Here is a 115343-nt window from a genome sequence, read left to right on the forward strand (position 1 = left end):
ATCGAGCTCGCCGTAGGTGACGGTCGCGCCGTCGAACACCACGGCGGGCGCCTCGGGGTCGCGCGCGGCCAGCGCCAGCAGTTCGGGCAGGGTGCGCGCGGGCGCGGCGGGCGGGCCCTGCCGCGAGACCAGCTCGGCGCGTTCGGCGGCGTCGAGCACGTCGATCGCGCCGACGGCCACGGCCGGGTCGGCGAGGATCGCGTCCAGCACGCGGCGCCAGCGCAGCAGCAGTTCCTCGACCGTCGACCGGTCGAACAGGTCGACGGCGTAGGTGAGCACGCCGGTGATGCCCGCGGGCACGCCGGCGACGGTGTGCTCCTCGGTCAGGGTCCACTGCAGGTCGAACTTGGCCATGTCGACCTCGACCTCGTCGGCGTTGACCGACAGGCCGGGCAGCTCCAGGGTGCCGTGCGACATCTCCTGGAAGGACAGCACCACCTGGAACAACGGGTGGCGGGCCTGGGACCGGGTGGGGTTGATGACGTCGACGAGCCGCTCGAACGGCACGTCGGCGTTCGCGAACGCCGACAGGTCGGTCTCGCGGGTACGGGCGAGGAAGTCGGTGAACGGCTGGGCCGGGTCGACGTCGCTGCGCAGGACCAGCGTGTTGACGAACATGCCGATCAGGTCGTCGAGGGCCTGCTCGCCACGGCCGGCGATGGGGGTGCCGACGGCGATGTCGGTGGTGCCCGACAGCCGCGCAAGCAGCACCGCGAGGGAGGCGTGCACGACCATGAACAGGGTGACCCCGTGCGCGCGGGCCAGCGCGGACAGCTGCTCGTGGACCTGCGGGTCGATCTCGAAACCGACCCGGGCGCCCAGGAAGCTCTGCTGCTGCGGGCGGGTGCGGTCGCTGGGCAGATCGAGCTGGTCGGGCAGGCCGTCGAGGGTGCGCTGCCAGTACGCCAGCTGGCGGGCCGCCATGGAGGTCGGGTCCGACTCCGCGCCGAGCAGCTCGCGCTGCCACAGCGTGTAGTCGCGGTACTGCACCGGCAGCGGCGCCCAGCCCGGCGCCTCGCCCGCGGCGCGGGCCAGGTAGGCCGTCGCCATGTCGCGGGCCAGCGGGCCGAAGGAGAAACCGTCCGCCGCGATGTGGTGCACGACGAAAGCGACGGCGTAGTCCGGGGTTCCGTTGGTGCCCGCCCCGGTCACCCGGTAGATGCGCACCCGGATCGGCAGTTCGCCGGTCACGTCGAAGCCGGTGGAGGCGAACGCGACCAGCGCGGACTGCAGCTCGCCGGAGTCGATCGCGGACACGGTGATGCCGAGGTCGACCTCGTCGGCGGGCAGCACCCGCTGGTAGCCGCCGTCGGCGTCGGGGAAGATCGTGCGCAGCGACTCCTGCCGCGCCACCACGTCGTTCAGCGCGGCGATCAGCGCGTCGGGATCGACGCGGCCGCGCAGCCGCACCACGAAGGGCAGGTTGTAGGTCGGCGCGGTCGGGTCGAACTGGTTGATGAACCACATCCGCTGCTGGGCCAGCGACAGCGGCACCTGCTCGGTGTGCGGCTTGGCGACCAGCGCGGGCCGGGAAACCTCGGCGGGCGTGGCGGATTCGGCGCGGGCGGCCAGCCCGGACACGGTCGGGGTCTCGAACAGCGCGCGCACCCCCAGCTGGATGCCGAACGCCGCGCCGACCCGCGCCACGACCTGGGTCGCCACGAGCGAGTTGCCGCCGAGGGCGAAGAAATTGTCGTCCGCGCCGACCCGCTCCTGGGAGAGCACGTCGGCGAAGATGCCCGCCACGATCTGTTCGGCGGGCGTGCGCGGGGCGCGGAAACCGGCGTCGGTGGCGAACACCGGGTCGGGCAGCGCCTTGCGGTCGAGCTTGCCGGAGGTGTTGAGCGGGAACGCGTCCAGCACCATGATCGAGGCCGGGACCATGTAGCTGGGCAGCTTCTCGGCGACGAACCGGGTCAGCGTCTCCGGGTCGGCGGCCTGGCCCGGCGCGGGCACGACGTAGGCGACCAGCTGCTGACCGGTCGCCGTGTCCATGACCAGGACGACGGCCTGGCTCAGGCTCGGGTGCGCGAGCAGGTCGGTCTCGATCTCGCCCAGCTCGATGCGCTGACCACGGAACTTCACCTGGAAGTCGGTGCGGCCGATGTACTCGAGGACGCCGTCGGCGTTCCAGCGCACCAGGTCACCGGTGCGGTACATGCGGGCGCCGTCCCCGAAGGGGCTGGCGACGAAGCGGTCCGAGGTCAGGTCGGGGCGGCCGCGGTAGCCGCGCGCGAGCTGACGGCCCGCCAGATACAGCTCACCCGGAGCGCCGATCGCGGCGGGGCGCAGCCGCGCGTCGAGCACGTACACCTCGACATTCCATTCCGGAATACCGATCGGCACGAGAACGGTGTCGGCCTCGGTGGCCTCCCAGTAGGTGACCGAGACCGCTGCCTCGGTCGGGCCGTACAGGTTGTGCAGGCCGGCCGTGGAGATCGCGCGCAGGCCCGCGGCGGTCTCCGGCGGCAGCGCCTCGCCGATGACGAAGACCGCGCGCAGGGTGGCCAGCTGGGCCCGGGTGGCGTGGGCGACGAACACCGTCAGCATCGACGGCACGAAGTCGGTGACCGTGACCCCGTGGCGGGCGATCATGTCCGCGACGTAGAGCGGGTCGCGGTGCCCGTCCGGGGCGGCGATGATCAGCTTGGCGCCGACCATGAGCGGCAGGAAGTAGCCCCACAGCGACACGTCGAAGGTCGTCGCGGTCTTCTGCAGGTAGACGTCGTCCGCGGTCAACCGGTACTCGTCGAGCATCCACAGCTCTTGGTTGACGATCGCGTGGTGGGTGACCGCGACGCCCTTGGGGCGGCCGGTCGAGCCCGAGGTGTAGATGACGTAGGCCGTGTTGTCCGGGCGCAGCGGGGCCAGGCGGTCGGCGTCGGTCAGCGGGGCGTCGGAGAACGCCGAGGTGTCGAGGCGGTCGATCTCGACCCGGCGCACCGACTCGGGCAGATCCAGGTCGTCGGCCACGGTGGTCAGCACGCAGACCGGTGCCGCGGACTCGAGGATGTAGGCGGTGCGGTCGGCCGGGTGATCGGGGTCGATCGGCACGTAGGCGCCACCGGCGCGCAGCACGGCGTGCATGCCGACGACCAGGTCGAGCGAACGTCGCATGCCGAGCGCGACCAGCGACTCCGGGCCGACACCGTCGGCGACCAGCCGCCGGGCCAGGCGGTTGACCTTCGCGCCGAACTCGGCGTAGGTCAGGGTCGCGCCCTCGAAATCGAGGGCGATGTTGTCCGGCGTACGCGGGATCTGCGCGTCGAGCAGGTCGGGCAGCGTGGTGGTGGGGACCTCGTGGGCCGCGTCGTTCCAGTCGGTGAGCGAGCGCTCCAGCTCGCCCGCCGTGGTGACCGGCAGCGACCACACCGGGGTCGCGGCCTCGGCGGCCAGGAACCGGTCGAAGAACTCCAGGAAGCGCGCGTGGTGGGTCGCGGCCTCATCGGCCGTGTAGAGGTTGGGGTTGGTCTCGAAGTCGATGTGGTGCCGGGTGCCGCCCGCCGACTGGTAGAAGTTGACGCCCAGGTCCTCGATGCTGCCGGTGGACAGCAGGTGGGTGTTGCCCACCAGGTCGCCGAAGCGCAGCTCGTTGTTGAACAGCATGATGTTCACCCACGGGCCGAAGAACTCCGTGGTGACCACGCCGTCACCCGCCGAGTCGCGGCGGATGTCCTCGTGCCGGTAGCGCTGGTGACGCAGCGCGCCGGAGACCTCGGTGGTCGCCTCGCGCAGCAGCCCGGCCACGGTGACGTCGTGGCCGACGGGTAGGCGCAGCGGCACGATGTTGGAGGTGACGCCGCCCGAGCGGCGCATGACCGCGGTGGTGCGGGCGGTGACCGGCAGACTCAGGATCACGTCGGTCGTGCCGGTGATCTGGGCCAGATAGGCCGCGAAACCGGCGATCAGCAGCGTCGCCGGGCTGGCGTCGTGCCGCGCCGCGGCGGCCGCGAGCAGGCCGTCCTGTTCGGGGGTCAGCGCCGCGGAGGCGACGTCGTTGAACGGCGAGGGCGGCGCCGACCGGCCGGTCAGGCTCGAGCCCTCCTCCAGGCCGGCGACCCGCTCGGCCCAGTGCGCCCGGTCGGATTCGAAGCGGGAGCTGTCGCGGTAGGCGATCTCGGACTCGTAGAGCGAGCGCAGGTCGGCGGCCTTGTTCGGCGGCGCCTCGGTGCCGGTGACCTCGGCGGTGTAGAGCTCGGCGGTGCGGGTGACGAAGTTGTTGGCGCCGAAGCCGTCCAGCACGATGTGGTGGACGCGGGCGTACCAGTACCAGTGGTCGTCGGCCAGGCGCAGGGCCGCGGCCTGGACCAGGCGGTCGCGGGCCACGTCGATGGGGCGGCTGTACTCGGCGCGCATCCACGCCTGGGCCGCGGCGGCGGGGTCGTCCTCGCCGCGCAGGTCGACATAGATCAGCGTCGCGTCCTGCGTGGGGTCGATCAGCTGACGGGGCTCCCCGTCGACCTCGACGATGCGGATCCAGCCCGACTCCAGGTCGGTGGCCGCGCCCGCGCTGGCGCGTTCGAGTGCCGCGACATCGAGCACGCCGCGCAGGTCGACGTACTGGGCGATGTTGATCGGCACCTGCGGGTCGACATGCTGCGCGTACCAGATGCCCAGCTGGGCGGGGGACAGCGGGAAGGTCTCCACCGAGCCGTCCCGCACCTCACCAGTTTCGCCGTTGCCGCCGAAATCCAGCCGGTCCAACCCTCTACCTCGCTTCCGGAACACCCGGTGGGCGCTCCCCGACGACACCGCAACGACGACGCCGCCCCACCAGCGCGGCGCCTTGTCCGGAGTGCAGTTCTCGAATCAATCAGGCAAAAATGTCCATTGGCACTATCTGTCGGCCGGACCGCTCTCGTTACATCGCCGAGACCGAGCCCATGGACGGCCGACCGGCAGCGCCGCCGAACTGATGACAAACCATCGCACCAATCTACCGTTGCGCCGGGCGCCCAACCAACCACCTCCATAGCCGGTCGGCATCATGCGAGGTGAGGCCCCGATCCGGGCTCGCCCACACCGTAGGGGCCGTCACACCCCCGCGGCGGCCGGAGCGGCCACACCCCCGCTGAGAGCTGCCTCACATCCCGGTTTCGCGGCCGGCCGGCGCGGTCACCGCCGGGCGAACCCGGGCCGGGTCGTAGAGGTGCGACTCGGCGCAGGCGAGGGCCGGGGTCAGCGCGCGGCCCACCAGGATGACCGCCGCCCGGCGCAGTCCCGCCGCCTCGACCCGGTCGGCGATGTCGGCCAGGGTGCCCCGCAGGACCTGTTCGGCGGGCTGGCCGGCCCGGTAGACCACCGCCACCGGGCAGTCGGCGCCGTAGTCGTCCGTCAGCTGGTCGGCCAGCGCGCGGATCCGGGTGATCGCCAGGTGCAGCACCAGGGTGGCGCCGGTCGCCGCGAAGGCGCGCAGGTCCTCCCCCGCGGGCATCGCGGTGGACCGCACCCGGGTCCGGGTCAGGACAACCGACTGCGCCACCTCCGGCACCGTCAGCTCGGTCCCCAGGATCGCCGCCGCCGCCGCGTACGCGGGCACGCCGGGGGTCACGTCCCACGGCACCCCTGCGGCGTCGAGCCGCCGCGTCTGCTCGGTGAGCGCCGAGTACAGCGACGGGTCCCCCGAACACAACCGGGCGACATCGCGGCCCGCGCGGTGGGCGGCGACCAGGTGCGCGATGATCGCGTCCAGGTCCAGGTGCTGGGTGTCGATCAGCTCGGTCCCCGGCGCGCAGTGCGCGAGCACCTCCGGGTCCAGGTACGTCCCGGCGTACAGGCAGACCGGGCTCTCCCGCAGCAGCGTGACCGCCCGCACCGTGAGCAGATCGGCCGCGCCGGGCCCGGCCCCGATGAAGTGGATGGTCATAGGGAGGCAGTGTACGGACGCCGTACCGGCTCAGGCCGAGACGTCGAAGTGGGCGACGACCTTGGTCGGGCGCACGCGGACGACCAGCTCGCCCGGGGTGCCGTTGCGGCGGCCGTATTCCTCGGCGCGGTCGGGTCCCATGTAGCGGGCGGCGATCACGGTGGCGGTGCGCAGGAGTTCGGCCGGGTCCTCGGACAGGGTGACGGTGCCCTGGACCTCGACCAGGCCGTAGGGCGGCTCCTCCAGGTCGACACAGACGGCGACGCGGGGGTCGCGGGCGAAGGCGCGGCCCTTGGCGGTGTTCTTGCCCGTGTTGAAGACGATCTCGTCGTCCTCGAGGACGAACCAGACCGGCGTCACCAGGGGACGGCCGTCGGCCGCGACGAAGGCGACCTTGCCGGTACGGGTGCCGTGGCCGAGGAATTCACGGACTCGGGAATCGGAGAGGGAGGCCATGGGTCCACCCTAGGGGCGGAGCCACGGCCTCCCCGGTAACCCGACCGCGTGGGTCAGGGCAGGACCTGCGGGATGATCGCCGGGGCCACCGCGCCGACGAGCGCGCCGATGGCCGCGCCGATCAGCGCGTTCGGGCCGCCGACCAGCGCCACGCACGGCAGGTACAGGATCATCGTGGTGATCATCGGGATGCACACCACCGCGCCGATGACCGCGCCGACGCCGGCGCCGATGGCCGCGCCGTTGAGGGCCGGGTCCGAGTACTGGGCGGCCGGGTTGGTGGCGATCGACTTCAGCTCGGTGGTGGCGCCGTCGTCGGCGACCGGGGTCATCGTGAGGCTGCGGCCGTCCGCGCCGACGGTGGTGGCGAGGCGGATGGTGTTGCCGCCCGCGGTGCCAAGGGTCGTCGGGAGCTGCTGGACGACGGTGCCGTCGGCCTTCTCCACCGCGACGCTGGAGGCGTCGGCGGCGAGCACGAAGCGGCCGTTGTCGACGGTGGCCGAGATGGTGCGCAGGTCGGGAGTCACGCTGGTGCGGTAGCCGATGCCGTCGGCGTCGAAGGACGCGGACAGCCCCTGGGCCAGCCGGGCCTGTTCGGCGGCGTCGTCGGCCGACGCGGTACCCGCGCCCGCCAGCGTTGCGGCGACGACGGCCAGCGGCAACACGCCGACGAGCGCCCTGCGCCCGGCCCGCGCGACAGTGTGGTGGAACATGAGTGCGACTCTCCCCTCCGACGCCCCCGAATGGCCGGGTGGGTCGAAATATGCTGGTGGTGGACCCCATGAATTCGTCACCGACCGGCCCCGCGGATGGCCGCCGACGCGGCGGGCGCCCGGCCGGCTCAGATCGCGCCCTGCTCCCGCGCCGTGGCCACCGCCGAAGTCCGTGACCGCACACCGAGTTTCGCGTAGATGTGCACGAGGTGGGATTTCACCGTCGTCTCCGACAGGAACAGTTCCCGCGCGATCTCGCGGTTGGACAGCCCGGCCGCGACCAGGCGCAGCACCTCCACCTCGCGCGGGCTGAGCGTGGTGTCGGCCCGCCGCACCCGGGTCATCAGCCGCGAGGCCACCGTCGGCGACAGCACGCTCTCCCCCGCCGCGGCCGCGCGCACCGCGGCGAGCAGCTCGGGCGGCGGCGTGTCCTTGAGGAGGTAGCCGACGGCACCGGCCTCGATCGCGCCGAGGATGTCGGCGTCGGTGTCGTAGTTGGTGACCACGAGGACGTTCGGCGGGTCCGGCAGCGCGCGCAGGTCGGCGGTGGCCGAGGCGCCGCCGCGGCCGTCGCCGAAACGCAGATCCATCAGCACCAGGTCGACCGGGGCGGCGGCGCAGAAGGCCACGGCCGCGTCGGCGTCGGCGACGTCGCCGACGACACGGATGTCCTCGGCGGCCTCGAGCAGGGCGCGCAGGCCGGCGCGCACGATGGCGTGGTCGTCGGCGAGCAGCAGGCGGATCACGCCGCACCGCCCAGCGGGAAGGACACCGTGACCGCCGTGTGCCCGGGTTCGGATTCCACCGTCATCCGCCCGCCCTGCTGGGCGACCCGGCTGCGCATGGCGGTCAGGCCGTAGGAGCCGGACCCGGGGTCGCGCAGGACCGCCGGATCGATGCCGCGCCCGTCGTCGACGACGTCGAGGTGGACGTCGGTGTCGGCGTAGGTGAGCGTGACCCGCATCCGCCCCGCGTCCGCGTGCTGGACGACGTTCGCGATGGCGCTCTGGGCGATCCGCAGCAGCGCCGCCTCGACCGCCATGGGCAGCCGCTCGGGCTCGCCCTCGACCAGCAGCTGGGTCCGGCGGCCGGGCGCCTCGGCGCGGGCGCAGAGCCGGGCGAGGGCGTCGGCGAGGGAGCGGTCCTCCAGCGCGGCGGGCGCGAGTCCGGCGATGAGGCGGCGGGTCTCGGCCAGGTCCTCGGCGGCGGTCTCGCGGGCCAGGCGGATGCGGTCGGCCGCGGGGTGGTCGGGCGCGGCCTGTTCGGCGGCGTAGAGCAGCAGCTGGATGCTGCTGAGTCCCTGGGCGACGGTGTCGTGGATCTCCTCGGCCAGGCGTTCGCGTTCGGCGAGCCGGCCCGCGGTGCGCTCGCGGTCGGCGAGAACCGCTCGGGTGCCGATCAATTCGTCGATGAGCCGCTGCCGCTCGGCGGCCTCGCGGTAGAGCGCCTGGTAGCCGAAGCCGATCCCGACGGCGACCGCCGCGCCGAGCACCGGCCCGATGACCGCGCCGATCGACCACCCGCGGTGCGCCGCGAATCCGGCGACCCCGATCGCGGTGACGGTGGCGACCATGGCGAGGTTCCCCGGGCGCGGCACGAGGTGCAGGTAGAGGAAGAACAGGCCGAAGGACAGGTACACCGCTTCGGGCGTCAGCGCGAGCAGCGCCAGCCACAGCGCCGTCAGCGCGATCAGCCACGCGGCGACGCGCCGCGGCCTGCCCGCGAGCCCGCCGCCGACGAAGTAGACCGCGAGCCACAGCGCGGTCAGCGCGACCACCGCGACCGGGTGCGGCGCGCCGGGCAGCAAGGCCCGCACGGCGACGACCACGGCCAGCACCGTGACCAGCACGTGCAGCCCCAGCCGCAGCGTGGTCACCACGGGAGCCAGGGGGGACGCATGCACGCCGTCCAGCTTATGGGTGGCAACCGGCACGGCATCCATCGAAAGATGTAAACACGCGCCGACCAACGATGGACCGCGATTCCTGCCGCGGTGCGATGGCCGGGCGGCCCGGTCCGGCCAGGCTGGAGTCATGTTCGTCGCTCTCCGTGATCTCCGGGCCGCCCGCGGCCGGTTCCTGCTCGTCACCGTCGTCGTCCTGCTGGTGGCGCTGCTGGTGAGTTTCCTCAGCGGGCTCACCGCGGGGCTCGCGCATCAGAACGTGTCGGCGGTGCGGCAGCTGGCGGGCGACCGGATCGTGTTCGCCGACGACGGCGCCGACCCGTCCTTCGACTCCTCGGTCCTCACCGAGGACCGGATCGCGGAATGGCGCGCGCCGGGCGCGACGGTCGACCCCGTCGGCATCTCGCGGACGCGGGCCGAGTCCGCCGGCGGCGCCCCGGTCCAGGTGGCGCTGTTCGGCGGCGACGCGGCCGCGTTCGGCAACCACCCGGCAACCGAGCCGGGCGCGGTGTCGCTCAGCGCGGGCGCCGCGCGCGACCTCGGCGTCGGCGCGGGCGCGACGGTGACGTTGGCGGGCCGCGACTTCCGGGTCGCCGCGGTGGCGGGCGACGACTGGTACAGCCACGTGCCGGTGGTCTGGACGACGCTGGCCGACTGGCGGTCGGTGAGCCCGCGCGCGGGTGCCGCGACCGTGCTGGCGGTCTCCGGCGGCCCGGCGGACGACCCGGCGGGTACCCGCTCGGTGCCCGCGGGTGACGCGGTACGCGCGATCGGCTCCTATCAGGCGGAGAACGGCTCGCTCACCCTCATGACCGTCCTGCTGTTCGCCATCTCCGCCCTGGTGATCGGCGCGTTCTTCACCGTCTGGACGGTGCAGCGCACGCCGGACGTCGCCGTCCTCAAGGCGCTCGGCGCGACAACGGGTTCGCTCCTGCGCGACGCCCTGACCCAGGCGGCGGTCGTCCTCGCCGCGGGCACCGCCGCCGGCCTGGCGATCACCACCGTCGCGGCCGCGTTCCTCGGCGACGCCCTGCCGTTCGTCCTGTCCCCCGCGACCACCGTGCTGCCCGCGCTCGCGCTGATCGGGCTCGGCCTGCTCGGCGCGGCCGCCGCGTTGCGCTTCCTGTTCACCACCGATCCCGTGACCGCGCTCGGCGCGGGCCGCTGACCCCGCCGACCCCCCGGAGGCCCACCATGCCAACCGCCCTGCACCTCACCGGCGTCACCCTCACCTATCCCGACGGATCCGGCCGCCTGACCGCCCTCGACCACGTGGACCTGCACGTCCCCGGCGGCACCGTCGCCGCAGTGACCGGCGTTTCCGGCTCGGGCAAGTCGAGCCTGCTGGCCGTGGCCGCCGGCCTGGTCCGCCCGGATTCCGGCGCGGCGCTGCTCGACATCGACGGCGGCGCGATCGATCTCGCGCGGGCGTCGCGGCGCACCGCGGCCCGGGTGCGCCGCGAGTCCATCGGGATCGTCTTCCAGCAGCCGAACCTGCTGCCGTCGCTGACCGCGCTGGAGCAGCTCCAGGTGACCGAGCACCTCGGGCAGCGCTGGTTCGTCCCGCGCGCCACCCGCCGCGCCACCCGCACGCGCGCCCTCGAGCTCCTCGACGCGGTCGGCCTTGCCGACCAGGCGCACAAGCGACCCGCGCAGCTCTCCGGCGGGCAGCGCCAGCGGGTGAACATCGCGCGTGCCCTGCTGCACGACCCGGCGCTGCTGGTCGTCGACGAGCCGACCAGCGCGCTGGACTCCGCCCGTGGCGCCGCGATCATCGACCTGATCACGACCCTGGCCCACGCCCACCGCGCCGCGACCGTCCTGGTCACCCACGACCCGACGCACCTGCATCGCATGGACGCGGTGTACCGCATGTCGGACGGGGTGCTCGCCGATTGCCGGGCGGCGACCCCGGCGCCGCCCACGGCGGCGCCGGAGGCTCGGACACCGTTGGCGCGTTAGCGTTTTCGACGGAGTAAACCCGGACGAGTCCGCCTGCTGCCTAGAATCCTCCCGTTTGCCGGATGTTCCCGGCGAACCCGAAATCTGTTCCGCTGTAGAGGATTCACATGTCACCGAAGCTCGTGTCCTGGTTGTTCGCCATCGTCGTCGGAACGGGCGCGGTGCTCGCGGCACCGGCCACCGCCTCGCCCTTCGTCGCCGCCGGTTGCCCGGCCGGCCAGTACGAGAACTCCGACAACCAGTGCGTCCAGCGGCCGCAGAGTTCCCCGACGGCGCCCGCGGGCGCCACCGCCCGGTGCAAGGACGGCACCTATTCCTTCAGCCAGCATCGCCGGGGCACCTGTTCCGGCCACGGCGGCGTCGCCGAGTGGCTCTGAGCCGGTGAACAGATCCCCGCTCGTCCGCTGACCGCGTCGCGGGTGGGCGGGGATCGAAAGCCTTCGCATCCAGCGCCTTCCGCGCGGCGAGCGGTTCGTGGCCACCGGAGCGGGATCGCGCCGAGGCTTACGAGGCGGGGGCCTGGCGCAGTGCCGACAGGGCCATGTCGCGCAGGATGGGGCGGGACTTCGCGGCCGAGGCCGCGGGCGCGCTGTACGGGGTGGAGTTGATGAGACCGAAGGTGGCGTGCGCCTGGACGCGCGCCGATTCCTCGGCCAGCCCGGGGTGGAGTTCGCGCAGGACCCCGACCCACAGCTCGACGTACCGCCGCTGGGTCCGGCGCAGGACGCGGCGGTCGGCGGCGGGGACGTTGTCCAGGTCCCGGTCCTGGATGCGGATGAGCTCGCGGTCGTTGAACGCGAAGTCGAGGTGGAAGTCGATCAGGCCCTCCAGCGCCTGCGCCGGGCCCTCAGCCGCGGCGACGACCGCGCTGCCGCCGTCGAGCAGCCGCTCACTGACCCCGACCAGCAGCTCGACCAGCAGTGCCTCCTTGTTGTGGAAGTGCCGGTAGACCGCGGGCCCGCTGATCCCCACGGCCGCGCCCAGGTCGTCGAGCCGGACTCCGAGGAAACCGCGATCGGCGATCAGCCGCGCGCCCGCCGCGAGCAGCTGCTCGCGGCGCTGTGCCTTGAGCTGGTCGCGACGGGTGGTCGGGGCTTCGTCGGGGGCGGCCAAGGAAGTTTCCCTTCGGCGGTTCTGGACAACTCGGTTAGTCGATATTAACCTGAATTTCAGTTATCAGCGATTAACTCAACTGGCAGGATGGCGTGATGACCACCACCGGCGAGAACCGCGCCGCGCACCGAGCGTTACTGGCCGAGCTCCGCGAGCGCACCGACCGGGCCGCCCTCGGCGGCCCGGCGAAGTCGCGCGAACGCCACGTCGCGCGCGGCAAGCTGCTCGCCCGCGAGCGCATCGACCACCTGCTCGACCCGGGCAGCCCCTTCCTCGAGCTGGCCCCGCTCGCGGCCGAGGGCATGTACGACGACGAATGCCCCGGGGCGGGCGTGGTGGCGGGCATCGGCCGGGTCTCGGGCCGCGAGTGCCTGGTGCTGGCCAACGACCCGACGGTCAAGGGCGGCACCTACTACCCGATGACGGTCAAGAAGCACCTGCGGGCGCAGGAGGTCGCCGCGCAGAACCACCTGCCGTGCGTCTACCTGGTGGAGTCCGGCGGCGGGTTCCTGCCCCGGCAGGACGAGGTGTTCCCCGACCGGGACCACTTCGGGCGCATCTTCTACAACCAGGCGAACATGAGCGCGCGGGGCATCGCCCAGATCGCGGCCGTGCTCGGCTCCTGCACCGCGGGCGGCGCCTACGTACCCGCCATGGCCGACGAGGCGGTCATCATCCGCGACCAGGGCACCATCTTCCTCGGCGGCCCGCCGCTGGTGAAGGCGGCGACCGGCGAGGTCGTCACCGCCGAGGAACTCGGCGGCGGCGCGCTGCATTCGCGCACCTCCGGCGTCACCGACCACCTGGCCGAGAACGATCAGGACGCGCTGCGCATCGTCCGCGACATCGTCGCCACCCTCGGCCCGCGCCCCGCCGCGCCGTGGGAGGTGCTGCCCAGCACCCCGCCCGCCAAGGACCCCGACGAGCTCTACGACGTCGTGCCCGTCGATCTCAGGACCCCCTACGACGTGCGCGAGGTGATCGACCGGATCGTCGACGGCGGCAGCGGATTCCACGAGTTCAAGGCCGAGTACGGCAAGACGCTGGTCACCGGCTTCGCGCGCATCCACGGCCATCCGGTGGGCATCGTGGCCAACAACGGCGTGCTGTTCAGCGAATCCGCCATGAAGGGCGCGCATTTCATCGAGCTCTGCGACAAGCGCAAGATCCCGCTGCTGTTCCTGCAGAACATCACCGGTTTCATGGTCGGCCGCGACTACGAGGCGGGCGGCATCGCCAAGCACGGCGCCAAGATGGTCACCGCGGTGGCCTGCGCGCGGGTGCCGAAACTGACGGTGGTCATCGGCGGCTCCTACGGCGCGGGCAACTACTCCATGTGTGGACGCGCGTATTCGCCGCGCTTCCTGTGGATGTGGCCGAACGCGCGGATCTCGGTGATGGGCGGCGAGCAGGCGGCCTCGGTGCTGGCCACGGTGCGCGCCGACCAGCTGGAGAAGGCGGGCACCCCGTGGCCCGACGAGGAGCAGGAGGCGTTCAAGGCGCCGATCCGCGACCAGTACGAGACCCAGGGCAACCCGTACTACGCGACCGCGCGCCTGTGGGACGACGGCGTCATCGCCCCGGACCGCACCAGAGACATGCTCGGCCTTGCCCTTTCGGTGTGCGCCCAGGCGCCGCTGGATCCTGTTTCCTACGGCGTCTTCCGGATGTGAGCGCGATGCTGAACAAAGCCAACCCCGTCGACTTCGACACCGTGCTCGTCGCCAACCGCGGCGAGATCGCGGTGCGGGTCATCCGCACCCTGCGCGCCATGGGCATCCGCTCGGTGGCGGTCTACAGCGACGCCGACGCGGGCGCCCGGCACGTGCGCGAGGCCGACGTGGCCGTCCGGCTCGGCCCCGCGCCCGCCCGCGAGAGCTACCTCGCCATCGACAAGGTCGTGGCCGCCGCGGTGCGCGCGGGCGCGCAGGCCGTGCATCCGGGCTACGGGTTCCTGTCGGAGAACCCGGCCTTCGCCGCCGCCCTCGACGCGGCGGGCATCGTCTTCCTCGGCCCGCCCGCGGCAGCGATCGAGATCATGGGCGACAAGATCACCGCCAAGAAGACGGTGTCGGCCTTCGGGGTTCCGGTGGTCCCCGGTATCGCCGAACCCGGCCTCACCGACGAGCAACTGATCGCGGCGGCCGGCGAGATCGGCTATCCGGTGCTGGTCAAGCCGTCGGCCGGCGGCGGCGGCAAGGGCATGCGCCGGGTGGACGACGCGGCCGACCTGCCGGACGCGCTGGCCTCGGCCCGCCGCGAGGCGGCGGCCGCCTTCGGCGACGACACCCTGTTCCTCGAACGGTTCGTCACCCGGCCGCGCCACATCGAGGTGCAGGTCATGGCCGACCGGTTCGGGAACGTGGTGCACCTGGGCGAGCGCGAGTGCAGCCTGCAGCGCAGGCATCAGAAGGTCATCGAGGAGGCGCCCTCGCCGCTGCTCGACCCGGCCACCCGCGCGCGCATCGGCGCCGCCGCGTGCGACACCGCGCGCAGCGTGTCCTACGTGGGCGCGGGCACGGTGGAGTTCATCGTCTCCGCCGACCGGCCCGACGAGTTCTTCTTCATGGAGATGAACACCCGTCTGCAGGTGGAACATCCGGTCACGGAAATGGTCACCGGCGTCGACCTGGTCGAGGCCCAGGTGCGGGTGGCGGCCGGCCAGAAGCTGGCGGTGTCGCAGGACGACATCTCTCTCAGCGGCCACGCCATCGAGGCCCGCGTGTACGCCGAGGATCCGGGCCGCGGCTTCCTGCCGACCGGCGGCACGGTGCTCGCGCTCGAGGAACCGGGCGGGCCGGGCGTCCGGGTGGACAGCGGGATCGCCGAGGGCACGGTGGTCGGCAGCGACTACGACCCGATGCTGTCGAAGGTCATCGCCCGCGGCACCACCCGCGCCGACGCCCTTGCCGCGCTCGACCGGGCGCTGGACCGCACCACCGTGCTCGGCGTGACGACCAACATCGAGTTCCTGCGGTTCCTGCTCGCCGACCCCGACGTGCAGGCGGGCCGCCTCGACACCGCCCTGCTCGACCGCCGCGCCGCCGACTTCGCCCCGGCTCCCGTCGACGACGACGCCTTCGTGGCCGCGGCCGCGTTCCTGTGGCTGCGGCGCTGGCCCGCGGCGGGCGGCGACCCGTGGGACATCCCCAACGGCTGGCGGCTCGGCGCGCCCGCGCCGACCGGGATCCGGCTGGCGGCGGGCGATCTGGTCCGCCACGTCGCCGTCACCGGCACCCCGGACGCCGCGACCGTCCGGCTCGACGACGGCGAATCCGCCACGCTCACGGCCGCGTTCGACGGCGACCACCTCGCGCTGACCGTGGACGGCCTGCGCGCCCGGTTCCGCATCGCCGAGGCGGGCGACCGGCTCTGGATCGACGGGCCCGGCGGCGTCGCCGTGCTCGGCGAACTCGACGAGACCGCCGGCCCCGCCGACGCCGCCCACGTCGGCGACGCGGAGATCCGCAGCCCGATGCCGGGCTCGGTGATCGCGGTGCCCGTCGCCGCCGGACAGCAGGTGGCGGCGGGCGATCCGGTGGTGATCGTCGAGGCCATGAAGATGGAACACACCCTGACCTCGCCCGTCGACGGCACGGTCGAACCGCTGGTCGCGCCCGGTGAACAGGTGCGTCTCGACCAGCCGCTGGTGCGCGTGATCGCCGCCGACTCCGCCGAAACCCCCGCACGAGAAGGACTTCCCGCATGACCGAGTACCTGTCGACGGGCACGCTGCCCGAGGAGTACCGCCAGCTGGCGCTGACGGTGCGCGACTTCGCGCAGCAGGTCGTCGCCCCGGTGGCCGCGAAACACGATGCCGAACAGAGCTTCCCGTACGAGGTCGTCGCGGGGATGGGCGAGATGGGCCTGTTCGGCCTGCCGTTCCCGGAGGAGTACGGCGGCATGGGCGGCGACTACTTCGCGCTGTGCCTGGCGCTGGAGGAACTGGGCAAGGTCGACCAGAGCGTGGCCATCACCCTGGAGGCCGGCGTCTCGCTCGGTGCCATGCCGCTGTACCGGTTCGGCACCGACGAGCAGAAGAAGGAGTGGCTGCCGCAGCTGACCAGCGGCCAGGGCCTCGGCGCGTTCGGCCTGACCGAACCCGACGCGGGCTCGGACGCGGGCGGCACCCGCACCACCGCCGTCCTCGACGGCGACGAGTGGGTGATCAACGGCAGCAAGCAGTTCATCACCAACTCCGGCACCGACATCACCCGGCTGATCACCGTCACCGCGGTCACCGGGGACAACGGCGGCAAGAAGGAGATCTCCACCATCCTGGTGCCCGCGGGCACCCCCGGTTTCGTGGCCGAGCCCGCCTACAGCAAGGTCGGCTGGCACGCCTCGGACACCCATCCGCTCAGCTTCACCGACGTGCGGGTGCCCGCGGCCAACCTGCTGGGCGAACGCGGGCGCGGCTACGCCAACTTCCTGCGCATCCTCGACGAGGGCCGGATCGCCATCGCCGCCCTCGGCGTCGGCGTGGCGCAGGGCTGCGTGGACGAGTGCGTGCGCTACGCCAAGGAGCGCGTCGCCTTCGGGCGTCCGATCGGCCACAACCAGGCCATCGCCTTCAAGATCGCCCGCATGGAGGCCCGCGCGCACACCGCACGCACCGCCTACTACGACGCGGCGGCGCTCATGCTGGCGGGCAAGCCGTTCAAGAAGGAGGCCTCGATCGCGAAGATGGTCTCCAGCGAGGCCGCCATGGACAACGCCCGCGACGCCACCCAGATCTTCGGCGGCAACGGCTACATGAACGAATACCTGGTCGCCAGGCACTACCGTGACAGCAAGATCCTCGAAGTCGGCGAGGGCACGACGGAGGTGCAGCTGATGCTGATCGCCCGGGGGCTCGGCCTGTGACGGCGCCGGAGGGCGCGCAGCCGCGCCGGATCGTGCAGCGGGGGCTGTGGTTCGAGGAGTTCGAGGTCGGCGCGATCTACGAGCACCGGCCCGGCCGGACCATGACCGAGGCCGACAACGTCCTGTTCACCACGCTGACCATGAACACCCAGGCGCTGCACCTGGACGCGCACTTCGCCGACGCGCAGCCGCCGTTCAACCAGCGCCTGGTGAACTCCATGTTCACCCTGTCGACCCTGGTCGGCCTCTCCGTCGCCCAGCTCACCCAGGGCACGCTCGTCGGGAACCTCGGGTTCGAGGAGTTCGGCACTCCCGCGCCCGTCTTCCACGGCGACACCCTCTACGCCGAGACCCTGGTGCTGGAGAAGCGCGAGTCGCGGAGCAGGCCGGGCGAGGGCATCGTGAAGCTGGCGCACACCGGCCGCAATCAGCACGGCGTCGTGGTCGCGACCGCGGTGCGCAAGGCCCTGGTGCGGCTGGAGCCCACCGCATGACCTGGCAGCCGAGCGGCCCGGCCTGGCTGTTCTGCCCGGCCGACCGTCCCGAGCGGTTCGCCAAGGCCGCGGCGGTCGCCGACGTGGTGATCCTCGATCTCGAGGACGGGGTGGCCGCCGCCGACAAGGACGCCGCCCGCGCCGCGCTCGTCGCCACCCCGCTCGATCCCGATCACACCGTCGTCCGGATCAACGCCGCGGGCACCGACGACCACGCGGCCGACCTGGCGACGCTGGCCCGCACCGGCTACCGGCGCGTCATGCTGCCCAAGTGCGAGGCGGCCGACCAGGTGCGCGGCCTGGCGGGCCACGAGGTGATCGTCCTGGTCGAGTCGCCGCTCGGCGCGATCCGGGTGGCCGAGACGGTCGCGGTGGACAACGCGATCGGGGTCATGTGGGGCGCCGAGGACCTGGTCGCCGGGCTCGGCGGCAAGGCGAGCAGGCACGCCGACGGCGGATACCGCGACGTCGCCCGGCACGTGCGGTCGCAGAGCCTGCTGGCGGCCAAGGCGTTCGGGCGCTTCGCGCTGGACTCGGTCTTCCTCGACATCGCGGACCTCGACGGCCTCGCCGCGGAGACCGTCGACGCCGTCGCCGTCGGCTTCGACGCCAAGGTCGCCATCCACCCGAACCAGGTCGCGGTCATCCGGGCGGGGTTCGCCCCCGATCCCGACGAGGTGGCCTGGGCCCGCCGGGTGCTGGCCGAGGTCCCGAACCATCGCGGGGTGTTCGCGTTCGAGGGCAGAATGGTCGACGCCCCGATCCTGCGGCACGCCGAGCAGATCGTGCGCCGCGCCGGACGCGCCTGAGCCGCACACCGATTCACCCCACGAGGACAGGAGCCGCAGTGCACGCACAGTGGGAGCCCACCGAATCCGAGATCGCCGCCGCGCGGATCACCGACTTCGCCCGGTTCGTCACCGGGCGGACCGGCACGGACTACCCCGGCTACCGGGAGCTGTGGCAGTGGTCGGTCGACTCCCCCGACGAGTTCTGGGGCGCCCTGTGGGACTACTTCGACCTCGGCGAGCGGCCGGGCGCGGTGCTGGCCGACCCGGCCATGCCGGGGGCGCGCTGGTTCCCGGACACCCGGCTGAACTACGTGGACCGGATCGTCGGCCGGGCCCGCGACGACCGCCCGGCCATCCTGGCGGTGCACGAGGGCGCCGCGCCGCGACCGATCGCCTGGGCCGAGCTGCTCGGCGCGGTGGCCGCCACCGCCGCGGCGCTGCGCGAGCTCGGGGTGTCCGCGGGTGACCGGGTCATCGGCTACCTGCCCAACATCCCCGAGGCGGTGGTGGCGTTCCTGGCCACCGCCGCCCTCGGCGCGGTGTGGAGCGCCTGCGGCCAGGACTATTCGGCCAAGGCCGCGCTGGATCGCCTCGGCCAGCTGGAGCCCGCGGTGCTCGTCACCGCCGACGGCTACCGCTACGGCGGCAAGGACCACGACAAGCGCGCCGACATCGCCGCGTTGCGGGCGGGCCTGCCCGGCCTGCGCGCCACCCTGGCGGTGTCGCGGCTCGGGCTCCCGGTGCCCGGGGCGCTGCCGTGGCCGACCCCGGGCCCGGCGACCCCCGAACTCGACGTGGCGAGTGTGCCGTTCGACCACCCGTTGTGGATCGTGTTCTCCTCCGGCACGACCGGCCTGCCCAAGGGCATCGTGCACGGGCACGGCGGCGTCCTGCTCGAGCACCTCAAAGCCGTTGCGCTGCAGTCCGACATCGGGCCGGACGACACCTTCTTCTGGTTCACCAGCCCGAGCTGGATGATGTGGAACTTCCAGGTCGCCGGCCTGCTGAACGGCGCCACGATCGTCACCTACGACGGCAGCCCCACAGCCGACGGCCCGGACACGCTGTGGCGCATCGCCGCCGAGACCGGCGCGACGGTGTTCGGCACCAGCCCCGGCTACGTGCTCGGCTGTATCAAGGCCGGCGCCGATCCGCGCCGCGAGCACGACCTGTCGGCGCTGCGCAGCGTGGGCATCACCGGTTCCGCGCTGCCGGTGTCGAGCGCGCTGTGGCTGAACGAGCACGCGGGCGAGCACGTCCAGGTCAATTCGATCAGCGGCGGCACCGATGTCGTGTCGGCCTTCTTCGGCGGCGTGCCGACCGTGCCGGTGTGGCCGGGCGAGTTGTCGGCGCCCTACCTCGGTGTGGCGGTCGACGCGTTCGACGAGACGGGCGCGCCGGTGCGCGGCGAGGTGGGCGAATTGGTCGTCACCAAGCCGATTCCGTCCATGCCGGTGCGATTCTGGAACGACCCGGACGGAAAGCGCTATCACGATGCCTATTTCGACACCTACCCCGGTGTCTGGCGGCACGGCGACTGGATCACCCTCACCGAACGCGGCAGCGTCGTGGTGCACGGCCGCTCCGACTCCACGCTGAACCGGCACGGGATCCGCATGGGCAGCGCGGACATCTACCAGGTCGTCGAGCAGCTGCCCGAGATCGCCGAGGCACTCGTCATCGGCGCGGAACTCCCCGACGGCGGCTACTGGATGCCGCTGTTCGTCGTGCTCGCCCCCGGCGCCGAGCTCACCGACGAGCTGCGGGACCGGATCGCGCGGGTGATCCGCGCCGAGGTCTCGCCCCGGCACGTCCCCGACGAAATCCTTGTGGCACCGGGCATTCCGCACACGCGCACCGGCAAGAAGCTGGAAGTGCCGATCAAGAAGCTGTTCCAGGGCGCCGACCCGGCGCGCGTGGTCGAACGCAGCGCCGTGGACGATCCGGCGCTGCTCGACTGGTACGCGGGTATCAATCCACCTCGCTGACCACGGGATTCGGCACGCGACGCGCCCGCTCGGCACCCGGGCCGGGCGCGTCCTTCCGCTTACTATGACAGTCCATGGACGGCGGATCGCGGGTGAAGCGTGCGACGGACGGGGCCACGGCGGTACGGCGCAGACCCAAGGATCGGCGGGCACAGATCGCGGCCGCGTCGGCCGCGGCGTTCGGCGCCGCCGGGTACCACGGGGTGAGCATGGAGGAGATCGCGGCGGAACTGGGGATCAGTTCCGCGGCGCTCTACCGCCACTACCCGAGCAAGTACGCGCTGTTCCGGGAGGAACTGCTGCGCGTCGGCGCGGCGCTCACCGCGGCGGTCGCGCTCCCCGCCGAGGCGGACGCGCTACCCCCGCAGCAGCGGCTGCACCGGGTGCTGGACGGGCTGGTCGGGGCGACCATCGCCAACCGCGCCAGCGTCACCCTGGTCCGCTGGGAGGGCCGCTACCTCGACCCGGCCGACCGGGAGGCCCTCGACCGGCAGCGCGCGACCCTGCTCGACACCCTGGGCGGCCAGCTCGCCGCGGTCCGGCCCGGCGACACCGAGGCCGACCTGCGCGTGCTGACCACGGCGGTGCTCGGCGTGGTGACCAGCGTCGGCGACCACCACGCCGCCCTGCCCGCGCGCGGGCTGCAACGGCTGCTCGGCGCGGCCTGCCTCTCGCTGTCGGGCATCGACCTGCCCCCGGTCGCCCCCGAGCCGGAACATCCGGCGCCGGTGGACATCCCGGCCTCGTTCAAGCACGAACTGCTGCTACGCAGGGCCGTCGAGCTCTTCCACGAGCGCGGCTACCCCAACGTGAGCATGGACGACATCGCCACGGCCGCCGGGCTCTCCGCCGCCTCGGCGGTGTACCGGTTCTACCGCAGCAAGAGCGACCTGCTGGCGGCCGCGTTCCGGCGGGCCGCCGACCGGGTGGCCGGGGCGATCGGGCCGACCGTGGCCACCGCGGACTCCGGCGCGCAGGCGCTGCGGCTGCTCATCGATCAGTTCGTCACCGACACCTTCGACGAGCGTGCCCTCGCGGTGGTGTACTACGCCGAGTTCGGGCACGTGCCCGCCGAGGAGCGCGCGGTGCTGCGCAACATCCAGCGGGCCAGCGTGCAGGAGTGGGCCGCCCTCGTCCGGGAGGTGCGCCCGGACCTGTCCCCGGTCGAAGCCCGGTTCCTCGTGCACGCCGCCTTCGCCCTCACCATCGACCTGGTGCAGGTGTTCGGGCACGACCCGCACGCCGGACGCTCCCGGGTGGCCGCCCTGATGCGCCGCCTGCTGCTGGGCTGACCGGATGACCGCGCAGCCGCGGGCGAACGGCGGCCCGGCGCTGCCCCGGCGGGCCGTCCTCGGCCTCGGGGCGGCCGCGCTGCTCGGCGGCGCGTTCGTCGGCTGCGGCGCGGACGGCGGCGACCCCGAGACCACCGACGATCCGGACCCGCAGGAGATCGCCGTCCGCGCCTTCGTCTTCGGCTATCCGCTGGTCCTGCACGACGCGACCAGGTCGATGGGCTCGACGATCAACACGCTCGACCACAGCGTGCTGCCCGGCCCGCTGGACCGGGGCACGGTCCGGCTCAACACCGACATGCTCGCCTCCCAGGGCTTCCTCGACCTCGGCCGCGAGCCGCTCGTGCTGTCGGTGCCCGCGATGGAACCGCGGCGGTTCTGGCTGTTCCAGATGATCGACGCCTGGTCCAACACCGTGCACACGCCCGACAGCAGGAACCCGGGCAGCACCCTCGGCGCCGAGGGGCCGCCGTACGCCTACCTCCTGACCGGGCCGGGCTGGTCCGGCCCGGCGCCCGCGGGCCTGACGCATCTGGCCCTGCCCACCCGCACCGCGCGCCTGCTCGGCCGGGTCGAGGTCGACGGCCCCGCCGACGCCGAGCGGGTGGCCGCGATCCAGCGGCAGATGGCACTCGTGCCGCTCAGCGCCTGGCTCCAGGGCGTGCGAACCGGCGGCAGCAGCCGCACCCAGGCCATCGACCGCGGCGCCGAGCCGCCCGCCAAGCAGATCGCGGCACTCGACGGCCGGACCTTCTACGACCGGCTGTGCCGCCTCATGGCCACCGATCAACCGGTCGCCGCCGACGCGCCGATGGCCGCGCGGCTGGCGACCCTCGGCATCGTGCCGGGCGGGACGGTCGCCCGCCAGCCGGACAGCCTGCTCGACGAGGGGATCCGGCTGGGCAGGCAGCGGGCGGAGCGGTGGGTCGATCCGCGCGCGGTCACCGTGAACGGCTGGACCCGCAGTCACGAACGCGGCGACTACGGCACCGACTACCTGCGCCGGGCGGCGGTGGCGCTGTCCACGATCGGTTCGGTCACCCCGAACGAGGTCCTGTACCCGACCCTGTGGGCCGACGCCGCCGACGCGGGCGGCACGGCGCTGCGCTACCGGATCACCTTCCCGCCGGGCGGTCTGCCGCCGGTCGAGACGTTCTGGTCGATCACCGCCTACGACGAGCGCGGGCTGATGGTGCCCAACGCCGCCGGGATCTACGCGGTCGGGCACTACCCGGCGCCGGTGGCGGGGCCGGACGGCGCCGTGATGATCGCCGTGCAGCACGCGGACCCGGGCGGCGATGTGCCTGCGGGCAACTGGCTGCCCGTGCCCGAGCGCGGCCGGTTCTCGCTGACGCTGCGCCTCTACGCGCCGAAACCTGCGGCGCGAGAAGGTGTCTGGCAGCCGCCGCCGCTGGTGCGGGCGGACTGACTACTGCTCGTTGGCCATCGCCGCGACCAGCGAGTTCGGCCGCATGTCGAGCCAGTGCGATTCGACGTACTGCAGGCAGGCCGACCGGGTGGACGCGCCGAAGGCGACGGTCCAGCCGCCGGGGACGGCGGCGAAGGTGGGCCACAGCGAGTGCTCGCCCTCCTCGTTGACCAGGACGTAGAACTGGGCGTGGTCGTCGTCGAACGGATTGCTCATGACGGTTCCTTCCTCGGCGGGTCTCGGGTCAGAGCGCGGGGGCGCCGACGGCGCGTTCCGCGGGCGAGCGCAGGTCGAACGAACCGCAGCTCGCGTCGGGGTCGTTGGTGAGCAGGCCGAGCGCGCGGGCGAAGCGGCGCAGCAACCGGGCCGCGGTGTCGGTGTCGAACAGGTCTGTGCTGTATTCGATCTCGAGGCCGAGGTGGCCGTCGGGATCGGTGTGCGAGGACACGATGAACTGCACACCCGCGGGCGCGGGCGGCCCGTCGAACTCGACGGCGGTCAGTTCCAGCCCCGGCATGCCGAAGGTGTCGCCGGTGTCCAGGTAGCTCAGGGTCACCGCGCCGAGCGGCCCGGTGACCGCGCAGGATTCGCTGACGGTCGCGGCGGCGGAGGTGACCAGCGGATCCGGTTCGGCGCAGAGCATCTCGGCCAGCGAGGCCGACAGGACGCGGGACTCCTCGTCGCGGGTGCCGCCGATCTGGGCGAGCAGCACCGTCACCGCCGCCCGGACCACCGCGAACGGCGGGACGGCGTAGCGGCGGGCCAGTTCGGCGACGCGGGTGCCGATGCCGCCGCCGATCCGGGCGTGCATGCTCGCGCCGCGGTGCGCGGCGGGATCCGGGTCGGGGCCCGCGACACTGCCGAGCCGGACCAGCGCGGCCCTCGTGCCGACCGTTTCCCAGCGGGCGAGCTCACCGGTGCGGAACATCCGCTCGCCGGGAGATCCGAAAGGGTTGGCCACGAAGCGATCCGCGGTGTCGGCGGGCGCGTCGCGGTAGCCGCGCGCGAGCTGGGTGCCCGCGAGGTAGAGCTCCCCGTTGACCCCGGGGCTGGCCGGGCGCATCCGCCGGTCGAGCACGTAGACGCGGCGGTTCCAGTCGCGGACGCCCACCGGCAGGGTCTCCCCCGCGTCGGCGGCGGGCACGACCGGATAGCTCAGGGTGACCGTCGCCTCGGCGCGGTCATAGTTGTGATGGAGGCGGGCCGCGCTCACCGCGCCGAAGGCCCGCACGACCGAGGCGGGCACCGGATCGCCGAGGATCGCGACGGTGCGCAGCGAGGCCACCGCGGCGGCCTCGCCGGTGCGGCGCAGGTGGTCGGCGAACTCGCGCAGCCGGTCGGCGGTGAAGTCGGTCGCGGTGACGCCGTAGCCCGCGATCAGGCCGGTCAGGTAGGCGTTGTCGGCGCTCTCGCCGGGGGCGGCCAGGATCAGCGTGGCGCCGACCCGCAGGGGTAGCAGGTAGCCGTCGAGTTCGGCAGGCCCGCCGGTGGCCGACCGGTGCAGGTAGACGTCGTCGCGGTCGAAGCCGTGCCGGGTCTGCATGCCGACGAGGCGGTGGACCAGCGCGGCGTGCGAGACGGGCACGCCGTGACCCGCGCCGCCGGGGTAGAGCAGCAGGGCCGTGTGGTCGGCGACCAGCGGACCCCGGCGTTCGGCGGGCGCCAGCGGCTCGTCGGACAGCCCGGCGCCGGCGAAGCGATCGAGCGCGATCACCGGCGGCCCGGCCGGGTCGGGCGCGGCGGCCGCGGTGGTCAGCACCGCCGCGGGGGCGACCGCACCGGCCAGTGCGTCCAGGTCGGCCCCCGGCGGTACCGGCACCACGGCGACCCCGGCCTTGAGGGCCGCGTACAGGCCGAGCACGAACTCCACGCCGCGCGGCACGGCCAGCAGCACGGTGGCCTCGGGCGCCGGTTCGAGGGCGAGCAGGTGGCGGGCGAGCTGGTTGGTCCGGCGGTCGAGTTCGCCGTAGGTGAGGATCGTGGCCGAGGCGGCGTCGGCGGGGACGAAGACCAGCGCGGGGTCGAACGGGGTCGCGGCGGCCTGGTTCTCGAATTCGTCGAGCACCAGCTCGCCGGACAGGGGCAGACCCGTGTCGCCGCGCCGCCGGGGCGACGCGCCGGGGGCGGGCGCGGCGGCGCCGGAACGCCGTCCGGTGTACTCGATCGCGGGGTACCCGTCACCGGTGGTGGTGCGGCGCACCAGGTCTCCGGTGGCGAACATCCGATCACCGAGGGGCCCGGCGGGATTGGCGACGAACCCGGCCGCGGTGGCGGCGGTTCGCTTGGCGTACCCGCGGGCCAGCTGCACACCGCTGACGTAGAGTTCGCCGACCTCGCCCTCGCCCACCGGGCGCAGCCGGTGGTCGAGCACGAACAGCTCGACGTCGTCGGCGGGCGCGCCGAGCGGCACGAACTCGGTGTCCTCGCCGGTGACCTCGTGCGCGGTCATCTCCCCGCCGGTCTCGGGCCGGGAGTAGCTGTGCCACAGGGTCGCCCCGCTGACCATGCGCAGCGCCGCGGCGGTGCGGGGGGACAGCGGGCCGCCGGTGGCCAGCACGACGCGCAGGGCGTCGAGCTGCCGCTCGGCCTCGGGCAGCTCGGTCAGCGCGGCGAGGGTCGCCGGGGCGAGCAGGACGGCGGTGGCCTCGGTGCGGTGCAGGGTCGCGGCGAGCAGGGCCGCGTCGCCGCGGGCGTCGGTGTCCGGGACGACGAGGCGGGCGCCGGTCTGCAGCGCGAGCAGGACCTCGCCGACGGCGAGCTGGCTGGTGAGCGGCGCGTGCCAGAGCACCGCGTCGCCCTCGCCGACACCGAAGCGCCGGGCCCGCCATTCGGCGTTGGCGTGCGCGGCCCGGTGCCCGATCACCACGGCCGACGGGCCGTCGAGGTCGACGACCAGGTAGGCGGGGTTGTCGGCGGCCGGGCCCGCGGGTTCGGCCGCCGGGGCAGGCGCGTTCTCGTCGAGCCGGATCACCGGCACGCCCGTACCGCGCGGGTGCGGCGCGTCGGCGCCGGTGAGCAGCAGGACCGGGGCCGCCAGGGCCAGGGTGCGGCGCTGACGGTCCTGGGCGGCGGCCGGATCGAGCAGCACGAACGCGCCGCCCGCGACCAGCACCGCGTGCAGCGCCACCACCAGGTCCACCGAGCGCGGCAGGACAACCGCCACGGTGGTCTCCGGTCCGACGCCGCGCTCGGCGAGGCGGGCCGCCAGCGCGTACACGCGGTCCTCCAGCTCGGCGTAGGTCAGGACGTGCTCGCCCGCGGCGACCGCGACGGCGTCGGGTGTGCGCCGGACCTGCTCGGTGAAACCGCTGCTCAGCGTGGCCGGGTCCGGCAGGCGTGTCCCGCCGGCCGGGCCGGGCAGCGCGCCGGAGGAAGCAGTGCTGGGCCGGGTGGGACCGCCTGTCGTGACCGAATCCGCGTGCGACATCACAGTTCCCCTTCCGCATCGTCGGCCGACCCCGACCCGGCGATCACCGCGGCGGCATCGGACACCAGTGTTTGCAATGTGGAGCTGAGCCCGCCCGCGCCGAGCGCGGCGAGCACGCCGGGCACCAGCCCGGCCAGAGCGACGTTGACCAGCGCCTCGGGCTTCATCGCCGCGCCCATCGCCCGGCTCACCGCGGTGAGCTTGGCGTCGAGCGCGCCGAAGGAGACCGCGTGCTCACCGTGGGCGAAGGCCACGGTGGCGGGCGCGAGCTTGGCCGCGGAACCGACCAGGGCGGGCAGGTCGGCGATGGTGTAGGCCCGCCTGCGCGGTGCCTTCTCCGCCGCGGTGCGCACATCGATCGCGCGCACCGGCACCGTCGGATCGGCGGCAACGGCGGTGAGCACCTGCGCCAGCCGCTGGGCCAGCGTGCGCACCGTGGAGGCGTCGAACAGATCGGTCGCGTAGGCGAGCTGCATGTCCAGCCCGTCGAGTGCCCCGTCCGCGCCGTAGCGCTGGGAGGCGGTCAGGTGCAGGTCGAACTTGGCTTCGCCGAGTCCGGGGTCGAGCGCCTGCACGGTCAGCCCGGGTAGGTCGACCCCGCCCGGTGGCATGTTCTGGAAGGTGAGCATGACCTGGAACAGCGGGGTGTAGGCCCCCGATCGGGTCCGGCCGAGGGCGTCGACGACCTGCTCGAACGGGACGTCGGCGTTGGCGAGGGCGGCCAGGTCGCGTTGGGCGGCCTGGGCGAGCAGGTCGGTGAACGGCGCGCGCGAATCGATGTCGGTGCGCAGCACGACCGTGTTGACGAACATGCCGACCAGGTCGTCGAGTTCGCGGGCGCCACGGCCGGCGACCGGGGCGCCGACGGTGATGTCGGTGCTGCCGGACTGCTTGGCCAGCAGCACCGCGAGGGCGGCGTGCACGACGGTGAACAGCGTGGTCCGGTACGTGCGGGCGATCTCGTCGAGGCGCCGGGTCAGCGCCGCGTCCACCTCGAACTCGACGGTGGCGCCGCGCATCTCGCGCCGCGTGGCGCGCGGGCGATCGGTCGGCAGCGAGAGCAGTTCGGGCACGCCCGCCAGTTCCCGCGTCCAGAAGCCGAGCTGTTCGGACAGCAGGCTGTCGGGGTCGCGCTCGTCGCCGAGCAGCTCGCGCTGCCAGGCGCTGTAGTCGGCGTAGTCGATCGCCAACGGCGCCCAGCCCGGCTCGCCGCCCGCGTGGCGATCGACGTAGGCGCGCACCAGGTCCCGGGTCAGCGGGGCGACGGAGTATCCGTCGGCGCTGATGTGGTGGACGACCAGGGCGAGCACGTGCTCCTCGGCGCCGAGCTCGAACAGGGCCACCCGCACCGGCGGCGCGGTGAGGATGTCGAACGGCCGGGCGACGAGTTCGCCGAGACGCGCGGCGATGTCGCCCGCGTCGGCGGGGATCGGGGTGAGGTCGACCGGGACCGCCGCCACGGGCAGCACCTCCTGCACCGGACCGGCCTCGGTGTCGGGGTAGCGGGTCCGCAGCACCGCGTGCCTGCCGAGGACGTCGGTGACCGCCGCCCCCAGCGCCGCGTGGTCGAGCGCGCCGGTGAGGCGCAGCGCGGCCGGGATGTGGTACGCCGCGGACTCGGGATCGAGCTGGTGCAGCACCCACATCCGCTGCTGGGCCAGGGACAGTTCCGCGGGTCCGGTCGCCTCGCGCCGGGCGAGGACCGGCCTGCCGTCGGCGCGGTCGAAGCCGGCCAGGCGCTCGGCCAGTTCGGCGACGGTCGGCGCCTCGAACACCGCCGCCACCGGCACCCGCACCCCCGCGGCGGCGGACAGCCGCGCGGCGAGGCGGGTCGCCATGAGCGAGTTGCCGCCGAGGGCGAAGAAGTCGTCGTCGGCGCCCGCGGCGGCGCAGCCGATCACCTCGGCGAAGGTCCGCGCGACCAGCTGTTCGGCGGCGGTCACCGGGGCGCGGAAGGCCGCCTCGGCGAACACCGGTTCGGGCAGCCGGGCCCGGTCGACCTTGCCGTTGGCGGTGAGCGGCAGCTCGGGCAGGACCACGATCGCGGCGGGCACCATGTAGGCGGGCAGGTCGGCGGTGAGCTCGCCGCGCAGCCGCGCCGCGACCGCGCTCGCACCGTCGGGCGCGACACCGGGCACCGCGACGTAGGCGATCAGGCGCGCCCCCGCCCGCTCGTCGGACCGGGCGACGGCCACCGCGGCCCGCACGTCCGCGCTGCGCAGCAGCGCGGTCTCGACCTCGCCGAGCTCGATGCGGAAGCCACCGATCTTGACCTGGAAGTCGGCGCGTTCCAGGTATTCCAGGCCGCCGTCGGCACGGCGGCGGACGACGTCGCCGGTGCGGTACATGCGCGTGCCCGGCGCCCCGAAGGGGTCGGCGACGAAACGGTCGGCGGTCAGCGCGGCCCGTTCCTGGTAGCCGCGGGCCAGCTGGTCGCCCGCCAGGTACAGCTCACCCGCGACACCGATCGGCACCGGCCGCAGCCGCCCGTCGAGCACGTGCAGGGCGCTGTTCCAGGCCGCGGTGCCGATCGGCACGGTGTGCGCGAGGTCCTCGGTCACCGCGTATTCGGTGATCGAGACCGCGGCCTCGGTCGGGCCGTACAGGTTGTGCAGGACGGCGCGGTCGGCCACCGCGCGGAAGCGGGTCGCGGTGGCGGCGGGCAGCGCCTCGCCGATGGCGAGCACCGCGCGCAGCGAGGCGGGCAGCGCCACGTCGTCGGGCGCCGCGAGCAGCATCCCGATCAGCGACGGGACGGCGTGCAGCACGGTGACGCCGTGCTCGTTCATGGTCTCGCGCAGGGCGTCCGGGTCGCGCTCGGCGCCGGGCCGGGTGACCACGAGGCGGCCGCCGGACAGCAGCGGCGACCAGAACTCCCACACCGACAGGTCGAAGGTGGCCGGGGTCTTGAGCAGCACCCGGTCGGTCTCGCCCATGGCGAACCGGTCGTGCAGCCAGGCGATCTGGTTGACCACCGCGGCGTGCGGGACGCTCACGCCCTTGGGCCTGCCGGTGGACCCGGAGGTGAAGATGACGTAGGCCGGGTGCTGCGGGCGCAGCGGCGCGCGCCGGTCGGCGTCGGTCACGGGCGCCGACGGCAGGTGGCCGAGTTCGAGCGAATCCACCGCGAGGACCGGCAGATCCGTGTCGAAGGGCAGTCCGTCGGGCGTGGTGGTGAGCACGCACAGCGGGGCGGCGGTCTCGACGATGTAGGCGATGCGGTCGGCCGGGTGGTCGGGGTCGATCGGCACGTAGGCGCCGCCCGCCCGGACCACGGCGTGCATGGCCAGCACGAGGTCGGTGCTCCGGCGCATGGCCAGCACGACCGTGCGTTCCGGGCCGACCCCCGCGCCGATGAGCCGGCGCGCGAGCCGGTTCACCGCGGCGTCGAACCCGCTGTAGTCCCAGGCCGCTCCGGTGCCCGCGTCGACCAGCGCGACCGCGTGCGGGGTCCGGGCCGCCTGGGCGGCGCCGAGATCGGCGAGGGTGGCGGCGGGCACCGGGTGGGCGGTGGCGTTCCAGGCCGCGAGCCGCGCCCGCTCGGCGCCGAGGACGTCCAGGTCGCCGACGGGCGTGGCCGGCGCGCGGGTGACCTCGGCCAGGATCCGTGACAGCGCGGCGGCGAGCCGCTCGGCGGTATCCGCGTCGAACAGGTCGGTGGCGTACCCGAGCACGAGTTCGATCCCGGCCGGTGTGCCGTCGGCGCCGTAGTGGTCGACCGCGAACAGGTGCAGGTCGAATTGCGCGACGCCCGAGGCGATCTCGAGCTCGGTGACGGTGAGTCCGGGCAGCTCCAGCCGCCCGCGTTCGTGGTTCTGGAACGAGTAGCCGACCTGGAACAGCGGGTGCCGCGCGGTGGAGCGGCGGGGGTTGAGCACCTCGACCAGGCGCTCGAAGGGCACGTCGGCGTGGGACAGCGCCGCGATGTCGGCCGTCCGCGCGTCGGCGAGCAGGGTGGTGAACGGCGCGGCCGGGTCGACCTCGGTGCGCAGCACCAGGGTGTTGACGAACATGCCGATGACCTCGTCCAGCTCGGCCTCGCCGCGGCCCGCCACCGGCGTGCCGACGGCGATGTCGCCGGTGCCGGAGTAGCGGGCGAGCAGGGCCGCGAAGGCCGCGTGCACCACCATGAACAGGGTGGCGCCGTTGGCGCGGCCGAGCGCGGCGAGGGCGGCGTGTCCCTCGGCGTCGACACCGAACCGCACGGTCTCGCCGCGCAGGCTCTGGCGGGCCGGGCGCGGCCGGTCGGTGGGCAGGGCCAGCTGGTCGGGCAGCCCGGCCAGCGCCTCGCGCCAGTAGCCGAGCTGGGCCGCGGCCACCGAGGCGGGGTCGTCCTCCGCGCCGAGCAGCTCGCGCTGCCACAGCGCGTAGTCGGCGAACTGCACCGCGGGCGGCGTCCATCCGGGCGCGGTGTCCGCGCGGCGGGCGGCGTAGGCGGCCACCAGGTCGCGGACGAACGGCGCGATGGACGAGCCGTCGGCGGCGATGTGGTGCAGCACGGCGGCCAGCACGAACGACTCCGGCCCCACCTGCAGCAGCCGCATCCGGACCGGGACCTCGGCGGTCACGTCGAAGGTGGTCGCGGCCAGTTCCCCGATCTCCGCGGCCAGTTCGGCCTCGGCGACCTCGCGGTGCTCGAGCTCGGGTACGTACTCGCCGACGGGCAGTACCAGCTGGGTGGCCGTGCCGTCGACCTCCGGGTAACGGGTGCGCAGCGACTCGTGCCGGGCCACCACGTCGGCGACCGCGGCCCGCAGGGCGGCCACGTCCAGATCGCCGTCCAGGCGCAGCGCGAACGGGATGTTGTAGGCGACGGACGCGCGGTCGAAGCGGTTGAGGAACCACATGCGCTGCTGCGCGGGCGAGAGCGGCAGGTTCTCGGGCCGGGCCCGGCCGACCAGCGCGGGCCGGTCGGCGCGGGCGCGGCCGTCGGCCTCCGCGGCCAGGTCCGCGACGCGCGGCGCCTCGAACAGCATCCGCACCCCGACGCGGCGGTCGAGCGCGGCTCCGATGCGGGCGACGGCCTTGGCGGCCAGCAGCGAGCTGCCGCCGAGGGCGAAGAAGTCGTCGTCGAGGCCGACCGGCGCGTCGATGCCGAGCACCTCGGCGTAGACCGCGGCCACGATCTGCTCGGTCACGGTGACCGGCGCACGGTAGGCGGTGGTCTCGAACACCGGGGCGGGCAGCGCCGCCCGGTCGAGCTTGCCGTTGACGGTCAACGGGATCCGGTCGACCAGCACGATCGCGGCGGGCAGCATGTGCTCGGGCAGGGTGTGGGCCAGCTCGGCGCGCACGGCGGCGACCTCGACCGGCTCGCCCGCCACGGCGGGAACCGCGTACGCCACGATGCGGGGCTCGTCCACCAGGTCGGCGCGCACGACCACCGCGACCTCGCGCAGCCGCGGGCAGCAGCGCAGCAGGGCGGCCTCGATCTCGCCGAGCTCCACACGGAAACCGCGCAGGTTGACCTGCTGGTCGGCGCGGCCCAGATACTCCAGGTCGCCGTCGGCGGTCCAGCGGGCCAGGTCGCCGGAGCGGTAGGCCAGGGTGCCGGGCGCGCCGTAGGGGTCGGCGACGAAGCGGGCCGCGGTGAGGTCGGGCCGGGCCAGGTAGCCGCGGGCCAGCTGACCGCCGGAGACGTAGATCTCGCCGGGCACGCCGACCGGTACCGGCCGCAGCCGCGAATCCAGCACCCGCACGGCGAGTCCCGCGAGCGGGCCGCCGATGAGGCTGGCCGAGCCGGTCTCCGGGGTGATCTCGCGGTAGGAGACGTGCACCGTGGTCTCGGTGATGCCGTACATGTTCACCAGGCGCGGCGTGACACCGTAGCGGTCGAACCAGCCCGCCAGCCGCTGCGGCTCGAGCGCCTCGCCGCCGAAGATCACCGCGCGCAGGGCGTAGTCGGCGGTTTCGGCGGCCAGGTCGGCGGCGACGAGCTGGTAGAACGCCGACGGGGTCTGGTTGAGCACGCTCACCCGCTCGCGGATCAGCAGCTCGCGGAACTGCTCCGGGGAGCGCGAGGTGAAGTAGTCGACCAGTACCACCGAGCCGCCGGTGAGCAGCGCGCCCCACAGCTCCCAGACAGAGAAGTCGAAGGCGTAGGAGTGGAACATGGTCCACACGTCGTCCGGCCCGAAGCCGAAGTGCTGCTCGGAGTTGTCCAGCAGGCGGAGCACATTCGCGTGCGGGACGACGACGCCCTTGGGCCTGCCGGTGGAGCCGGAGGTGTAGATGACGTAGGCGGTGCCTGCGGGGCGCAGGGGCGCGCGCCGGTCGGCGTCGGTGAGCGGGTGGGCGCCGAAGCCGTCGAGGTTCTCCTCGGCCGGGTCGATGACGGGTCCGCCGAACCAGTCGCGGGGCAGGCCGGTGCCCGCGTTGGTCACCGCGCACACCGGGCGGGCGTCGTCGAGCACGAACTCGATGCGGTCGGCCGGGTAGTGCGGGTCGATCGGCAGGTAGCCGCCGCCCGCCTTCAGCACGGCCAGCATGGCGACCGCCAGTTCCACGGTGCGCGGCAGCGCCACCGCGACCAGCGTTTCCGGCCCGACACCGGCGCCGGCGAGGCGCCGGGCCAGGCGGTTGGACCACTCGTCGAGCGCGCGGTAGGTCAGGCCGCGACCGCCCTCGGTGACCGCGACGGCGTCCGGGTGCCGCGCGGCGACGCGGGCGAACCTGTCGACCATGGTCTCGGTGTCGGCGGCGCGGCCTGCGCCGGTGACCGACCATTCGTAGAGGGCGCGCTGCGCTTCGACGGTGTCGAGGACGACGATGTCGCCGACGACGACGGTCGGGTCGGCGGCGACGGCGGCCAGCACGCGGGTGAAGCGGTCGGCCAGCACCGCGACGCTGTCGCGGTCGAACAGGTCGGTGGCGTAGGAGATCTCGACGGTCATGCCGTCGGCGCGGCCGTCCACGTCGTCGGCCTCGAAGACGGTGAACTGCAGGTCGAACTTGGCCACGGGCGCGTCGTATCGCAGCGGCGCGACCGACAGCCCGGAGACCTCGAGGGCGGGCACGGCGAAGTTCTGCAAGGCGAGCGCCACCTGGAACAGCGGGTGGCGGTTGCGGGCGCGGGCGGGGTCGACGGCCTCGACGACCTGCTCGAACGGCACCTCGGCGTGCGAGAGCGCGTCCAGGTCGCCCGCGCGCACCGCGTCGAGCAGCGACTCGAACTCGGCGCGCGGGTCGACCTCGCTGCGCAGCACCAGGGTGTTGACGAACATGCCGACCAGGCCGTCGAGTTCGGCCGCGCCGCGCCCCGCGACCGGCGTGCCGATCGCGATGTCGGTGCCGCCGGACAGCCGGGCCAGCAGCACCGCCAGCGCCGCGTGCAGGGTGCTGAACAGCGTGGTCTCGCGCTTGCGGGCCAGCTCGCGCAGTTCGCCGTGCAGGTCGGCGTCGACCGCGAACCGGAACACGTCGCCCGCGAAGGTGGATTCGGCCGGGCGCGGCCGGTCGGTGGGCAGGGCGACTTGCTCGGGCAGGCCGGCCAGGGCGCGCCGCCAGTAGGCGAGCTGGCGGTGGGCGAGCGAGCCGGGATCGGCCGGGTCGCCCAGGTTCTCGTCCTGCCACAGGGTGTAGTCGGCGTACTGCACCGGCAGCGGCGTCCACCGGGGCGCCGAGCCCGAGTACCGGGCGGCGTAGGCGGCCATGAGATCGGCGGCCAGCGGGCCGAGGGAGAAGCCGTCGGCCGCGATGTGGTGCACGACCAGCATCAGCACGTGCTCGGGCGCGCCGTCGACGGTGAACAGGGCGGCGCGCACCGGGATCTCGGCGGCGAGGTCGAACGGGACGGCGGCCTGGGCGGCCAGCGCGGCGGGCAGCCCGTCCGCGGTGACCGGCACCTGATGCAGGATCGTGGCGGACTCGGCCGCGATCAGCTGCCGGGCGCCGTCGGGCCCGTCGGGGTAGCTGGTGCGCAGGGTCTCGTGCCTGCCGATGACGTCGGTGAGCGCGGAGACGAGGGCCGCCCGGTCGAGGTCGCCGCGCAGGCGGAGCGCGACCGGGATGTTGTTGACCGCGTCGCGCGCGCCGTCACCGGCGTCGGCGAGGTAGCGGTTGAGGAACCACATGCGGCGCTGGGCGGCCGAGAGCGGGATGTGCGCGGGCCGCGGCCGCGCGGTGAGCGGCGTGCGGGTGGCGGTGCCGCGCAGGTCTTCCGCCCGGGCGGCCAGGGCGGCCACGGTCGGGGCGTCGAACAGCAGCCGCACCGGCACCTCGGCGTCGAGCGCGGCGCCGAGCCGCGCGGCGACCTGGGTCGCGCTGAGCGAGTTGCCGCCGAGGGCGAAGAAGTCGTCGTCGAGGCCGATCGGCTCCTCGGTGCCGAGCAGGCCGGCGAAGATCTCGGCCACGGTGTGTTCGGTCGCGGTCGCCGGCGCGCGGAAGACCGCGGTCTCGAACACCGGGGCGGGCAGCGCCCGGCGGTCGAGCTTGCCGGAGGTGTTGAGCGGGAACTCGTCGAGCACGACGAACGCGGCGGGCACCATGTAGGCGGGCAGGCGCTCGGCCAGCGCGGACCGCACGGCCTCGGTGTCGATGTCGCCCGCGGGCACCAGGTAGGCGACGATCGTGCCGCCGTCGCGCACCACCACGGCCGCCTGTGCGATCTCGCCGAGACCGGCCAGCGCGGCCTCGATCTCGCCGAGCTCGATGCGCAGGCCGCGCACCTTCACCTGGAAGTCGGTGCGGCCCAGGTAGTTCAGCTCGCCCGCCCGGCTCCACGTGACCAGGTCGCCGGTGCGGTACATGCGCTCGCCCTCGGCGAACGGGTCGGCGACGAACCGGTCGGCGGTCAGCCCGGCGCGGGCCGCGTAGCCACGGGCCAGCTGCGCGCCGGACAGGTACAGCTCGCCGGGCACGCCCGCCGGGACCGGGTGGAGCCGCTCGTCGAGCACGTAGGCGCGGGTGTTGAACACCGGGACGCCGATCGGCACGGTGTCGACGTCGGCGTCGGTCACCTCGTGCCAGGTGACGTCGACCGCGGCCTCGGTCGGGCCGTACAGGTTGTGCACGGCGGCGCCGGTGTGGGCCCGCAGCTGGTGGGCCGGGCCGGGCGGCAGCGCCTCGCCGGAGGCGAAGACCAGGCGCAGCGAGGCGCAGGACGCGGCGGAGTCGGCCAGCGTGCCCGCGAAGACGCTCAGCATGGACGGCACGAAGTGGGCCACGCTGACCCGCTCCGCGTCGATCAGCTGGGCCAGGTAGGCGGGGTCGCGATGGCCGTCGGGCCGCGCAAGCACCAGCCGCGCGCCGATCTGCAAGGGCCAGAAGAACTCCCACACCGACACGTCGAAGGTCGCCGGGGTCTTCTGCAGCACCGTGTCGGCGGGGGTCAGCGTGTAGGCGGCCTGCATCCAGACCAGGCGGTTGACGATCGCGGCGTGCGTGACGACGACGCCCTTGGGCGTGCCGGTCGAGCCGGAGGTGAAGATCAGGTACGCCGGGTGCTCCGGGGTGAGCGGCGCCGTGCGGTCGGCGTCGGTCAGCGGGTCGGCGGAGTAGGCGCCGACGCCGGGGTCCGCCGGGTCGAGCACCGGAACACCGTGGGCGGCGGGCAGATCGAGGGCGTCCGCGGGCCGGGTCAGCACACAGACCGGGTCGGCGGCGGCGAAGACCTGGGCCAGCCGCCCGGCGGGGTGCTCGGGATCGACCGGGACGTAGGCGGCGCCCGCGGCCTGCACCGCGTACAGGGAGACGACCAGGTCGACCGAGCGGTGCATGCCGAGCGCGACGGTGCGCTCGGGTCCGGCGCCGTGCGCGACGAGCAGCCGGGCCAGCCGGTTGACCCGCGCGGCGAACTCGCCGTAGGTGAGCGACACGCCGTCGGCCGTCAGGGCGACGGCGTCGGGGGTCGCGGCGGCCCGCTCCTCGAACAGCGACACCAGCGTCGCGGCCGGGTCGACCGGGCGGGCGGTGTCGTTCCACGCCCCGAGCACCTGCGCGCGCTCGGGGGTGGTGAGCAGGTCGATGTCGCCGATCACGACGCTGGGATCGGCGCACACCGCCTGCAGAACCCGCGTGAAGCGGGTGGCGTAGCCGGCCACGGTGGCCGGGTCGAACAGATCGGTGGCGTATTCGAAGACCGCATCGAGCGCGGTGCCACCGTCGGTCTCGCGCAGCGTGAGCTGCAGGTCGAACTTCGCCGTCCCGGTGTCCACCGGCAGTTCGGTGGCGGTCACGCCGGCCAGCGACAGCTCGGCGCCGACGGTGTTCTGCAGGTCGAGCATGACCTGGAACAGCGGGTGCCGGGCGGTGGAGCGCTCGGGGGCCAGCGCCTCGACCAGGCGGTCGAAGGCGACGTCGGGGTTGGCCAGCGCGCGCAGGTCGGTGTCGCGGACCGCGTCGAGAAGGTCGGCGAAGGTGGTCGCGGGCCGCACCTCGGCGCGCAGCACCAGGGTGTTGACGAACATGCCGACCAGCTCGTCGAGTTCGGCCGCGCCGCGCCCCGCGACCGGGGTGCCGATGGCGATGTCCTGCTGCCCGGCCAGCTTGGCCAGGGTGGCGGCGAACGCCGCGTGCAGCACCATGAACAGCGAGGCCTGGCGTCCGGCCGCCAGCGCGCGGAGCCCGCGCAGGGTCGCGGCGTCGATCGGGAAGTGGTGGCGCGCACCGCGTCCGGACGCGACGGCGGGCCGAGGACGGTCGGTGGGCAGCGACAGCAGCTCCGGCAGGTCCGCGAGTTCGCGTGTCCAGAACGAGATCTGGCGGGCCATCGGCGAGGCGGGGTCCTGCTCGGTGCCGAGGGCGGCGCGCTGCCACAGGGCGAAGTCGGCGTACTGCACGGGCAGCGGCGCCCACTGCGGCGCCGCGCCCGCGGCGCGGGCGGCGTAGGCGAGCATGAGGTCGCGGGTGAGCGGCGCGACCGACCAGCCGTCGGCGGCGATGTGGTGCAGCGACAGGACGAGGACGTGTTCGGTGTCGTCCAGCCGCAGCAGGTGCAGGCGCACCGGCGCGGCCTCGGTCACCGCGAAGGGCACCGCGGCGAGCTCGACGACGCGGCGCTCGACATCGGCGGCGGCGGTCTCGACCGGGGCCAGGTCGACCACGACCTCGTCCGCGGGCAGGACCTGCTGGTGGCCGACGCCCTCGGCGGACGGGTAGCGGGTACGCAGGGCCTCGTGCCGGGCCAGCACGTCGAGCACGGCGGCGGTCAGGGCGGCGTGGTCGAGCGCGCCGCGCAGCCGGAGGGCGGCGACGATGTTGTCGGCCACCGAGTCCGCGTCGAACTGGTTGAGGAACCACATGCGCTGCTGCGCGTAGGACAGCGGGATCCGCTCGGGGCGCGGTCCGGCCACGAGCGCGGGACGGGCCGCGCCCGCCTCGCCGCCCGCCAGCCGCTCGGCGAGCGCGGAGACGGTGGTCGCGTCGAAGAGCGTCCGCAGCGGCACGACGACGCCGAGGGCGTCGCCCAGCCGGGCGGCCACCTGGGTGGCCACCAGGGAGTTGCCGCCGAGGGCGAAGAAGTCGTCGTCCGCGCCGACCCGGTCGACACCGAGGACCTCGCCGAAGACCTGGGCCACCACGGTTTCGGTGCCCGAGGCGGGGGCGCGGAAGGCGCGGGCGGCGAAGACCGGCTCCGGCAGGGCGCGCCGGTCCAGCTTGCCGTTGGGGGTCAGCGGCAGGGCGTCGAGCACGGTGAACGCGGCGGGCACCATGTGCGGGGCCAGCCTGCGGCGCAGGCCGTCCTCGACGGCGGACACCGAGAAGGCGGCGGCGTCCTCGGGCACGAGATGCGCGACCAGCTGATCGCCGCGGCGGCTGTCGTGGTGCACCACCACGACGGCCCGGCGCACGCCCGGCTGGGCCAGCAGCGCGGCCTCGATCTCGCCGAGCTCGATCCGGAATCCGCGCAGCTTGACCTGATCGTCGTTGCGCCCCAGGTATTCCAGGGTGTGGCTCACGGGTTCCCCGGACTCCCCGGGGACGGCGGTCCAGCGGACCAGGTCGCCGGTGCGGTACATGCGCTCACCGGGCGCCCACGGGCACGCGACGAACCGCTCCGCCGACAGCGCCGCGCGGTTGCGGTAGCCACGGGCCAGCTGCGCGCCCGCGACGTACAGTTCGCCCGCGACGCCGACCGGAACCGGCCGCAGGCGGGCGTCGAGCACCCATTCGCCGATGCCGCGCAGCGGGGCGCCGACGGTCACGGGGTCGGCCGCGGTGAGCGGGCCGCTGATGTTGGTCGCCACGGTGGTCTCGGACGGGCCGTAGGCGTTGACGAACACCCGCGGCACCCCCTGACCGGTCCAGCGGGCGACCAGGTCGGGCGGGCAGGCCTCGCCACCGACCATGATCATGCGCAGGTCCGGCAGCTCGGCCGGGTCGAGCACGGCCAGCCCCGACGGGGTCATCAGCGCGTGGGTCACCCGCTGCTCGGCCAGCAGCTCGGCGAGCTCGCGGCCGACGTGGCGGCCCGCGGGGGCGATGACCAGGGTGGCCTTCGACTGCACCGCGAGCAGCAGTTCCATGACCGAGATGTCGAAGGAGGGCGACCCCACCTGGAGCACGCGGGCGTCGGGGGTGCCGAACATGCGCGCGGCCTCCTCGGCCGCGAACCCGGCGATGCCGGCCTGGGTGACCAGCACGCCCTTGGGCAGGCCGGTGGAGCCCGAGGTGTAGATGACGTAGGCCAGGTGCCCGGCCCGCAGCGGCCGGACGCGCTCGGCGGGCGTGACCGGATCGCCGGACCGGGCCGCGCATTCGGCCATGAGCCGCAGCTCGTCGAGGACCAGCCAGTCCAGGTCGCCCGGCAGGCCCTCGGCGACGGCCGCCACGGTCAGGCCCAGTTTCGCGCCGGAGTCGGTGATCATGTGCGTGATCCGGTCGGCCGGGTAGGCGGGGTCGACCGGCAGCCAGCCCGCGCCCGCCTTGGCGACGGCCCACACGGCCAGCACGGATTCCAGCGAACGGGGCACGCCGACGGCGACCAGGTCGTCCGGGCCGACACCCCGGTCGATGAGCACGCGCGCCAGGCGCGAGGAGGCGCGGTCGAGTTCGCGGTAGCTCAGTTCGCGGGCACCGTCGGTGACCGCGACGCGGTCCGGGTCGGCGGCGACGGCGGCGGCGAGCAGGTCGGGCAGCAGGCCGGTGGCGGTGACGGCGTCGCCACGCATGGCGGTCAGCGCGGCGGTCTCGGCGTCCGAGAGCAGGCCGAGGTCGCCGGCCGGGGTGCGCGGGTCGCGCACCACCGAGCGCAGCACGCGCACGAAACGCGCGCCGAGGGTGCGCATCTCGTCGTCGTCGAAGAGGTCGGTGGCGTAGAGGAGGGTGGCGTCGATGCCACCGGGCGCGCCCGCGGCGTCGCGACGCTCGGTGAGGGTGAACTGCAGGTCGAACTTGGTGGCGTCGAGCTCGATCTCGTGCACGGTGACGGTGGCGCCGTCGAGGTCGAAGGTGGTGTCCAGCAGCGCCTGGAAGTTCAGGGCCACCTGGAACAGCGGGTGCCTGGCCTGCGTGCGGGCCGGGTTGACCACGTCGACGAGCCGGTCGAACGGCACGGTGGCGTGGGCGAAGGCGGCCAGGTCGGTCTCCCGGCTGCGTTCGAGCGCGGCGAGGAACGGCGCGGCGGGGTCGATCTCGGTGCGCAGCACCAGCGTGTTGACGAACATGCCGATGAGGTCGTCGATGGCCCGGTCGCCGCGTCCCGCGACGCCGGTGCCGATCGCGATGTCGGTGCTGCCCGACAACCGGGCGAGCAGCACGGCCAGCGCGGTGTGCAGCACCATGAACAGCGAAGCGCCTTGCGCGGCGGCCAGATCCGCGAGACCGCGGTGCAGCGCGGCGTCGATGACGAACTCGGCGCGGGCGCCGCGCAGGCTCGGCTCCAGCGGCCGGGGACGGGCCGAGGGCAGCTCCAGCTGATCGGGCAACCCGGCCAGCGTGCGCTCCCAGAAGGCGATCTCGCGGGCGGCGAGGGACTGCGGGTCGGCCTCGACGCCGAGCAGTTCGCGCTGCCAGAGGGTGTAGTCGGCGTACTGCACCGGCAGCGGCGCCCAGCCGGGCTCGGTGCCGTCGGCCGCCGCGCGGTAGGCGGTCAGCACGTCGCGGACCAGCACCCGCAGCGAGACGCCGTCGGCGGCGATGTGATGGAGGACGACGGCGAGCGCCGTCTCGGTGCCGGTGGTGAGAATGCGGGCGCGGAACGGGGTTTCGGTCTCCAGGTCGAAGCCCGTCGCGGCGAAGCAGGCCAGCTCGGTCTCCATGGCGGCGGCGTCGACGGCCACCGGTGCGGGAACGCGCGCGGAGCCGGGCGGCAGCACCACCTGACGGGCGACTTCGCCCCCGGGCCGGGTCACGGCCGGGAAGATCGTGCGCAGCGCCTCGTGCCGGTCGACGACCTGCGCCAGCGCGGCCGCCAGGGCGGGCAGGTCCGCGGTGCCGCGCAGCCGCACCACGAACGGCATGTTGTAGCCGGGCGCGGCCGGATCGAACCGGTTGAGGAACCAGATGCGCTGCTGGGCGGGCGAGAGCGGGATCAGCTCGGGCCGCGGCCGCGCGACCAGCACGGGCAGGCCGGCGGGACCCTCGCCGAGCCGTTCGGCCACCGAGGCCGCGAGCCGGGCCACCGTGGGCGCGCCGAACAGCTCGCGCACGCCGAGCCTGCACCCCAGGTCCGCGCCGAGACGGGCGGCCACCTGCGTGGCGACCAGGGAGTTGCCGCCCAGGGCGAAGAAGTCGTCCTCGCGCCCGACCCGCTCGGCGCCGAGCACCTCGGCGAAGACGCGGGCGACGGCCTCCTCGATCGGACCCTCCGGCGCGGAGTAGCGGACGGTCACGCGGGCGGGGGCGGGCAGGGCCCGGCGGTCCAGCTTGCCCGAGGCGTTGACGGGCAGGTGGTCGAGCACGACGAACGCGGCGGGGACCATGTACCCGGGCAGGGCCCGCAGCGCGGCCTCGCGCAGCTGCTCGACCGCCACCGCGCCCGGCTCGGCCTCGACCACGTAGGCCACCAGCTGCTCGCCGAGTCCGGCGTCGTCGCGGACGACGACCACCGCGCGCACCACCGCGTCGACCGCGGCCAGCACCGCCTCGATCTCGCCGAGCTCGATCCGCAGGCCACGCAGCTTCACCTGGAAGTCGGTGCGGCCCAGGTATTCCAGTTCGCCGGTGGTGGTCCAGCGCACCAGGTCGCCGGTGCGGTACATGCGGGCGCCCGGCGTGCGGATGTCGGCCACGAACCGGCCCGCGGTGAGTTCGGGGCGCTCGACGTAGCCCCGGGCGAGCTGTACCCCCGACAGATACAGCTCGCCCGGCGCACCGACCGGAACCGGCCGGAGCCGCGAGTCGAGTACGTAGAGCGCGGTGTTGAACACCGGCGCCCCGATCGGCACCGTGACCCGGTCGGCGTCGCACACCTCGTGGTAGGTGACGTCGACGGCGGCCTCGGTGGGACCGTACAGGTTGTGCAGCCGGGCGCCGGTCAGCAGCCGCAGGCGCTGGGCCAGCGGCGCGGGCAGCGCCTCGCCGGAGGCGAACACCGCGCGCAGCGTGGACCGCTGGGCGATCTCCTGCTGCGCGAGGAACGCCTCGAGCATCGACGGCACGAAATGCGCGACAGTGACACCGTATTCGGCGATCACCGCGCGCAGGTAGCCCGGGTCGCGATGCCCGTCCGGCTCGGCCAGCACCAGCGTGGCGCCGATCTGCAAGGGCCAGAAGAACTCCCACACCGACACGTCGAAGGTAGCGGGCGTCTTCTGCAGCACCACGTCGGCCGGTTCCAGCCGGTAGGCGGCCTGCATCCAGACCAGGCGGTTGACGATGGCCGCGTGCTCGACGGCCACGCCCTTGGGCAGACCGGTCGAGCCGGAGGTGAAGATGACGTACGCCGGGTGGCCGGGGCGCAGCGGCGCGGTGCGCTCGGCGTCGGTGAGCGGGGCGCCCGAGAGGCCGTCGAGTGCGAGGGTGTCCACGGTCAGCACCGGGGCGCCGGTCGCGGCCGGGGCGCCGTCGCGCGTGGTGGTGAGCACGGCCGCGGGGCGCGCGGTGCCCAGGATGTGGGCGACGCGGTCCGCCGGGTGGTCCGGATCGATCGGCACGTAGGCGGCGCCGGCCGCGAGCACGCCGTACATGGCGACGACGAGGTCGATCGAGCGCCGGATGTTCAGGGCGACCAGGCTTTCCGGGCCCACGCCGGTGTCCGCGAGATGGCGGGCGAGCCGGTTCGCCCGCTCGGCCAGCTCGCGATAGGTCAGGATCGCGCCGTCCGCGCCCGCCATGCGGACCGCGACCGCGTCCGGGGTCCGCGCGGCCTGAGCCTCGAAAAGGGCGAGCAGCGTGGGCTGCCGGACCCCGCGCTCGGCGAGTGCCGCGGTGACGTCGAAGCCCGTCGCGTTCCAGATCCGGGTGCTGACCTGTAGCTCCAGCTCGGTGGCCACCTCGACCGCGCTCACCGGCGTGTCCAGCGCGACCGCGGTGAGCCGCTCGAGGAAGCGCAGGAAGCGGGAGTGGTGGCGGGCCAGGTCGTCGGCGCCGTAGAGGTGCGGATTGGCCTCGAAGTCCACGTGCACCCGGTTGCGCACGCCGTAGTAGACGTTGAGGCTCAGGTCCTCGATGGGACCGGTGGACAGCACGTGGTAGCGGCCGGGGGTGTCGCCCAGGGTGAGGTCGTTGCGGAAGAGCATGAAGTTGGCCAGCGGGCCGTAGAGCGCGCGGCGCGCCGGGCGGCCGTCGTCCTCGGCGTCGCGGCGGATGTCCTCGGCGCGATAGCGCTGGTGCCGCAGCGCGCCCGCGACCTCGACGCGGGCGGCGCGCAGCAGCTCGCCCCAGGTCGTCGCGGTGTCGGTGGCCGCGCCGGTGGGCAGGCGCAGCGGCACGATGTTGGACAGCATGCCCGCCGAGCGGCGCATGACGGCGGTCGTGCGCGCGGTGACCGGCAGGCTGAGCACCGCGTCGGGGCGGTCGGTGAGCCGGCCGAGGTAGGCGGCGAAGGCGGCGAGCAGCACCGCGGCGATGGTGGAGTCGTCGCTGGCGGCGATGTTCTCCAGCCGCTCGACGAGTTCCTCGGACAGGCGGCCGCCGGTGACCCGGTTGTTGGCCGAGCGGGGCGCGGTGCGGGTGTCCAGGCTGGTCGGGCTGTCCAGGCCGGCGATGCGCTCGGCCCAGTGCGCGCGGTCGGTGGCGAAGCGGCTGCTGTCGCGGTAGCGCTGTTCGCCCGCGACCAGGTCGGCCAGGTCGCCGGGGTCGATCTCGGGCGCGGGGATGCCGAGGACCCGGGCGGTGTAGAGCTCGGCGATGCGCTGGGTGTTGGCGAAGGCGCCGTAGCCGTCGAGCACGATGTGGTGTCCGCGCAGGTACCAGAACCAGCGCCGGTCGCCGACCCGGAGGATGGCGCCGCCTACCAGGCGGTCGGTCAGCAGGTCGACGGGGGTGCCGAAGTCGGCGCGCATCCACTCGTGGGCGGCGGCGACCGGGTCGTCGTGCTCGCGCAGGTCGATCAGCGGCAGTTCGTCCTCGACGGGGATCGAGTGGTCGACGAACTGGAACGGGACGCCGTCGTTCTCGCCCAGGCGGACCAGCGGGGAGCCGTAGCTGTGGGCGGCGGTGGCGGCCGCCTGCTGGAGCGCGGTCACGTCCAGGTCGCCGGCGAGGTCGACGTACTGGGCGATGTTGATCGGCACGTCGGGGTCGAGCAGCTGCGCGTACCAGACGCCGAGCTGCGCGGGGGTCAGCGGGAACGGGGCCGGGGCCTGTGGGGGTGTCTCCGCCTGCGCCTCGTGCGACCGCGCACCGAACCCACCCAACTCCGTACCCTGCACCAGAGCCTCCTCGTATCGCGAAAAAACAGCGGACCGAACGTTTTTCGGGCAGCACGAAGACAGCTCTGTACTCCGTTGGTCCGAGAATTCGGCGTATTCGCGCGATGGGCAGCTCGCCTCGCTCGCGCTCAGATCCCCGACAGATCAGTTGATGTCCGACTGCGATCCGGATCGGATCGCGCACCGCGCCCGGGCCCCGATGCCCGGTGCGGGATGAGTGGGTTTAGATCGTTCCTCCAACGTCGCGCCCGGAGTTCCGTCGATGCCGGAACCTCGGTTGTGTGTCGCGTGCATCACATCGATGCCGTCCTGTGATGGGACACTAGGCGCTCGGTTAATAAAAAGAAACTTTTTCCGCTAAAAACTTCGGACGACCGTCCAGCCCGTTCGGCTCCCCCGCCGCGACCTGGGCATCACTGTGTGCCCCGCCACACAGTGGCGGTCATATGTGAGCTGGAGCACTTTCAGTCGGGAGGTTAGGAGCCGAAACGTTGCATCTGCGTTGCATCGGCGCCCAGCCGCCGGTCGAGGACCCGGATCTTGGCCTCGATCTGCGCATACAGCGGCGAATCGCGGTCGACCGTGCCGCGGTAGGCGGCCCAGGCAGCGGCGTCGTCGCGACCCTCCGGACACGCCGTCCACCGGCGCAGCACGTTGGCGTCGGGCGAGGAGAGCACGGCGGTGCGCAACCGGACCCGCAACTCGTCGCGGAGGTCACAGATGCCGGGCGCCGAGGAACGGGGTAGCACTGGACCGGCGTACAAGCGCAATGCCGAATCGACATCACCGGTATCCAGCGCCGCGCGCAACGCCTCGACATCGGTTGCGACATGGACGCGCAGACGATATGGCCGCGACCCGAACACATCGGGCCCGACCACCGAGCGCAACCGGGACATGGCCGCGCGGATCGTCCCGTTGTCCAGATCGGTGTCGTCGAGCAGCAGCGCCAGATGGTCGGCGCCGAGGCCCTCGGGATGCTCGGTCAGCAACAGCAGGATCTCCGCGTGCCGCTGCGACAGCGGCACCCGCTCCCCCGCCACGGTCAGCTGCGGCTGGCCGAGGCCGAGGACGTCCAGGCCGAGCCGGGCCTGGCTCGCATCGGGCGTCGGCGGCGCGGCGACCGCGCCCGCCCGGCCCGCGCGCATGGACCGCAGGACCAGGTCCATCTCCGCGGCGGTGGCCGCGGCCTTCACCAGGGCGAGGATCTCCGGCTTGGCCACCCGGACGCCGCCGGCGATCATCAGCACACCGACGAGCCTGCCGTCCGGTTCGTGGACGGGCGCGGCGGCACCGGTGATCTGATGCATGCGATGGAGGAAGTGCTCGGGGCCGTGGATCCAGGTCGCCCGGCCGGTGCGCACCACGAGGCCGACGGCGTTGGTGCCGATGCGGCGCTCGCTGAGGTCGTCGCCCTCGCGCACGCCGATCTCGGCGGCCGCGGCGACCTGCTCGGGGTGCCCGTGCACCGACAGCACTCGGCCGAACTGGTCGGCGACGGTGACGATGAGTCCCGCCCGTGCCGCGTCCTGCACCAGGAGTTTGTCGATGAGTGGCATCAACGCAGCTATCGGATGAGCGTCGCGATAGCGCGCCAGATCGGCCCCTCGCAGGCCGCGTCCGTCGAGCACGTCCATCGGATCGACACCGCCGCGCACACTGCGCAGCCACGATTCGAGGACGAGCGGACGGAGCAAACCTGCTAGTTGCGAGAGTTGTTCGCCACCGGCGCTGAGATAACCATGGGCTTGTGCGGCGTAGGCCTCCAGAGCACCGAGCTGAGCGCCCGCCTCCGCAGCCTGCCGTGGGGGCCGCCCACCTGCGAGATTGCTGACCATTTGCCTTTCTTTCCCCCCCAAACTGTACCGGTGAGTATCAGCAACTTTCGCCGGTTGTCGAGGTTTGTCCGGCACGTCACACTGTGCTAAGGCTTGTCACGTCGTCACGCCGGAAGTGACCCGAGCCGCTCGGCGAGCATCAGCACGGTCGCCTGTGGCCCACGTCCCAGCGGAACGGGGACCACCGACAGGTCGACGACCGACAGACCCGCCACCCCGTACACCCGCCCGCGGGAATCGACCACCGCGCGCTCGTCGCCGTCGGGACCCATGCGGCAGGTGCCGGACAGATGCTGCGATGTGCCGAGCCGCGCGCGCAGCGCACCGTCGTCGAGTGCCCGGGCGGGGACCCCGGCCACGGCGGCCGCGACCTCCACCCCGTGCCGCAGCGCGGCCCGGTCGGCCGGGTCGGTCAGGTACCGGTGCGTCGACCCGGGCGGGCACGTCCGGATCGGCCGAGCGCAGTTCGAGAACGCCCACCGATCGCGGCCGCGTCAACGCCACCCCGATCCGGCGGACCCCCGGCGTGAAGGCCAGGGTGTAGGGCCGCACCTCGACCCCCGCCGTCAGCAGGACGGCCTCGAGCGGAACGGTGGCCTGCCCCGGGTCCGCGGCCGGGAACTCCAGGCCGGCCTCGGGATGATCGGTGCACCAGCGGCCGACCGGGGCGGGCTGCGCCACCGGGATGCCGAGCCGGAGCAGCTGGTCGACGGGCCCGATGCCGGAGCGGATCAGCAGCGCCGCCGACTCGACCGCGCCCGCGCACAGGATCACCCGGTCGGCGCCGTGGACACCCCGGGCCCGGCCGCGCCGCCACTCGACGCCGGTCACCCGGCCGCGCGTGAGCCGCAGCCGGGTGACGGTGGTGTCGCCGATGACGGTCAGGTTCGGCCGGTGGGCCGCCGGGTAGAGGTGGGTCAGCGCGGGCCCGGCCCGGCGGCCGTGGTCGTCCAGGGCGCAGGGCACCGGGCCGACGCCCTCCACGTCGTCCCGCGCCGAGATCGGCGAGGGGGCCGACGGGTCCTGGGTGTGCGAGGTGTGCGGGGTGTGCGAGATGTGCGAGGGGGCGTTGAGGTCGGCGATCCCGGCGAATCCCGCACGGGCACAGGCGGCGACGAACTCCTCGCTGACCGGGGCGAGCCGCGCGATCCGCCGGACCGGCACCGGGCCGCGGCTCCCGTGCCAGGGCGCGTCCGCGAAATCGGCGTCCCGCTCCAGCGCGACATGGGTGGCCAGCACGGCCTCCGGCGCCCAGAACGGATCCGCCGCCACCTCCTGCCAGGCCCGATGGTCGGCGGCGGTCGCCCGCACGTAGTAGCTGCCGTTGATCGCCCCGGAACCGCCGATCAGCCTGCCCCGCACCAGGTTTCCCGGATAGTGCCGGGCCACCACCGAATCCGGGCCGACCGGGAGGACCGCGGGATCGCGCAGTTCGGCGGGCAGCGCGCCCGGACCCGGCCAGACCGGTCCCGCCTCGACGACGGTGACGACCCGGTCCGGATCGGCCGACAGCGCGGCGGCGACCACGCATCCGGCCGAGCCCGCGCCGACGATCAGCACATCGCTGTGCGACCGATCGCCTCGTCGGCCGTCACCCGACCCGGAACCGCTCACCGCCCACGCTCACCGGTGACTCAGGACGGCGGCACGGTCGGCTTGAGCGCCTGCAGGCTGCGGGCGCGGAACGCCCCCAGCCACAGACCGGAGCCGTAGGCCACGTCGTCGAGCCGCTTGAACAGCAGGTACCGCACGGGATCGAGGCCGCCCTCGTCGCGGTGGGTGTACCAGTCCGCGAGCCCGTCGGCCAGCGCCATCGTGACCGCGACGCGGCGGATACGCGCCGAGATCAGCACGGCGAGCAGGGTCACCGGCCAGTAGTCCCGGCACATCGCCGAGGCGAGCCGCCACATACCGGCGAAATAGCCGCGGGCCAGGTAGATCGCCGCGATCCGGGTCGGGTTGTCGAGGTCGGTGAAGACCTTGCGCAGCCGCAGCAGCGCCGAGCCGAGGGTGACCAGGCCGCCGAGCAGGCCCCAGCGCGACAGCGTCGCGAACAGCAGGCTGGCCAGCACCGTCCAGGTCGGGACCTTGAGCGGCGAGACCATGTCCGCGTGCCGCTTGCCGAGCGGCGCGGCGCCGGTGCCGTAGAACAGTTTCCGGCCGAACCAGGCGCGGAAGGCCACCCGGTGATCGTGGGCGACGTGCGCGGCGGGCTCGTAGCGCAGCCGCCAGCCCGCCCGTTCCAGCCGCCAGCACAGGTCGACGTCCTCGGCCACCTGCATGGACTCGTCGAAGCCGCCCTCGCCGAGTACCGCGGCACGGCGGGCGATCAGCGCCGCGCTCGGAACGTAGGACACCACGCTGCCCGCGTGCACGGCGGCCTCCCGGCGGCCGAGGTCGAGCGAGGAGCGGGTGTGCTCGTACCGGGCCAGCGCGTTGGACTCCGAGTCCAGCGCGACGATGCGCGGCGCGACCAGCGCGACCTGCGGGTCGCTGAAGTGCCCGAGCATGACCTCGAGCCAGCCGCGGTGCGGCACCACGTCGGAGTCGAGGAAGGCGACGAAGTCGGTTGACGCGGCGGCCATTCCGGCGTTGCGGGCGGCGGCCGGGCCGAGCGGGCGCTCGTGCCGGATCACGGTGACCGGGCCGCAGCCGGGCTCGGGCGGTATCCGCACCGGCTCGTCGGAGCCGTCGTCGACGACGATCACCGTGTGCCCGCGCAGCGTGGCCAGCAGGCGCAGCAGGCCGTCGGCGTTGTTGTGGAGCGGGATCACGACGGTCACGTCGTCGGGCGAGGGAAGCAGCCGGGGCCGCGGGTTGGCCACGCCGGAATCGAGCAGCCGGCGGGCCACGATGGCCGACTTGCTGTCGGTCACCTCCAGGTACCCGTCACCGATCATCTCGGCGGCTTCCGGAGCCAGCCGCAGCATCCGCGCCGGCGAGCCGCCGAGCAGGATGCGGCCACCGGAGAAGGCCCGTACCCGTGGATCGATCCGTACCCCGAACCCGTCGGGCAGGCGATCATGGCGCATTCCTCGCATGCTAGGCGTCCGCGCGCGCACGAGCATCATCACCCCAGAAAAAAGGACCGAAATCCCTTGGAATTCGGACGCGGAGCGGTCGCCGGGACCGGCGCGCGCACCGGTAGCGCATTCCCGGCAACCGGTCCCCCTAGCCCAGCGGGCTGACGTCGCAGGCGCGCGCGGGCCGGCGGGCGACCGCCAGCGGCAGCGGCACCCTGGCCTTGGCCCGCACCGGCCGCGAGTGGTCGACGGCGGGGCGCGGCACGACCCGGCCCGGCAGCGCGAGCGCCGCCTCGCCGTAGCCCTGCACGCATTCCGGGTCGGGCCCGTCGGCGGGCAGGCCGGTGAAGAACTTGGCGGCCATGCAGCCGCCCCGGCAGGCGTCGAAGTGCGAACACTTGGTGCACGCGCCGCCCTCGGCGGGCTCGCGCAGTTCCCCGAACAGCGACGAATCGGTCCAGACCGACTCGAAACCGCCGTCGGCGACGATGTTTCCGGCCTTGAACCGATCGTGGATGGCGAACGGGCAGGCGTAGACGTCACCGACCGGGTCGACCAGGCAGACCACCCGGCCCGCGCCGCACATGTTCAGCCCGGGCAGCGCCGAACCGAACGCCGACAGGTGGAAGAACGAGTCGCCGGTGAGCACGCCCTCGCCGTTGCGCACGAGCCAGTCGTAGAGTTCGCGCTGCTGTTCGGGCAGGGGATGCAGTTCGTCCCACACGTCGGCGCCGCGGCCGGAGGGGCGCAGCCGGGTCAGGCGCAGGGTGGCGCCGTACCGGTCGGCGATGGCCTTGAACTCGTCGAGCTGGGCGATGTTGTGCCGGGTGGCGACGACCGACAGCTTGGCATCGCGGAATCCGGCCGCCGCCAGGTTCTCCAGCGCGCGGATGGCGGTCGCGTAGGAACCGGGGCCGCGCACGGCGTCGTTGACCTCGGCCGTCGCGCCGTCGAGGGAGATCTGCACGTCGACGTAGTCGCTGGCGGCCAGCCGGGCGGCCACCTTCTCGTCGATGCGAACGCCGTTGGTGGAGAACTTGACTCCGACGTGGTGGGCGGTGGCGTAGTCGACCAGTTCCCAGAAGTCGGGCCGGACCGTCGGTTCGCCGCCGCCGATGTTGACGTAGAAGATCTGCATGCGCTCGAACTCGTCGATGAGCGCCTTGCACTGTTCGGTGGTCAGCTCGTTCGGGTCACGGCGGCCCGACGAGGACAGGCAGTGCACGCAGGACAGGTTGCACGCGTAGGTCAGTTCCCAGGTCAGGCAGATCGGCGCGGCGAGGCCGGATTCGAATCGATCGATCAGCCTGCCGCCCTCGGGGACGGCGGAACCGGCCACGGACGGGGGTTCGGCCGCGGCGAGCGGCACGGCGGGGCCGGGCGCGGGCACCAGCATGTCGGATTCGGCGAGCCGGCCGAGCGCCTGGAGATAGGACGCGGAGTCGGCGGCCCCGCCCGCCCGCAGCGCCGCCCGCACGGAATCGTGCGCGGGCAGGGTGCGGACGATCTCGACGAGCGCACGGCTCTTGAGGAACGACAGCTTCCGGGTGCCGAAGTGGTACAGCAGCGCGCCGAACGACTCCGGGCGCATGGCGACCCGGGGATGCAGCGTCCAGCGGGTATCGAGATCGAGCACGACCGCCTCCTCGCTCAGTAGACGCCGCACATGCCGTCGATGCTGACCTCTTCGATCAGCGTCTCCTCGACGAGCGTGCCTTCGGCGTCGTTCCTGGTGTCGTCGGCCATGACGGCCTCCCTCCGGGTGGTGACAGGCGACGACGGATGTCGCCGCGGTCACACCATAACGTCAGGGACTGTCAAAATTCGGCGAATTCTCCGAACCGACCGCTGAGTGGGCCTGTTCCCGCAGGCGGACCCGGTCGGCGCCGGGGCACTCTAGACTGCCGTGGGCACGATTTCGGCAACAGTGAGGCGCGTGAGGGCACGCCGCCGGTAGAGGTGACATGGGAGCGGGGCGAATGCAGTCGAACGGGGGTGGCAGCACACTCTCGGAAGCGGAGATCGTCGAGGCGGCGCTGCGGGTGGTGCGCGAGGACGGCGTGGAGAAACTGTCGATGCGCAGGCTGTCCCGGGAGCTGGGGGTCTCGCCGATGGCGCCGTACTACTACGTCGCCGACAAACGCGAGCTGCTCGACCTGGTCGCCGAGGCCGCGCTGGCCGGGGTGCGCAAGCCGACCGCGGAGTCGGGCACCTGGCAGGAACGCCTGCGCGACCTGGTCGACCAGATAGACGATAAGCTGCGCAGGCATCCCGGACTCGGTGACATCCTGCTCGAACAGATGCTGGGCAAACAGCTCGATCTGATCGAAGCGGTCATGGAGATCCTGTTCGACGCCGGCTTCAGCGACCGCAACGTCCTGGCCGCCTACGCGACCATCCACACCTACCTGTTCGGTCGCAGCCGGGTCAATCCGCGCGACCGCTCCGCCCCCGCGGACGTCACGCTGCCCGAGGCGGTGGCCCGTGCCACGCGGTACATGGCCGACCTGCGCGGACGGTACTCCTACGACTTCGGGATGGAGGTGCTGGTCGCCGGCCTCGAGGCGCAGCTTGCCCTGCAGGCCGACCCCGACCTAGCATGAAACTGAAACACGTTCTAGTTTTGGCTGCAATGCCCGAGAGGAAGTCATGACCACAGTCGAGGTACCGCACGGTTCGCGCTCGGTCGTGCTGCGGGTGGCCGCGGTCATCACCGAGACCCCCGACGCGCACTCGGTCGTCTTCGACGTGCCCGCGGAACTCAGCGAGCGATTCCGCTACCAGCCCGGTCAGTTCCTCACCCTCCGGATCCCCAGCGACCGGACCGGATCCGTCGCGCGCTGCTACTCGCTGGCCTCCTCGCCGTTCACCGACGACCAGCCCAAGGTGACCGTCAAGCGCACCGACGGCGGCTACGGCTCCAACTGGATCTGCGACAACATCAGCGCCGGCGACCAGCTCGAGGTGCTGCCCCCGTCGGGAGTGTTCACCCCCAAGGACCTCGGCGAGAACCTCCTGCTGTTCGCCGCGGGCAGCGGCATCACACCGGTCATGTCGATCCTCAAATCGGCGCTGTCGCAGGGCGACGGCCGCATCGTGCTGTTCTACGCCAACCGCGACGCGAACTCCGTCATCTTCGCCGAGGAACTGCGCGCCCTCTCCACCCGCCATCCCCAGCGGCTCACCGTCATCCACTGGCTCGAACCGCTCCAGGGCCTGCCCACCCGCGAGCAGCTCGCCGTCCTGGTCGAGCCGTACACCGCCTACGAATCGTTCATGTGCGGCCCCAAGCCGTTCATGGACCTGGTGCACGAGGCCCTCGCCGGACTCGGCGTGCCGCGCAACCGCACCCACGCCGAGGTGTTCAACTCCCTCGCGGGCGACCCCTTCGCCGACCACGCCCCCGCCGAGGTCAGCGAGGCCGACGCCGCCGACGCCGCCACGGTCTTCGTCGAACTCGACGGCGAGGTCCACGAGCTGACCTGGCCGCGCAAGCAGACCCTCGTCGACATCATGCTCGACAAGGGCCTCGACGTGCCCTACTCCTGCCAGGAGGGCGAATGCGGCTCCTGCGCCTGCACCGTCCTCTCCGGCAAGGTCGAGATGGACAACTGCGAGATCCTCGACCCCGAAGACATCGAGAACGGCTACGTCCTCGGCTGCCAGGCCCACCCGGTGACCGACGAAGTCCGCATACAGTTCTGATGGCGGCTGGCGCCGCGGGTTTTCGGCCTCGTGACCTCGGCGCCGAGGGGTGATACTGCGCCTTCGGCGTGACGTCTCACCCCTCGGCGCCGAGGCGGCCGAAAACGTGGTGGGGGCGTTTTGTCCGGGCGGTCGGCCCCGGGCGGTCGAGGCTGAGTGGTCGGGGCGGGTATTCGGCCCGGAGCATTCGGCCTGGAGCTGTTCGCCCCCGGCTGGTCCGTCCGCACGCTCAGCCGGAGCATTCAAGCGTTCGGCGGGGGCATCCCTTGGAGGGCCTTGGTCGTTGTTCGGGCTGCACGGTGTTCGGACGTGTGCCCTTCCGGCCTGGGGCGCCGAGGATTACTCCTGCCTCGGCATCGCTCGATAATTCGCGCGCTCTTCGGGGGTGAGGTGCTCGGTGGCGTAACTCAGGGCGGTGCGGCCCATTCGGGGGGCGCGGCTGTCCAGGTAGTCGGTGAGCACCGTGCGGTCGACGCGCTTGCCGATCTCGCGCAGCATCCAGCCGACGGCCTTCTGGATGAGGTCGCGGCGGTCGGGTAGCAGGCGGTCGGCGAGCGCCAGGGTGGTCGAGGGGTCGCCGGACTTGATGAAGGCGAAGGTGCTCAGGACGGCGACGCGCCGTTCCCACAGGGACTCCCGGGCGGCCAGTTCGAAGAGCAGGTCGCGGGGCCGGTCGGCCAGCCAGGGGCCGAGGATGTGCTCGGCGGAGCTGTCGACGAGATCCCAGTTGTCGACCCGGCCGCGGCGGACCGCGTCGAGGTAGAGCTCCACGATCGCCCGCTGCTTGTCCTCGTCCCGCGTGCGCGGTTTCGCGGCGGCGGCGTACTGGGCGTTCAGGATGAACAGGGCGGCGAGGCGCTCCTCGTGCACGGGCCCGTCCAGGAGATCGGCCACCTCGGGAAGCGGCAGCGCGGCAAAGGCTTTGGCGATCTTCCTGGTGGCGGGCACCCGGACGCCGAGGAAGACGTCACCGGCGGCGTACTCGCCGTCGCCGGTCTTGAAGAACCGTTGCAGGTGGATCGCGTCGCCCGCGTCCGACTGCTCTCGCAGCGCCAGACGCACCGCCTGCGCCGACAGGATCTCGGTCACCACACCTCCCGCGAACCGGCGCGGACCCGACCGCGCGAGCAGGCATCAGGCTACCGGGACGCCCACGGCCCGGTCGCGATCCGACGCATCCCCTGCACGGCGGCCCGCCGTCGTCGTCACGTCCGGGACGACACCCGGACCGCCGCGCCCGGCTCAGGCGCCCAGAATCCGCCCCGACTCGAACGTCGCCGCGCCGGCGGGCAGGGTGCCGGGGCGCCCGCTGTTCAGGACCCGGACGGCGCCGGTGCCGGAGATGGGCCTGCCGAGCGCGTCCATCCGGCGCAGGGTCTGGGCGGCGACGGCCTGGGCGCTGTCGAAGAGCCGGACGCCGGCGGGCAGCGCGGACATGATGGTGTCGACGACCAGCGGATAGTGCGTGCAGCCCAGGACGACACCCTCGACGTCGGCGGGGGTGCGGGCCGCGGCGTCGGCGATCGAATCGGCGATCGCGGGCAGGTCACCCCGGTCGATGGCGTCGGCCAGGCCGTGGCAGGCGACGCCGGTCACCTTCGCCTCGCCGGCGAAGCGGGCGATGAGGTCGGCCTGATAGGTGCTCGCGGTGGTCGCCGCCGTCGCCCACACCGCCACCGAGCGGCACGCGGCGGCCGCGGGCTTGATCGCGGGAACGGTGCCGATCACCGGGACCGTCTCCCCCACCTCGGCCCGCACCTGCTCCAGCGCGGTGACACTGGCGGTGTTGCACGGCAGCACGATGACCTCGGCGCCCAGTTCCAGGGCGGTCCGCGCGGCGCCGAGCACCCGCTCGACCACCCATTGCTCGGGCTTGGGACCCCACGGCGCGCCGTCCGGATCGAGCTGCAGCAGCAGATCGACCTCCGGCCGCAGCTTGCGCAACCAGGCCGACGTCGGCAGCAGACCCAGTCCGGAATCGATGAGCGCGACGATCACACCGACCACCGTATTACAGGAGGTACCGGCTCTCCGAACGGGCGATCACGGGCGGGGCCGTGCCGCACCCGGCCGGTGCGGCACGGCCCCGGCCGCCCGCGGGTCCACCGGACCGGGCGGGCGGCCGGGCCGCTCAGGACGTGGGCGCGAGCAGGTCCGCGACCGGGGTCGGGGTGGCCAGCTTGGCGCGGGTCTTCATGACCTGCGCCGTCATCCCGGCGCCGAGGACGGCGGTGAGGATGCCGTCGCGGGAGTAGTAGGCCAGGAACTTGCGGCCGTCGTCGCTGACCACGGTCACGTCGTCGGAGGGCGAGGGCGTGCCGAGCGCCTGGATCTTCAGGTCGTACTGATCGCTCCACACGTAGGGCACGCGGGCCGCGGTCGGCGCCGCACCGCCCAGCAACGCGGTCACCAGCAGCTTGGCCTGCTCGCCCGCGCTGGTCCAGTGCTCGACCCGCTTGCACTCACCGCTCGGATGCAGCCAGGCGGCGACGTCGCCGACCGCCCAGACGTCCGGGGTCGCGGTGCGGCCGGACTCGTCGGCCACCACGCCGCCGCCCTGCGCGGGCGGCGCCAGCTCGATGCCCGAGCCGGCCAGCCAGTCGGTCACCGGCACCGAGCCGACGCCGAGGACGACCACCTGGGCGTCGACCCGGGTGCCGTCGGTGAGCAGCGCGCCGGTCACCCGGTCGTCTTCGCCGAGCAGCGAGTCGACGCCGACGCCGGTGCGCAGGTCGACGCCCTCGTCCCGGTGCAGGCGGGCGACCAGGCCGCCGATCCGCTCGCCGAGCACGCCCGCGAGCGGGGTCGGCTGCGGCTCGACCAGGGTGACCTCGAGACCGCTCGCGCGGAAACTCGCCGCGAGTTCACAGCCGATGAAACCGCCGCCGATGATCAGCGCCCGGGTCGCGCCGGGCAGCTCGTCGCGCAGCGCGGCCGCGTCGTCGTGTGCGCGCAGCACGTGCACGCCCGCGAGATCGGGCAGGCCGGGGAGACGGCGGGGGCGCAGGCCGGTGGCGATGATCAGGGTGGCGTAGTCGATCGCCGTGCCGTCGTCGAGGGCGACCCGCTTGGCCGCGGTGTCGACGCCGGTCGCCGCCTTGCCGAGGACCAGCTGGATGTCCTTGTCCGCGAAGAACTCCGGCGGACGCAGGGTGGTGTCGTCGGTCTCGCCGCGGACGAACTGCTTGGACAGCGGCGGGCGGTCGTAGGGGGCACGGGCCTCGTCACCGAGCAGCACGAGGCCGCCCTCGTATCCCGCGCGGCGCAGCTCCTCGGCGGTCCGCAGACCGGCCAGTCCCGCCCCGACGATGACGATCGGCGCGCTCACGCGGTCGCCCCGCGGCGTCGGGCGCTTTCCGGGCACAGGTCTCGCATGCCGGGTTTCCTTCCGTTGTGTTCCGGGCCACTGACGGGCCCACCCTCCGTTCTATCAGTGCCGGGTCGCACCCCGGTGCGTCACGGGTCGATATCGCCGTGACCGGCGCGGCGGGAAACGGCGCCGAACCGTGTCCGGCGGCATCTCGACCGGGCGGTCAATCAGGTCTATACCGAGGTCAGCAGTGTTTTTCATCCGTCCGAGGAGGAAGTTCGATGTTCACCGACAGCCGGGGCCAGGATCTGCTGGCCGTCATTCTCGGGGCCTTCGCCGCCCTGTCCCCGCTCTGGCTCGACACGAGCGACGACGCCCGCTGGAGCCTGATCGTGCTCGGCGTACTCATCGCCGCCACCGGCCTGATCCAGATGGCCCGCGCGAGCATGGTGTGGGCCGACTACGCCATGGGCCTGTTCGGCGTCCTGCTGTTCCTGTCGCCCTGGGTCATGGACTTCACCGCGTTCCGCGGCGCATCCTGGACCGCCTGGGTCGTGGGAGTGGTGACGGCGGTGGTCGCGGTCGCGGCCCTGCCCGCGATGTCGCAGCGCCTGCACGACATGGCTCCGCATCACTGATGCCGGGTCGACGCGCCGGGCGCCGCGACGGCCACACCCGGCAGCTCATCCTCGACGCGGCGGAGAACCTCTTCGCCGCGCGGGGTTTCGACGGGACCCCGACCGCGGCCCTCGCCGCGGCCGCCGGGGTGCCCAAAGGGCTCGTCTTCTACTACTTCCCGACCAAGAACGCGATCCTGTCGGCGCTCATGCGCGAACGCGTGCCCGAGCGCCCCATCGCCGACCTGAACGCGGTCGTCCGGCCCGGCGACCCCGCGGGCAGCCTGCTGGAACTCGACCACGCGCTGAACCTGCGCGATCACCACTCCTCGGTGCTGCGCGTGATCATGTGGCGCGAGGCCGACACCCATCCCGACGTGCGCCGCAGGCTGCGCGCCCTGCGCGACGACCTCCTCGAGGCCACCGCGCGGGTCCTGGCCGCCAGCGCGCCCGGCCCGGTCCGCCCCGGCACGCTGCGGGCCTGCGCGGCCGCGTGGGTCTCGGCCATGTTCGCCATCGCCAGCAGCGAACGCCTGCACGCCCTCGACGGGCTGCCGGTGCCGACGGCGGACGACCTCACGGAGGTGGCGCGGGTGGTCGCGGCGGGGATGACCCAGCTGGGCTGAGCGGGGGACCCGACGTGAGCTGGAACCGCGCCTGCGGACGTGCCGTAACCATGAATCCGGTTCTCCGCGTGCGCTTCCCGGTGTCGGCCGATCTTCGCGGCGCCGGGCCTCTCGTACCCCGGCCGGGCAGGCTCCGTACCGTGGGCGGGGAATCGCTCGTCCGACGGCAAGGAGAGACAGATGGCGGAATCAGTGGCGCGTCGCGTGGTCGGCCTGATGAACAGCGGCGTGGTCGCGCTGGCCGAGGCGCCCGGCGTCGGCCGGCTGATGGGCAAGTCGTTCGCCCAGATCAGCTACGTCGGCCGACGCTCCGGGCGCACCTTCAGCACGCCCGTGAACTACCGGCGCTCGGGCGCCGACTACCTGATCGGGGTGGCGATGCCGGACAAGAAGTCCTGGTGGCGGAACTTCCTCGGCACGGGCGGCCCGGTCACCCTGCGGATCGACGGCGTCGACCACCCCGGTCACGCGGTGGCCCAGCGCGACGACCGGGGACGGGTCACGGTGCGCGTGCGGGTCGGGCAGTCCGCCTGATCGGGCGGGCGCGGCGGGCATAAACGTCGGCCGCGCCCGGTTGCTCGTGGGGAATCGAGTGTGTCCACAGCCGTCCCCAGGAGCCCGCCCGTGCCCGACTCACCCTTCGATCCCCACACCCTGCTCGCCGAGAGCAAGCTCGGCGTCCTCGCCACCATCAAGGCCGACGGGCTCCCCCAGCTGTCCCCGGTCACCCCCTACTACGACCGGGACGCAGGCATCATCTACGTCTCCATGACCGAGGGCCGGGCCAAGACGGTCAATCTGCGCCGTGACCCCCGCGCCGCCCTCGAGGTCACCAGCCCCGACGGCTGGTCCTGGGCCACCGCCGAGGGCACCGCCACCCTCACCGGCCCCGGCACCGACCCCGACGGCCCCGAGGTCGCAGCGCTCGTCGACTACTACCGCGCCGCCGCGGGCGAACACCCCGACTGGACCGAATACCGCGAGGTCATGGTCGCCGACCGCCGAGTCCTGCTGTCCCTGAAGGTAACCCACGCCTACGGCGCCCGCCTCCGCTGACGGGACACCGGCGGACCCCGTCGAATCCCGTCCCCACACCGGCGTCGGCCACGCCGCGCCGACGCCGGTGGTGTGCGGGCCCGAAACGCCGAACGGCGCCGCTCCCAGGGGAGCGACGCCGTTGCGGTGTCAGTGATTCAGGGAATCACTTGATGATCTTGGTGACGCGACCGGCACCGACGGTGCGGCCACCCTCACGGATCGCGAAACGCAGGCCCTCGTCCATGGCGACCGGCTGGATCAGCTTGACGCTCATCTCGGTGTTGTCGCCCGGCATGACCATCTCGGTGCCCTCGGGGAGGGTCACGACGCCGGTCACGTCGGTGGTGCGGAAGTAGAACTGCGGGCGGTAGTTGTTGAAGAACGGGGTGTGGCGGCCGCCCTCGTCCTTCGACAGGATGTACGCCTGGCCCTCGAACTCGGTGTGCGGGGTGGTGGTGCCCGGCTTCACGACGACCTGGCCGCGCTCCACGTCCTCACGCTTGATACCGCGAACCAGCAGACCGACGTTGTCGCCCGCCTGGCCCTGGTCGAGCAGCTTGCGGAACATCTCGATACCGGTGACCGTGGTCTTGGTCTTCTCCGGACGGATGCCGACGATCTCGACTTCCTCGTTCACGTTGACCACACCGCGCTCGACGCGACCGGTGACGACGGTGCCACGACCGGTGATCGTGAAGACGTCCTCGACGGGCATCAGGAACGGCTTGTCGGTCTCACGGACCGGGTCCGGGATCGACTCGTCGACGGCGTTCATGAGCTCGAGGACCGACTCGGCCCACTTCTCGTCACCCTCGAGGGCCTTCAGGCCGGAGACGCGCACGACGGGGGCGTCCTCGTCGAACTCCTGCGAAGCCAGCAGCTCGCGGACCTCCATCTCGACGAGCTCGAGGATCTCCTCGTCGTCGACCATGTCGGACTTGTTCAGCGCGACCAGGATGTAGGGCACGCCGACCTGGCGGGCCAGCAGCACGTGCTCACGGGTCTGCGGCATCGGGCCGTCGGTGGCGGCCACGACCAGGATCGCGCCGTCCATCTGGGCGGCACCGGTGATCATGTTCTTGATGTAGTCCGCGTGGCCGGGGGCGTCGACGTGGGCGTAGTGACGCTTCTCGGTCTGGTACTCGACGTGGGAGATGTTGATCGTGATACCACGAGCCTTCTCCTCCGGAGCCTTGTCGATCTGGTCGAACGCGAAGGCCGCGTTCAGGTCCGGGTACTTGTCAGCCAGCACCTTGGTGATGGCAGCCGTCAGCGTGGTCTTGCCATGGTCGACGTGACCGATGGTGCCGATGTTGACGTGGGGCTTCGTCCGCTCGAACTTCGCCTTCGCCACTGTTGTCCTCCTGGACTAGTTTGTGCGTGCTTTTCTGCAGCAGTGCGGTTTATTACGGGGGGTCGTGCTGACGCCCGGTGCCGGGACCGAGCGTACTCGGCCCCGGCAAGCGAATTACTCGCCGGTCGCCTTGGCGATGATCTCCTTGGACACGTTGGCCGGAACCTCCGCGTACTGGGCGAACACCATGGAGTAGTTGGCCCGGCCCTGGGTCTTCGACCGCAGGTCACCGATGTAGCCGAACATCTCCGAGAGCGGAACCAGCGCCTTGACGACACGGGCACCACTGCGTTCCTCCATGGCCTGGATCTGGCCACGGCGGGAGTTCAGGTCGCCGATCACATCGCCCATGTAGTCCTCGGGCGTGGTCACCTCGACCGCCATGAGCGGCTCGAGGATGACCGGACCGGCCTTGCGGGCAGCTTCCTTGAGCGCCTGGGAACCGGCGATCTTGAAGGCCATTTCCGACGAGTCGACGTCGTGGTACGCGCCGTCGAGCAGGGTGACCTTCAGGTTCACCAGCGGGTAGCCGGCGAGGACACCGTACTGCATGGCGTCCTGGGCACCCGCGTCGACCGACGGGATGTACTCACGCGGAACGCGGCCACCGGTGACCTTGTTCTCGAACTCGTAGTGCGCGCCGTCCTCGCCGACGAACGGCTCGAGGGCGATGATGACCTTCGCGAACTGGCCGGAGCCACCCGTCTGCTTCTTGTGGGTGAACTCGAGCTTCTCGACCGGCTTGGTGATGGTCTCGCGGTAGGCCACCTGCGGCTTGCCGACGTTCGCCTCGACCTTGAACTCCCGCTTCATGCGGTCGACCAGGATGTCGAGGTGGAGCTCGCCCATGCCGCCGATGACGGTCTGGCCGGTCTCCGAGTCCAGCTTCACCGAGAACGTCGGATCCTCGCGCGCCAGCTTCTGGATCGCGGTACCGAGCTTCTCCTGGTCGGACTTGGTCTTGGGCTCGATCGAGACCTCGATGACCGGGTCCGGGAAGGTCATCGACTCGAGGACGACCTGGTTCTGCGGGTCGGAGAGGGTGTCACCGGTGGTGGTGTCCTTCAGACCGATCACGGCGTAGATGTGGCCGGCCGAGGCGGTGGTGACCGGGTTCTCCTTGTTGGAGTGCATCTGGAACAGCTTGCCCAGGCGCTCCTTCTTGCCCTTGGTCGAGTTCACGACCTGCGAGCCGGAGTCGACCTTGCCCGAGTAGACGCGGACGTAGGTGAGCTCACCGAAGAACGGGTGCACCGCGATCTTGAACGCCAGCGCCGAGAACGGCTCGTCGACGTTCGGCTTGCGGGTGACGATCTCGTCTTCCTTACCCGGGACGTGGCCGGTGGTGGCCTCGACGTCCAGGGGGGAGGGCAGGTAGTCGATGACGGCGTCGAGCATGGGCTGCACGCCCTTGTTCTTGAACGCCGAACCGCAGAGCACGGGGTAGAGCTCCGAGTTCACGGTCATCTTGCGGATGGCGCCCTTGATCTCCTCGATCGAGAGCTCCTCGCCGCCGAAGAACTTCTCCAGCAGCGCCTCGTCGGACTCGGCGACGGTCTCGAGCAGCTCCTGGCGGTACTGCTCGGCCTTGTCCTTGAGGTCGGCCGGGATCTCGACGACCTCGTACTCCTCGCCGAGCTTGGTCTCGCCCTTCCAGACCTTGGCGTTGTTCTCGACCAGGTCGACGATGCCCTCGAAGTCGTTCTCCGCGCCGATGGGCAGCTGGATGACGAGCGGCTTCGCGCCGAGGCGGTCCTTGATGGTCTGCACGGTGAAGTAGAAGTCCGCGCCGAGCTTGTCCATCTTGTTCACGAAGCAGATACGCGGCACGTCGTACTTGTCGGCCTGACGCCACACCTGCTCGGACTGCGGCTCGACACCCTCTTTGCCGTCGAACACGGCGACCGCACCATCGAGCACGCGCAGCGAACGCTCCACCTCGACGGTGAAGTCGACGTGCCCGGGGGTGTCGATGATGTTGATCTGGTTGTCTTTCCAGAAGCAGGTGGTAGCCGCGGAGGTGATGGTGATACCACGCTCCTGCTCCTGCTCCATCCAGTCCATCGTGGCCGCGCCGTCGTGGACCTCACCGATCTTGTAGGTGATACCGGTGTAGAAGAGGATGCGTTCGGTAGTGGTGGTCTTGCCCGCATCGATGTGGGCCATGATGCCGATGTTGCGGACCTTGTTCAGGTCGGTGAGCACGTCCTGTGCCACGGAAATCTTCCCCGCTCTGCGTTGGTTGGGATTCTCGGGATCGACCCCTGTCGGGTCATCACTGTGTGTTTGCCGGCGGCGGCGCCGATGGTGCGGCGCCGCCCCCGACTGTGATCAACCCGGCCGGAGGCCGGGCCGAAATCACCAGCGGTAGTGCGCGAACGCCCGGTTGGACTCGGCCATCTTGTGGGTGTCCTCGCGACGCTTCACCGAGGCACCGAGACCGTTGCTCGCGTCGAGCAGCTCGTTGGCCAGACGCTCGACCATGGTCTTCTCACGACGGGCGCGGGAGAAGTTGACCAGCCAGCGCAGCGCCAGGGTGTTGGCGCGGCCCGGACGGACCTCGACCGGCACCTGGTAGGTGGCGCCACCGACACGGCGGGGCTTCACCTCGAGGGCGGGCTTGACGTTGTCCAGCGCGCGCTTGAGGGTGACGACCGGGTCGGTGCCGGTCTTCTCGCGAGCCTGCTCGAGGGCGCCGTAGACGATGCGCTCGGCGGTGGACTTCTTGCCGTCCAGCAGGATCTTGTTGACCAGCTGGGTGACCAGCGGCGACCCGTAGACCGGGTCGTTGATCAGCGGACGCTTGGGTGCGGGGCCCTTGCGCGGCATATCAGCTCTTCTCCTTCTTGGCGCCGTAGCGGCTGCGAGCCTGCTTGCGGTTCTTCACACCCTGGGTGTCGAGCGAGCCACGGATGATCTTGTAACGGACACCCGGAAGGTCCTTCACACGACCGCCGCGGACGAGCACCATCGAGTGCTCCTGCAGGTTGTGGCCCTCGCCCGGGATGTACGCCGTGACCTCGACCGAGCTGGTCAGGCGAACGCGCGCGACCTTACGCAGCGCGGAGTTCGGCTTCTTCGGGGTCGTGGTGTACACGCGGGTGCACACGCCACGACGCTGCGGGCTCCCCTTGAGGGCCGCAGTCTTGGTCTTGGCGACCTTGTCGCGGCGACCCTTGCGGACCAGCTGGTTGATGGTTGGCATAGACCGGCTTTCCTTATTGGTTATTGCGGCTGTCGGAACGTCTCATCCCCGCTCGCGCGGAGATCACTTCTGTGTTCATCGAGCTTTCACTCGCACGTCCAGCCACGTTTCTGTTGACCCGCGGTCGGGCGTGTCGCGCGCAGCTCAGGCCCCGTTTTCCGGGCACGCTGGAACGGTCAGCCGCTTTCGCTGGCCTACGTTCACGCACGAACTTGCCCGTCACAATCCGGGCACAGCGATCCACGATACCCGCGTGTCCGTTCGAGGGTCAAAGCGGGGTGGTCGGTCAAGAGTTCTAACGCGCCAGGTTCAAGGTGAGTTCCACCAGCTTCTTCGCCGCGTCGCAGGGGTTCGGGTGCCCCGAACCGGGCCGGTAGTTGATCCACCAGCTGATGACGCCGGTGTCCGCGGCCGCGGCGCTCACCCCGCACGAGTCGCCGTCGTTCGGGCGGCGGATCTGCAGCGCGAGAGTGCCCTGGACGGTGATGTTCTCGGTGGTGTACTTCAGCTTGTCGTACGTGCTGCGCTCGTTACGCAGGTTGCCGTTCTCGTACCAGGCCAGGGTGGCCATGCCGTCGCCGCCGGGCGCCCCGATCAGGTCCCACATGCAGACCGCGCCGAAGAACGAGAACTCCGGCGAGGTACCTTTGCCGACCGCGTCCTCGATCTGCTGGGCCGAGACCACCTCACACTCGCGCAGGAGTTTGTCGAACTTCACATTCACCTGCTGGCCGGAACCGACCGGCTGCGGGTTCCCCGGCACGGTCCGGCCGCAGCCGGTCGCCACCCCGATCAACAGCCCGGCGCAGCCGAGCGCCGCGGCCGCCCGTCGTCCGATCATCGTCATCCCCCCAGCCGCTGCACGGTCAGTTCGGCGAGTTTGCGGCTGCGGTCGCACGGGTTGCCCCCGACCGCGCCGAAGCTGCCGTAGGACGTGGACCACTCGAAGAAGTCGTCGCCGAGCTGTACCGCCAGGTCGCAGATGCGCCCGCGCGGGTCGAGTGCGGCGAAGCCCGGTTTGCCCCCGACGGTGATCGACTCGGGCGCGCGGCCGTTGGTGGAGACCCAGGCCTTCTCCCGGTCGATCGGGCTGCCCCGATACGAGGCGAAGGTGACACTCGGTGAGCCCTGCCCGAAGGACTGCCAATTGCAGCCGACCGCGTTCTTGAACGACCCCGAGATCTGGCCGAGCCCGGCGAGGTCGCGTACCTCGTCGTCGGTGACGTGCCCGCACTCGCCGGCGAACGGCCCGAGGGCCACCACCCGCGGCACCGGCCTGGCCGGCCCCGCGGAATCGTCGCCGCCGGTACCGCACGCGGTCAGGCTCAGCACACAAGCCGTTCCGGCGAGGAGAGCAGGCAGGATCCGCATGGCCGCAACTCTACCCAGATCGCCACGGCCCTACAGATTCCCGCGCGCCTCCTGTTCGCGCTCGATCGCCTGGAAAAGTGCCTTGAAGTTGCCTTTTCCGAAGCCGAGTGACCCGTGCCGCTCGATGATCTCGAAGAACACGGTCGGGCGATCGGTGACCGGTTTGCAGAAGATCTGCAGCAGGTAGCCGTCCTCGTCGCGGTCGACCAGGATGCCGCGCCGCTGGAGTTCGGCGACCGGGACGCGGACCCGGCCGATACGGGCGCGCAGGTCGGGGTCGGAGTAGTAGGTGTCCGGGGTGGCCAGGAATTCGACGCCCTCGGTGCGCAGGGCGTCGACGGTGGCCAGGATGTCGGAGGTGGCCAGGGCGATGTGCTGGACGCCCGGCCCGCGATAGAACTCCAGGTACTCGTCGATCTGGGACTTCTTGCGCCCGACCGCGGGTTCGTTGAGCGGGAACTTCACCCGGTGGTTGCCGTTGGCGACCACCTTGCTCATGAGGGCGGAGTACTCGGTGGCGATGTCGTCGCCGACGAACTCGGCCATGTTGGTGAATCCCATGACGCGGCGGTAGAACTCGACCCACTGGTCCATGCGGCCGAGCTCGACGTTGCCGACGACGTGGTCGATGGCCTGGAACAACCGGGAGGGGCCGCCGGGCCGCGGCTGGTAGCCGGACCGGCGCGCGACATACCCGGGCAGGTACGGGCCGTAGTAGCCGGAGCGGTCGACCAGGGTGTGCCGGGTCTCGCCGTAGGTGGCCAGCGCCGCCGACCGGACGACGCCGAAATCGTCCGCCTCGTCGTGCGGTTCGACCAGGACCGTCGCGCCGTGCGCGCGGGCCCAGTCGATGCAGCGGTCCACGTCGGGGACCTCGAGGGCGATGTCGACCACCCCGTCGCCGTGCCGGTCGTGGTGGGCGACCAGCGGGCTGTCCGGATCGACCGCGCCCTGGACGACGAACCGGGCGCTCCCGCTGCGCAGGACGAACGACTTGTGGTCGCGATTGCCGGTCTCGGGGCCCGAGTACGCCTCGAGCCGCATCCCGAACGCCGATTCCAGATAGTGGGCGGTCTGCGTGGCGTTGCCGACCACCCACACCAGCGCGTCCCAGCCGATCACCGGGAACGGGTCGGTGCTGTCGTCGTGGTCGACCAGGCCGACCAGCTGCTGCTCGATGGTCATACCCAAGGGAAGCCGACCGGCCGAGAACTCGGCAACAGAGGAGCATCGGCCTGGACACACTGCCGCGAGCGCCCAGCGGTTCGGCGGAATTGGTGGACAATTTGAATAGCAGGCAACGACGCCACGGAGGTCGAAGATGCACGCCCTCGACGAATTGGATCTGGCCATCCTCACCGCGATGCACGAGCATCAGCGGGCCGGGATCCTCGAGCTGTCCCGGCAGACGAAGGTGGCGAGGGCGACCGTGCAGGCCCGGATCAACCGGATGGAGCAGTCCGGGGTGATCGCCTCCTACGATCCGCAGATCGACGTCACCGCGGCCGGGTTCGACGTGCAGGCGTTCGTCACCCTGGAGATCGCCCAGGGCGCGCTCGACGCGGTGACCGCCGAACTCGACGCCATGCCCGGCGTCCTCGAGGCCTACGCGACGACGGGTTCCGGCGACGTGCTGTGCCGGATCGGCGCGGACTCGCACGCCGGGCTCCAGGCGGTGCTGCTCAGCATCGATCGGACCGGCTCGGTGGTGCGCTCGCACAGTGTCATCGTGCTGTCCACGGTGGTCCCCCGCCGGTCCATGCCCCTGCTGCGCACGCTCACCCCGGCGGGCACCGCCAAGGCGCCGGCCTACCGCGAGCCGCGCTGAGCGCCGGTCAGGCCCGGCCGAGGCGGGTGAGCAGGCCGTGGACGTGGGCTTCGGCGGCCGCGCGGGCGGACTCGGGGTGGCCGGACTCGAGGGCCTCGACGATGCGGCGGTGTTCGCGCAGGGCGACGCGGCGGTTGCGGGCCGAGCACCACAGGTCGCCGCGGTAGAGGTGTGCCTGGGCCTCGAGGCGGGCCAGTTCCTCGGCGACGCAGGTGTTGCCGGAGGCGTCGCGCAGGAAAGTGTGGAATTCCAGGTCGAGCGCGGCGTCGCGGGCCGGGTCGGGCGCGTCGGCGAGGTGCGCCTCCTGGGCGGCGAGGATGCCGCCCAGCTCGTCCAGGTCGGCCTCGGTGAGCCGGGTGGCGGCCGCCGCCGCGGCGAGCCCGTCCAGGACGGCGCGCACGGCGAGCACGTCCCGGATGCGGTCGTCGTCGACGGCGGCCACCTTCGCGCCCGCGTGCGGTGCGCTGATCGCGAGCCCCTCGTGGATCAGCTGTTGCACCGCCTCGCGGACCGGGCTGCGGCTGACCCCGAGCCGAGCCGCCAGCGCGGGCACGCTGAGCGGTTGCCCCGGGGTCAGCTCGCCGGAAAGGACCATCCCGCGGATCTGCCGGTGCACCGACTGCCCGAGCAGCGATGAGGAGCTGTCGTCGGTCATGTGCCGATCCCTTCCGTGTCGATGGGGGGATTATCCCCGGGGGCGGTAGTTGGCCCTGACCCGCGCGTCGAGGAAGTCGGCGGCGGTCACCGGCGGGTACTTGCCGCCGGGTCCCTGGATGACCGCGTCGCGGTCGGCCTGGGCGAAGTAGGCGATGCTGTAGCGCTCGCCCTGGTACTCGCCCTCGCCGGGGCTGCGCACGCGGTGGAAGTTCGACGGGAGGGCGTCGTCGCTCCACCGGGTCAGCATGTCGCCGATGTTGCAGGTGATCAGGCTCGACGACGGGGTGATGGAGGTCCACTCCTGCTCGGCCATCTCCTTGCCGGGGCACACCTGCAGCCCGCCCTGCCCGTCGCGCTGGAACAGCAGGGTGAGGCAGTCGAAGTCGGTGTGCGCGCCCGCCCGCCAGCGGCCGGGGACCCCGCGCAGTTCCTCCGGCACCGCGAAGTAGTGCAGCAGGCGCAGGGTGCTCTGGTACTGCGGGGAGGCGGGATCGTGTGCGGCGGTGAAGTGTTCGCGGTCGAGGCCGAGACGGTCGGCGAAGCAGGACAGCACCCGCATGGCGACGGTCCAGCAACGCCGCTCGAAATCCAGGACGCGGGAACGGAATCCGGGGAGTTCGGCCTCGGTCGGCCAGCGGCCCTCCATGTGCGGCCGGGTGACCTGATAGGACTCCTTCTGATCCGGCACGCCGATCGAGGGCCGCACCTGACTCAGGCTCTCCCAGCCCGCGTTGTCGGCCTTGACCAGGGGATACCGCGCCTTGACCGCCTCGGGCAGCGAGAAGAATCCGGCGGTGGCGGCGAACATCTCGTCGACGAGGTCCTGGGGGATGCCGTGCCCGGCGAGCTGGAAGAAGCCGATCTCGGTGGCCGCGTCCCACAGCTCCCCGGCGATCTCGGCGCGCCTGCCCTCGAAGTCGGTGAGATCGATGACGCGGATCTCCCGGGTGTCGGTCTCGGTGCCGAGGCCGCCCATCTGCTGTTCGCGGGCGACTTCGGACAGGTCGTAGTCGGTGGTCATGGGCGCTCCTATCCGGTGACGGCGATGCCGCGGTCGAGGAATTCGGTGGTGACGAGCTGGTCGGCGCGCAGGCCCGCCGGTACGTCGGCGCCGCCCTTGCGCAGGATGGGCGCGAACTCGTCGATGACCCGCTGCATGCGGGCGGTGTCGAAACTGCCGAGGACACCGTCGGTGTCGTTGCCGATCAGGCCGCCGTCGATGAGGGCACGGCTGCCGAAGGCGGCGAGTTCGGCGCTGTAGGGGGTGAGCTTGGGGTTCTTCGCGACGACGTCGACCACGACGGCGTCGACCCGCGACGGGTCGGCGCGGAAGTCGGCGGTGGCGCGCTGGATCATCGGCACGAGACGCCGCAGGCAGGGTCGCAGTTCGTCGACGCGGTCGGCGCGCACGGTGACGGTGCGGGCGTAGCCCTCGTAACCGACGTCGCGCAGCAGCTGGTACGCCACCGGCTTCCCCCACGCCCGGACCTCGTGTTCGTAGGTGAACGGCTCGGCGTTGGCGAATCCCTGCTGGGCGAGGGAGGAGTCGCCGACGAAGCGGGACGGGGAGTTGTCGTAGGAGGCGTCGATCTGTTCGGGTTTCACCAGGCCGCGCGCGACCAGCCAGTCCGGGTACATCTGCCCCTTGGACACCACGATCGGCTTGCCCGAGCGGCCGATGTCGGCGATGCCGCGCCAGTCGGGATGGGCCGCCGGGTCCCACATGAGCATCTGCGGGCTGCCGCGCAGCAGGGTGGTGACCGCGACGATCGGCTGCTTCGCGGCGGCGGCGACCGCGTGTTCGGAATGGGCTAGGCCCAGGGTGATCCCGGGGTCCACGTACATCTGGGAGGGCACGGTCTGGAAGCCGATGGCCGGTCCGCCCGCGCGGATCTCGAGCTTCACGCCGGTGTCGCGGCCGCCGGTCACCAGCGGACCGGTGATCTTGTTGTTGTCGGCGTCGACGGTGTAGCCGGGGCCGAGCAGGCCGAAGATCGGGCCGGAGTCGGTCTCCGGCGACCACTGCAGCTGCACGGCGACGGTGTCCGGGCACAGCCCGTCGAGCCGCTGGTCGGCGGGCGCCGGGTCGAGGGCGACCGGGGCGGCGGGGTCGGCGTCGCCGGAGCAGGCGGCCACGGTGCCTGCCAGCAGCACGGCGGCGGCCGCCGCGCCGAGGCGGCGCAGGGTGTTCGGCTTCTTCATGGCGAGTCCTAGCTAGTGGGCGGAGGTGTGCCAGCGACCGACGGTGATCTTCTGGACGACGGTGAAGACGGCGAAGACCAGGACACCGAACAGCGCGGCGAGCAGCAGCGCGGCGATGAGGTCCTCGGATTGCAGGCGGGCACGGTAGGTGTCGAGCAGGGTGCCGATGCCGGGCTTGCCCTGCGCGAAGAACATGTCGCCGATGATCGCGCCGGTGACCGAGAGGCCGGCGGCGGTCCGCAGTCCGGTCAGGATGGAGGGCAGGGCGGCGGGCAGTTCCAGCGACCACAGCCGCCGCGCGCGGCCCGCGCGGCCGAGGGTGAACAGTTCGCGCAGGTTGCGGTCGACGGATTTGATGCCGAACAGCGTCATGGCGATGATCGGGTGGATGGCGATGAGCACGCAGACGGTGGTGCGCGCGGCGAAGCCGTAACCGAGCCAGAGGCCGATCAGCGGGACCACCGCGAGCACCGGAATCGCCTGCAGGACGACCGCGTAGGGGTAGACGACGTTCTCGATCGGCTTGGCCTGGCTCATCAGCACCGCGATCGCGACGCCGAGCACGGCGGCCAGGCCGAGGCCGGTCACCGCGACCCGGGCGGTGACCGCGAGCGCGTGCAGCATGGTCTCGACGGTCTTCGGGTTACCGAACGACTCGGCGAGCACGGTGTGCGGCGGCGGCAGCAGGAAGCGCCGCTGTGGGCTGAGTACCAGCATCGACACCGCGTACCAGGCGCCGAGGGCGAGGCCGACCGAGAGCACGGGCGCGAGCGTGGCGCGGGCCGCCTTCCTGAGGTCGGGCCGGGGGACGCGGCGCACGGGGACGGTCACGGCGGGGCGGGCGGTGATGCTCACCATCAGCGAGCCTCCTTCAGCGAGTCCGAGATCCGGGCGGTGAGGGCGGTGAAGGCCGGGTCGAACCGCACGGCCCGCTCGCGCGGATAGGGCAGGTCGACCTCGATCACCTCGTGGACCCGCCCCGGCCGGGCCGACATGACGACCACGCGGGAGGCCAGGAACACCGCCTCGGAGACCGAGTGGGTGATGAACAGGGCGGTGAACCGGTTGTCGGCGTAGAGGCGGAGCAGTTCCTCCTGCATGGTCAGCCGGGTCATCTCGTCGAGCGCGCCGAACGGTTCGTCCAGGAGCATCAGCCGCGGTTCCAGCGACAGCGCCCTGGCCAGCGACACCCGCATCCGCATGCCACCCGACAGGCGGCTGGGCAGCTGTCCGGCGAAATCGGCGAGCCCGACCTTGTCCAGCGCGGCCTCGGCGCGGGCGCGCCGGGTCCGGCGGTCGACGCCGGCCAGCTCGGCCGACAGCTCGACGTTGCGGCGCACCGACCGCCAGGGCAGGAGCGTGGCCTCCTGGAAGATGAAGCCGATCGATTCCGTGCGGACCGCGACCGCGCCCGCGCTGACCTGTTCGAGACCGGCGGCCAGCCGCAGCAGCGTGGATTTGCCGCAGCCGGACGGCCCGACCACGGCGACGAATTCGCCCGCGGCGATGTCGAGGTCGATGTCGGCGAGGGCCAGGGTGCCCTCCGGTCCGTCGTAGCGCTTGCCGACGCCGGCGAAGGAGACCTCCAGCCCGGTCAGCAGTGTGCGCGCGTCGGCGTCGTTGACGGTGTCGTAGAGCGTCACCGATGGTCACCCCTTCCGGTGTGTGCGTGCAACTCGTGTGTGAAATCAGTCTTACTGCCCTGGATTACATGCAATGCTGAAGCTGTTTCGCGCTGATTAACAGTCATCACATGCTGATCAGGCGCCGCGTCAGCTCGTCGGCGTCGACCCGGGTGCTGCGGCCGTCGCGGATCACGGCCTCGCCGGCGACCCACACGCTGTCGATCACCCGGGGCGAAGCCGTCGTCAGCAGGGTGGCACCGGGGTCGTGAACGGGCAGGCAGGCGAAGTCCCGGTCGAAGCGCAGCAGCACGAGGTCGGCCGGGTCGCCGACCGCGACGCCGGTGTGGGCGGCGCGCCCCAGCACGCGCCCCGCGGCGCCGGTCGCCATGTGCAGCATGTCGGCGAAGCCGAGCAGGTCGGCCTTCCGGTGCGCGGCCCGCTGGAGGTAGGCGCCGAGGCGCAGGCTCAGCAGCATGTCCTGGGTGTCGTTGCTGGCGGCACCGTCGACGCCCAGGGTGACGGGGATGCCCGCCGCCAGCATCTCGGGCACCGGCGCGACGCCGCTGCCGAGGCGCATGTTGCTGACGGGGTTGTAGGACACCGTGACACCGCGTTCGGCGAAACGCGAACGCCCCGCAGCGTCGAGGTGGACGCAGTGCACCGCCAGGGTGCGCGGCCCGAGCAGGCCGCCCGCGTCGAGGTAGTCGACCGCCCCGACGCCCGCGTGCGTCCGGCACATCTCCTCGTCCGTGGTGGTCTCGAGGACGTGGATCGACACCGTCTTGCCGGTGGCGGCGGCGTACTCGCCGACCGCGGCCATGCCCTCGGGGGTCAGGCAGCGCGGGTTGGGCACGGCCAGCGCGGTGGTGATGCGGGTACCCGCCAGCCGCCGGTCGAGTTCGCCCACGTGCGCCAGGGCGTCGTCGAGGGGCTGCATGAGGCGCGGGTCCAGGCCCCACCTGCGGGTGATGTCGGCGCGATCGGCGACCCCTCGGCCGAGGACGACCCGGATCCCGAGCTCGTCGAGGGCGCGGATCACCGCCGCGTGCACGGCGTCGGACGGGTTGGGCCACAGGTGCTCGACGACGGTGGTCACGCCGCTGCGCAGCAGTTCGAGGCCGCCCGCTAGCGCGGACAGGTAACTCTGTTCGGGGGTGGCGGCCACCGTGTGCTCGCCGACGCAGCGCAGCCACTCCAGCAGCGGCAGACCCTCGCCGGTGCCGCGCAGCACGGCCTGCTGGAGGTGGGTATGGGTGTTGACCAGACCGGGGATCAGGTAGCCGCCGCCACCGTCCACCCGGGGCAGGCCCGCGTCCTCCGGGCCCGCGCGCAGGGCGGCGACGACGCCGTCGCGGACGACGACCTCGTGGCCGGGCCGCCAGCCCTCGGGGGTGTAGACGGTGACATCGTGAACGACGACGGACGCGGGGCGTGCCATACGCAGACCTCTTCGGGTGTGCGGCTGGTTCGCCCGCCGTGATGCGGCGGCGCCGGTCGTCCGTTTCAGCCATGAACGACGTGGACCCGACCCTAGGCAGGCCGTGTTGCCCGGCGGTTAAAGCCGTGTCACGGGCGCACGTCCGCGCCCGGCGCGAGGATCTCCACGCTGCGCGCGGCGTCGGCCTCGAGGAAGGCGAGCAGCGCGGCGGCCTCGGATTCGACCTGGGCGGCTTCGGCTTTCGTCCACGGACGGGCCGGGCTGATCCGCAGGCGGGCGGTGCCACGCGCGACGAACACCTTGTAGACGCCCGCCGCGAGGCCGTCGACCAGGATCGGGGAGACGTTCGCGGCCCGCGCGCGGATCACCGGCGCGCCCGCGTGGCCGAGGACGCGGGTGCGGTCCTGGTGGGACAGGAACACGTTGTCGTACCAGCCGAGCAGCCGCACCGGCGCGGGGACGTCGGGGTCGGCGAGTTCGGCGTCGGCCGCGTCGTAGAGGGTGCGGCCACGGGAGTCGGTGTAGGTGCGGACCCGGTCGCCCAGCGCCGTCACCGCGTCCTTCATGCCGGGCAGCTTGGACCAGGTCTGCATGTCGCCGGTGGTGGCGGGGCCGAAGGCGCGCAGGTAGCGCAGGATCAGTTCGGCCAGTGGGTAGCCCGGGTCGAGCGGGGCGCCCAGCCACGGCTCCACCCGGCACCAGACCGGACGGGAGTTGTCCTTCCAGCGCCCGCGCGGCGGGGTCTGCAGGACCGGGAGCTGATAGAGCCAGGTCTGCGCGACCGCGCCGGGATCGCGGTCGGGGAAACGGCGGGCGGCCTCGGCGCGCAGGTCCGCGGCCGACACCGGGTCGTCCCCGAAGACCTCCTCGCCGTGCCTGCGCACCTCGTCCGGATCGAGTCCGACCATCGCCCCGTAGTTGAAACCCGGCCGGAACGGGATCTTCTCGACCTCCGGCTGGATGTGCGGGGCGATGCGCAGCGCGTCCGGCGGCGTCACCAGGTGGATCGTGCCGCGCATCAACGTGAGCCGCACCAGCGACCGGTCCTCGAGCGCCGAGGAGACCGTCGCCGGGTCGAAATCGACGACCCGCGACCACAATCCGATGAACGGCGGCGGGACGTCCTGGGCCTGCAGGCCGATCAGGGCGTCGCAGACCGCCGCGGGGGTGAGCGCGGCGCGCTCCAGCAGGTGCTGGCGGGACAGCAGGGTGCGATTCAGCACCCTATCCGACAGTTCCACGGCCCCACCTCTCCCCGGACCGGCGACCGGCCGCCGGCACGCCGCAGCGTACCCGGCGGCACCGACGTCAGCGGACGCCGACGACCACCTTGCCGGTCGCGGTCCGGTTGTCCAGGGCCGCGACGGCCTCCGCGGCCCGGTCGAGGGAGTAGAGCACCGGCTGCGGCGCGGCGATCGCGCCGGAGGCCAGCAGCGGCTCCACCTCGGCCCACTGCTCGGCCAGGTAACCCGGATGGCTCATGACCCACTCGCCCCAGGCGGCGCCGACCACCTCGACGTTCTTGAGCAGCAGCCGGTTCACCTTCACGGTCGGGATCTCGCCCGCGGTGAAGCCGACGACCAGCAGCCGCCCGCCCTGGGCCAACGAACGCACGCTGTCGGTGAAGCGGTCGCCGCCGACCGGGTCGAGCACGATGTCCACCCCGCGCCCGCCGGTCAGCTCCTTGACCGCGTCGAGCCAACCCTCGGTGAGCACCACGTCGGTGGCGCCTGCGGCCTTGGCGACGCCCGCCTTCTCCTCGGTGCTGACCACGGCGATCACCCGGCCCGCGCCGAGGGCCTGAGCCATCCGCAGGGTCGAGGTGCCGATACCGCCCGCGGCGCCGTGCACGAGCACGGTCTCCCCCGGCGCGAGCCTGCCGCGCTTGCGCAGGCAGAAATGCACGGTCAGGTCGTTGAACAGGATGCCGGCGCCCGCCTCGAGCGACACGTTGTCGGGCAGCCGGAACACCGCGTTCGCCGGCGCGACGGCCACCTCGGCGACGGCGTTGCCCAGCATGGTCAGCGCGCAGACCCGGTCGCCGGGGCGCAGCGGAGAATCCTCCGGCGCCTCGCGCACGACCCCCGCGACCTCGCCGCCGACGACGAACGGCAGGCCGGGCTTCATCTGGTAGAGACCGCGCGTCATCAGCACGTCGGGGAAGGCGATGCCCGCCGCGTGCACGTCGATCAGGACCCCGCCGGGATACACCGTGGGTTCGGGGATGTCGACGATCCGGATCGCCTCCGGTCCGGCCAATTCGCTCACCTGGGCTGCCCGCATCGTTGCCGACCTTCCTCTCGTTCGTCCCTGTCGGAACTTAGCCGCCCGGGGGGGCTCAGCGGAAGGCGAACTCGGCCATCGCCTCGCTGCCGATCACCGAACCGTTCTGCAGGATGGTCAGGCCCGCCGAGCTGACCTGGTAGCGGAAGGTGCCGTCGGGGGCGACCCTGGTCGCGGTGAATCCCCCGCCGCCCGCGGGCACGGGATCGTCGATCTCGACGGTGCCGTTCCTGTTGGCGCCCTTGTAGTAGTACCGGTGGTCGCCGGTCCGGCAGATCACGATGGCGGAGTTGGGAGTTCGGGCGATGGTGACGGCGGGATCGTCGGCGTTGCAGCGCGGGCCGTCGGCGAGGAACCCCTGCCTGTCGGTGCTCGCCACCGATCCCTGGAACGGCGACTCCGGCGACTCCGGAGCCGCGGTCGGCGCGGTCGACCGGCCGGTCGACGGCCCGGTGACCTCGGTGACCGTCGGCGCGGGCACCTCCTGCGTGCCCGTCCCGGGCTCCCCGGTCTGCGCGCGATCGTCGCCGCGGCTCATGGTCAGCAGCACCACGATCGCGATACCGACGAGCGCGATCACGATGAGCGCGCCGAGCACCCCGGCCAGCAGGGGCGCGGACGCGCCGCCGGAACGGGCCGGCGCGGGCAGGGGAGCCGACAGGTGATTGCGCGCCGCCCAGGCGGGGTCGCGGTCCTGGACCGTGGGGTGGGGCCGCGCCGTCACGGCGTGCCGCCACGCCTCGCCGCCGCCCTGGTACGCCGCGGCCGCGCCCGGCACCGGGTCCCGTTCCGACGCCGGACCGCGCGGCACCGGCGCCTCGCCCGAATTCGGGGACGGCGGAAGCGGATACGTCCCCCGGCCGGTACCGGAGGCCGGCTGCGGGCCGGACACCCGGCGCGCCCCGACCGGCCCGGATACGGCGTGCGGGCCCGAGGTCCGCGGCACCGGGCCGGAGGGCCCACCGGGCTGCCGTGGTACCGGGCCGCCGGCACCCTGGACCGGATGCGGTCCGGAGGCCCGCGGCGGGACGGGCACCGGCCCGGAGGCACGCGGCGGCCCGGCCCGGCCCGGTGACGCGCGGATGCCGGTGCCGTCGACCTCGGGCGACGGCGCGGTCTCCGGCGGGTCGGCGGGCGCGGGCGCGGGCGGTTCGGGCGCGGGCGGCGGCACGACCGCGGGCCCGGACACCGTGGACGGCGCGTCCCGATCCGCCTGCACCATCGCGGCCCTCGCAGCCCTGGCCAGGTCGCCGGAGGTGGCGTAGCGATCGCCGGGCCGCTTGGCCATGCCGCGCTCGATGACCGCGTCGTAGACCGCGAGATCCGGGTCGACGGTGCTCGGGCGCGGCGGCGGCGCCATCTGGTGCGAGCCGATCGCGCCGGGCAGGCTGTTCACCGGGAACGGCACCCGCCCCACCAGGCACTCGTAGAACACGCAGGCCAGCGCGTAGGTGTCGACCGCGGCCGTCATCGGCACGGCGTCGAACCGCTCCGGCGCCATGTACGCCATCGACCCGACCGCGCTGCCCGCGCTGGTCAGCTGCGGGTCGGACTCTGCGTGCGCGATCCCGAAATCCACCAGGTAGGCGAACAGGTTCGCGGTCAGCAGGATGTTCGCGGGTTTGACGTCGCGATGGATCAGGCCCTGGTCATGGGCGGCGTCCAGGGCGGCCGCGATCTGCTCGACGACCTGGACCGACTCGGCCGGGCTCAGCCTGCCGTGCCGCTGCAGCCGCTCCTTGAGATCGGTGCCCCGGACCAGGCGCATGTCGATGTAGAGGACGCCGTCGATCTCGCCCCAGTCGTGCACGGGGATGACGTGCGGTTCCTGCACGCTGGCCAGCGCGAACGACTCCCGCCGGAACCGCTCGACATAGGTCGGATCGGTGGCCAGGTGCCGATCGAGCACTTTCACCGCGACCACCCGCCGCTTGCTCGTATCGAAGGCCTCGTAGACCTCACCCATGCCACCGACTCCGAGGAGCCTGCGCAATTCATAGCGCCCGAACATCGAGCCCGCCATCGCCCCGCCGGCCATCCCAGCAGGCTACCGGCCGGCGTCGGCGTCTGTCATGCTCGCGGCCCCCGCGCGGGCCCCTACCGGCGGGTCACCTGGGCCGTCGGGACCGACTCGGCGTGAGGGTGTGATCTACGCCCCGTAGAGTCGTGGGGAGAACTACGTAAGAAGTCGCGGCACAACTGTGACGCGCGAGGAGTACAAGTGTCGCTCGATCAGCCACTGGCCCCGCTTCCCCAGGAGGGCATGGGCTTCGCCGAGGCGTGGCCTGTCCGGGCTGGTGATGTGGACCCGTACCAGCGGTTGCGGTTCGACGCGGTCGCCCGCTACCTGCAGGACATCGCCTACGACGAACTGCACGCCTCCGGCCTGCACCGCACCGATCCCACCTGGATCGTGCGCCGCACCGTCATCGACGTCCTCCGCCCCGTCACCTGGCCCGACCAGGTGCACCTGGTGCGCTGGTGCTCGAGCCTGTCGACCCGGTGGACCAACAGCCGCGTGCGCATCACCAGCGGAAACGGCGGGCTGATCGAGACCGAGGGCTTCTGGATCAACCTCAGCGAGTCCAGCAACCTGCCCTCCCGCATCAGCGACGAGGGCCTGGCCTACCTGTCGCGCTCCACCGAGGAACACCGGCTGCGCTGGCGCCCGTACCTCACCGATCCCGCGCCCCGCGAATCCGACACCGACCTGCCGTTCCCGGTGCGCGCCACCGACATCGACCAGTTCAACCACGTCGACAACACCTGCTACTGGCAGGCCGTCGAGCAGTTCCTCGTCGACTACCCGAAACTGGTCGCGGGCCCGCACCGGGCGGTCATCGAATACACCGCCCCGGTGCTCGCCCGCGAGCACATCACCGTGCGCAGCCGGTACGAGCCCGGCGACCGCACCGGCAAGCCGGTGCTGCGCCTGTGGTTCGTCGTCGGCGGCGTCACGACCACCGTCGTGCGGTTGTGTGGTATTTGAGCTGAGATATGGAGCGCTGGCGCGCTCGAGTCGCGGCCCTTCGGGCCCCGACGCGTGCGCGGCGGGGCCTCCTCGGGGTCGGCCCGTCGGGGCTGGTGTTCACGCCCGACGGGTCGGTTCGCTGATTTCTACTCGGCGGCCTTCAGGAGCGCTTCCCGGGTGGTGAACTTGACGCGGGGTCGGCCTGCGGCCTTGCCCGCCGTCCGCTCCTGCTGGTCGATGGTCTTCCAGCCCTTGCGGTCGACCAGGTCCGGCTGGCGCTCGGCCAGCAGGGCCTGCAGTTCGGCGCGGCCCGCCGTGGGAGCGGCCAGCCTGCCCGCGATGAAGTCGGCGATCAGGTGCTCGACCGTCTGCTCGGCGTCCAGTCGGTTGGAGCCGATGACGCCGCGCGGGCCGCGCTTGATCCAGCCCGAGACGTAGACACCCGGCACCGGCTCGCCGCCGTCGACGACGCGGCCGTCCTCGTTGGGGACCACCGCGCGCTGCTCGTCGAACGGCAGGTTCGCGACGGGCACGCCGCGGTAGCCGATGGACCGCAACACCAGTGCGGTGTCGAGGGTTTCGGTCTCGCCGGTCGGCCGGGCCACCAGCTGACCGCCCTCCTCGACGAGCTCGTTGTGGGCGAACTCGATCCGGGTGACATGGTCCTCGCCGAGCAGCGCGGTCGGCGTCGCCAGGTACCGGAAGACGATGCGCTTGTTGTCCGGATTCGGCGCGACCGCCGAATACTCCTTCGCCAGCTCGTATTTCAGCGCCACCGACGGCTCGGACTCGGGGTCGTCGAGCAGGGCGCGGCTGGCCGGGTCGAGTTCCAGATCGGCCGGGTCGATGATCACGTCGACCCCGCGCAGGTGCGTCAGCGCCAGGAACTCCGGGCTGGAGTAGGCGGCCTGCAGCGGGCCACGACGGCCGAGGACGACGACCTCGCGGATGTTGCTGCGGCGCAGCGCGTCCAGGGCGTGATCGGCGATGTCGGTCTTGGCCAGTTCGTCGGGATCGACGGTGAGCACGCGGGCCACGTCGAGGGCGACGTTGCCGTTGCCGACGATCACCGCCCGCTCCCCCGACAGGTCGAAGGCGCGATCGGCGAAATCGGGGTGCCCGTTGTACCAGGCGACGAACTCCGTGGCCGAGTGGCTGCCCGGCAGGTCCTCGCCGGGCACGTTCAGCTGCCGATCCGCCGAGGCGCCCACCGCGTAGATGACCGCGTGGTGATGCGCCAGCAGCTCGGCGTGATCGATGTGGGTGCCCACCTCGACGTTGAGGTAGTACTGCAGCGTCTCCCGCCGGAACGCGGAGTCGAACATGTCGGCCACCGCCTTGGTGCCCGCGTGGTCGGGCGCGACGCCCGCGCGGACCAGGCCCCACGGGGTGGGCAGCCGGTCGAACATCTCCACCTCGACGTCGCTGCGGCGCAGCAGTTCGTCGGCGGCGTAGCAGGCGGCCGGGCCCGCGCCGACGATGGCGACGCGCAGCGTGCCCAGATTCTTGGGCGGGCGGACGGGCGCCGGGATCGGGTCGTAGTTCGACTCCAGCGGATGGCGCCGGAACCAGGCGGCGTTGATGTCGCGGTAGCGCGCGAGCGAGGCGGACAGTTCGTCTTCGGGGAAGATGGCGTCCACCGGGCACGCGTCGACGCAGGCACCGCAGTCGATACAGGTGTCGGGGTCGATGTGCAGCATTTCCGCCGTGGCGAACTCCCGCTGGTCGGGAGTCGGGCGAATGCAGTCGACCGGACACTCGGAAACGCAGCTGGCGTCGTTGCAACAACGCTGCGTGATGACGTAGGCCATAGGTGCTGATCCTCGATACTGATGCGTGATGGACAGTGACGCAGCTTTCAGTGTGCCTCGAGTGTGATGGCCGCCTCTCCGGAGTGCCGGATTACCGTGGTCCCATGGTGCGAACCCTGATCCTGATGCGGCACGGCAAGTCGGCCTATCCCGAGGGTGTGGACGATCACGAGCGCCCGCTGGCCCCGCGCGGGCAGCGGGAGGCGGCGCTGGCCGGCGACTGGCTCCGGGCCACCGTGCCGCCCGTCGACGCGGTCCGCTGCTCGACGGCCACCCGTACCCGCGAGACCCTGGCCGCCACCGGCGTCGACGCGCCGGTGGAGTTCGCGGGCGAGATCTACGAGGCGTCCCCCGGCACCCTGATCGAGCTGGTGCGGCTCACCGACGACGCGGTGCGGACCCTGCTGATCGTCGGGCACGCGCCCGGGATGCCGTGGACGGCGTGGGATCTGGCGGCCGACCACTCCAGCGACGCGTCCGTCGCGCTGAGCCGCAAGTTCCCGACCTCCGCGCTGGCCGTGCTCGAGTTCACCGGCTCCTGGGCACAGGTCGACCAGGGCACGGGGGATCTGACCCATTTCCACGTGCCCCGCTGACGCGGGCGGCGTCAGGTGAGCAGGCGGCCCTTCACCACGGCGACGCCGCCGAGCACGACCACCAGGGCCAGCACGACCCAGAAGTTGGTCAGCCACCACACCACCCCGAGCGCGACGACCACGGGCGCCAGGGCGATGGCCGCGATGACCGGTGACTCGCGCACCGTCTCCAGTGCCGAGCGCGCCCTGATCCGATCGATGTCCTTACCAGGCATTCTCCCAGCGTAGCGCCGCCTGGGCGGATCTCGCCGAGAATAAGTCTTGCTTGGAGTGCACTCCAGGTGGATAGCGTCGAGACCGTTCCGACGAGAGGCGAACACGTGGCGGAGAAGGCGATCCGGATTCCCGAGCGGGAGCGGCCGAGGTACTCGATCGGCGAGGTCTCCGAGCTCTCGGGACTGAGCCGGGACACGCTGCGCTGGTACGAGAAGATCGGGCTGATGAGCTACGTCGGCCGCGATCACGCGGGCAAGCGGCGGTTCAGCAGCCGGGATCTGGAATGGCTGGAGCTGATCGGGCGGCTGCGCCTGACCGGCATGCCGGTCGCCGACATGGTCCGCTACGCCGAACTGGTCCGCGCGGGCGAGTCGACCTACCCCGAGCGCCTGGCGATGTTCCGGCAGACCCGTGCCGACGTGCTCGACCGCATCGCGGAACTGCAGAAGACCGTGGCCGTGCTCGACTACAAGATCGGCGTCTACGAAGGACGCGACGACGTGGTCCGGCCGGCCGTGTGCGCAGAACACGACGCAGGGAAGGATCTTTCATGACCACCGCTACGCTGCCGACCACCGTGCTCGGCTCCTCCGGGATCGAGGTCGGCACGCAGGGCCTCGGCTGCATGGGGATGAGCGAGTTCTACGGCGCCACCGACCTGACCGAGTCGCGGGCGACCCTCGACCGGGCGCTCGAGCTGGGCGTCACGCTGTTCGACACCGCCGACATCTACGGCTCGGGCCACAACGAGGAGTTCCTGGCCGACTTCGTCGCCGCGAACCGCGCGAACCTGGTGATCGCCACCAAGTTCGGCATCGTGCGCAAGGCCGACGACCCGGCCTACCGCGGCTTCGACAACTCCCCCGCCTACATCCGCGCCGCCGTCGACGCGAGCCTGCGCAGGCTCGGGGTCGACGTCATCGACCTGTACTACATGCACCGGCGCGACCCGGCGGTGCCGATCGAGGAGACCGCGGGGGTGCTCGGCGAGCTCGTCGCCGCGGGCAAGGTGCGCGCCATCGGGCTCTCGGAGGTGACCGGCGACGAACTGCGCGCCGCGCACGCCGTGCACCCGATCGCGGCGCTCCAGTCGGAGTGGTCGCTGTTCTCCCGCGACGTGGAGAACACCGCCGTGCCTGCCGCCGCCGAGCTGGGCGTGACCTTCGTGCCCTACTCCCCGCTGGGCCGCGGCTTCCTGACCGGCGCGTTCGCCTCGGGCGCCGACCTCGGCGACAGCGCGGACTTCCGCGCCCACATGCCGCGCTTCTCCGGCGACAACGCGGCCCACAACGCGGCCCTGCTCGCCCCGCTCGCCGCCATCGCCGCCGACCGCGGGATCTCCCGCGCCCAGGTGGCCCTCGCGTGGGTGCACGCCCAGGCGCGGGCGCACGGCCTGCCGGTCGTCCCGATCCCCGGCACCCGCAAGCGCACCCGGCTGGAGGAGAACGTGGCCGCCGCGACCATCGCGCTGACCCCCGAGGAGCTGGCCGCCCTCGAACCGATCGCCGGACAGGTCGCCGGAAACCGGTACGCCGACATGAGTTTCACCTCCGCCGCGCGCGAGTGAGGCGCCGTGGTGTGCCGGGCCGCCCGGCACACCGTGGCCACCGGCCCGCGCCCGCCCGTCACCCCGCCTAGACTCGGTCCGTGACTTCCGGGGCCGAGAACGCGCGGGTGTGGATCGACAAGCAGACGCCGAAGGCGTTCCGTGCGCTGCTCGCCGTCGCGGGCGAGGTGCGGGCGGCGGCGGTGGCCGCGGGCATCGACCGCAGGCTGATCGAACTGGTGAACCTGCGCGTCTCCCAGATCAACGGCTGCGCCTACTGCCTCGACGTGCACGAGCGGGCGGCCCTGGCGGCGGGCGCGACCGCGCAGGAGCTGGCGGTCCTGCCCGGCTGGCGGCGCGGCGGGCCGTATTCGGCGCTCGACCGGGCGGTGCTCGGGCTCGCCGAGGCCACCGCGACCCTGCCGGACGAGCACGTCCTCGCCCGGGAATACGCCTCGGCCCGCGCGCAGTTGAGCGAGGACCAGATCGCGGTGGTCGTGTGGGCGGCGACCACCATCGGCGCCTTCAACCGGGTGTCGATCCTCAGCGACCATCCGGTGCCCCCGCGGAAGAAGGAGCAGACAGCCGTGACCGACTCCACCCCGAAGACCGAGGTCGTGCACAACCCGGAGAAGAAGCGGTACGAGATCTACTTCGGTGGCGAACTCGCCGGATTCACCGAGTACGAGGAGCGCGACGACGTCACCGACTTCGTCCACACCGAGATCGACGGCGCGTTCGCGGGCAAGGGGCTGGGCAGCACCCTCGCCCGGGGCGCGCTCGACGACGTGGTCTCCCGCGAACGGGTGATCTTCGCGCACTGCCCGTTCATCCGGAAGTACCTGGACAAGCACCCCGAGTACGACGCGCACGTGCTCGGCAAGGGCGTGCAGCGGTGAGCGACCTCGAGCTCCACCCCGACGAGGCGCTGTGTGAACCCTCGCCGGGGCCGGGACCGGTCACCGAGCTGTTCCCGGCGCGCGAGGTCCCGCTGGGCGGGGTGCGCGGCGTCTTCGTGGAACGCGTCCTGCCGCAACGCGACATCCCCACGGTCGGCGCGTGGTGCTTCTTCGACCACTTCGGCACACCGACCGTCGCGGGCACGGGCGAGGCCCACGACATCGAGCCGCACCCGCACATCGGCCTGCAGACGGTCACCTGGCCGTTCGAGGGCCGGATCCGGCACCGCGACTCGGTCGGCTCGGACGTGGAGATCGAACCCGGTCAGCTCAACCTGATGACCTCCGGGCACGGCATCGCCCACTCCGAGTACGGTGACCGCTCCCGCCCCGCGGGCCACGGCCTGCAGCTGTGGATCGCGCTGCCGGGCGAATCCGCCTCGGTGACACCGCATTTCGAGCAGCACCGCGACCTGCCGGTCTACACCGACGACGGGCTGCGCGCGATCGTGCTGATCGGCACCCTCGGCGGCGTCCGCTCCCCCGCCACGGCCTACACCCCGATCGTGGGCGCCGACATCCGGATCGAGCCGGGCACCGCCATCGAGCTCCCGCTCGACCCGTCCTTCGAGCACGCGGTCATGCTCATCGACGGCGCGGCGACGGTGGCGGGCACCGAGCCGCCGACGGGTCCGCTGCTCTACCTGGGCACCGGCCGGGACTCGCTGGCCCTGTCCAGCGCCGAGGGCGCGCACCTGGTGCTGATCGGCGGCGAGCCGTTCGGCGAGGAACTGGTCATGTGGTGGAACTTCGTCGGCCGCACCCACGACGAGATCGTCGCCGCCCGCGAGGCCTGGGAGGCCCGCGACACCGCCCGGTTCCCCGACATCGCCGGGCACACTCCCGACCAGCGCATCCCCGCTCCCCCGCTGCCACCGCTGCACCTGAAGCCGCGCAAGCGCCGCTGCTGAGCGGCGGATCGTCGTGGGCCCCGCGCCATCCGGCTCGCGGGGCCCGCGAACCTCAGGAGGCGAGGAGGGCATCGAGGGCGCGGTAGGAATCGTTGAGGCCGCCCTCCATGCCGGACTGCAGCATGCTGTCGCGCTCCTCGGCGGTGTGGAAGATGCTGTCGGTGACGACCTTGGTCCGGCCGTCGCCCAGGTCGACCAGCGTGGTCGTGTCGATGCTGATGTGGGCGGGCATGCCGTCCCATTCGAAGGACTGCACGATCTTCTCGCCGGGCACGATCTCGCGGAAGCGCCCTTCAAAGCCGTAGGACTCGTCGCCGTCGTGCTCGACGAAGCGCCAGTGCCCGCCCTTGCGGAACTCCCAGCGCTCGACATCGAGGACGTGGCCGCGGCCCCACCACTGCGACAGCTGCTCGATCCGGCTGTAGGCCGCCCACACCCGTTCCGGGGACGCCGCGAAGATCCGTTCGATGTGCACCTCCCGGTCGCCGACGGTGGTGATGGTGGCGTCGTTGGTCGTGGTCGCGCTCATGGTTGCTGCTCCGTTCGTTCGAGGAATTCGCCGAGACGGTCCATCCGGGCCTCCAGCATCTGCCGATAGTTCTGCATCCACGCCACCTCGCGGTCGAAGACGTTCTCGCCGAGCCGGCAGTACCGGACCCGGCCGCGCTTCTCCGTGACCACCATGCCCGCGTGCTCGAGCAGCGCCACGTGCTTCTTCATGCCGGTGAGCGTCATCTCGAAGCGGTCGGCGAGTTCGGTGATACTCGCGGGTCCACGTCCGAGGTGCTCGAGGATGCCCCGCCTTGTGGGGTCCGCGAGCGCGCCGAACGAGGCGTCGAGGAAGTCATACTGAACCATCTAGTTCAGTATGCGACGGCCCACCCCCGCCGTCAAGCCTCGACAGCGCGCGAATGTTCTACTACATTTCGTAGTAGAACATTCGGGGTGAGGAGCGGGGATGGAACACACGCGATGCGTCGTCGTCGGGGGCGGGCCCGCGGGCATGATGACGGGGCTCCTGCTGGCCCGCGCGGGCGTCGAGGTCACGGTGCTGGAGAAGCACGGCGACTTCCTGCGCGACTTCCGCGGGGACACCGTGCACCCGTCCACCCTGCGCCTGCTCGACGAACTCGGGCTCGGCGACCGGTTCGCCGCGCTCGAACAGCGCAGCCTCACCCGCATGCGGATGATCGTGGCCGGGCAGACCATCGTGGCGGCCGATTTCACCCGGATCCCCGGCAGGCACAAGCGCATCGCCATGGTGCCGCAGTGGGACTTCCTGACCATGCTGGCCGAGGCCGCGCGCGCCGAGCCGACCTTCACCCTGCGCATGTCCACCGCCGCGACCGCGCCGATCGTCACCGACGGGGTGGTCCGCGGCGTCCGCGTCCAGGGCCCGGACGGCCCCGGCGACCTGCGCGCCGACCTCGTGATCGCCTGCGACGGACGCGATTCGGTGATCCGGGCGGGCGCGGGCCTGCGGCAGCGCGCCTTCGACGTCCCGATGGACGTGTGGTGGGTGCGCGTGCCCGCCCCGCCCGACCGGGCGGGCGGCGGCGAGGTGTTCGGCCGGTTCGAGGCCGGGGCGGTCGCCGTCACGATGGACCGCGGCGACTACCTCCAGACCTCCTACCTGATCCCCAAGGGCGCCGACGCGCGGTTCCGGGCCGCCGGCCTCGACCGGCTGCGCGGGCAGTTGCACGCCCTGTTCGGCTGGGACGCCGCGGCGCTGGACGCCATCGCCTCCTGGGACGACGTGAAACTGCTCGAGGTGACCATGGGCAGGCTCGACCGCTGGCACACCCCGGGCCTGCTCTGCCTCGGGGACGCCGCGCACACCATGTCCCCGGTCGGCGGCGTCGGAGTGAACCTGGCCATCCAGGACGCGGTCGCCGCGGCCCGGATCCTGGCCGAGCCACTGCGCCGGGGACCGGTCCCCGACCGGGTGCTGGCGCGCGTGGGGCGGCGACGACACTTCCCCACCGCCGTCACCCAGCGCTCGCAGCTCGGCGAACACGCGACCCTGCTCGAACCGGCGCTGGCGGGCACCCTCACCCGGGTCCCGGCGCCGCTGCGGGCCGTCGGCCGGGTGCCCGCCCTCGCGGGCCTGGCCGCCTATGTCGGCGGTGTCGGCGTCCGGCCGGAGCACGCGCCCGCGTTCGCCCGCAGGCCCTGACGCGGCCACAGCCCGCCCGCACCCCGGAACCACCGGCCGAATCACGGCGGATCACCCCGTCACGTCCGGTTGTTCCACAATTTCCACTCGGTACTGCGGAACCTCACGGACTCGCGGTATGTTGATCGCCGAAATCGGGCATGTCGGGCGGCAGAACGGATGAAACACACGATGAGGATCTCGACCATTGCGGTGACGGCTGTGCTCGCGCTCGGCGGCACGGTCGTGGGTGGCGCCTTCGCCCAGGCGGAGCCCGCCGCCGTGTCCGCCCCGGCGACCGCGGCACCCGGCCTCACCGGCTCGGCCGAGTCGGTCGACTACCGCACCGAGGTCAGCGAGGACCGCCGCTCGGTGGTCACCACGCTCACTCACGGCAGCTTCGAGATCCTGCACGACAACAAGGTCGTCGCCGTCCGCGACGCCGCCGGCACCGTCGTCGAGGCGCTGCCCATGCTGATTCGTGCGGGCGAGCACGCCATCGCGCTGACCCCGGCACTCGAGGCCGACGGCACCCGCCTCACCCTCACCCCGGTCGGCGAGGCCGACCGCCCGCTGCGCGACATCAGCGCCCAGGAGCGGTTCTTCGCCGAGACCCAGCGGTTGCAGCCGCAGATCATCGAGGGCGCCGCCATCGGCGCGGCCATCGGGTTCGTGCTCGGCTTCCCCCTCGGGCTGTTCATCCTCGACTTCATCACCGTGCCCGTGGCCACCGTGGCAGGCGCCGCGATCGGCGCGCTCGCCGGGTACGCCGCCGCGGGCGGCCAGCCCGCCATCGACGCCGCCCTGGACTACGTCACAGGTCAGCCCTGATCGCGGCGCGCTCGGCTACCGTGGAATCCGGAGTGTGACAACGGATGACCGGGATGACCCGAGGTGGTGGGCGATGTTCGATCCGCTGGCCGAGATCGATCGGGCGCTGGCGCATCAGGCGGGCTGGTCGTGGTTCGACGACTATCTGCTCTACACCTGCGGGGTCGCCCAGCGGCTGACCGGCCCCGGCCCGGTCGACCTGCCCGGCAAGCCCACCCGGATCCGGCTCGCGGCCGGGGAGAAGTGCCTGGCCGAGGGGCCGGTCCACTGGGCGGTCTGGCGCGCGCCCGAGCCGCCGCGCCCGTCCCGGCGCCCCGGCGGCATCACCATCGGTAGCTCGTCCGGGAACACGGTCACCGTCACACTCGGCGGCGGGTCCGCGCACCGGCGCCGCGGTCCCGTCGGCGGCCAGTGGGTCCGCGAACGCCCCGGCACCGCGACGATCACCGACCAGCGGCTGCACTTCACCAACCCCGACCGTTCCTTCTCCCTCCCCTGGTCCGCGCTGGAGACGATCGATCTGACCGCGCCCGACCGGGTGACCCTCAGCTTCCCCGACGACGCGGGCGAGCGGCGGCAGCTCCAGGCCCAGACCCCCTGGGCGGTCCTGGTTTTCGTGGTCGCGGCGTTCCTCCAGTTCCCCGCGCATCCACTGCTGGAATCGGGACGGTGGCTGCCCGCCGGATTCGAGGAGAAGTGCCACCTCGCCGGGAAGACGTGCCCGCGGGTGCGGTGATCACCGGCTGTCGACGTACTCCTGGGGCGTGACGGTCAGGGTCGTCCCCGGCATCGTGACGGTCAGGACATCGGTGGTGGCGTCCCAGGCGGCCGCCACCTGATCCGCCCGGTACGGAATCTCGTAGACCAGGCCGCGATTCGGCGACGGGCCGATCAGAAGCTGCTCGGAGTCGCTCAGCAGGCCGGGCGTGTGCCGGTGGTACACGCAGTATCCGGTCGGGCTGCCGTCGTCACAGCCGACGACCACCTGCTCCGACAGGAATCCGACCGCCACCCGATAGCCGCCGAACCCCACCGCGCAGACACCGATCGTCCCGAGGACCGCGAGGACCACCTGAGATCTCACAGCCGCACTGTACGCGGATCCGGCCCGGATCCTCGGCCGAGAGCGGGAAACCGGCACACAGAATCACTTGAACAAAGTGCAGGCGCGTTTGAACTTTGTGCAAGCCGACCCGGCACTCCTATCGTGAGCGCATGCCGCGCGACACCCTCACCCGCGAACACATCGTCCGGACCGCCGTCGCGCTCCTCGACGAGGAGGGCCTGGACGGGCTCAACATGCGCGAACTCGGCAAACGGCTCGACGCCGCCGCGACCGCGATGTACTGGCACGTCGGCAACAAGGACACCCTGATCCGCCTCGCCTGCGACCGGGTCTGGGGCGAAATCCCCCTGCCCGACCCCGAATCCGGGAACTGGCGCGATGCCGCCGAGACGCTGGCCACCGGCATGTACACGATGATCGCCCGCCACCCCTGGCTCCTCCAGGCCCAGGCCGGCTACCTGCTCTACGGCCCCAACAAGGCCCGCCACGACGACTGCGTCCTCGCCGTCTACGAGCACGCCGGCTTCGACGAGGACACCGCCGACAAGGCCGCCGCCACCGTCTTCACCTTCGTCCTCGGCACCGCCGCGGGCGCCTCGGCCACCATCGCCCTCAAACGCCGCCTCTCCCGCACCGGAACCCCCGCCCCCGAAACCCGACTCACCGCCGCCCTCACCGAAGCCACCGCCATAGCCCGAACCCACCCCCGCCTCCGCGCGCGCATCGAGAGGGCTACGGCGAGCGCCGGATTCACCCGACACCCCGACACCGGCTTCACCTTCGGCCTCGCAGCGCTCCTGGACGGACTGTCGGCCCGGGTACCGAACCGAGGAGGAGCCGAGCAGCCGCTCACGTGCGCGGAGATCTCTACACACGTGCAACCGACCGGAGCGCACGGCGCGGAATGACAACAAATCAGCTCGCCTCTATCCGGACACCGCGCCGGTAGGTTAGCGTATTCGTCACCGGTTTTCGCAGGTCACAGGGCGGTGGGCGATGTTCGATCCCCTTGCAGACATCAATCGAGAATTGGCCGCTCGCGTCGGCTGGACATGGGTGGACGACATCCTTCTGCACACCTGCGGAGTGCTCAGCATCCTCAGATCACAGGGCCCCGATGCACTCACGCCACTGAGAACGATCCTCCATACCGACCACGGCGAGAAATGCCTGGGTGAAGGGCACGCGACCTGGTCGTTCTGGCGATCTCCGGCAGTGGTTCCATTCGTCCCCCCGAATCCGGTTCCGCCGATGGCGGCCCCACCGACGCCGCCGCCGGTACGCGAATTCGTCACACCACGGAAAAACTCGCGCCGCGCGAGAGCCAAGGCCGCGGCGATCAACGACAGTATCGTCTATCAGGAACAGTTGCGCGCTCAGCGGGCGATGATCCGGGCGGCGAGCCTGGCCGCAGCGGGTGCCGCTCACGCCGCCGCGGCAGCGGCAGCGGCGAACGCGCGGGCGTCGGCGCCACGGTGGCTGGCAGAGCCGAGCGGAACGGTCACCGTGACAGACCGCAGGGTCCACCTGACGAACCGGATGCAGCGCTTCTACATCAATTTCGCCAGCCTCGACCGCATCACGCTCGATCGACCCGACCTCACGTCGTGCCGCTTCACCGATCACACCGGCGCCGACCACCAGGTGCAGCTCAATACACCTTGGGCACCGACAGTCTTCGCCGTTGCCGCACACAACCGCTTTCCGGATCACCCTCAGCTGGTCACCGGGCAATGGCTGCCTGCCGGTTTCGAGGAGAAGTGCCACTTCGTCGGCAAGACCTGTCCGCGAGTCCGGTGATCGACCGCGCCTGCTCAGGACCCATGCTTACGAAAACGGCCCCCGCTCCGGAGAGCGGGGGCCGAAATCTCTTGCCTGTCAGGTGATCAGGCCGTCACCTACTAGCGGTAGTCGCTGAAACCGTAGTCGTCCAGCGGGACCGCGGCACCGGTGGTGGAGCCGAAGCTGTCCGGCGAGTAGTAGGTGTCGTCGTAGGACGGCACCGCGTACGCGGCGGCGCGGGCTTCCTCGGTCGGCTGCACCTGGATGTTCCGGTAGCGGTTGATACCGGTACCGGCCGGGATGAGCTTACCGATGATCACGTTCTCCTTCAGGCCGATCAGCTTGTCGGAGCGGCAGTTGATGGCCGCGTCCGTCAGCACTCGGGTGGTCTCCTGGAAGGAGGCCGCCGACAGCCACGAATCGGTGGCCAGCGACGCCTTGGTGATACCCATCAGCACCGGACGGCCGGAGGCGGGCTCGCCGCCCTCGGCGACCACGCGACGGTTCGAGGCCTCGAACTCGGCGCGCTCGGTGAGCGAACCGGGCAGGAACTCGGTCGCACCCGAATCGATGATCGTCACGCGACGCAGCATCTGGCGCACGATGACCTCGATGTGCTTGTCGTGGATGGACACACCCTGCGACCGGTACACCTCCTGGACCTCGTGGACCAGGTGGACCTGCACCTGACGCGGACCCATCACGCGCAGCACCTCGTGCGGATCGGCAGCGCCCTCGAGCAGCTGCTGACCCACCTCGACGTGGTCACCGTCGGCCAGCAGGCGCTCGGTGCCGTCGTCGTGCTTGAACACCCGCAGACGCTGACGCTTCGAGAGCTTGTCGTAGACGACTTCATCCGACCCGTCATCAGGGATGATCGTGATCTTGTAGAAGCGGTCGTCGTCCTCGAGGCGCACCCGGCCCGAGACCTCCGCGATCGGCGCCTTGCCCTTGGGGACACGGGCCTCGAAGAGCTCCTGGACACGCGGCAGACCACCGGTGATGTCGTCACCCGCGACACCACCCTGGTGGAAGGTACGCATGGTCAGCTGGGTACCCGGCTCACCGATGGACTGGGCGGCGACGATGCCGACGGCCTCGCCGATGTCGACCAGCTTGCCGGTGGCCATCGAGCGGCCGTAGCAGGTGGCGCAGACGCCGGTGCCGGTGGTGCAGGTCAGCACGGAGCGGACCTTCACCTCGGTGATACCCGCCTCGAGCAGGGCCTCCAGGGCGGGGTCGCCCAGGTCGGCACCCTTGGCCACGACCACGTTGCCGCTCGCGTCGAGCGCGTCCTGCGCCAGCGTGCGGGCGTAGGTCGAGGTCTCGACGTGGGCGTCGCGGATGATCGTGCCGTCGGCCTGCTTCTCGGCGATCGGCACGACGATGCCGCGCTCGGTGCCACAGTCGTGCTCGCGCACGATGACGTCCTGCGAGACGTCGACCAGACGACGGGTCAGGTAACCCGAGTCGGCGGTACGCAGCGCGGTGTCGGCCAGACCCTTACGAGCACCGTGGGTGTTGATGAAGTACTCGAGCACGGTCAGGCCCTCACGGAACGAGGACTTGATCGGGCGCGGGATGAACTCACCCTTCGGGTTCGTCACCAGGCCCTTCATACCCGCGAGGGTACGGGTCTGGGTGAAGTTACCGGTCGCGCCCGAGTCGACGATCGTGATGATCGGGTTGTCGGCCGGGTAGTGCGCGCGCAGCGCCTTACCGACCTCTTCGGTCGCTTCCTGCCAGATCTTGACCAGGGCGTTGTTGCGCTCCTGGTGATCGAGCGCACCACGCTGGTACTTCTTCTCGATCTGATCGGACTGCGCCTCGTAGCGCTCCATGATCTCCGCCTTCTCCGGCGGAACGAGCACGTCCGACATGGAGACGGTGACACCCGAACGCGTGGCCCAGTAGAAGCCGGCGTCCTTGAGCTTGTCGACGGTCTGCGCCACGACGATCATCGGGTAGCGCTCGGCCAGATCGTTGATGATCGTGGCCTGCCGCTTCTTCGGCATCGGCTCGTTGATGAACGCGTAGTCCGCGGGCAGCAGGTCGTTGAACAGCACGCGACCCAGCGTGGTCTCGGCGATCCACGCGTCACCGCGCTGCCAGCCCTCGGGGAACAGCTCCGCCTCGATCTCGCGCGGCGGACGCTGGTCGGTCAGGCGGACCTTGATCAGCGAACGCACGGTGAGCTCACCGCGGTCGACGGCCATCTGCGCCTCGGCGGGCGAGGAGTAGACGCCCTGCTCGGGGGTGTCCTTGGTGGCGGCACGGTAGGTGCCGACGCCCTTCTCGTCCAGGCGGGTCAGGTAGAACAGGCCGGTCACCATGTCCAGACGCGGCATCGCCAGCGGGCGACCCGACGCCGGGGACAGGATGTTGTTCGACGACAGCATCAGGATGCGGGCCTCGGCCTGCGCCTCGGCCGAGAGCGGCAGGTGCACCGCCATCTGGTCACCGTCGAAGTCGGCGTTGAACGCCTCACACACCAGCGGGTGCAGCTGGATGGCCTTGCCCTCGACCAGCTGCGGCTCGAAGGCCTGGATACCGAGGCGGTGCAGGGTGGGCGCGCGGTTCAGCAGCACCGGGTGCTCGGCGATGACCTCTTCGAGGACATCCCACACCTGGGGACGCTGACGCTCGACCATCCGCTTGGCGGACTTGATGTTCTGCGCGTGGTTCAGGTCGACCAGACGCTTCATGACGAACGGCTTGAACAGCTCGAGCGCCATCAGCTTCGGCAGACCGCACTGGTGCAGCTTCAGCTGCGGGCCGACCACGATGACCGAACGGCCCGAGTAGTCGACACGCTTGCCGAGCAGGTTCTGGCGGAAACGACCCTGCTTGCCCTTGAGCAGGTCGCTCAGGGACTTCAGCGGGCGGTTACCCGGACCGGTGACCGGGCGACCACGACGGCCGTTGTCGAACAGCGCGTCGACCGACTCCTGCAGCATCCGCTTCTCGTTGTTGACGATGATCTCGGGCGCGCCCAGATCGATCAGTCGCTTGAGGCGGTTGTTGCGGTTGATGACGCGGCGGTACAGGTCGTTCAGGTCGGAGGTGGCGAAGCGGCCACCGTCGAGCTGAACCATCGGGCGCAGCTCCGGCGGGATCACCGGAACGGCGTCGAGCACCATGCCCATCGGCGAGTTGCCGTTGGTCTGGAAGGCCGCGACGACCTTGAGGCGCTTGAGCGCGCGCAGCTTCTTCTGGCCCTTGCCCGTGCGGATGGTCTCGCGCAGGTTCTCGGCCTCGGCCTCGATGTCGAAGTTCTCCATCAGCTTCTGGATGGACTCCGCACCCATGGCGCCGGTGAAGTACTCGCCGTAGCGGTCGACCAGCTCGCGGTAGAGGACCTCGTCGACGATGAGCTGCTTGACCGACAGCTTGGTGAAGGTCGTCCAGATCTCGTCGAGGCGGTCCAGCTCGCGCTGGGCGCGGTCGCGCAGCTGACGCATCTCGCGCTCACCGCCGTCCTTGACCTTGCGGCGGACGTCGGACTTGGCGCCCTCGGCCTCCAGCTCGGCCAGGTCGGCTTCCAGCTTCTGCGCGCGGGCCTCGAGGTCGGCGTCGCGCTGATCGGCGACGGCCTTCTTCTCGACCTCCATCTCGGCCTCGAGGGTGCTGAGCTCGTTGTGGCGCAGCTCCTCGTCGACACCGACGATGACGTAGGCGGCGAAGTAGATGATCTTCTCGAGATCCTTCGGCGCCAGGTCGAGCAGGTAGCCGAGGCGCGACGGGACACCCTTGAAGTACCAGATGTGGGTGACCGGCGCGGCCAGCTCGATGTGGCCCATCCGCTCACGACGCACCTTGGCGCGGGTCACCTCGACGCCACAGCGCTCACAGATGATGCCCTTGAAGCGGACGCGCTTGTACTTACCGCAGTAGCACTCCCAGTCCCGGGTGGGACCGAAGATCTTCTCGCAGAAGAGGCCGTCCTTTTCCGGCTTCAGCGTGCGGTAGTTGATGGTCTCCGGCTTCTTGACCTCGCCATAGCTCCACTGGCGAATGTCCTCGGCGGTGGCCAGGCCGATCCGGAGTTCATCGAAGAAGTTGACGTCTAGCACGTAACTTCCTTTCCCCTGTTCGGGTCGAATTCGAGCAAAAGTTCACTAGTTGTCGAGCACTCTCGGCCGGGCGCGTCGCCGCGCCCGGCCGGCGGAGTACCTAGTTCGCCAAATCGTCGACGGTGGCCGCTTCGTTCCTGGACAGGTTGATGCCCAGGTTCGCCGCGGCGCGCTCCAGGTCCTCGTCGTCACCGTCTCGCATCTCGATGGCGGCGCCGTCGGACGACAGCACCTCCACGTTGAGGCACAGCGACTGGAGTTCCTTGAGGAGCACCTTGAACGACTCCGGAATGCCCGGCTCCGGAATGTTCTCGCCCTTGACGATCGCCTCGTAGACCTTCACACGGCCCACCACGTCGTCGGACTTGATGGTCAGGAGTTCCTGCAGCGTGTACGCCGCACCGTAGGCCTGCATGGCCCAGCACTCCATCTCACCGAAACGCTGACCACCGAACTGCGCCTTACCACCCAGCGGCTGCTGCGTGATCATCGAGTACGGACCGGTCGAACGGGCGTGGATCTTGTCGTCGACCAGGTGGTGCAGCTTCAGGATGTACATGTAACCGACCGCGACCGGGTACGGGAACGGCTCGCCGGAGCGGCCGTCGAACAGGGTCGCCTTGCCGTTCTCGTCGACCATGCGCTCGCCGTCACGGTTGGGCAGGGTCGAGCCGAGCAGGCCGGTCAGCTCCTCGTCGCGGGCGCCGTCGAAGACCGGCGTCGCGATGTTGGAGTCCGCGGGCGCGCCCAGCATCTCCTCCGGCAGGGCCTTGGCCCAGTCCGGACGGGTGCCGTCGCCCGCGACGTCGACCTGCCAGCCCGCCTTGCCGATCCAGCCGAGGTGGGTCTCCAGGATCTGGCCGATGTTCATACGACGCGGAACACCGTGGGTGTTCAGGATGATGTCGACCGGGGTGCCGTCGGGCATGAAGGGCATGTCCTCGGTGGGGAGGATCTTGCCGATGACGCCCTTGTTGCCGTGGCGGCCGGCGAGCTTGTCGCCGTCCTGGATCTTGCGCTTCTGGGCCACGTACACGCGGACCAGCTCGTTCACGCCGGGGGGCAGATCGTCGTCGTCCTCGCGCGAGAACACGCGGATGCCGATGACCTTGCCGGACTCGCCGTGGGGCACCTTCAGCGAGGTGTCGCGGACCTCGCGCGCCTTCTCACCGAAGATCGCGCGGAGCAGGCGCTCCTCGGGGGTCAGCTCCGTCTCGCCCTTCGGGGTGACCTTGCCGACCAGGATGTCGCCGTCGCGGACCTCGGCACCGATGCGGATGATGCCGCGCTCGTCCAGGTCGGCCAGGACCTCGTCGGAGACGTTCGGGATGTCCCGGGTGATCTCCTCGGCCCCCAGCTTGGTGTCGCGCGCGTCGATCTCGTGCTCCTCGATGTGGATCGAGGTGAGCACGTCCTGCTCCACGAGGCGCTGCGACAGGATGATCGCGTCCTCGTAGTTGTGGCCCTCCCACGGCATGACGGCGACGAGGAGGTTCTTGCCCAGCGCCATCTCGCCGTTCTCGGTGCAGGGACCGTCGGCCAGGACCTGGCCGGACTCGACCCGCTGGCCCTCGTCCACGATCGGACGCTGGTTGGAGCAGGTGCCCTGGTTGGAGCGGTTGAACTTGCGCATCCGGTAGGACTTGCGGCTGCCGTCGTCGGCCATGACGGTGACGTAGTCGGCGGAGACCTCCTCGACCACACCCGCCTTCTCGTTCACCACGACGTCGCCGGCGTCGACCGCGGCGCGCAGCTCCATGCCGGTGCCCACGATCGGGGCCTCGGAACGGATCAGCGGCACGGCCTGACGCTGCATGTTCGCGCCCATGAGGGCACGGTTGGCGTCGTCGTGCTCGAGGAACGGGATCATGGCCGTCGCGACCGACACCATCTGGCGCGGCGAGATGTCCATGTAGTCGACCTGCGAGGGGTTGACGAACTCGACCTCTTCGCCGGCGCGGCGCACGAGGACGCGGTCCTCGATGAAGCGGCCCTCGGCGTCGACCGGCGAGTTGGCCTGCGCGCGGACGTGGCGGTCCTCCTCGTCGGCGGTCAGGTAGCGCACCTCGTCGGTGACCTTGCCGTCGACGACCTTGCGGTACGGGGTCTCGATGAAGCCGAACGGGTTGACCCGCGCGTACACCGACAGCGAGCCGATCAGGCCGATGTTCGGGCCTTCCGGGGTCTCGATCGGGCACATGCGGCCGTAGTGCGACGGGTGGACGTCACGGACTTCCAGGCCGGCGCGCTCACGGGACAGACCACCCGGGCCGAGCGCCGACAGGCGGCGCTTGTGGGTCAGGCCCGACAGCGGGTTGTTCTGGTCCATGAACTGCGACAGCTGGGAGGTTCCGAAGAACTCCTTGATCGCGGCGACGACCGGGCGGATGTTGATCAGGGTCTGCGGCGTGATCGCCTCGACGTCCTGGGTTGTCATCCGCTCGCGGACCACGCGCTCCATGCGCGACAGGCCGACGCGGATCTGGTTCTGGATCAGCTCGCCGACGGTGCGCAGGCGACGGTTGCCGAAGTGGTCGATGTCGTCGACCTCGACCGGCACCTCTTCGCCGCCCGGGGCGGTCATGACCTTGTCGCCCGCGTGCAGGCGCACCAGGTACTCGATGGTGGTGACGATGTCTTCCTTCGTCAGCACCGAGCTGGTGACCGGCTCACCCAGGTGGATGCCCAGCTTCTTGTTGATCTTGTAGCGACCGACGCGGGCCAGGTCGTAGCGCTTCTCCTTGAAGAACAGGTTCTCCAGCAGGGTCTGCGCGGACTCCTTGGTCGGCGGCTCGCCCGGACGCAGCTTGCGGTAGATGTCGAGCAGCGCCTCGTCCTGGCCGGGCGTGCTGTCCTTCTCCAGGGTGGACATCATGATCTCGGAGAAGCCGAAACGCTCGACGATCTCCTCGTTGGTCCAGCCCAGCGCCTTGAGCAGCACGGTGACCGGCTGACGGCGCTTGCGGTCGATGCGGACGCCGACGGTGTCGCGCTTGTCGACGTCGAACTCCAGCCACGCGCCGCGCGACGGGATGACGCGCACGCTGTGCAGGTCCTTCTCGGTGCCCTTGTCGATCGAGTGATCGAAGTACACGCCGGGGGAACGCACGAGCTGCGAGACGACGACGCGCTCGGTGCCGTTGATGATGAACGTGCCCTTGTCGGTCATCATCGGGAAGTCGCCCATGAAGACCGTCTGAGACTTGATCTCACCGGTGTTGTTGTTGATGAACTCCGCGGTGACGAACAGCGGCGCCGCGTAGGTCATGTCCTTTTCTTTGCACTCCTCGATGGAGGCCTTGACCTCTTCGAAGCGCGGGTCCGAGAAGGACAGGGACATCGACCCGGAGAAGTCCTCGATCGGCGAGAGCTCCTCGAGCACCTCCTCCAGACCGCCGGCCAGGCCGACATCGCCGCGCGCGGCGGCGCGCTCGCGCCAATCCGGCGAGCCGATCAACCAGGCGAACGATTCCGTTTGTAGGTCGAGAAGTCCGGGCACCTCCAAGGGCTCACGGATCTTCGCGAACGAAACCCGCTTGGGGGCTCCGGGGATTCCAGCCTTGGTCTGGGTGGAGACTGCCAAGATGCGTCCTTCCAGCACCTCACGCGCGTCGCGTGGTGGTCCGCGACCGTCGCTTGTCTGCTACGAATTCCGCTGGTTACGACCCGAACGAAACCCGAACAGCAAACAGCGGAAGTAACACCGGAAGGTGGAACTTTCGTGTGCGAATCGAGGTGTGGACAGGAGGCAGCCAGCGCAACGTCCAAACTTACACCCATATAGACGGGCATGTCAACATACCATCCGCACGACGAATCGAGCGGCGAACGCGCCGAACCCGTGACGCTGGCTGCGCCGGGTGCCTCGGAGCGCTGGGAGCCCCTCTGCGGCAATCGCTGTTGTGAATAGGGTGACTGCTCACAACGGACTCGTCAAGTGGCGCGCGGCCGATTGCCCGAGTACTGAGATCGCCTGCCGCCCTGTACATCCCCCTCAGGGCCGCCGGACATTTTAACCCGCGACACGCCGACTGTTCAAGCCGTGGACCTGGGCGATTCACCCCGAAACGCCGCGAGCCCCGGCATCGTGCCGGGGCTCGCGGAGGTTCCGGGCGGGATCAGCCGTTGTGCTTGTCCAGGCCGACGCCGTCGTTGTAGGCGGCCAGCACCTGGGTGGAGTCGTCCTCGGCGAGGGACTCGCGGATGGCGACCTGGGCCGCGTGCGGCAGGGTGTGCATGATCTCGCGCACACGGGCCTGGCGGCGGATGACCGCCTGCCGGACCGGCATGCCCGGGGTGGCCTTCATCTGCGGAATGATGCCCTCGACCTCTTCGGCGCCACCGGCGTGGTGACCGGCGTCGAACATGGCCTGCTCGCGGGCCATCTGCGCCTCGTCCTTCTCCTCGGACATACCGATCGGGCCCTGCATACGGCCGTTGAGGAACTGCTTGACCACCGGCTCCTCGCTGGTCAGCAGGACCTCGCGGGGACCGAACATGACCAGCTGGCGGCGGAACAGCATGCCGATGTTGTCCGGCACGGTACGGGCCAGGTTGATGTTGTGCGTCACGATCAGGATCGTGGCGTCGATCTGGGCGTTGATGTCGATGAGCAGCTGCGCCAGGTACGAGGTACGCACGGGGTCGAGGCCGGAGTCGGGCTCGTCGACGAGGATGATCTGCGGGTCGAGCACCAGGGCGCGGGCCAGGCCGGCGCGCTTGCGCATACCGCCGGAGATCTCGCCGGGGAGCTTGCCCTCGGCGCCGAGCAGACCGGTCAGCTCGAGCTTCTCCATGACGATGCGCTTGATCTCGGATTCCGACTTCTTCGTGTGCTCACGAAGGGGGAACGCGACGTTGTCGAACAGATTCATCGAGCCGAAGAGCGCGCCGTCCTGGAACAGGACGCCGAACAGCTTGCGGATCTCGTAGAGCTCCTTGTTCGAGCAGGTGGTGATGTCGGTGCCATCGATGAAGATGGAGCCGCGCTCGGGGCGCAGCAGACCGATCAGGGACTTCAGGAAGACCGACTTACCGGTACCCGACGGACCGAGCAGCGCGCTCACTTCGCCCGACGGGAGCGTCAGGGACACGTCCTGCCAAATTCGCTGAGAGCCGAAGGATTTGGTTACACCCTCGGTCCTGACCTCGACGCCCACGCCTACCTCCAATTATCCCTGCGAGCACCCCACCCCACGACCGCGCCTCTTACACGGCGGCGGTGCGTCACGTCACAGTGGGTGCGGTCACTGTATCCCATCGGTGACACCGGGCACACCCCACCTGACTGAAGAGTAACTCCAGCCGGTCGGTTCCCCGCGCAGCACCGCGCGCATGTCCGGAAATGCCGAACGGGCGGCTCCGGAAATGGAACCGCCCGTTCGGACGACAAAAGGTACCGAATTACTTGACGGTGACCTTGGCGCCGGCCTCTTCCAGCTTCGCCTTGGCGGCGTCGGCGGCGTCCTTGGCGACCTTCTCCAGGATCGGCTTCGGGGCACCCTCGACCAGGTCCTTGGCTTCCTTCAGGCCCAGGCCGGAGACGATCTCACGGACCACCTTGATGACCTGGATCTTCTTGTCGCCCGCACCCTCGAGGATGACGTCGAACTCGTCCTGCTCCTCGGCGGCGTCGGCGGCGGCCGGGGCGGCACCCGCGGCGGCGACGGCGACCGGGGCGGCGGCGGTGACCTCGAAGGTCTCCTCGAAGACCTTGACGAACTCAGCGAGCTCGAGCAGGGTCAGCTCCTTGAAGGCGCCGATCAGTTCTTCGGTGCTCAGCTTGGCCATGGTGGTTCCTTTCGATGATGTACCCCGCGGCGCGTACGCGTCGCGCGGTGGGAAAAAGTGGTCTTATTCGGCGTCGGCGGCCGGGGCGGCCGCGCCTTCGCTCGCCTGACGCTTCTCGAGCAGGGCCTGCGCGAGACGCGCGACCTGCGAAGCGGGGGCGTTGAACAGGCCGGCGGCCTGCGCGGGCTTGGCCTTGAACGCGCCGGCCAGCTTGGCCAGCAGCACCTCGCGCGAGTCGAGGTCGGCGATGCGCTCGACCTCGGCCACGGACAGCGCCTTGCCGTCCATGTACCCGCCCTTGATGATCAGGGCCTTGTTGTCCTTGGCGAACTGCTTGATCGCCTTGGCCGCGTCGACCGGCTCACCCTGGATGAAGGTGATCGCGGTCGGGCCGACGAACAGCTCGTCGAGGCCGGTGACGCCCGCCTCGGCGGCGGCCAGCTTGACCAGCGTGTTCTTGGCGACGGAGTAGGTGCTGCCTTCGCCGAGCGCGCGACGCAGTTCGGTCAGCTTGCCGACCGACAGACCACGGTATTCCGTGACCACGGTGGCGGTGGACGCCTTGAACTGCTCAGCGATCTCCGCGACCGCGGTGACCTTTTCGGGCTTCGCCATACTTCGCCTCCTCTCTGATGTCGGTTCGTGTCTTCGCACTTCCGAATTCAGGGGCCGGCGACAAAACGAACGCCCCGGACGCAAGGCGTACCGGGGCGCAGAAGAACAGGGCGAGCCGCACGGACTCACACGATTCCCAGCTCCGATTCTCCCTGCGTGGGCCGCCGGCAATGTCGCCGGACCTTCGATCGACCCCGCGCGAGCGGCATCGACGACCAACGGTCTTCGGTAGAACGAAAGGGGGTAGTCACCGAACGCGTCGATGACCGGAGTCCACTGTAGCGCACCGCCCGCCATCTGCAAAAACGGGTCGGCACCGGGCACTTTTCGGCGCGGACGGACGTGATACACGCCACAGTCCGAGCGAGATGTGTGGAGTGCCTCACACAACAAGTGTTACGCGCGGTGACACTTAACTGCTTCACTTCGGCCATGACAACGCAATCGGTCGCTCCATCGACGACGCTGGACCGGCACCCACAGCGATTCCTCGCCCTGGGCGTCATCTGCCTCGCCGAACTGCTCGTGGTCCTCGACAACACCATCGTCAACGTCGCCCTGCCGTCCATCGGGGTGCAGCTGCACACCGGCGTCAGCGGCCTGCAGTGGGTCGTCGACGCCTATACCCTCACCTTCGCCGGACTGCTGCTGGCCTGCGGAAACCTCGGCGACCGCTACGGCCGCCGCCGGATCATGGTCATCGGGCTCGCCGGGGTCGCGATCATGTCGGTCGGCGGCGCGCTGGCGGGCACCATGGGACAGGTCATCGCGGCAAGGGCCGCGATGGGCGTCTTCGCCGCCGCGGTCTTCCCCGCCACCCTCGCCCTGATCATCAACATCTTCACCGACCGCCGGGAGCGGGCGCTGGCCATCGCGGCCTGGACCGCCATGGCGGGCTTCGCCATCGCGATCGGCCCGATCTCCGGTGGCTGGCTGCTCGAGCACTTCAGCTGGCACTCGGTGTTCTGGATCAACGTGCCGGTGGCGCTGGTCGCCCTGCTCGCGACGCTGCGCTGGGTGCCCGAGTCCCGCGCCGCGGAGACCGGAAAGCTCGACCTCCCCGGCATTCTCAGCTCGATCGCCGGCATCACCCTGCTGGTCTGGGCGATCATCGAGGCACCACACAACGGGTGGCTCTCGGTCACGACGCTGGCCACCGCCGCGACGGGCGCGGTTCTGCTCGCCTGCTTCGTGGTCTGGGAATTACGCACCGCCACACCGATTCTCGACATGCGCCTGTTCCGGATCCGGCGATTCTCGTTGCCCGCGCTCGCGATCGCGGTCGGCTATTTCTCGATGTTCGGATTCCTGTTCCTCATCACGCAGTATTTCCAGGGCGTCCGTGAATATTCACCACTCGAATTCGGCATCGCCTCGCTGCCTTTCGCGTTCTCGGTGGGTATCGGCGCACCCGCGGCGACGCTCATCGCGCAACGGATCGGCACCACGGCGGTGATCGTCTTCGGGCTGGTGCTCACCGGATTCGGTTTGTATCTGGGCGGATCGGTCACCGTGGACAGCAGCTACCTGGTCGACGTCCTGCCGTCGATGGTCTCCATGGGCCTCGGCCTCGCCATCGTGCAGGGTCCCGCCACCGAATCGATCATGTCCTCGCTCCCCCTCGACGAAGCGGGGGCAGGCTCCGCGGTCAACGACACCACGCGCGAGATCGGCGGCACGCTCGGCGTCGCGGTGCTCGGCTCCATCGTGGCCTCGTACTACACCGGCCGGATCGGCGCCCGGATCGACGCCATCCCGGCCGGGATCATGAACCCCGAGGAGAAGAGCCTGGTCAAGGCCAGCCCGCTCAGCGTGCTCGAGCTCCGCAAGCGGCCGCTGGCGCCGTTCTTCGAGACCCAGCGGGAGAACCTCATCGTCGCGATGAAGTCGGCGACCCTGCAGGGCGCGCACACCGCCTCGCTCGTCGCCACCGGCGCCGTCCTGGTCTGCGCCGTGCTCGTCGCGCTGTTCCTGCCGTGGAAGCCGCAGGGCGGGGAATCGGTCCTGCTGGGCTGGCGCGCGAACTGACCGGAAAACAGCGAGGGTGGGAACGCGGTCGCGTTCCCACCCTCGGCTGTCACTTCAGAGGCGATCCGTGAAGATCACGCATCCTCTTCCAGGAGGTTGCGGGTACGGTTCGGGTCCACCGGGATGCCCGGTCCGGTGTTGGTCGAAACCGTGATCTTCTTGACGTAGCGACCCTTGGCGGTCGACGGCTTCACACGCAGGATCTCGTCCAGCGCGGCGCCGTAGTTCTCCACCAGCTTGGCGTCGTCGAACGAGGCCTTGCCGATGACGAAGTGCAGGTTGGCCTGCTTGTCGACGCGGAAGTTGATCTTGCCGCCCTTGATGTCGTTGACGGCCTTGGTCACGTCGGGGGTGACGGTGCCCGTCTTCGGGTTCGGCATCAGACCACGCGGGCCGAGGACACGCGCGATGCGGCCGACCTTGGCCATCTGGTCCGGGGTGGCGATCGCGGCGTCGAAGTCCAGCCAGCCGCCCTGGATCCGCTCGATCAGGTCCTCGGCGCCCACGGCGTCGGCACCGGCGGCCTCGGCCTCGGCGGCCTTCTCGCCGACGGCGAACACGATGACGCGAGCGGTCTTACCGGTGCCGTGCGGCAGGTTGACGGTGCCGCGGACCATCTGGTCGGCCTTACGCGGGTCGACACCGAGACGGACGGCGACCTCGACGGTGGCGTCGGTCTTGGTGGTGGCGGTCTCCTTCGCGAGCCGCGCGGCGGCCAGCGGGGAGTAGAGCTTGGAGCGATCGACCTTCTCGGCCGCGGCGAGGTACGCCTTGCTGCGCTTTGCCATGATTTTCTGTCCTTAGGTACTGGAGTTCAGATGTGGTTTCCGGGCCTGGCCGGCCCTCCCACCGGGGTGGCGAGCGTTTCCGCTCAGCCCGCTGTGTCTCTCCGAGGGCTGCGCTTCGCCTCCGTGGTGACGCTGCGCTACCGCCTCCGGCGCTGACACTCAGCCCTCGACGGTGATGCCCATCGAGCGCGCGGTGCCCGCGATGATCTTCACGGCCTGGTCGAGGTCGTTGGCGTTCAGATCCTCGGCCTTGGTCTTGGCGATCTCGCGGACCTGGTCGAGGGTGACCTTGGCGACCTTGTTCTTGTGCGGCTCGGCCGAGCCCTTCTGCACGCCGGCGGCCTTGAGCAGCAGACGGGCGGCGGGCGGGGTCTTGAGCTTGAAGTCGAAGGTCCGGTCCTCGTACACCGAGATCTCGACCGGGATGACGTTGCCGCGCTGCGACTCGGTCGCGGCGTTGTACGCCTTGCAGAACTCCATGATGTTCACGCCGTGCTGACCAAGCGCCGGACCAACGGGCGGAGCCGGGTTGGCCTGGCCTGCCTGGATCTGGAGCTTGATGATGCCGGCGAGCTTCTTCTTCTTGGGGGGCATCTTTCTTCCTTGGTGTCGGTTGCCTACGGTTGCCGTAAGCGGCGTTCGAAGCACGAACTTGCACACTCTACCGAATCGCGAGAACCCGACCGCGTTCGGGGGAGGGCGCACCAACGACGAAGGGCACCGCCGCAGCGGTGCCCCCGGTCGCAAGACTCAGATCTTCGAGACCTGGTTGAAGCCGAGCTCCACCGGGGTCTCGCGGCCGAAGATCGACACGAGGACCTTCAGCTTCTGCTGCTCGGCGTTGACCTCGCTGATACTGGCGGGCAGCGTCGCGAACGGGCCGTCCATGACGGTGACCGACTCGCCGACCTCGAAGTCGACCTCGATGATCGGCTTGGCGATCACGTCGCCGCCACCGGACTCGGCCGCGGCGGCAGCCGGGGCACCCGCCGCGGCGGCGGGCTTCTTCTGCTGCTGGGAGGCCGGGACGAGGAACTTGACGACCTCGTTGATGGTCAGCGGGGTCGGCTTGCCGCCCGACTGGCCACCGGCGGTCATGCCGACGAAACCGGTGACGCCGGGGGTGTTGCGGACCGCGCCCCACGACTCGTTGTTGAGGTCCATGCGGACCAGGATGTAGCCGGGCAGCACCTTGCGGTTGACGTGCTTGCGCTGGCCGTTCTTGATCTCGGTGACCTCTTCGGTCGGGACCTCGACCTGGAAGATGTACTCCTCGAGACCGAGGTTCTGGACGCGGGTCTCCAGGTTGGTCTTCACCTTGTTCTCGTACCCCGCGTACGAGTGGACGACGTACCAGTCGCCTTCCTGGCGGCGCAGCACGGCCTTCATGGCCTCCACCGGATCGACGTCGGCGGGCTCCTCGGCGACCTCGGGTGCGTCCTCGGCGACCTCGGCGGCCTCGACCTCGTCGGCGGCAGTCTCTTCAGCCACGACGTCGTCGACCGGGAACTCGTCGTTGGTGTCGTTCTCCGGGGTGCTCACTGCCGCACTCGCTTCCTGTGTCGTCACGTACATCCTCTGGTGCCGGGCCGGGCGTGAGGAGAGTCCTCGTTCCGCCCCGGGATCGGCTACCGGTGTCGGGTGCCGGCGATCAGCCGAACAGCCAGCTGACACCCTTGATGAACGCCAGATCCAACCCACTGATGAACGCGACCATGAAGACCACGAACACCAGGACAACGGTCGTATAGGTGACCATCTGCTTCCGGTTGGGCCAGATCACTTTGCGGAGCTCCGCGATGACCTCTCGCAGGAACTTCACCAGCTTCTTGAACGGGTTACCCGTTCCGCTGCTCTTGGCCTTACCGGCAGTCTTCTCTGCCTTGCGCGACGATTCGCGGTCGATCGTGGCGACCGACCCGGTGTCCACCGGAGAGTCCGAGGTGCGCACCCGGCGAGCGGACCGCTTGCCACTCGGCCGAGTGGCGGCGGCGGTGTCGTCGCCGTCCTCGGCTGCGCCGTGGCGAGGTTCCCGCTCGTCGCTCACGCCGTCTCCTCGCTTCGCTCGGACCGGTGCTGCGCGACGTGCGCTGCGCTGATGGCCCGCTCGCTACGCTCGCTCACTCCGATCCTCTCTCGTCGCTGGCATTCAGGGCAGGGGCGACAGGACTTGAACCTGCAACCTGCGGTTTTGGAGACCGCTGCTCTGCCAATTGAGCTACGCCCCTTCGGCTGGACCATCCGTACGGACACTTCGTCCAGCCACAGTCGATATTCAGTTGTCGGGCCCGGCGTCACACAACACGCGCGCCGCTTCCGCCGGGACAGGCCGTTCGGCTGTCTCGTGGGGAAGTCAGCGCGCAGCGCCCGGTGACCCCAGGACCCTTACTCTACGGCACCCCGGCCGGAATTTGCCAATCCGGGGCAGGCGACCAGGTCAGGCCGGGTGTGCGGCGCGCGCCGCACACCCGGGGTCAGGACAGCTGGACGGTCGCGGTGGCGCGGCCGAAGATCTTCCGGCCCGCCGATCGCGCGGTCAGCGCGATCACCGCGGTGCGGTTCTCCGGGTCGACCGACTTGACCTTGCCGGTGTACTCGACCTCGGCGGGGGTGTCGACGCCGACGTACACCGGGCTGGTGAACCGGACGTTGTACTCCTTCACCGCGCCGGGATCGCCCACCCACGAGGTGACGAAGCCGCCGCCGAGGCCCATCGTGAGCATGCCGTGCGCGACCACGTCGTCCAGGCCGACCAGCTTGACGACCTCGTCGCTCCAGTGGATCGGGTTGGCGTCGCCGGAGACACCGGCGTAGTTCACCAGGTCGCCGCGGGTCAGCCGCACCGTGCGCGGGGGCAGCTCCTCCCCGACGGTGACGCTGTCGAAGGCGCGCGCGTTGGCGCCCGAGATCGGCGCGGGCCGGGTGGTGGCCGGCTCCGTGGTGTCGATGTCCTGCGGGAGGGTGGGCTCGGCGGCGCGATCGGGGTCGCCGAGGCCGTGCATGAGCACGTTGCGGACCGCGGAGGTCAGGTTGGGATCGATGTCACCGCCGCTGCGCCCGATCAGGGTGGTGTAGGTGGTGAGCACGAGCTCGTCGTCCTGGGCGGTGACGATGTTCTTGGTCACCATGATGTCGCCGCCGAACGCCTGCCGGAACGAGTGCAGGTACACGTCGCAGGTGAGCCGGTCGCCCACCCGGATCGGGCGGTGGAATTCCAGGATCTGGTCGGTCTGCATGATCTGGCTCAGGTCGTAGCCGGTGACGACCTCTTCGAACAGCTTGCGCTGGGCCAGGATGCCGACCAGGGAGATGAAGGTCAGCGGGGCGATGAGGCCGTCGTAGCCGAACGCGCGGGCACTGTCCTCCTCCCAGTGCACCGGGTGGTAGTCCTGCACGGCACGGGCGTATTCGCGCACCTTCTCGCGGCCGACTTCGTAGTAGTCGTCGACGCGGTAGTGGTGGCCGACCATCGCGGTCGCGTGCGCGGCGGGATCGAACGGCGCGGCGGTGACCCCTGCCGCATCCTCGGTTCCGGTGTTCACTGTCACAGGGCGTGACCTTACCCAGTGGGCCGGGGCGCGAAGCGGGCAGCGACGAAATCGAAACGTTCGTTGTCCGGAAACGCACGAAGGCCGGACTCTCGTCCGGCCTTCGTGGGAAGTCTTCTTCGGCTTACTTCGACTCGCGGTGCGCGCGGTGGGTGCCGCAGTTGGGGCAGAACTTCTTCAGCTCCAGGCGGTCCGGGTCGTTACGCCGGTTCTTCTTGGTGATGTAGTTGCGGTGCTTGCACTCTTCGCAGGCCAAGGTGATCTTTGGCCGGACATCGGTGGACTTCGCGGCCACGATATGCCTTCTTTCCGGTCTGGGCTCTGTCGTTATTGGTAGCGATGGCCGGACTTGAACCGGCGACACAACGATTATGAGTCGTTTGCTCTACCGACTGAGCTACACCGCCACGCGGACATATCACGATGATGCCGCGACCAAGCCCGCTAACCCGCGGGAAGCGATGCCGAGTCGGTCATCACCGGCAATCCGGCGAGCCCCCTAACGGAATCGAACCGTTGACCTTTTCCTTACCATGGAAACGCTCTGCCGACTGAGCTAAGGGGGCATGACAACGTGGCACAAGGTCTCGATCAGCGAGCTGATCTCGGCGACCCCGTGCTCCGGCGTCCTGAACGAGATTACACACACCTACCGCACACCACCAAATCGGCTGGTGAAAGGCTGTTTCTGCACCAGCAAGGCACCCCGGGAACACTCGCGACCGCCCCGCTGCCCGCTCCCCCAACCACACCACCATGGGCCGGCCCCGAGGAGGCCCCGCCGCGCGGCGGCGGTCGCGGCCGCCCGGAAAACACGAAACCCCCGTCCAACGAGGACGGGGGTTTCGATGTGGCAGATGTAGGATTCGAACCTACGTAGGCTCTCGCCGACAGATTTACAGTCTGCTCCCATTGGCCGCTCGGGCAATCTGCCGTTGCGCCGTTTCCGGTGCGCCGAAAGCTTACAACGAACCCCCACGGGGAATGCAAACCGGCAGGACAGCGGCCCTGCCCGTGGGGTCGTGCCCGGCCTCCGGGTACAACTGTCCCCAGGGCGGCGATCGCCGCCGACGCAGTTGTACGGACCTCCAGGGACAGGAGCGCAGTGTGGCCGATTCGTCATTCGACGTGGTGAGCAAGGTCGATCGCCAGGAGGTCGACAACGCGCTGCACCAGGCGGAGAAGGAACTGAACTCCCGCTACGACTTCAAGGGCACCGACGCGGGCATCGAATGGTCCGGCGAGGACAAGATCGTGCTGACCGCCAACGCCGAGGAGCGGGTGAAGGCCGCGCTCGAGGTGTTCAAGGAGAAGCTGATCCGCCGCGACATCTCCCTCAAGGCGTTCGACGCGGGAGAGGCGCAGGCCTCGGGCAAGGTGTTCAAGATCACCGGCACGCTGGTGCAGGGCATCGACGCGGAGAAGGCGAAGAAGATCTCGAAGAAGATCCGCGACGAAGGGCCCAAGGGCGTGAAGGCGCAGATCCAGGGCGAGGAGCTGCGGGTCAGCAGCAAGAAGCGCGACGACCTGCAGGCCGTCATCTCGCTCCTCAAGGGCGAGGACTTCGGCATCGCCCTGCAGTTCGTGAACTACCGATAAATCTGCGGCTGGCGCCGCCGGTTTTCGGCTGCGTTGTTGGGCGGCTGGCGCCGCGGGTTTTCGGCCTCGTGACCTCGGCGCCGACTGGTGATACTGCGCCTTGGCGTGACGTCTCACCCGTCGGCGCCGAGGCGGCCGAAAACGTGGTGGTTGCGATTCAGGGGCGTGTCAGCGCGGGGTGACGTGCCATCGTTGTGGTCACCAGTGGGGTGACAGGTCGTCGTCACCGGCGCGTTGATGGGTCGTCGTTGTGCGCCCCCGCGATGGGTTCGACCTAGGCGCGGGTGTAGCGGGTCCGCTCGGCTGGTCGCGCGGGACGCGGCCCTCTCAGCGGTAGCGGCCGGCGGCCATGTCCTCGAGGCGCTTGATCCGTTCCGCCATCGGCGGGTGCGTGGAGAACCAGCGGGCCATGCGGTCTCCCGCGCGGAACGGGTTGGCGATCATCAGGTGGGATTCGCTGGTCAGCTGGGGTTCGGGGGGCAGGGGGGCGGCCTGCACGCCGCGCTCGATCTTGCGCAGGGCCGAGGCGAGGGCGAGCGGGTCGCCGGTGAGTTCGGCGCCGGACTGGTCGGCCTGGTACTCGCGGGAGCGGGAGACGGCGAGCTTGATCAGGCTCGCCGCGATCGGGCCGAGCAGCGAGACGAGCAGGACGCCGATGATGTTCGGACCCTGGCCGTCGCGGCCGCCGAAGGAGCTCGCGAAGAAGGCCAGGTTGGCCAGGCCGGAGATGACCGAGGCCAGGGCGCCCGCGACCGAGGAGATGAGGATGTCGCGGTTGTAGACGTGCGACAACTCGTGGCCGAGCACCGCGCGCAGTTCCCGCTCGTCGAGCAGGTTGAGGATGCCGCTGGTGCAGCAGACCGCGGCGTGACGCGGGTTGCGGCCGGTGGCGAACGCGTTGGGCGCGTTCGTCGGGCTGATGTAGAGCCGCGGCATGGGCTGGCGCGCGGTGGTGGCCAGCTCCCGCACGATGCGGTAGACGACCGGCGCCTCCAGCTCGGTGACCGGCTGGGCGTGCATGGCCCGCAGGGCGAGCTTGTCACTGTTGAAATAGGCGTAGGCGTTGACGCCGACGGCCAGCACGATCGAGATGATGAGGATGGTCGGGCTGCGGAACATCGCGCCGACCGCCACGATGAGTGCCGACATGCCGACCAGGAGCGCGAAGGTCTTGATCCCGTTCGCGTACCCGTGCCCGTGCATCTTCCTCCTCTGCGACCCCCGTCCCGTTGAGCTCCCGACGTGGGGTCAACGAACGAACGGCACAGACCGTTCCGCGGCTAGCCCACCCGCTCGATGGTGTAGCGGACCAGGCGGGTCAGCGCGTCGTTGGCGGGGCCCGCGGGCAGGGCCGCGAGCTCGGCGTCGGCGAGGTCGGCGTACTCGCGCAGCTTGGCCTTGGCCTCGGCCATCCCGGGCGAGCGGCGCAGCAGGGTGAGCGCCTCGGCGACCTCCGCGTCGGTCTCGAGCGGGTGGTCGAGCAGTTCGCGCAGCCGGTCGCTGTCGGGGCCCTCCCCGCGCAGCGCGTAGAGCACCGGCAGGGTGTGCACGCCCTCGCGCAGGTCGGTGCCGGGCGTCTTGCCCGACTGCTCGGACTCGGAGGCGATGTCGATGATGTCGTCGGAGATCTGGAAGGCGGTGCCGACGGCGTCGCCGAGGCGGGCCAGGCGCTCGACGTGCTCGGGGTCGCCGCCGGAGAAGGTGCCGCCGAAGCGTCCGGCGGCGGCGATCAGCGAGCCGGTCTTCTCCCAGACGACCTTCAGGTAGTGCTCGATCGGGTCCTGGGACTGCTTGGCGCCCATGGTTTCCCGCATCTGGCCGGTGACCAGCTCGGCGAAGGTCTCGGCGATGATGCGGACCGCGTCCGGGCCGAGGGTCGAGGTCAGGCGCGAGGCGTGGGCGAACAGGTAGTCGCCGGCCAGGATGGCGATGTTGTTGCCCCAGCGCGCGTTGACGCTGACCGCGCCCCGGCGCAGCGGGGCCTCGTCCATCACGTCGTCGTGGTACAGGGTGGCCAGGTGGACCAGTTCGACGACGGTGCCCGCGGTGACCAGGGCGGGGTCGGTCGGATGGGGGCCGAGCTGGCCGGTGAGGACGGTGAACAGCGGGCGGAACCGCTTGCCACCCGCCCTGGCGAGGTGCAGCGCCGCCTCCTGCAGGAACTCCTCGCCGTCGGAGAGCTCGTCGACCAGGAGCTGCTCGACCGCGGCGAGACCGTCGCGCACCGTGGCGGCGAGGGCCGGATCACCGAGGTCGACCCCGGCCACCACCGTGCTCTCGTCGCTCACAGCTGATGTGCTCATTTCTTCTCCCAGCGATGCGTCCGACCCCGACGGGTAGCAACCTAGCGTGTTTGCACGGTGTACCCGACACTCTGACACAGGCGGCGAGGGTGCCAGTATTGAGCCATGGGTTCACCGGATGCCTCGACCGACCACGACACCATCCTGCCCGCGAGCGTGGAAGTGCTGGTGGTGGGCGCCGGACCGGCGGGTTCGGCGTCGGCGGCGTGGGCCGCGCGGGCCGGACGCGATGTGCTGCTGCTGGATTCGGCGGTGTTCCCCCGGGACAAGACCTGTGGCGACGGCCTCACTCCCCGGGCCACCGCCGAGCTCGAACACCTGGGTCTGGGCGAGTGGGTGCGCGCGCACACGGTCAACCACGGGTTGCGGATGGCCGGGTTCGGCCGGGAGGCGCTGCTGCCCTGGCCCGGCGGGTCCTTCCCGACCTACGGAAGTGCCGTCGCCCGAACCGAACTCGACGACATGCTGCGCCAGACCGCGATCAAGTCCGGCGCCGGGATGGTCGACGGCGCCAAGGTCACCGAGGTGCACCGCGACGGCGACCGGGTCACCGGGGTGACGGTCCGGATCGGCGACGCCGCCCACACCGTGCGCTGCGCGGTGCTGATCGTGGCCGACGGTGTCCGCTCCCCCGTCGGCAAGCAGCTGGGCCGCGCCTGGCACCGGCGGTTCGCCTACGGCACCGCCGCGCGCGCCTACATCCGGTCCGGCCGCAGCGACGATCAGTGGATCTCGTCACATCTCGAGCTGCGCAACGCGGCGGGCGAGCTGGTGCCCGGCTACGGCTGGGTGTTCCCGCTGGGCAACGGCGAGGTCAACATCGGTGTCGGTTCGCTGGCCACCGAGGCGCGGCCCTCCCACATCGCGCTCAAGCCGCTGCTCGAGCACTACACCGCGCTGCGCCGGGAGGAATGGGAGTTCACCGGCGAGCTGCGGGCGGTGGCCTCGGCGCTGCTGCCGATGGGCGGGGCGGTGTCGAACGTGGCCGGGCGCAACTGGGCGCTGGTCGGCGACGCCGCCGGCTGCGTCAACCCGCTCAACGGCGAGGGCATCGACTACGGCCTGGAGGGCGGCCACATGCTGTCCGAGCTGCTGGACGAGGACCTGGGCGCGGTGTGGCCGCAGCGGCTGCGCGAGCGCTACGGGCGGACGTTCTCGGTGGCCAGGCGGATCGCGGGCCTGGCCACCCATCCGCGCATGGTGCCGTTGGGCGGGCCGCCGGTCATGCGCTCGAAGTACCTGCAGCGCACCGCGGTCCGTGTGATGGGCAATCTGGTGACCGACGAGGACGCCGACCTGACCGCCCGGCTGTGGCGGACCGCGGGCCGTGCCTCGCTGCGCGCCGACGAGCGTCCCCCGTTCAGCTGAGCCGATGACCGCCGCAGGCCGTCCCGTGCTCGCGCTGCTGCCGCATCTGCGGCGCGCGCGCGACCTCGCCGACCGGCAGTACGCCGAGCCCCTCGACCTGGACGCGCTGGCCGCGGCGGCCGGGGTGTCGAAGTACCACTTCCTGCGGGCCTTCGCCGCCGTGTACGGGCGCACCCCGGCGGCATACCTGGCCGAGCGGCGGATCGAGCGGGCCCAGGACCTGCTGCGGGCGACGAATCTGACCGTGACCGAGGTGTGCATGCTGGTCGGCTACACCTCGCTGGGGTCGTTCAGCCGCAAGTTCCGCGCGCTTGTCGGGGTCGCGCCGAGCGAGTACCAGGCGAAGTTCGCCGACGGCGCGCCGCACATCCCCGGCTGCTACGTCTTCATGCACGGACTCTCCGACCGGGCCCCGCGCGACACCGCAATTTCGGAGAAGCGCGGTGGACCCGAGCACGCCTAACGTCGGGATCATGACGACGATCAGCAACATCTCCCTGGTCACGGTGTACGTGACCGATCAGGACGAGTCCAAGCGGTGGTACATCGACAAGCTCGGTTTCGTCGAGACCGCCGACGTGAGCATGGGCGACAACGGGTTCCGCTGGGTCACCGTGGCCCACCCCGACCACCCCGAGCTCGAGGTCACCCTGATGGTGCCCGGTCCCCCGCTGACCGAGGACCTCGCCGAGTCCATCCGCCGCGCCCTGGCCGACGGCACCCACGGCGCCCTCGGCCTGAACACCCCCGACATCGCCAAGACCTACGAGGACCTCACCGCCAAGGGCGTCGAGTTCATCCAGCCCCCCGCCGAACGCCCCTACGGCACGGAGGCGATCATCCGCGACAACTCCGGCAACTGGCTGGTCCTGGTCCAGCCGGCCGCGCGCTGACGCCGGGAGATCCCGGCCCCGACCCGAGAACCACGCGCAGCCCCCGGTGCGCTACCCACCCCCGCCACGACGGGCCGACCCCGAGGAGGCCCCGCCGCGCAGCGGCGGTCGCGGCCGCCCCGACGAAAAGAGACCCGAGACAATGCGCCGAAGGCGCGAGTATCGGGTCTCTTTTCGTCGGGGCCCGAAGGGCCGCGACTCGAGCGCGCCGGCGCTCCACGCCTCAGCGCGAGAACACGCCCTCGAAGAACTTGCGTTCGCTGTTGAGGACGCGCTGGTGCAGCTGTTCGGCCAGCGGTTCGATGGCACCGCCGACCAGCGGGACCTTCACGGTGACCGTGCCGACGACCTCGATCTCGCTGCCTTCGGCGGTCGGGCGCAGTTCGTAGGTGCCCGACATCTCGGTGGTGATGCCGCCGGTGCGGCCGGTGAAGGTGCCCTTGGCGACCTCTCCGGACAGCGGGCTCCAGTCGTCGACGCGTTCGAGGACCAGGTCGCTCTTGAGGACCTTGCGGACCAGCGCGGGCACCTTGTCCGGGCCGGGCTTCTCGGTCATGCGCAGGTGGATGGAGTCGGGTCCCTGGGGATGGGACAGCTCGAGGGTGGCGGTATCGGCGCCGGCGAAGCGTTCCTGCCAGACGGCATCGTCGACGAGTGCCCGGTGGAGATCTTCGACCGGGACGGTGTAGGGCACGGTGAAGCTGAATTTTCGGGACATGGGCGCACAGGCTAGCGCAGCCGGCGGATAGGGTGGGGCCGTGTCGGAAACCAGTCGGTCGCCCAGGCGGACCACGCGCCTGCGACGGGCGATCAAGGGGGTCTGGATCGCCGCGACCGTGGTCAGCGTGCTGATGGTGTTGCTGGTGCTGGCGGCGTGGCGCAACGACTACGAGATCGAGCACAATCTCGGCACGACCTCCGGGGAGGTCATCTTCGCGGGGCGGCTGCGGTCCACCGTGGCCTACGTGACCCCGGACGGCGCGACCCACAATCCGAAGGTCGGCATCCTGTATCCGACCAATCTGACCGCGGGCCAGCGGATCAACGTGGAGTACAGCCGCAAGGACCCGGATCTGGTGCGGGTCGCCGGGCGCGACGCCTCGGTGGCGGTGATCCCGGCGGCCTCGGTCATCGTGGTGGCCTGGCTGATCGCGTTGCCGGTGCTGTGGCTGCTGCGGCGCAGGCGGGAAACGGCCTGACGCGAGTTCGCCAGAACTTCGCCTCGACTTCACGTCGTCGTGGGTGGGTGTCGCGCCGCGGCGGTCACCCTGACAGTGTGCGCGTAGCCATCGTCTCGGAGTCCTTCCTGCCGAACATGAACGGCGTGGTGAATTCCGTGCTGCGGGTCCTCGACCATCTCGAGCGGCACGGTCACGAGGCGCTGATCGTCGCCCCGGACACCGTGCGGGGCGAGCCGCCCGCGCCCGGCGTCCACGGCCGTTTCCGGGTGCACCGGGTGCCCGCGGTGATGGTGCCGAAGGTGAGTTCGCTGCCGGTCGGCCTGCCGCAGCCGGGGATCACCGCGGCCATCGCCGCGTTCGACGCCGACGTCGTCCATCTGGCCTCGCCGTTCCTGCTCGGCGCGGGCGGGCTGGCGGCCGCGACCCGGCTGGATCTGCCGACGGTCGCGGTGTACCAGACCGATGTGGCCGGCTTCGCGAAGAGCTACGGCCTCGGGCTGGCCTCGCGGGCGGCCTGGGCGTGGACGCGGCGCATCCACGAGGGCGCGACCCGCACGCTTGCCCCATCCTCGGCGGCGGCGGAAGACCTGGCGGCGCACGGCGTTCCGCGGGTGCATCGCTGGGGCCGCGGCGTCGACATCGACCGCTTCACCCCGCAGGCCCGGTCGGCCGCGCTGCGCGAGTCCTGGCTGGGGTCGCGCGCCGACCGGCTGGTGGTCGGCTTCGTCGGCAGGCTCGCGCCGGAGAAGCATGTCGAACGGCTGGCGGTGCTGGCCGCCGATCCGGCGGTGCAGCTGGTGGTGGTGGGCGGCGGGCCCGAGCGGGACCGGCTGGCCGCGCTGCTGCCGGGCGCGGTGTTCACCGGGGAACTCGGCGGCGACGAGCTGGCCCGCCACTACGCGAGCCTGGACGTGATGGTCCATCCCGGCGAGCACGAGACCTTCTGTCAGGGCGTGCAGGAGGCGCTGTCCTCGGGTGTGCCGGTCATCGGGCCGGACGCGGGCGGCCCGCGGGATCTGATCGCGCACTGCCGCAACGGCTATCTGCTGCCGGTCGACCGGTTCACCGAGCTGCTGCCCAGCGCGGTGCACGCGTTGCGCGATCCCGCGCAGCGAGCCCGGTTCGCCGCGGCGGCGCGCAAGTCGGTGCTGCACCGCACGTGGCCCGCGATCTGCGGCGAGCTGATGACCCACTACGCCGCGGTCACGGGGCGGCGGACCGGGTTGTCGCACACCGCCTGACCGGCGGCCGGCGGGCGTGACGGACGACGCGGCACCCGTGGGCGACACCGGCGGGAAAACACCATAAGCTCGGGCCCTGTGGCGACAATGAAGCAGTCCGATCAGGTCCGTGCCTCGCTGGACAAGCAACCGCACGAAGTCGCGTCGATGTTCGACGGCGTTGCGCAGCGCTACGACATCACCAACACCGTGATCTCGGCCGGTCAGGACCGGTACTGGCGCTGGGCGACCCGGCGGGCGCTGGCGTTGCGGCCCGGTGAGCGGGTGCTCGACCTGGCCGCGGGGACCGGGGTGTCCACCGTGGAGCTGGGCAAGTCCGGCGCCTGGTGTGTGGCGACGGACTTCTCGCAGGGCATGCTGGCCGCGGGCCGGTTCCGGCAGGTGCCGATGGTGGCCGGGGACGCGATGGCGCTGCCGTTCGCCGACGACTCCTTCGACGCGGTGACCATCTCCTTCGGCCTGCGCAATGTCGCCGACATCGACGTGGCGCTGCGGGAGATGCTGCGGGTGACCAAGCCGGGCGGGCGGCTGGTGGTCTCGGAGTTCTCCACGCCGGTGTTCGCGCCGTTCCGCACCGTGTACATGGAGTATCTGATGAAGGCGCTGCCGCGGGTGGCGCGCGCGGTCAGTTCGAACCCGGACGCCTACGTCTACCTCGCCGAGTCCATCCGCGCGTGGCCGAACCAGCGCAGGCTGGCCCGGCGTATCGCCGACGCGGGCTGGGGTTCGGTGCAGTGGCGCGACCTGACCGGCGGCGTGGTGGCCCTGCACCGGGCCTACAAGCTGGCCTGAGCCGCGGTGATACCGCTCACTGCGCCGCCCGCCGGGCGGTGCGGTCGGCGGCGGCACAGCCCCTGATCAGGGGCGATATCGCGGCCGTTCCTCACCGCCGGAGATCT

Annotated in this window: 90 protein-coding genes and 4 tRNA genes; 37 read left to right on the forward strand and 57 right to left on the reverse strand. The window is 71.4% G+C overall.

Annotation, left to right across the window (positions count from 1 at the left end; genetic code table 11):
* The 6 genes from ON36_RS24580 to ON36_RS24605 form a co-directional block, all read right to left on the reverse strand.
* On the reverse strand, nt 1-4704 hold a 4704-nt coding region (locus ON36_RS24580; protein ID WP_157224997.1), incomplete at its 3' end, for a non-ribosomal peptide synthetase.
* A gap of 379 nt (nt 4705-5083) precedes the next feature.
* Nucleotides 5084-5866, reverse strand: coding sequence for a precorrin-4 C(11)-methyltransferase (gene cobM, locus ON36_RS24585; RefSeq protein WP_043658289.1), 783 nt, complete (start codon nt 5864-5866; stop codon nt 5084-5086).
* 30 nt (nt 5867-5896) lie between these two features.
* A complete protein-coding gene (locus ON36_RS24590; RefSeq protein WP_043658291.1) occupies nt 5897-6322 on the reverse strand; it encodes a PPOX class F420-dependent oxidoreductase in 426 nt (141 codons plus the stop codon).
* A 53-nt stretch (nt 6323-6375) separates the two neighbouring features.
* Complete coding sequence (locus ON36_RS24595) at nt 6376-7035, reverse strand: DUF8020 domain-containing protein (protein WP_043658293.1); 660 nt, start codon at nt 7033-7035, stop codon at nt 6376-6378.
* Nucleotides 7036-7163: 128 nt separating this feature from the next.
* Entirely contained in the window at nt 7164-7781 is a 618-nt protein-coding gene (locus ON36_RS24600) for a LuxR C-terminal-related transcriptional regulator (protein ID WP_043658296.1), read from the reverse strand.
* The gene (locus tag ON36_RS24605; protein WP_043658441.1) at nt 7778-8938 is read right to left on the reverse strand and encodes a sensor histidine kinase; all 1161 of its coding nucleotides are present in this window, start codon (nt 8936-8938) and stop codon (nt 7778-7780) included. Before ON36_RS24605 ends, ON36_RS24600 begins: the two co-directional genes overlap by 4 nt.
* A 130-nt stretch (nt 8939-9068) precedes the next feature.
* On the opposite strand from ON36_RS24605, the gene ON36_RS24610 reads away from it, so the two are divergent.
* From ON36_RS24610 to ON36_RS24620, 3 genes are all read left to right on the forward strand, one after another.
* Nucleotides 9069-10106 carry an ABC transporter permease gene (locus ON36_RS24610; protein WP_043658299.1) on the forward strand — a complete coding sequence of 346 codons (1038 nt, stop codon included), beginning with the start codon at nt 9069-9071 and terminating at the stop codon, nt 10104-10106.
* Nucleotides 10107-10132: 26 nt separating this feature from the next.
* Nucleotides 10133-10900, forward strand: coding sequence for an ABC transporter ATP-binding protein (locus tag ON36_RS24615; RefSeq protein WP_052314319.1), 768 nt, complete (start codon nt 10133-10135; stop codon nt 10898-10900).
* Nucleotides 10901-11007: 107 nt separating this feature from the next.
* Nucleotides 11008-11277, forward strand: coding sequence for a DUF3761 domain-containing protein (locus ON36_RS24620; protein WP_043658302.1), 270 nt, complete (start codon nt 11008-11010; stop codon nt 11275-11277).
* Nucleotides 11278-11404: 127 nt separating this feature from the next.
* On the opposite strand, the gene ON36_RS24625 is transcribed toward ON36_RS24620, so the two are convergent.
* Nucleotides 11405-12013 carry an SACE_7040 family transcriptional regulator gene (locus ON36_RS24625; RefSeq protein WP_043658306.1) on the reverse strand — a complete coding sequence of 203 codons (609 nt, stop codon included), beginning with the start codon at nt 12011-12013 and terminating at the stop codon, nt 11405-11407.
* A 95-nt stretch (nt 12014-12108) separates the two neighbouring features.
* Between ON36_RS24625 and ON36_RS24630 the strand changes: the two genes are divergently transcribed.
* The 8 genes from ON36_RS24630 (at nt 12109) to ON36_RS24665 (ending at nt 22873) form a co-directional block, all read left to right on the forward strand.
* Nucleotides 12109-13686, forward strand: coding sequence for a carboxyl transferase domain-containing protein (locus tag ON36_RS24630; protein WP_043658309.1), 1578 nt, complete (start codon nt 12109-12111; stop codon nt 13684-13686).
* Between the two features lie 5 nt (nt 13687-13691).
* A complete protein-coding gene (locus tag ON36_RS24635) occupies nt 13692-15722 on the forward strand; it encodes an ATP-binding protein (RefSeq protein WP_043658444.1) in 2031 nt (676 codons plus the stop codon).
* On the forward strand, nt 15719-16879 hold the full coding sequence (locus ON36_RS24640; protein WP_043658311.1) for an acyl-CoA dehydrogenase family protein: 1161 nt from the start codon (nt 15719-15721) through the stop codon (nt 16877-16879). The genes ON36_RS24635 and ON36_RS24640 overlap by 4 nt, the downstream gene beginning before the upstream one ends.
* Nucleotides 16876-17373, forward strand: a complete 498-nt coding sequence (locus ON36_RS24645) for a MaoC family dehydratase (RefSeq protein WP_043658314.1) — start codon at nt 16876-16878, stop codon at nt 17371-17373. The genes ON36_RS24640 and ON36_RS24645 overlap by 4 nt, the downstream gene beginning before the upstream one ends.
* Nucleotides 17370-18182 (forward strand): HpcH/HpaI aldolase/citrate lyase family protein, encoded by an 813-nt coding sequence (locus ON36_RS24650; RefSeq protein WP_043658317.1) that lies wholly within the window; start codon nt 17370-17372, stop codon nt 18180-18182. The genes ON36_RS24645 and ON36_RS24650 overlap by 4 nt, the downstream gene beginning before the upstream one ends.
* Before the next feature lie 38 nt (nt 18183-18220).
* Complete coding sequence (locus ON36_RS24655) at nt 18221-20152, forward strand: acetoacetate--CoA ligase (protein WP_043658320.1); 1932 nt, start codon at nt 18221-18223, stop codon at nt 20150-20152.
* Nucleotides 20153-20226: 74 nt separating this feature from the next.
* Nucleotides 20227-21444, forward strand: coding sequence for a TetR/AcrR family transcriptional regulator (locus ON36_RS24660; RefSeq protein WP_043658323.1), 1218 nt, complete (start codon nt 20227-20229; stop codon nt 21442-21444).
* Nucleotides 21445-21448: 4 nt separating this feature from the next.
* Nucleotides 21449-22873, forward strand: a complete 1425-nt coding sequence (locus tag ON36_RS24665; RefSeq protein ID WP_043658326.1) for a DUF1254 domain-containing protein — start codon at nt 21449-21451, stop codon at nt 22871-22873.
* Here ON36_RS24665 and ON36_RS24670 read toward each other — a convergent pair whose 3' ends face one another.
* From ON36_RS24670 to mftA, 8 genes are all read right to left on the reverse strand, one after another.
* The gene (locus ON36_RS24670) at nt 22874-23089 is read right to left on the reverse strand and encodes an MbtH family protein (RefSeq protein WP_043658329.1); all 216 of its coding nucleotides are present in this window, start codon (nt 23087-23089) and stop codon (nt 22874-22876) included.
* Between the two features lie 28 nt (nt 23090-23117).
* Entirely contained in the window at nt 23118-26300 is a 3183-nt protein-coding gene (locus tag ON36_RS24675) for an AMP-binding protein (protein WP_043658331.1), read from the reverse strand.
* Nucleotides 26300-44053: a non-ribosomal peptide synthase/polyketide synthase gene (locus tag ON36_RS24680; RefSeq protein ID WP_245558190.1), complete on the reverse strand. Its 17754-nt coding sequence runs from the start codon at nt 44051-44053 to the stop codon at nt 26300-26302. The genes ON36_RS24675 and ON36_RS24680 overlap by 1 nt, the downstream gene beginning before the upstream one ends.
* Nucleotides 44054-44529: 476 nt before the next feature.
* Nucleotides 44530-45891 (reverse strand): GAF domain-containing protein, encoded by a 1362-nt coding sequence (locus ON36_RS24685; protein WP_043658333.1) that lies wholly within the window; start codon nt 45889-45891, stop codon nt 44530-44532.
* A 96-nt stretch (nt 45892-45987) separates the two neighbouring features.
* Nucleotides 45988-47451, reverse strand: coding sequence for a GMC family oxidoreductase N-terminal domain-containing protein (locus tag ON36_RS37075; protein ID WP_444543632.1), 1464 nt, complete (start codon nt 47449-47451; stop codon nt 45988-45990).
* Nucleotides 47452-47525: 74 nt separating this feature from the next.
* Entirely contained in the window at nt 47526-48923 is a 1398-nt protein-coding gene (gene mftF, locus ON36_RS24695) for a mycofactocin biosynthesis glycosyltransferase MftF (RefSeq protein WP_043658336.1), read from the reverse strand.
* Between the two features lie 139 nt (nt 48924-49062).
* Nucleotides 49063-50550: a mycofactocin radical SAM maturase gene (gene mftC, locus ON36_RS24700; RefSeq protein ID WP_083885392.1), complete on the reverse strand. Its 1488-nt coding sequence runs from the start codon at nt 50548-50550 to the stop codon at nt 49063-49065.
* A 14-nt stretch (nt 50551-50564) separates the two neighbouring features.
* Nucleotides 50565-50660: a mycofactocin precursor MftA gene (gene mftA, locus ON36_RS33805; protein WP_083885384.1), complete on the reverse strand. Its 96-nt coding sequence runs from the start codon at nt 50658-50660 to the stop codon at nt 50565-50567.
* A gap of 233 nt (nt 50661-50893) precedes the next feature.
* Between mftA and mftR2 the strand changes: the two genes are divergently transcribed.
* A complete protein-coding gene (gene mftR2 / locus ON36_RS24705) occupies nt 50894-51517 on the forward strand; it encodes a mycofactocin system transcriptional regulator MftR2 (RefSeq protein ID WP_052314321.1) in 624 nt (207 codons plus the stop codon).
* Nucleotides 51518-51563: 46 nt separating this feature from the next.
* Nucleotides 51564-52619 (forward strand): ferredoxin--NADP reductase, encoded by a 1056-nt coding sequence (locus ON36_RS24710; RefSeq protein WP_043658339.1) that lies wholly within the window; start codon nt 51564-51566, stop codon nt 52617-52619.
* A gap of 339 nt (nt 52620-52958) precedes the next feature.
* Here the strand turns inward: ON36_RS24710 and ON36_RS24715 are convergent, their stop codons facing one another.
* The 3 genes from ON36_RS24715 to ON36_RS24725 all read right to left on the reverse strand — a co-directional run bounded on the left by ON36_RS24715 (nt 52959) and on the right by ON36_RS24725 (nt 55947).
* Nucleotides 52959-53708 carry a DNA alkylation repair protein gene (locus tag ON36_RS24715; protein ID WP_043658450.1) on the reverse strand — a complete coding sequence of 250 codons (750 nt, stop codon included), beginning with the start codon at nt 53706-53708 and terminating at the stop codon, nt 52959-52961.
* A 153-nt stretch (nt 53709-53861) separates the two neighbouring features.
* Nucleotides 53862-54617, reverse strand: a complete 756-nt coding sequence (locus tag ON36_RS24720; protein WP_043658452.1) for a glutamate racemase — start codon at nt 54615-54617, stop codon at nt 53862-53864.
* A gap of 133 nt (nt 54618-54750) precedes the next feature.
* Nucleotides 54751-55947: an NAD(P)/FAD-dependent oxidoreductase gene (locus ON36_RS24725; RefSeq protein WP_043658342.1), complete on the reverse strand. Its 1197-nt coding sequence runs from the start codon at nt 55945-55947 to the stop codon at nt 54751-54753.
* Nucleotides 55948-56210: 263 nt separating this feature from the next.
* Between ON36_RS24725 and ON36_RS24730 the strand changes: the two genes are divergently transcribed.
* The 4 genes from ON36_RS24730 (at nt 56211) to ON36_RS24745 (ending at nt 58228) form a co-directional block, all read left to right on the forward strand.
* On the forward strand, nt 56211-56567 hold the full coding sequence (locus ON36_RS24730; RefSeq protein WP_043658344.1) for an SPW repeat domain-containing protein: 357 nt from the start codon (nt 56211-56213) through the stop codon (nt 56565-56567).
* Nucleotides 56567-57172 (forward strand): TetR/AcrR family transcriptional regulator, encoded by a 606-nt coding sequence (locus ON36_RS24735; RefSeq protein WP_043658347.1) that lies wholly within the window; start codon nt 56567-56569, stop codon nt 57170-57172. Before ON36_RS24730 ends, ON36_RS24735 begins: the two co-directional genes overlap by 1 nt.
* A 180-nt stretch (nt 57173-57352) precedes the next feature.
* Nucleotides 57353-57706, forward strand: a complete 354-nt coding sequence (locus ON36_RS24740) for a nitroreductase/quinone reductase family protein (protein WP_043658350.1) — start codon at nt 57353-57355, stop codon at nt 57704-57706.
* A gap of 90 nt (nt 57707-57796) precedes the next feature.
* On the forward strand, nt 57797-58228 hold the full coding sequence (locus tag ON36_RS24745) for a PPOX class F420-dependent oxidoreductase (RefSeq protein ID WP_043658352.1): 432 nt from the start codon (nt 57797-57799) through the stop codon (nt 58226-58228).
* A gap of 145 nt (nt 58229-58373) precedes the next feature.
* Here the strand turns inward: ON36_RS24745 and tuf are convergent, their stop codons facing one another.
* The 7 genes from tuf to hppD all read right to left on the reverse strand — a co-directional run bounded on the left by tuf (nt 58374) and on the right by hppD (nt 65325).
* A complete protein-coding gene (tuf, locus tag ON36_RS24750; protein ID WP_043658354.1) occupies nt 58374-59564 on the reverse strand; it encodes an elongation factor Tu in 1191 nt (396 codons plus the stop codon).
* Between the two features lie 114 nt (nt 59565-59678).
* A complete protein-coding gene (gene fusA, locus ON36_RS24755) occupies nt 59679-61781 on the reverse strand; it encodes an elongation factor G (protein ID WP_043658356.1) in 2103 nt (700 codons plus the stop codon).
* Nucleotides 61782-61922: 141 nt separating this feature from the next.
* The gene (rpsG, locus tag ON36_RS24760) at nt 61923-62393 is read right to left on the reverse strand and encodes a 30S ribosomal protein S7 (protein WP_040798748.1); all 471 of its coding nucleotides are present in this window, start codon (nt 62391-62393) and stop codon (nt 61923-61925) included.
* 1 nt (nt 62394) lies between these two features.
* Entirely contained in the window at nt 62395-62769 is a 375-nt protein-coding gene (rpsL, locus tag ON36_RS24765; protein ID WP_039801925.1) for a 30S ribosomal protein S12, read from the reverse strand.
* Between the two features lie 295 nt (nt 62770-63064).
* Nucleotides 63065-63610 (reverse strand): DUF3558 domain-containing protein, encoded by a 546-nt coding sequence (locus ON36_RS24770; protein ID WP_043658361.1) that lies wholly within the window; start codon nt 63608-63610, stop codon nt 63065-63067.
* 2 nt (nt 63611-63612) lie between these two features.
* The gene (locus tag ON36_RS24775; protein ID WP_043658363.1) at nt 63613-64140 is read right to left on the reverse strand and encodes a DUF3558 domain-containing protein; all 528 of its coding nucleotides are present in this window, start codon (nt 64138-64140) and stop codon (nt 63613-63615) included.
* Between the two features lie 30 nt (nt 64141-64170).
* On the reverse strand, nt 64171-65325 hold the full coding sequence (hppD, locus tag ON36_RS24780; RefSeq protein ID WP_043658364.1) for a 4-hydroxyphenylpyruvate dioxygenase: 1155 nt from the start codon (nt 65323-65325) through the stop codon (nt 64171-64173).
* Nucleotides 65326-65461: 136 nt separating this feature from the next.
* Here hppD and ON36_RS24785 point away from each other — a divergent pair, with 136 nt between their 5' ends.
* A complete protein-coding gene (locus tag ON36_RS24785; protein WP_043658366.1) occupies nt 65462-65968 on the forward strand; it encodes an Lrp/AsnC family transcriptional regulator in 507 nt (168 codons plus the stop codon).
* Nucleotides 65969-65975: 7 nt separating this feature from the next.
* Here the strand turns inward: ON36_RS24785 and ON36_RS24790 are convergent, their stop codons facing one another.
* From ON36_RS24790 to ON36_RS36395, 9 genes are all read right to left on the reverse strand, one after another.
* Entirely contained in the window at nt 65976-66623 is a 648-nt protein-coding gene (locus tag ON36_RS24790) for a GntR family transcriptional regulator (protein WP_043658368.1), read from the reverse strand.
* 30 nt (nt 66624-66653) lie between these two features.
* On the reverse strand, nt 66654-67646 hold the full coding sequence (locus tag ON36_RS24795; RefSeq protein WP_043658370.1) for an isopenicillin N synthase family dioxygenase: 993 nt from the start codon (nt 67644-67646) through the stop codon (nt 66654-66656).
* A gap of 8 nt (nt 67647-67654) precedes the next feature.
* Nucleotides 67655-68827, reverse strand: a complete 1173-nt coding sequence (locus ON36_RS24800) for a periplasmic binding family protein (protein ID WP_043658372.1) — start codon at nt 68825-68827, stop codon at nt 67655-67657.
* Nucleotides 68828-68839: 12 nt separating this feature from the next.
* Nucleotides 68840-69685: an ABC transporter permease gene (locus ON36_RS24805; protein ID WP_083885387.1), complete on the reverse strand. Its 846-nt coding sequence runs from the start codon at nt 69683-69685 to the stop codon at nt 68840-68842.
* Entirely contained in the window at nt 69685-70470 is a 786-nt protein-coding gene (locus tag ON36_RS24810) for an ABC transporter ATP-binding protein (protein ID WP_043658373.1), read from the reverse strand. The genes ON36_RS24805 and ON36_RS24810 overlap by 1 nt, the downstream gene beginning before the upstream one ends.
* Before the next feature lie 106 nt (nt 70471-70576).
* The gene (locus ON36_RS24815; protein WP_043658374.1) at nt 70577-71890 is read right to left on the reverse strand and encodes an amidohydrolase family protein; all 1314 of its coding nucleotides are present in this window, start codon (nt 71888-71890) and stop codon (nt 70577-70579) included.
* A 128-nt stretch (nt 71891-72018) separates the two neighbouring features.
* Nucleotides 72019-73131 (reverse strand): winged helix DNA-binding domain-containing protein, encoded by a 1113-nt coding sequence (locus ON36_RS24820; protein ID WP_043658376.1) that lies wholly within the window; start codon nt 73129-73131, stop codon nt 72019-72021.
* Nucleotides 73132-73198: 67 nt separating this feature from the next.
* A complete protein-coding gene (locus ON36_RS24825; protein WP_043658378.1) occupies nt 73199-74173 on the reverse strand; it encodes an NADPH:quinone oxidoreductase family protein in 975 nt (324 codons plus the stop codon).
* A gap of 55 nt (nt 74174-74228) precedes the next feature.
* Nucleotides 74229-76211 carry a serine/threonine-protein kinase gene (locus tag ON36_RS36395; protein WP_052314323.1) on the reverse strand — a complete coding sequence of 661 codons (1983 nt, stop codon included), beginning with the start codon at nt 76209-76211 and terminating at the stop codon, nt 74229-74231.
* Between the two features lie 183 nt (nt 76212-76394).
* Here ON36_RS36395 and ON36_RS24835 point away from each other — a divergent pair, with 183 nt between their 5' ends.
* Entirely contained in the window at nt 76395-77162 is a 768-nt protein-coding gene (locus tag ON36_RS24835) for an acyl-[acyl-carrier-protein] thioesterase (protein ID WP_043658380.1), read from the forward strand.
* 128 nt (nt 77163-77290) lie between these two features.
* On the opposite strand, the gene ON36_RS24840 is transcribed toward ON36_RS24835, so the two are convergent.
* Nucleotides 77291-78955: an FAD-dependent oxidoreductase gene (locus tag ON36_RS24840; protein ID WP_043658382.1), complete on the reverse strand. Its 1665-nt coding sequence runs from the start codon at nt 78953-78955 to the stop codon at nt 77291-77293.
* Between the two features lie 104 nt (nt 78956-79059).
* Here ON36_RS24840 and ON36_RS24845 point away from each other — a divergent pair, with 104 nt between their 5' ends.
* Complete coding sequence (locus tag ON36_RS24845) at nt 79060-79551, forward strand: SixA phosphatase family protein (protein WP_043658384.1); 492 nt, start codon at nt 79060-79062, stop codon at nt 79549-79551.
* A gap of 11 nt (nt 79552-79562) precedes the next feature.
* On the opposite strand, the gene ON36_RS24850 is transcribed toward ON36_RS24845, so the two are convergent.
* Nucleotides 79563-79766, reverse strand: coding sequence for a hypothetical protein (locus tag ON36_RS24850; RefSeq protein ID WP_043658386.1), 204 nt, complete (start codon nt 79764-79766; stop codon nt 79563-79565).
* A 105-nt stretch (nt 79767-79871) separates the two neighbouring features.
* On the opposite strand from ON36_RS24850, the gene ON36_RS24855 reads away from it, so the two are divergent.
* The 4 genes from ON36_RS24855 (at nt 79872) to ON36_RS24870 (ending at nt 83183) form a co-directional block, all read left to right on the forward strand.
* Nucleotides 79872-80321 (forward strand): MerR family transcriptional regulator, encoded by a 450-nt coding sequence (locus ON36_RS24855; RefSeq protein ID WP_043658388.1) that lies wholly within the window; start codon nt 79872-79874, stop codon nt 80319-80321.
* Nucleotides 80318-81334, forward strand: a complete 1017-nt coding sequence (locus ON36_RS24860) for an aldo/keto reductase (protein WP_043658390.1) — start codon at nt 80318-80320, stop codon at nt 81332-81334. The genes ON36_RS24855 and ON36_RS24860 overlap by 4 nt, the downstream gene beginning before the upstream one ends.
* An 80-nt stretch (nt 81335-81414) precedes the next feature.
* The gene (locus ON36_RS24865; RefSeq protein ID WP_043658391.1) at nt 81415-82212 is read left to right on the forward strand and encodes an N-acetyltransferase; all 798 of its coding nucleotides are present in this window, start codon (nt 81415-81417) and stop codon (nt 82210-82212) included.
* Nucleotides 82209-83183, forward strand: coding sequence for a pirin family protein (locus ON36_RS24870; protein WP_043658392.1), 975 nt, complete (start codon nt 82209-82211; stop codon nt 83181-83183). The genes ON36_RS24865 and ON36_RS24870 overlap by 4 nt, the downstream gene beginning before the upstream one ends.
* Nucleotides 83184-83235: 52 nt before the next feature.
* Here the strand turns inward: ON36_RS24870 and ON36_RS24875 are convergent, their stop codons facing one another.
* Entirely contained in the window at nt 83236-83712 is a 477-nt protein-coding gene (locus tag ON36_RS24875) for an SRPBCC family protein (protein ID WP_043658394.1), read from the reverse strand.
* Complete coding sequence (locus ON36_RS24880) at nt 83709-84041, reverse strand: ArsR/SmtB family transcription factor (protein ID WP_043658396.1); 333 nt, start codon at nt 84039-84041, stop codon at nt 83709-83711. Before ON36_RS24880 ends, ON36_RS24875 begins: the two co-directional genes overlap by 4 nt.
* 100 nt (nt 84042-84141) lie before the next feature.
* On the opposite strand from ON36_RS24880, the gene ON36_RS24885 reads away from it, so the two are divergent.
* The 3 genes from ON36_RS24885 (at nt 84142) to ON36_RS32955 (ending at nt 86905) form a co-directional block, all read left to right on the forward strand.
* Complete coding sequence (locus ON36_RS24885) at nt 84142-85359, forward strand: FAD-dependent oxidoreductase (protein WP_043658399.1); 1218 nt, start codon at nt 84142-84144, stop codon at nt 85357-85359.
* A gap of 171 nt (nt 85360-85530) precedes the next feature.
* Nucleotides 85531-86169 carry a DUF8020 domain-containing protein gene (locus tag ON36_RS24890; RefSeq protein WP_043658457.1) on the forward strand — a complete coding sequence of 213 codons (639 nt, stop codon included), beginning with the start codon at nt 85531-85533 and terminating at the stop codon, nt 86167-86169.
* A 73-nt stretch (nt 86170-86242) separates the two neighbouring features.
* Nucleotides 86243-86905 carry a hypothetical protein gene (locus ON36_RS32955; protein WP_052314324.1) on the forward strand — a complete coding sequence of 221 codons (663 nt, stop codon included), beginning with the start codon at nt 86243-86245 and terminating at the stop codon, nt 86903-86905.
* Here ON36_RS32955 and ON36_RS24900 read toward each other — a convergent pair whose 3' ends face one another.
* Nucleotides 86906-87253, reverse strand: a complete 348-nt coding sequence (locus tag ON36_RS24900) for a hypothetical protein (RefSeq protein WP_157224998.1) — start codon at nt 87251-87253, stop codon at nt 86906-86908.
* A gap of 131 nt (nt 87254-87384) precedes the next feature.
* On the opposite strand from ON36_RS24900, the gene ON36_RS24905 reads away from it, so the two are divergent.
* Both ON36_RS24905 and ON36_RS35015 read left to right on the forward strand, forming a co-directional pair.
* Complete coding sequence (locus ON36_RS24905; RefSeq protein WP_052314325.1) at nt 87385-88143, forward strand: TetR/AcrR family transcriptional regulator C-terminal domain-containing protein; 759 nt, start codon at nt 87385-87387, stop codon at nt 88141-88143.
* Between the two features lie 88 nt (nt 88144-88231).
* Nucleotides 88232-89035, forward strand: a complete 804-nt coding sequence (locus ON36_RS35015) for a hypothetical protein (RefSeq protein ID WP_157224999.1) — start codon at nt 88232-88234, stop codon at nt 89033-89035.
* A gap of 101 nt (nt 89036-89136) precedes the next feature.
* Here the strand turns inward: ON36_RS35015 and ON36_RS24915 are convergent, their stop codons facing one another.
* From ON36_RS24915 to rplJ, 5 genes are all read right to left on the reverse strand, one after another.
* Complete coding sequence (locus ON36_RS24915) at nt 89137-93090, reverse strand: DNA-directed RNA polymerase subunit beta' (protein WP_043658403.1); 3954 nt, start codon at nt 93088-93090, stop codon at nt 89137-89139.
* A gap of 100 nt (nt 93091-93190) precedes the next feature.
* Nucleotides 93191-96691: a DNA-directed RNA polymerase subunit beta gene (gene rpoB / locus ON36_RS24920; RefSeq protein WP_043658405.1), complete on the reverse strand. Its 3501-nt coding sequence runs from the start codon at nt 96689-96691 to the stop codon at nt 93191-93193.
* A 517-nt stretch (nt 96692-97208) separates the two neighbouring features.
* Nucleotides 97209-98249, reverse strand: a complete 1041-nt coding sequence (locus tag ON36_RS24925; protein ID WP_174377607.1) for an ABC transporter ATP-binding protein — start codon at nt 98247-98249, stop codon at nt 97209-97211.
* 244 nt (nt 98250-98493) lie between these two features.
* Nucleotides 98494-98880: a 50S ribosomal protein L7/L12 gene (gene rplL, locus ON36_RS24930; protein ID WP_043658408.1), complete on the reverse strand. Its 387-nt coding sequence runs from the start codon at nt 98878-98880 to the stop codon at nt 98494-98496.
* A gap of 63 nt (nt 98881-98943) precedes the next feature.
* Nucleotides 98944-99495 (reverse strand): 50S ribosomal protein L10, encoded by a 552-nt coding sequence (rplJ, locus tag ON36_RS24935; protein ID WP_043658410.1) that lies wholly within the window; start codon nt 99493-99495, stop codon nt 98944-98946.
* A gap of 432 nt (nt 99496-99927) precedes the next feature.
* Here rplJ and ON36_RS24940 point away from each other — a divergent pair, with 432 nt between their 5' ends.
* Complete coding sequence (locus ON36_RS24940; RefSeq protein ID WP_052314326.1) at nt 99928-101523, forward strand: MFS transporter; 1596 nt, start codon at nt 99928-99930, stop codon at nt 101521-101523.
* 74 nt (nt 101524-101597) lie between these two features.
* Here ON36_RS24940 and rplA read toward each other — a convergent pair whose 3' ends face one another.
* The 10 genes from rplA to ON36_RS24990 form a co-directional block, all read right to left on the reverse strand.
* Nucleotides 101598-102311: a 50S ribosomal protein L1 gene (gene rplA / locus ON36_RS24945; RefSeq protein ID WP_043658412.1), complete on the reverse strand. Its 714-nt coding sequence runs from the start codon at nt 102309-102311 to the stop codon at nt 101598-101600.
* A gap of 159 nt (nt 102312-102470) precedes the next feature.
* Nucleotides 102471-102905 carry a 50S ribosomal protein L11 gene (gene rplK, locus ON36_RS24950; protein WP_043658413.1) on the reverse strand — a complete coding sequence of 145 codons (435 nt, stop codon included), beginning with the start codon at nt 102903-102905 and terminating at the stop codon, nt 102471-102473.
* A 156-nt stretch (nt 102906-103061) separates the two neighbouring features.
* A complete protein-coding gene (gene nusG / locus ON36_RS24955) occupies nt 103062-103853 on the reverse strand; it encodes a transcription termination/antitermination protein NusG (protein ID WP_043658414.1) in 792 nt (263 codons plus the stop codon).
* Nucleotides 103854-103962: 109 nt separating this feature from the next.
* The gene (gene secE, locus ON36_RS24960; protein WP_043658416.1) at nt 103963-104358 is read right to left on the reverse strand and encodes a preprotein translocase subunit SecE; all 396 of its coding nucleotides are present in this window, start codon (nt 104356-104358) and stop codon (nt 103963-103965) included.
* 108 nt (nt 104359-104466) lie between these two features.
* Nucleotides 104467-104539 (reverse strand) — tRNA-Trp (locus ON36_RS24965).
* A gap of 246 nt (nt 104540-104785) precedes the next feature.
* Nucleotides 104786-105853, reverse strand: a complete 1068-nt coding sequence (locus tag ON36_RS24970) for a fused (3R)-hydroxyacyl-ACP dehydratase subunits HadA/HadB (protein ID WP_043658418.1) — start codon at nt 105851-105853, stop codon at nt 104786-104788.
* Nucleotides 105854-105983: 130 nt separating this feature from the next.
* Entirely contained in the window at nt 105984-106154 is a 171-nt protein-coding gene (rpmG, locus tag ON36_RS24975) for a 50S ribosomal protein L33 (protein ID WP_043658419.1), read from the reverse strand.
* A 36-nt stretch (nt 106155-106190) separates the two neighbouring features.
* Nucleotides 106191-106266, reverse strand: a tRNA-Met gene (locus tag ON36_RS24980).
* An 86-nt stretch (nt 106267-106352) separates the two neighbouring features.
* Nucleotides 106353-106425: transfer RNA gene (locus tag ON36_RS24985), tRNA-Thr, on the reverse strand.
* A gap of 285 nt (nt 106426-106710) precedes the next feature.
* Nucleotides 106711-106793: transfer RNA gene (locus ON36_RS24990), tRNA-Tyr, on the reverse strand.
* A gap of 173 nt (nt 106794-106966) precedes the next feature.
* On the opposite strand from ON36_RS24990, the gene ON36_RS24995 reads away from it, so the two are divergent.
* Entirely contained in the window at nt 106967-107458 is a 492-nt protein-coding gene (locus ON36_RS24995; RefSeq protein WP_043658420.1) for a YajQ family cyclic di-GMP-binding protein, read from the forward strand.
* Nucleotides 107459-107785: 327 nt separating this feature from the next.
* Here ON36_RS24995 and htpX read toward each other — a convergent pair whose 3' ends face one another.
* Both htpX and ON36_RS25005 read right to left on the reverse strand, forming a co-directional pair.
* Nucleotides 107786-108661: a zinc metalloprotease HtpX gene (htpX, locus tag ON36_RS25000; RefSeq protein ID WP_043658421.1), complete on the reverse strand. Its 876-nt coding sequence runs from the start codon at nt 108659-108661 to the stop codon at nt 107786-107788.
* Between the two features lie 77 nt (nt 108662-108738).
* Nucleotides 108739-109761 carry a polyprenyl synthetase family protein gene (locus tag ON36_RS25005; RefSeq protein ID WP_043658428.1) on the reverse strand — a complete coding sequence of 341 codons (1023 nt, stop codon included), beginning with the start codon at nt 109759-109761 and terminating at the stop codon, nt 108739-108741.
* 105 nt (nt 109762-109866) lie between these two features.
* On the opposite strand from ON36_RS25005, the gene ON36_RS25010 reads away from it, so the two are divergent.
* The 3 genes from ON36_RS25010 to ON36_RS25020 are packed head-to-tail and all read left to right on the forward strand — an operon-like array spanning nt 109867 to nt 112022.
* Nucleotides 109867-111129: a geranylgeranyl reductase family protein gene (locus tag ON36_RS25010; protein WP_052314327.1), complete on the forward strand. Its 1263-nt coding sequence runs from the start codon at nt 109867-109869 to the stop codon at nt 111127-111129.
* Between the two features lie 4 nt (nt 111130-111133).
* Nucleotides 111134-111592, forward strand: a complete 459-nt coding sequence (locus ON36_RS25015) for a helix-turn-helix transcriptional regulator (RefSeq protein ID WP_043658431.1) — start codon at nt 111134-111136, stop codon at nt 111590-111592.
* A gap of 10 nt (nt 111593-111602) precedes the next feature.
* Nucleotides 111603-112022: a VOC family protein gene (locus ON36_RS25020; protein WP_043658432.1), complete on the forward strand. Its 420-nt coding sequence runs from the start codon at nt 111603-111605 to the stop codon at nt 112020-112022.
* Nucleotides 112023-112245: 223 nt separating this feature from the next.
* Here ON36_RS25020 and ON36_RS25025 read toward each other — a convergent pair whose 3' ends face one another.
* Nucleotides 112246-112740, reverse strand: a complete 495-nt coding sequence (locus ON36_RS25025; RefSeq protein ID WP_043658433.1) for a DUF2505 domain-containing protein — start codon at nt 112738-112740, stop codon at nt 112246-112248.
* Between the two features lie 40 nt (nt 112741-112780).
* Here ON36_RS25025 and ON36_RS25030 point away from each other — a divergent pair, with 40 nt between their 5' ends.
* From ON36_RS25030 to ON36_RS25040, 3 genes are all read left to right on the forward strand, one after another.
* Nucleotides 112781-113221: a DUF3592 domain-containing protein gene (locus ON36_RS25030; protein ID WP_043658434.1), complete on the forward strand. Its 441-nt coding sequence runs from the start codon at nt 112781-112783 to the stop codon at nt 113219-113221.
* Between the two features lie 77 nt (nt 113222-113298).
* Nucleotides 113299-114444 (forward strand): glycosyltransferase family 4 protein, encoded by a 1146-nt coding sequence (locus tag ON36_RS25035; protein WP_043658437.1) that lies wholly within the window; start codon nt 113299-113301, stop codon nt 114442-114444.
* A gap of 87 nt (nt 114445-114531) precedes the next feature.
* On the forward strand, nt 114532-115236 hold the full coding sequence (locus ON36_RS25040) for a demethylmenaquinone methyltransferase (protein ID WP_043658439.1): 705 nt from the start codon (nt 114532-114534) through the stop codon (nt 115234-115236).
* Nucleotides 115237-115343 lie beyond the last annotated feature (107 nt).

The organism is Nocardia thailandica NBRC 100428 (genome assembly GCF_000308795.1).
GTDB lineage: Bacteria > Actinomycetota > Actinomycetes > Mycobacteriales > Mycobacteriaceae > Nocardia > Nocardia thailandica.

Bases quoted from the DNA above. Each gene is read 5' to 3' on its own strand.
- cobM (WP_043658289.1), bottom strand. From the start codon at position 5,866: ATGACCATCCACTTCATCGGGGCCGGGCCCGGCGCGGCCGATCTGCTC.
- ON36_RS24590 (WP_043658291.1), bottom strand. From the start codon at position 6,322: ATGGCCTCCCTCTCCGATTCCCGAGTCCGTGAATTCCTCGGCCACGGC.
- ON36_RS24595 (WP_043658293.1), bottom strand. From the start codon at position 7,035: ATGTTCCACCACACTGTCGCGCGGGCCGGGCGCAGGGCGCTCGTCGGC.
- ON36_RS24610 (WP_043658299.1), top strand. From the start codon at position 9,069: ATGTTCGTCGCTCTCCGTGATCTCCGGGCCGCCCGCGGCCGGTTCCTG.
- ON36_RS24615 (WP_052314319.1), top strand. From the start codon at position 10,133: ATGCCAACCGCCCTGCACCTCACCGGCGTCACCCTCACCTATCCCGAC.
- ON36_RS24620 (WP_043658302.1), top strand. From the start codon at position 11,008: ATGTCACCGAAGCTCGTGTCCTGGTTGTTCGCCATCGTCGTCGGAACG.
- ON36_RS24630 (WP_043658309.1), top strand. From the start codon at position 12,109: ATGACCACCACCGGCGAGAACCGCGCCGCGCACCGAGCGTTACTGGCC.
- ON36_RS24635 (WP_043658444.1), top strand. From the start codon at position 13,692: ATGCTGAACAAAGCCAACCCCGTCGACTTCGACACCGTGCTCGTCGCC.
- ON36_RS24640 (WP_043658311.1), top strand. From the start codon at position 15,719: ATGACCGAGTACCTGTCGACGGGCACGCTGCCCGAGGAGTACCGCCAG.
- ON36_RS24650 (WP_043658317.1), top strand. From the start codon at position 17,370: ATGACCTGGCAGCCGAGCGGCCCGGCCTGGCTGTTCTGCCCGGCCGAC.
- ON36_RS24660 (WP_043658323.1), top strand. From the start codon at position 20,227: ATGGACGGCGGATCGCGGGTGAAGCGTGCGACGGACGGGGCCACGGCG.
- ON36_RS24665 (WP_043658326.1), top strand. From the start codon at position 21,449: ATGACCGCGCAGCCGCGGGCGAACGGCGGCCCGGCGCTGCCCCGGCGG.
- ON36_RS24670 (WP_043658329.1), bottom strand. From the start codon at position 23,089: ATGAGCAATCCGTTCGACGACGACCACGCCCAGTTCTACGTCCTGGTC.
- ON36_RS24675 (WP_043658331.1), bottom strand. From the start codon at position 26,300: ATGTCGCACGCGGATTCGGTCACGACAGGCGGTCCCACCCGGCCCAGC.
- ON36_RS24685 (WP_043658333.1), bottom strand. From the start codon at position 45,891: ATGGTCAGCAATCTCGCAGGTGGGCGGCCCCCACGGCAGGCTGCGGAG.
- mftF (WP_043658336.1), bottom strand. From the start codon at position 48,923: ATGCGCCATGATCGCCTGCCCGACGGGTTCGGGGTACGGATCGATCCA.
- mftA (WP_083885384.1), bottom strand. From the start codon at position 50,660: ATGGCCGACGACACCAGGAACGACGCCGAAGGCACGCTCGTCGAGGAG.
- mftR2 (WP_052314321.1), top strand. From the start codon at position 50,894: ATGCAGTCGAACGGGGGTGGCAGCACACTCTCGGAAGCGGAGATCGTC.
- ON36_RS24710 (WP_043658339.1), top strand. From the start codon at position 51,564: ATGACCACAGTCGAGGTACCGCACGGTTCGCGCTCGGTCGTGCTGCGG.
- ON36_RS24730 (WP_043658344.1), top strand. From the start codon at position 56,211: ATGTTCACCGACAGCCGGGGCCAGGATCTGCTGGCCGTCATTCTCGGG.
- ON36_RS24735 (WP_043658347.1), top strand. From the start codon at position 56,567: ATGCCGGGTCGACGCGCCGGGCGCCGCGACGGCCACACCCGGCAGCTC.
- ON36_RS24740 (WP_043658350.1), top strand. From the start codon at position 57,353: ATGGCGGAATCAGTGGCGCGTCGCGTGGTCGGCCTGATGAACAGCGGC.
- rpsG (WP_040798748.1), bottom strand. From the start codon at position 62,393: ATGCCGCGCAAGGGCCCCGCACCCAAGCGTCCGCTGATCAACGACCCG.
- rpsL (WP_039801925.1), bottom strand. From the start codon at position 62,769: ATGCCAACCATCAACCAGCTGGTCCGCAAGGGTCGCCGCGACAAGGTC.
- ON36_RS24770 (WP_043658361.1), bottom strand. From the start codon at position 63,610: ATGATCGGACGACGGGCGGCCGCGGCGCTCGGCTGCGCCGGGCTGTTG.
- ON36_RS24775 (WP_043658363.1), bottom strand. From the start codon at position 64,140: ATGCGGATCCTGCCTGCTCTCCTCGCCGGAACGGCTTGTGTGCTGAGC.
- hppD (WP_043658364.1), bottom strand. From the start codon at position 65,325: ATGACCATCGAGCAGCAGCTGGTCGGCCTGGTCGACCACGACGACAGC.
- ON36_RS24785 (WP_043658366.1), top strand. From the start codon at position 65,462: ATGCACGCCCTCGACGAATTGGATCTGGCCATCCTCACCGCGATGCAC.
- ON36_RS24790 (WP_043658368.1), bottom strand. From the start codon at position 66,623: ATGACCGACGACAGCTCCTCATCGCTGCTCGGGCAGTCGGTGCACCGG.
- ON36_RS24795 (WP_043658370.1), bottom strand. From the start codon at position 67,646: ATGACCACCGACTACGACCTGTCCGAAGTCGCCCGCGAACAGCAGATG.
- ON36_RS24800 (WP_043658372.1), bottom strand. From the start codon at position 68,827: ATGAAGAAGCCGAACACCCTGCGCCGCCTCGGCGCGGCGGCCGCCGCC.
- ON36_RS24805 (WP_083885387.1), bottom strand. From the start codon at position 69,685: ATGGTGAGCATCACCGCCCGCCCCGCCGTGACCGTCCCCGTGCGCCGC.
- ON36_RS24815 (WP_043658374.1), bottom strand. From the start codon at position 71,890: ATGGCACGCCCCGCGTCCGTCGTCGTTCACGATGTCACCGTCTACACC.
- ON36_RS24825 (WP_043658378.1), bottom strand. From the start codon at position 74,173: ATGCGGGCAGCCCAGGTGAGCGAATTGGCCGGACCGGAGGCGATCCGG.
- ON36_RS36395 (WP_052314323.1), bottom strand. From the start codon at position 76,211: ATGGCCGGCGGGGCGATGGCGGGCTCGATGTTCGGGCGCTATGAATTG.
- ON36_RS24840 (WP_043658382.1), bottom strand. From the start codon at position 78,955: ATGGCCTACGTCATCACGCAGCGTTGTTGCAACGACGCCAGCTGCGTT.
- ON36_RS24845 (WP_043658384.1), top strand. From the start codon at position 79,060: ATGGTGCGAACCCTGATCCTGATGCGGCACGGCAAGTCGGCCTATCCC.
- ON36_RS24850 (WP_043658386.1), bottom strand. From the start codon at position 79,766: ATGCCTGGTAAGGACATCGATCGGATCAGGGCGCGCTCGGCACTGGAG.
- ON36_RS24860 (WP_043658390.1), top strand. From the start codon at position 80,318: ATGACCACCGCTACGCTGCCGACCACCGTGCTCGGCTCCTCCGGGATC.
- ON36_RS24875 (WP_043658394.1), bottom strand. From the start codon at position 83,712: ATGAGCGCGACCACGACCAACGACGCCACCATCACCACCGTCGGCGAC.
- ON36_RS24880 (WP_043658396.1), bottom strand. From the start codon at position 84,041: ATGGTTCAGTATGACTTCCTCGACGCCTCGTTCGGCGCGCTCGCGGAC.
- ON36_RS24885 (WP_043658399.1), top strand. From the start codon at position 84,142: ATGGAACACACGCGATGCGTCGTCGTCGGGGGCGGGCCCGCGGGCATG.
- ON36_RS24890 (WP_043658457.1), top strand. From the start codon at position 85,531: ATGAGGATCTCGACCATTGCGGTGACGGCTGTGCTCGCGCTCGGCGGC.
- ON36_RS32955 (WP_052314324.1), top strand. From the start codon at position 86,243: ATGTTCGATCCGCTGGCCGAGATCGATCGGGCGCTGGCGCATCAGGCG.
- ON36_RS24905 (WP_052314325.1), top strand. From the start codon at position 87,385: ATGCCGCGCGACACCCTCACCCGCGAACACATCGTCCGGACCGCCGTC.
- ON36_RS35015 (WP_157224999.1), top strand. From the start codon at position 88,232: ATGTTCGATCCCCTTGCAGACATCAATCGAGAATTGGCCGCTCGCGTC.
- rplL (WP_043658408.1), bottom strand. From the start codon at position 98,880: ATGGCCAAGCTGAGCACCGAAGAACTGATCGGCGCCTTCAAGGAGCTG.
- rplJ (WP_043658410.1), bottom strand. From the start codon at position 99,495: ATGGCGAAGCCCGAAAAGGTCACCGCGGTCGCGGAGATCGCTGAGCAG.
- ON36_RS24940 (WP_052314326.1), top strand. From the start codon at position 99,928: ATGACAACGCAATCGGTCGCTCCATCGACGACGCTGGACCGGCACCCA.
- rplA (WP_043658412.1), bottom strand. From the start codon at position 102,311: ATGGCAAAGCGCAGCAAGGCGTACCTCGCCGCGGCCGAGAAGGTCGAT.
- rplK (WP_043658413.1), bottom strand. From the start codon at position 102,905: ATGCCCCCCAAGAAGAAGAAGCTCGCCGGCATCATCAAGCTCCAGATC.
- htpX (WP_043658421.1), bottom strand. From the start codon at position 108,661: ATGCACGGGCACGGGTACGCGAACGGGATCAAGACCTTCGCGCTCCTG.
- ON36_RS25005 (WP_043658428.1), bottom strand. From the start codon at position 109,761: ATGAGCACATCAGCTGTGAGCGACGAGAGCACGGTGGTGGCCGGGGTC.
- ON36_RS25010 (WP_052314327.1), top strand. From the start codon at position 109,867: ATGGGTTCACCGGATGCCTCGACCGACCACGACACCATCCTGCCCGCG.
- ON36_RS25015 (WP_043658431.1), top strand. From the start codon at position 111,134: ATGACCGCCGCAGGCCGTCCCGTGCTCGCGCTGCTGCCGCATCTGCGG.
- ON36_RS25020 (WP_043658432.1), top strand. From the start codon at position 111,603: ATGACGACGATCAGCAACATCTCCCTGGTCACGGTGTACGTGACCGAT.
- ON36_RS25025 (WP_043658433.1), bottom strand. From the start codon at position 112,740: ATGTCCCGAAAATTCAGCTTCACCGTGCCCTACACCGTCCCGGTCGAA.
- ON36_RS25040 (WP_043658439.1), top strand. From the start codon at position 114,532: ATGAAGCAGTCCGATCAGGTCCGTGCCTCGCTGGACAAGCAACCGCAC.